General features: G+C 71.7%; 110 protein-coding genes and 1 pseudogene (2 of these 111 cut by a window edge). 60 read left to right on the top strand and 51 right to left on the bottom strand.

The window, feature by feature from the left end:
- The 3 genes from OHA65_RS23335 to OHA65_RS23345 all read right to left on the bottom strand — a co-directional run.
- Positions 1–129, bottom strand: the 5' portion of a protein-coding gene (locus OHA65_RS23335; protein WP_327285062.1) for a PH domain-containing protein. 510 nt of this gene lie to the left of the window's left edge; 129 of the gene's 639 nt are visible here — the first part of the coding sequence; its start codon is at positions 127–129; its stop codon lies beyond the left edge, outside the window.
- Positions 130–154: 25 nt separating this feature from the next.
- Positions 155–781 (bottom strand): class F sortase, encoded by a 627-nt coding sequence (locus OHA65_RS23340; RefSeq protein ID WP_327285063.1) that lies wholly within the window; start codon positions 779–781, stop codon positions 155–157.
- 89 nt (positions 782–870) lie between these two features.
- The gene (locus OHA65_RS23345) at positions 871–1,854 is read right to left on the bottom strand and encodes a hypothetical protein (RefSeq protein WP_328763437.1); all 984 of its coding nucleotides are present in this window, start codon (positions 1,852–1,854) and stop codon (positions 871–873) included.
- 297 nt (positions 1,855–2,151) lie between these two features.
- Here OHA65_RS23345 and deoC point away from each other — a divergent pair, with 297 nt between their 5' ends.
- From deoC to OHA65_RS23360, 3 genes are read left to right on the top strand one after another with little or no spacing between them, the layout of a single operon-like run.
- Positions 2,152–3,114, top strand: coding sequence for a deoxyribose-phosphate aldolase (gene deoC / locus OHA65_RS23350; protein WP_327285755.1), 963 nt, complete (start codon positions 2,152–2,154; stop codon positions 3,112–3,114).
- A 5-nt stretch (positions 3,115–3,119) separates the two neighbouring features.
- Positions 3,120–4,556 (top strand): aldehyde dehydrogenase family protein, encoded by a 1,437-nt coding sequence (locus OHA65_RS23355; RefSeq protein WP_327285065.1) that lies wholly within the window; start codon positions 3,120–3,122, stop codon positions 4,554–4,556.
- Entirely contained in the window at positions 4,549–5,445 is an 897-nt protein-coding gene (locus tag OHA65_RS23360) for an aldehyde dehydrogenase family protein (protein WP_327285066.1), read from the top strand. Before OHA65_RS23355 ends, OHA65_RS23360 begins: the two co-directional genes overlap by 8 nt.
- A 63-nt stretch (positions 5,446–5,508) precedes the next feature.
- Here the strand turns inward: OHA65_RS23360 and OHA65_RS23365 are convergent, their stop codons facing one another.
- The gene (locus tag OHA65_RS23365; protein WP_327285067.1) at positions 5,509–5,853 is read right to left on the bottom strand and encodes a hypothetical protein; all 345 of its coding nucleotides are present in this window, start codon (positions 5,851–5,853) and stop codon (positions 5,509–5,511) included.
- Positions 5,854–5,973: 120 nt separating this feature from the next.
- Here OHA65_RS23365 and OHA65_RS23370 point away from each other — a divergent pair, with 120 nt between their 5' ends.
- On the top strand, positions 5,974–6,606 hold the full coding sequence (locus OHA65_RS23370) for an ATP-binding protein (RefSeq protein WP_327285068.1): 633 nt from the start codon (positions 5,974–5,976) through the stop codon (positions 6,604–6,606).
- 130 nt (positions 6,607–6,736) lie between these two features.
- Here the strand turns inward: OHA65_RS23370 and OHA65_RS23375 are convergent, their stop codons facing one another.
- Positions 6,737–7,441, bottom strand: a complete 705-nt coding sequence (locus OHA65_RS23375) for a SigE family RNA polymerase sigma factor (protein WP_327285069.1) — start codon at positions 7,439–7,441, stop codon at positions 6,737–6,739.
- A 178-nt stretch (positions 7,442–7,619) separates the two neighbouring features.
- On the opposite strand from OHA65_RS23375, the gene afsQ1 reads away from it, so the two are divergent.
- Genes afsQ1 through OHA65_RS23390 form a run of 3 tightly spaced genes read left to right on the top strand, consistent with a single transcriptional unit; the run spans position 7,620 to position 10,385 of the window.
- Positions 7,620–8,297, top strand: a complete 678-nt coding sequence (gene afsQ1 / locus OHA65_RS23380) for a two-component system response regulator AfsQ1 (RefSeq protein WP_327285070.1) — start codon at positions 7,620–7,622, stop codon at positions 8,295–8,297.
- Between the two features lie 53 nt (positions 8,298–8,350).
- Positions 8,351–9,784, top strand: coding sequence for a HAMP domain-containing sensor histidine kinase (locus OHA65_RS23385; RefSeq protein ID WP_327285756.1), 1,434 nt, complete (start codon positions 8,351–8,353; stop codon positions 9,782–9,784).
- Positions 9,768–10,385, top strand: coding sequence for a hypothetical protein (locus tag OHA65_RS23390; RefSeq protein WP_327285071.1), 618 nt, complete (start codon positions 9,768–9,770; stop codon positions 10,383–10,385). The genes OHA65_RS23385 and OHA65_RS23390 overlap by 17 nt, the downstream gene beginning before the upstream one ends.
- Positions 10,386–10,785: 400 nt before the next feature.
- On the opposite strand, the gene OHA65_RS23395 is transcribed toward OHA65_RS23390, so the two are convergent.
- From OHA65_RS23395 to OHA65_RS23405, 3 genes are all read right to left on the bottom strand, one after another.
- Positions 10,786–11,043 (bottom strand): hypothetical protein, encoded by a 258-nt coding sequence (locus tag OHA65_RS23395; RefSeq protein ID WP_327285072.1) that lies wholly within the window; start codon positions 11,041–11,043, stop codon positions 10,786–10,788.
- A complete protein-coding gene (locus OHA65_RS23400; protein ID WP_327285073.1) occupies positions 11,036–11,200 on the bottom strand; it encodes a hypothetical protein in 165 nt (54 codons plus the stop codon). The genes OHA65_RS23395 and OHA65_RS23400 overlap by 8 nt, the downstream gene beginning before the upstream one ends.
- Positions 11,201–11,290: 90 nt before the next feature.
- The gene (locus tag OHA65_RS23405; RefSeq protein ID WP_405756472.1) at positions 11,291–12,505 is read right to left on the bottom strand and encodes a helix-turn-helix domain-containing protein; all 1,215 of its coding nucleotides are present in this window, start codon (positions 12,503–12,505) and stop codon (positions 11,291–11,293) included.
- A gap of 90 nt (positions 12,506–12,595) precedes the next feature.
- Here OHA65_RS23405 and OHA65_RS23410 point away from each other — a divergent pair.
- A pseudogene (locus OHA65_RS23410) lies at positions 12,596–13,106 on the top strand (GNAT family N-acetyltransferase).
- A gap of 488 nt (positions 13,107–13,594) precedes the next feature.
- On the opposite strand, the gene OHA65_RS23415 reads toward OHA65_RS23410, so the two are convergent.
- From OHA65_RS23415 to OHA65_RS23425, 3 genes are all read right to left on the bottom strand, one after another.
- Positions 13,595–15,256: a phospho-sugar mutase gene (locus OHA65_RS23415; protein WP_327285075.1), complete on the bottom strand. Its 1,662-nt coding sequence runs from the start codon at positions 15,254–15,256 to the stop codon at positions 13,595–13,597.
- A 35-nt stretch (positions 15,257–15,291) separates the two neighbouring features.
- Complete coding sequence (locus tag OHA65_RS23420) at positions 15,292–16,098, bottom strand: purine-nucleoside phosphorylase (RefSeq protein WP_327285076.1); 807 nt, start codon at positions 16,096–16,098, stop codon at positions 15,292–15,294.
- A gap of 118 nt (positions 16,099–16,216) precedes the next feature.
- Positions 16,217–16,654: a gamma-glutamylcyclotransferase gene (locus tag OHA65_RS23425; protein WP_053786320.1), complete on the bottom strand. Its 438-nt coding sequence runs from the start codon at positions 16,652–16,654 to the stop codon at positions 16,217–16,219.
- Positions 16,655–16,842: 188 nt separating this feature from the next.
- Here OHA65_RS23425 and OHA65_RS23430 point away from each other — a divergent pair, with 188 nt between their 5' ends.
- Positions 16,843–18,282: an NAD(P)H-quinone dehydrogenase gene (locus OHA65_RS23430; protein WP_327285077.1), complete on the top strand. Its 1,440-nt coding sequence runs from the start codon at positions 16,843–16,845 to the stop codon at positions 18,280–18,282.
- A gap of 211 nt (positions 18,283–18,493) precedes the next feature.
- Positions 18,494–19,408, top strand: coding sequence for a DeoR/GlpR family DNA-binding transcription regulator (locus OHA65_RS23435; RefSeq protein WP_327285757.1), 915 nt, complete (start codon positions 18,494–18,496; stop codon positions 19,406–19,408).
- Between the two features lie 151 nt (positions 19,409–19,559).
- On the opposite strand, the gene OHA65_RS23440 is transcribed toward OHA65_RS23435, so the two are convergent.
- Positions 19,560–21,323 (bottom strand): biotin carboxylase N-terminal domain-containing protein, encoded by a 1,764-nt coding sequence (locus tag OHA65_RS23440; RefSeq protein WP_328763443.1) that lies wholly within the window; start codon positions 21,321–21,323, stop codon positions 19,560–19,562.
- A 384-nt stretch (positions 21,324–21,707) separates the two neighbouring features.
- On the opposite strand from OHA65_RS23440, the gene OHA65_RS23445 reads away from it, so the two are divergent.
- Positions 21,708–22,226 (top strand): hypothetical protein, encoded by a 519-nt coding sequence (locus OHA65_RS23445; RefSeq protein WP_328763445.1) that lies wholly within the window; start codon positions 21,708–21,710, stop codon positions 22,224–22,226.
- Here the strand turns inward: OHA65_RS23445 and OHA65_RS23450 are convergent.
- The 4 genes from OHA65_RS23450 to OHA65_RS23465 form a co-directional block, all read right to left on the bottom strand.
- Complete coding sequence (locus OHA65_RS23450) at positions 22,207–22,821, bottom strand: nucleoside triphosphate pyrophosphatase (RefSeq protein ID WP_405762372.1); 615 nt, start codon at positions 22,819–22,821, stop codon at positions 22,207–22,209. The genes OHA65_RS23445 and OHA65_RS23450 overlap by 20 nt on opposite strands.
- A 32-nt stretch (positions 22,822–22,853) precedes the next feature.
- Entirely contained in the window at positions 22,854–22,985 is a 132-nt protein-coding gene (mmpB, locus tag OHA65_RS23455) for a morphogenic membrane protein MmpB (protein ID WP_327285081.1), read from the bottom strand.
- A 109-nt stretch (positions 22,986–23,094) separates the two neighbouring features.
- Positions 23,095–23,301 carry an acyl-CoA carboxylase epsilon subunit gene (locus OHA65_RS23460; protein ID WP_266999597.1) on the bottom strand — a complete coding sequence of 69 codons (207 nt, stop codon included), beginning with the start codon at positions 23,299–23,301 and terminating at the stop codon, positions 23,095–23,097.
- Positions 23,302–23,316: 15 nt separating this feature from the next.
- Entirely contained in the window at positions 23,317–24,912 is a 1,596-nt protein-coding gene (locus OHA65_RS23465) for an acyl-CoA carboxylase subunit beta (protein ID WP_327285082.1), read from the bottom strand.
- A 131-nt stretch (positions 24,913–25,043) separates the two neighbouring features.
- Here OHA65_RS23465 and OHA65_RS23470 point away from each other — a divergent pair, with 131 nt between their 5' ends.
- The 5 genes from OHA65_RS23470 to hutH all read left to right on the top strand — a co-directional run bounded on the left by OHA65_RS23470 (position 25,044) and on the right by hutH (position 31,141).
- Entirely contained in the window at positions 25,044–25,922 is an 879-nt protein-coding gene (locus OHA65_RS23470) for a biotin--[acetyl-CoA-carboxylase] ligase (RefSeq protein WP_327285083.1), read from the top strand.
- A 130-nt stretch (positions 25,923–26,052) separates the two neighbouring features.
- Positions 26,053–27,204, top strand: coding sequence for an adenylate/guanylate cyclase domain-containing protein (locus tag OHA65_RS23475; RefSeq protein ID WP_054221244.1), 1,152 nt, complete (start codon positions 26,053–26,055; stop codon positions 27,202–27,204).
- A 24-nt stretch (positions 27,205–27,228) separates the two neighbouring features.
- The gene (locus OHA65_RS23480) at positions 27,229–28,011 is read left to right on the top strand and encodes an enoyl-CoA hydratase-related protein (protein WP_327285084.1); all 783 of its coding nucleotides are present in this window, start codon (positions 27,229–27,231) and stop codon (positions 28,009–28,011) included.
- Positions 28,012–28,408: 397 nt separating this feature from the next.
- Positions 28,409–29,527, top strand: coding sequence for a GGDEF domain-containing protein (locus OHA65_RS23485; RefSeq protein ID WP_328763450.1), 1,119 nt, complete (start codon positions 28,409–28,411; stop codon positions 29,525–29,527).
- Positions 29,528–29,599: 72 nt separating this feature from the next.
- On the top strand, positions 29,600–31,141 hold the full coding sequence (hutH, locus tag OHA65_RS23490) for a histidine ammonia-lyase (RefSeq protein ID WP_327285759.1): 1,542 nt from the start codon (positions 29,600–29,602) through the stop codon (positions 31,139–31,141).
- Between the two features lie 90 nt (positions 31,142–31,231).
- On the opposite strand, the gene OHA65_RS23495 is transcribed toward hutH, so the two are convergent.
- Positions 31,232–31,594: a hypothetical protein gene (locus OHA65_RS23495; protein ID WP_327285085.1), complete on the bottom strand. Its 363-nt coding sequence runs from the start codon at positions 31,592–31,594 to the stop codon at positions 31,232–31,234.
- Positions 31,595–31,740: 146 nt separating this feature from the next.
- Between OHA65_RS23495 and OHA65_RS23500 the strand changes: the two genes are divergently transcribed.
- The 3 genes from OHA65_RS23500 (at position 31,741) to OHA65_RS23510 (ending at position 34,529) form a co-directional block, all read left to right on the top strand.
- Complete coding sequence (locus OHA65_RS23500) at positions 31,741–32,046, top strand: hypothetical protein (RefSeq protein ID WP_327285086.1); 306 nt, start codon at positions 31,741–31,743, stop codon at positions 32,044–32,046.
- 145 nt (positions 32,047–32,191) lie between these two features.
- Entirely contained in the window at positions 32,192–33,463 is a 1,272-nt protein-coding gene (locus OHA65_RS23505) for an Ig-like domain-containing protein (RefSeq protein WP_327285087.1), read from the top strand.
- A 112-nt stretch (positions 33,464–33,575) separates the two neighbouring features.
- Positions 33,576–34,529, top strand: coding sequence for a GNAT family N-acetyltransferase (locus OHA65_RS23510; RefSeq protein WP_405756474.1), 954 nt, complete (start codon positions 33,576–33,578; stop codon positions 34,527–34,529).
- Here the strand turns inward: OHA65_RS23510 and OHA65_RS23515 are convergent.
- Positions 34,519–35,466, bottom strand: coding sequence for a helix-turn-helix transcriptional regulator (locus OHA65_RS23515; protein ID WP_329314380.1), 948 nt, complete (start codon positions 35,464–35,466; stop codon positions 34,519–34,521). The genes OHA65_RS23510 and OHA65_RS23515 overlap by 11 nt on opposite strands.
- A 176-nt stretch (positions 35,467–35,642) precedes the next feature.
- Between OHA65_RS23515 and OHA65_RS23520 the strand changes: the two genes are divergently transcribed.
- Entirely contained in the window at positions 35,643–36,689 is a 1,047-nt protein-coding gene (locus OHA65_RS23520; RefSeq protein WP_327285090.1) for an NAD(P)-dependent alcohol dehydrogenase, read from the top strand.
- Between the two features lie 97 nt (positions 36,690–36,786).
- Here the strand turns inward: OHA65_RS23520 and msrA are convergent, their stop codons facing one another.
- The 4 genes from msrA to OHA65_RS23540 all read right to left on the bottom strand — a co-directional run bounded on the left by msrA (position 36,787) and on the right by OHA65_RS23540 (position 41,694).
- On the bottom strand, positions 36,787–37,452 hold the full coding sequence (msrA, locus tag OHA65_RS23525) for a peptide-methionine (S)-S-oxide reductase MsrA (protein ID WP_327285091.1): 666 nt from the start codon (positions 37,450–37,452) through the stop codon (positions 36,787–36,789).
- A gap of 110 nt (positions 37,453–37,562) precedes the next feature.
- Positions 37,563–38,717, bottom strand: a complete 1,155-nt coding sequence (locus tag OHA65_RS23530) for a hypothetical protein (protein WP_405756475.1) — start codon at positions 38,715–38,717, stop codon at positions 37,563–37,565.
- Entirely contained in the window at positions 38,717–40,312 is a 1,596-nt protein-coding gene (locus OHA65_RS23535; RefSeq protein ID WP_328763454.1) for a M48 family metalloprotease, read from the bottom strand. The genes OHA65_RS23530 and OHA65_RS23535 overlap by 1 nt, the downstream gene beginning before the upstream one ends.
- Before the next feature lie 275 nt (positions 40,313–40,587).
- Positions 40,588–41,694: a hypothetical protein gene (locus tag OHA65_RS23540; protein WP_327285094.1), complete on the bottom strand. Its 1,107-nt coding sequence runs from the start codon at positions 41,692–41,694 to the stop codon at positions 40,588–40,590.
- Positions 41,695–41,789: 95 nt separating this feature from the next.
- Here OHA65_RS23540 and OHA65_RS23545 point away from each other — a divergent pair, with 95 nt between their 5' ends.
- A complete protein-coding gene (locus tag OHA65_RS23545; RefSeq protein ID WP_327285095.1) occupies positions 41,790–42,947 on the top strand; it encodes a cystathionine gamma-synthase in 1,158 nt (385 codons plus the stop codon).
- Positions 42,948–42,987: 40 nt separating this feature from the next.
- Here OHA65_RS23545 and OHA65_RS23550 read toward each other — a convergent pair whose 3' ends face one another.
- The 3 genes from OHA65_RS23550 to OHA65_RS23560 form a co-directional block, all read right to left on the bottom strand.
- A complete protein-coding gene (locus OHA65_RS23550; protein ID WP_328763456.1) occupies positions 42,988–43,239 on the bottom strand; it encodes a hypothetical protein in 252 nt (83 codons plus the stop codon).
- Positions 43,236–43,664: a sigma factor-like helix-turn-helix DNA-binding protein gene (locus OHA65_RS23555; protein WP_327285097.1), complete on the bottom strand. Its 429-nt coding sequence runs from the start codon at positions 43,662–43,664 to the stop codon at positions 43,236–43,238. Before OHA65_RS23555 ends, OHA65_RS23550 begins: the two co-directional genes overlap by 4 nt.
- A gap of 69 nt (positions 43,665–43,733) precedes the next feature.
- Positions 43,734–44,255, bottom strand: coding sequence for a MarR family transcriptional regulator (locus OHA65_RS23560; RefSeq protein ID WP_327285098.1), 522 nt, complete (start codon positions 44,253–44,255; stop codon positions 43,734–43,736).
- 301 nt (positions 44,256–44,556) lie between these two features.
- Here OHA65_RS23560 and ilvA point away from each other — a divergent pair, with 301 nt between their 5' ends.
- The 4 genes from ilvA (at position 44,557) to OHA65_RS23580 (ending at position 48,474) form a co-directional block, all read left to right on the top strand.
- A complete protein-coding gene (ilvA, locus tag OHA65_RS23565; protein WP_328763459.1) occupies positions 44,557–45,792 on the top strand; it encodes a threonine ammonia-lyase in 1,236 nt (411 codons plus the stop codon).
- Between the two features lie 124 nt (positions 45,793–45,916).
- Positions 45,917–46,435, top strand: a complete 519-nt coding sequence (locus OHA65_RS23570; RefSeq protein WP_327285100.1) for a hypothetical protein — start codon at positions 45,917–45,919, stop codon at positions 46,433–46,435.
- Positions 46,436–46,561: 126 nt separating this feature from the next.
- Positions 46,562–47,620 carry an ATP-binding cassette domain-containing protein gene (locus OHA65_RS23575; protein ID WP_327285101.1) on the top strand — a complete coding sequence of 353 codons (1,059 nt, stop codon included), beginning with the start codon at positions 46,562–46,564 and terminating at the stop codon, positions 47,618–47,620.
- Complete coding sequence (locus OHA65_RS23580; protein ID WP_327285102.1) at positions 47,617–48,474, top strand: ABC transporter permease; 858 nt, start codon at positions 47,617–47,619, stop codon at positions 48,472–48,474. The genes OHA65_RS23575 and OHA65_RS23580 overlap by 4 nt, the downstream gene beginning before the upstream one ends.
- 150 nt (positions 48,475–48,624) lie before the next feature.
- Here OHA65_RS23580 and greA read toward each other — a convergent pair whose 3' ends face one another.
- Both greA and OHA65_RS23590 read right to left on the bottom strand, forming a co-directional pair.
- Positions 48,625–49,122: a transcription elongation factor GreA gene (greA, locus tag OHA65_RS23585; RefSeq protein ID WP_327285103.1), complete on the bottom strand. Its 498-nt coding sequence runs from the start codon at positions 49,120–49,122 to the stop codon at positions 48,625–48,627.
- 136 nt (positions 49,123–49,258) lie between these two features.
- Entirely contained in the window at positions 49,259–49,681 is a 423-nt protein-coding gene (locus tag OHA65_RS23590; protein ID WP_327285104.1) for a DUF4307 domain-containing protein, read from the bottom strand.
- 120 nt (positions 49,682–49,801) lie between these two features.
- On the opposite strand from OHA65_RS23590, the gene mca reads away from it, so the two are divergent.
- Positions 49,802–50,683, top strand: coding sequence for a mycothiol conjugate amidase Mca (gene mca / locus OHA65_RS23595; protein ID WP_328763462.1), 882 nt, complete (start codon positions 49,802–49,804; stop codon positions 50,681–50,683).
- A 2-nt stretch (positions 50,684–50,685) separates the two neighbouring features.
- Positions 50,686–50,916, top strand: a complete 231-nt coding sequence (locus tag OHA65_RS23600) for a hypothetical protein (RefSeq protein ID WP_327285106.1) — start codon at positions 50,686–50,688, stop codon at positions 50,914–50,916.
- A gap of 252 nt (positions 50,917–51,168) precedes the next feature.
- Here OHA65_RS23600 and OHA65_RS23605 read toward each other — a convergent pair whose 3' ends face one another.
- Positions 51,169–54,420: a tetratricopeptide repeat protein gene (locus tag OHA65_RS23605; protein ID WP_405756476.1), complete on the bottom strand. Its 3,252-nt coding sequence runs from the start codon at positions 54,418–54,420 to the stop codon at positions 51,169–51,171.
- A gap of 224 nt (positions 54,421–54,644) precedes the next feature.
- On the opposite strand from OHA65_RS23605, the gene OHA65_RS23610 reads away from it, so the two are divergent.
- The 5 genes from OHA65_RS23610 (at position 54,645) to OHA65_RS23630 (ending at position 63,600) form a co-directional block, all read left to right on the top strand.
- On the top strand, positions 54,645–56,708 hold the full coding sequence (locus OHA65_RS23610; protein ID WP_405756477.1) for a thioredoxin domain-containing protein: 2,064 nt from the start codon (positions 54,645–54,647) through the stop codon (positions 56,706–56,708).
- A 234-nt stretch (positions 56,709–56,942) separates the two neighbouring features.
- Positions 56,943–58,268, top strand: coding sequence for a glycosyltransferase (locus tag OHA65_RS23615; protein WP_371644633.1), 1,326 nt, complete (start codon positions 56,943–56,945; stop codon positions 58,266–58,268).
- Positions 58,265–59,956 carry an ArnT family glycosyltransferase gene (locus OHA65_RS23620; protein ID WP_371644635.1) on the top strand — a complete coding sequence of 564 codons (1,692 nt, stop codon included), beginning with the start codon at positions 58,265–58,267 and terminating at the stop codon, positions 59,954–59,956. The genes OHA65_RS23615 and OHA65_RS23620 overlap by 4 nt, the downstream gene beginning before the upstream one ends.
- A 6-nt stretch (positions 59,957–59,962) precedes the next feature.
- On the top strand, positions 59,963–61,147 hold the full coding sequence (locus OHA65_RS23625) for a glycosyltransferase (protein WP_405756481.1): 1,185 nt from the start codon (positions 59,963–59,965) through the stop codon (positions 61,145–61,147).
- A 23-nt stretch (positions 61,148–61,170) separates the two neighbouring features.
- Positions 61,171–63,600, top strand: a complete 2,430-nt coding sequence (locus OHA65_RS23630) for a galactose oxidase-like domain-containing protein (protein ID WP_405756483.1) — start codon at positions 61,171–61,173, stop codon at positions 63,598–63,600.
- A 57-nt stretch (positions 63,601–63,657) separates the two neighbouring features.
- On the opposite strand, the gene OHA65_RS23635 is transcribed toward OHA65_RS23630, so the two are convergent.
- Together OHA65_RS23635 and OHA65_RS23640 are read right to left on the bottom strand one after the other, a co-directional pair.
- Positions 63,658–64,380, bottom strand: coding sequence for a hypothetical protein (locus tag OHA65_RS23635; RefSeq protein ID WP_327285112.1), 723 nt, complete (start codon positions 64,378–64,380; stop codon positions 63,658–63,660).
- Between the two features lie 201 nt (positions 64,381–64,581).
- Positions 64,582–65,277: a hemolysin III family protein gene (locus OHA65_RS23640; protein WP_327285113.1), complete on the bottom strand. Its 696-nt coding sequence runs from the start codon at positions 65,275–65,277 to the stop codon at positions 64,582–64,584.
- A 220-nt stretch (positions 65,278–65,497) separates the two neighbouring features.
- Here OHA65_RS23640 and OHA65_RS23645 point away from each other — a divergent pair, with 220 nt between their 5' ends.
- The gene (locus OHA65_RS23645) at positions 65,498–67,330 is read left to right on the top strand and encodes a phosphoenolpyruvate carboxykinase (GTP) (protein WP_327285114.1); all 1,833 of its coding nucleotides are present in this window, start codon (positions 65,498–65,500) and stop codon (positions 67,328–67,330) included.
- 89 nt (positions 67,331–67,419) lie between these two features.
- Here OHA65_RS23645 and OHA65_RS23650 read toward each other — a convergent pair whose 3' ends face one another.
- Genes OHA65_RS23650 through OHA65_RS23665 form a run of 4 tightly spaced genes read right to left on the bottom strand, consistent with a single transcriptional unit; the run spans position 67,420 to position 71,896 of the window.
- Positions 67,420–68,028, bottom strand: a complete 609-nt coding sequence (locus OHA65_RS23650; RefSeq protein WP_327285115.1) for a hypothetical protein — start codon at positions 68,026–68,028, stop codon at positions 67,420–67,422.
- Complete coding sequence (locus OHA65_RS23655; RefSeq protein ID WP_327285116.1) at positions 68,015–69,625, bottom strand: VWA domain-containing protein; 1,611 nt, start codon at positions 69,623–69,625, stop codon at positions 68,015–68,017. Before OHA65_RS23655 ends, OHA65_RS23650 begins: the two co-directional genes overlap by 14 nt.
- On the bottom strand, positions 69,622–70,806 hold the full coding sequence (locus OHA65_RS23660) for a toxic anion resistance protein (protein ID WP_371644638.1): 1,185 nt from the start codon (positions 70,804–70,806) through the stop codon (positions 69,622–69,624). The genes OHA65_RS23655 and OHA65_RS23660 overlap by 4 nt, the downstream gene beginning before the upstream one ends.
- Before the next feature lie 13 nt (positions 70,807–70,819).
- On the bottom strand, positions 70,820–71,896 hold the full coding sequence (locus OHA65_RS23665; RefSeq protein WP_327285118.1) for a hypothetical protein: 1,077 nt from the start codon (positions 71,894–71,896) through the stop codon (positions 70,820–70,822).
- Positions 71,897–72,039: 143 nt separating this feature from the next.
- Here OHA65_RS23665 and OHA65_RS23670 point away from each other — a divergent pair, with 143 nt between their 5' ends.
- Positions 72,040–72,459: a hypothetical protein gene (locus tag OHA65_RS23670; protein ID WP_327285119.1), complete on the top strand. Its 420-nt coding sequence runs from the start codon at positions 72,040–72,042 to the stop codon at positions 72,457–72,459.
- Between the two features lie 52 nt (positions 72,460–72,511).
- Here the strand turns inward: OHA65_RS23670 and OHA65_RS23675 are convergent, their stop codons facing one another.
- Positions 72,512–72,925 carry a hypothetical protein gene (locus OHA65_RS23675; protein ID WP_327285120.1) on the bottom strand — a complete coding sequence of 138 codons (414 nt, stop codon included), beginning with the start codon at positions 72,923–72,925 and terminating at the stop codon, positions 72,512–72,514.
- Between the two features lie 86 nt (positions 72,926–73,011).
- Complete coding sequence (locus OHA65_RS23680; protein WP_327285121.1) at positions 73,012–74,223, bottom strand: pyridoxal phosphate-dependent aminotransferase; 1,212 nt, start codon at positions 74,221–74,223, stop codon at positions 73,012–73,014.
- Between the two features lie 317 nt (positions 74,224–74,540).
- Between OHA65_RS23680 and OHA65_RS23685 the strand changes: the two genes are divergently transcribed.
- A complete protein-coding gene (locus OHA65_RS23685) occupies positions 74,541–75,017 on the top strand; it encodes a macro domain-containing protein (protein ID WP_327285122.1) in 477 nt (158 codons plus the stop codon).
- Between the two features lie 35 nt (positions 75,018–75,052).
- On the opposite strand, the gene OHA65_RS23690 is transcribed toward OHA65_RS23685, so the two are convergent.
- Complete coding sequence (locus OHA65_RS23690) at positions 75,053–75,499, bottom strand: nitroreductase family deazaflavin-dependent oxidoreductase (protein WP_327285123.1); 447 nt, start codon at positions 75,497–75,499, stop codon at positions 75,053–75,055.
- Between the two features lie 119 nt (positions 75,500–75,618).
- Between OHA65_RS23690 and OHA65_RS23695 the strand changes: the two genes are divergently transcribed.
- Entirely contained in the window at positions 75,619–76,176 is a 558-nt protein-coding gene (locus OHA65_RS23695) for a hypothetical protein (protein ID WP_371644641.1), read from the top strand.
- Between the two features lie 78 nt (positions 76,177–76,254).
- Here OHA65_RS23695 and OHA65_RS23700 read toward each other — a convergent pair whose 3' ends face one another.
- The 4 genes from OHA65_RS23700 to OHA65_RS23715 form a co-directional block, all read right to left on the bottom strand.
- Positions 76,255–76,440, bottom strand: coding sequence for a hypothetical protein (locus tag OHA65_RS23700; RefSeq protein ID WP_327285125.1), 186 nt, complete (start codon positions 76,438–76,440; stop codon positions 76,255–76,257).
- A gap of 116 nt (positions 76,441–76,556) precedes the next feature.
- Positions 76,557–77,567: a YdcF family protein gene (locus OHA65_RS23705; RefSeq protein ID WP_328763481.1), complete on the bottom strand. Its 1,011-nt coding sequence runs from the start codon at positions 77,565–77,567 to the stop codon at positions 76,557–76,559.
- Between the two features lie 62 nt (positions 77,568–77,629).
- Positions 77,630–79,201, bottom strand: a complete 1,572-nt coding sequence (locus tag OHA65_RS23710) for a D-aminoacylase (protein WP_328763482.1) — start codon at positions 79,199–79,201, stop codon at positions 77,630–77,632.
- A 13-nt stretch (positions 79,202–79,214) separates the two neighbouring features.
- Complete coding sequence (locus OHA65_RS23715; RefSeq protein WP_327285128.1) at positions 79,215–80,492, bottom strand: amino acid deaminase; 1,278 nt, start codon at positions 80,490–80,492, stop codon at positions 79,215–79,217.
- A gap of 154 nt (positions 80,493–80,646) precedes the next feature.
- Here OHA65_RS23715 and OHA65_RS23720 point away from each other — a divergent pair, with 154 nt between their 5' ends.
- Together OHA65_RS23720 and OHA65_RS23725 are read left to right on the top strand one after the other, a co-directional pair.
- Positions 80,647–81,408, top strand: coding sequence for an IclR family transcriptional regulator (locus OHA65_RS23720; RefSeq protein WP_327285129.1), 762 nt, complete (start codon positions 80,647–80,649; stop codon positions 81,406–81,408).
- Complete coding sequence (locus OHA65_RS23725) at positions 81,405–81,842, top strand: RidA family protein (protein WP_327285130.1); 438 nt, start codon at positions 81,405–81,407, stop codon at positions 81,840–81,842. The genes OHA65_RS23720 and OHA65_RS23725 overlap by 4 nt, the downstream gene beginning before the upstream one ends.
- An 8-nt stretch (positions 81,843–81,850) precedes the next feature.
- Here the strand turns inward: OHA65_RS23725 and OHA65_RS23730 are convergent, their stop codons facing one another.
- Positions 81,851–82,009: a hypothetical protein gene (locus OHA65_RS23730; protein ID WP_327285131.1), complete on the bottom strand. Its 159-nt coding sequence runs from the start codon at positions 82,007–82,009 to the stop codon at positions 81,851–81,853.
- Positions 82,010–82,181: 172 nt separating this feature from the next.
- On the opposite strand from OHA65_RS23730, the gene OHA65_RS23735 reads away from it, so the two are divergent.
- On the top strand, positions 82,182–83,732 hold the full coding sequence (locus tag OHA65_RS23735) for a tetratricopeptide repeat protein (RefSeq protein ID WP_327285132.1): 1,551 nt from the start codon (positions 82,182–82,184) through the stop codon (positions 83,730–83,732).
- Between the two features lie 58 nt (positions 83,733–83,790).
- Here the strand turns inward: OHA65_RS23735 and OHA65_RS23740 are convergent, their stop codons facing one another.
- A complete protein-coding gene (locus OHA65_RS23740; RefSeq protein ID WP_327285133.1) occupies positions 83,791–85,128 on the bottom strand; it encodes a M14 family metallopeptidase in 1,338 nt (445 codons plus the stop codon).
- Between the two features lie 125 nt (positions 85,129–85,253).
- Positions 85,254–86,948, bottom strand: coding sequence for a chitinase (locus OHA65_RS23745; protein ID WP_405762374.1), 1,695 nt, complete (start codon positions 86,946–86,948; stop codon positions 85,254–85,256).
- A gap of 383 nt (positions 86,949–87,331) precedes the next feature.
- Here OHA65_RS23745 and OHA65_RS23750 point away from each other — a divergent pair, with 383 nt between their 5' ends.
- The 14 genes from OHA65_RS23750 to OHA65_RS23815 all read left to right on the top strand — a co-directional run bounded on the left by OHA65_RS23750 (position 87,332) and on the right by OHA65_RS23815 (position 98,411).
- Entirely contained in the window at positions 87,332–88,261 is a 930-nt protein-coding gene (locus tag OHA65_RS23750) for a hypothetical protein (RefSeq protein ID WP_405762375.1), read from the top strand.
- Positions 88,262–88,301: 40 nt separating this feature from the next.
- Positions 88,302–89,003 (top strand): Flp pilus assembly protein CpaB, encoded by a 702-nt coding sequence (cpaB, locus tag OHA65_RS23755; protein WP_327285136.1) that lies wholly within the window; start codon positions 88,302–88,304, stop codon positions 89,001–89,003.
- 7 nt (positions 89,004–89,010) lie between these two features.
- Positions 89,011–90,303 carry a CpaE family protein gene (locus tag OHA65_RS23760; RefSeq protein ID WP_405762376.1) on the top strand — a complete coding sequence of 431 codons (1,293 nt, stop codon included), beginning with the start codon at positions 89,011–89,013 and terminating at the stop codon, positions 90,301–90,303.
- A 3-nt stretch (positions 90,304–90,306) separates the two neighbouring features.
- Positions 90,307–90,696: a TadE family protein gene (locus OHA65_RS23765; protein ID WP_327285138.1), complete on the top strand. Its 390-nt coding sequence runs from the start codon at positions 90,307–90,309 to the stop codon at positions 90,694–90,696.
- A gap of 1 nt (position 90,697) precedes the next feature.
- A complete protein-coding gene (locus OHA65_RS23770) occupies positions 90,698–91,108 on the top strand; it encodes a TadE/TadG family type IV pilus assembly protein (RefSeq protein ID WP_328763485.1) in 411 nt (136 codons plus the stop codon).
- Entirely contained in the window at positions 91,105–92,451 is a 1,347-nt protein-coding gene (locus tag OHA65_RS23775) for a CpaF family protein (RefSeq protein WP_327285140.1), read from the top strand. The genes OHA65_RS23770 and OHA65_RS23775 overlap by 4 nt, the downstream gene beginning before the upstream one ends.
- Positions 92,448–93,386, top strand: a complete 939-nt coding sequence (locus tag OHA65_RS23780) for a type II secretion system F family protein (protein WP_327285141.1) — start codon at positions 92,448–92,450, stop codon at positions 93,384–93,386. Before OHA65_RS23775 ends, OHA65_RS23780 begins: the two co-directional genes overlap by 4 nt.
- A 13-nt stretch (positions 93,387–93,399) precedes the next feature.
- Positions 93,400–94,293, top strand: a complete 894-nt coding sequence (locus tag OHA65_RS23785; RefSeq protein ID WP_328763486.1) for a DUF5936 domain-containing protein — start codon at positions 93,400–93,402, stop codon at positions 94,291–94,293.
- A gap of 3 nt (positions 94,294–94,296) precedes the next feature.
- Positions 94,297–95,511 carry a sensor histidine kinase gene (locus OHA65_RS23790; protein ID WP_405762378.1) on the top strand — a complete coding sequence of 405 codons (1,215 nt, stop codon included), beginning with the start codon at positions 94,297–94,299 and terminating at the stop codon, positions 95,509–95,511.
- Entirely contained in the window at positions 95,511–96,194 is a 684-nt protein-coding gene (locus tag OHA65_RS23795; protein ID WP_329314402.1) for a response regulator transcription factor, read from the top strand. The genes OHA65_RS23790 and OHA65_RS23795 overlap by 1 nt, the downstream gene beginning before the upstream one ends.
- 110 nt (positions 96,195–96,304) lie before the next feature.
- The gene (locus tag OHA65_RS23800) at positions 96,305–96,505 is read left to right on the top strand and encodes a hypothetical protein (RefSeq protein ID WP_371644650.1); all 201 of its coding nucleotides are present in this window, start codon (positions 96,305–96,307) and stop codon (positions 96,503–96,505) included.
- A complete protein-coding gene (locus OHA65_RS23805) occupies positions 96,502–97,143 on the top strand; it encodes a pilus assembly protein TadG-related protein (protein ID WP_371644651.1) in 642 nt (213 codons plus the stop codon). Before OHA65_RS23800 ends, OHA65_RS23805 begins: the two co-directional genes overlap by 4 nt.
- 28 nt (positions 97,144–97,171) lie before the next feature.
- Entirely contained in the window at positions 97,172–97,759 is a 588-nt protein-coding gene (locus OHA65_RS23810; protein WP_371644652.1) for a hypothetical protein, read from the top strand.
- 4 nt (positions 97,760–97,763) lie between these two features.
- The gene (locus OHA65_RS23815; RefSeq protein WP_327285148.1) at positions 97,764–98,411 is read left to right on the top strand and encodes an OmpA family protein; all 648 of its coding nucleotides are present in this window, start codon (positions 97,764–97,766) and stop codon (positions 98,409–98,411) included.
- A 161-nt stretch (positions 98,412–98,572) separates the two neighbouring features.
- On the opposite strand, the gene OHA65_RS23820 is transcribed toward OHA65_RS23815, so the two are convergent.
- The gene (locus tag OHA65_RS23820; RefSeq protein ID WP_405762380.1) at positions 98,573–99,130 is read right to left on the bottom strand and encodes a TetR/AcrR family transcriptional regulator; all 558 of its coding nucleotides are present in this window, start codon (positions 99,128–99,130) and stop codon (positions 98,573–98,575) included.
- A gap of 123 nt (positions 99,131–99,253) precedes the next feature.
- Here OHA65_RS23820 and OHA65_RS23825 point away from each other — a divergent pair, with 123 nt between their 5' ends.
- Together OHA65_RS23825 and OHA65_RS23830 are read left to right on the top strand one after the other, a co-directional pair.
- Complete coding sequence (locus OHA65_RS23825; RefSeq protein ID WP_327285151.1) at positions 99,254–99,676, top strand: nuclear transport factor 2 family protein; 423 nt, start codon at positions 99,254–99,256, stop codon at positions 99,674–99,676.
- An 89-nt stretch (positions 99,677–99,765) separates the two neighbouring features.
- Positions 99,766–100,596, top strand: a complete 831-nt coding sequence (locus OHA65_RS23830; protein ID WP_327285152.1) for an alpha/beta hydrolase — start codon at positions 99,766–99,768, stop codon at positions 100,594–100,596.
- Between the two features lie 3 nt (positions 100,597–100,599).
- Here the strand turns inward: OHA65_RS23830 and OHA65_RS23835 are convergent, their stop codons facing one another.
- Positions 100,600–101,640, bottom strand: a complete 1,041-nt coding sequence (locus OHA65_RS23835) for an SGNH/GDSL hydrolase family protein (protein ID WP_329314410.1) — start codon at positions 101,638–101,640, stop codon at positions 100,600–100,602.
- 750 nt (positions 101,641–102,390) lie between these two features.
- The gene (locus tag OHA65_RS23840; RefSeq protein WP_327285154.1) at positions 102,391–102,969 is read right to left on the bottom strand and encodes a helix-turn-helix domain-containing protein; all 579 of its coding nucleotides are present in this window, start codon (positions 102,967–102,969) and stop codon (positions 102,391–102,393) included.
- A gap of 120 nt (positions 102,970–103,089) precedes the next feature.
- Here OHA65_RS23840 and OHA65_RS23845 point away from each other — a divergent pair, with 120 nt between their 5' ends.
- The 3 genes from OHA65_RS23845 (at position 103,090) to OHA65_RS23855 (ending at position 106,265) form a co-directional block, all read left to right on the top strand.
- Positions 103,090–104,670 (top strand): MDR family MFS transporter, encoded by a 1,581-nt coding sequence (locus OHA65_RS23845; protein ID WP_327285155.1) that lies wholly within the window; start codon positions 103,090–103,092, stop codon positions 104,668–104,670.
- Positions 104,671–104,916: 246 nt separating this feature from the next.
- Positions 104,917–105,795: a polysaccharide deacetylase family protein gene (locus OHA65_RS23850; protein ID WP_328763501.1), complete on the top strand. Its 879-nt coding sequence runs from the start codon at positions 104,917–104,919 to the stop codon at positions 105,793–105,795.
- 146 nt (positions 105,796–105,941) lie between these two features.
- The gene (locus OHA65_RS23855; protein WP_327285157.1) at positions 105,942–106,265 is read left to right on the top strand and encodes a nuclear transport factor 2 family protein; all 324 of its coding nucleotides are present in this window, start codon (positions 105,942–105,944) and stop codon (positions 106,263–106,265) included.
- Here OHA65_RS23855 and OHA65_RS23860 read toward each other — a convergent pair.
- Positions 106,256–107,461 carry a serine hydrolase domain-containing protein gene (locus OHA65_RS23860; RefSeq protein WP_328763504.1) on the bottom strand — a complete coding sequence of 402 codons (1,206 nt, stop codon included), beginning with the start codon at positions 107,459–107,461 and terminating at the stop codon, positions 106,256–106,258. The genes OHA65_RS23855 and OHA65_RS23860 overlap by 10 nt on opposite strands.
- 141 nt (positions 107,462–107,602) lie before the next feature.
- On the opposite strand from OHA65_RS23860, the gene OHA65_RS23865 reads away from it, so the two are divergent.
- A complete protein-coding gene (locus tag OHA65_RS23865; RefSeq protein ID WP_329314414.1) occupies positions 107,603–108,226 on the top strand; it encodes a hypothetical protein in 624 nt (207 codons plus the stop codon).
- A gap of 204 nt (positions 108,227–108,430) precedes the next feature.
- On the opposite strand, the gene OHA65_RS23870 is transcribed toward OHA65_RS23865, so the two are convergent.
- The 3 genes from OHA65_RS23870 to OHA65_RS23880 form a co-directional block, all read right to left on the bottom strand.
- A complete protein-coding gene (locus OHA65_RS23870; RefSeq protein ID WP_327285160.1) occupies positions 108,431–109,717 on the bottom strand; it encodes an extracellular solute-binding protein in 1,287 nt (428 codons plus the stop codon).
- A gap of 274 nt (positions 109,718–109,991) precedes the next feature.
- Complete coding sequence (locus OHA65_RS23875) at positions 109,992–110,609, bottom strand: SMI1/KNR4 family protein (RefSeq protein WP_327285161.1); 618 nt, start codon at positions 110,607–110,609, stop codon at positions 109,992–109,994.
- Between the two features lie 59 nt (positions 110,610–110,668).
- Positions 110,669–111,049, bottom strand: coding sequence for a DUF192 domain-containing protein (locus OHA65_RS23880; RefSeq protein WP_327285162.1), 381 nt, complete (start codon positions 111,047–111,049; stop codon positions 110,669–110,671).
- Positions 111,050–111,134: 85 nt separating this feature from the next.
- Here OHA65_RS23880 and OHA65_RS23885 point away from each other — a divergent pair, with 85 nt between their 5' ends.
- A protein-coding gene (locus OHA65_RS23885; RefSeq protein ID WP_327285163.1) for an A24 family peptidase crosses the window boundary here: on the top strand, positions 111,135–111,566 show its 5' portion. The gene runs 294 nt beyond the window's last position; the window shows 432 of its 726 coding nt (coding positions 1–432); the start codon lies at positions 111,135–111,137; the stop codon falls past the right edge of the window.

Here is a 111,566-nt window from a genome sequence, read left to right on the forward strand (position 1 = left end):
CCGCACGATGGCGTCCCCGCACAGCCACGCGACGAGCGCGAGCAGCAGGACCCCGGTGACGACGGCCATGGGGGAGCGGTAGACCCGGTCGTCGTACACCGGCTCGTCAGTGGGCTGCTGGCTGCTCATGCGCCCGATTCTGCCTCAAGCCGTCTCAGCCGACGAGATCGGCGTACACGATGATGTTGTCGGGGCGGTGGCCGTCGGTGATCTCGCCGCCGCAGGTGATCAGCCGCAGCTCGGGGCGCTCGGTGTTCCCGTAGACCTTGGCGGTCGGGAAGGTCTTCTTGCCGACCTGTTCCAGCTCGCGCACCCGGAAGACCGCGGCGCGGCCGTCCGCCCGGGTGACGGTGATCTCGTCACCGGTGTGGATCTTCGAGACGTTGCGCAGGACCGCCGGGCCGCGCACGGTGTCGAAGTGCCCGATCAGCACGGCAGGGCCGGTCTCGCCCGGGGTGACGCCCTTGGTGTACCAGCCGATCCGGTCCCCGTCCGCCACGGAGGGCACCTCGACGGTGCCGTCGGCGGCCAGGCCGAGCTCCAGCAGCGGACCCGTGTCCACCCCGGCCGCGGGGATCCGTACCCGTACCGGCTCCGAGGCGGGCAGCGGGGCCACGGGCGCGGCCGACGCCGTCGGGGCGGGCGCGGCCGGCGTCGGGGCCGCGGCGATGTGCGGCGCCGGCGCGGGCGCGGCCGGTGCTCCGCCACAGCCGGTCAGGGCGGCGAGGGCGAGCGGACCGAGGAGGACGGCGGCGAGCAGGGGGCGGACGCGGTGGGCCATGGGGGTGCTCCGGGAAACGGGCCCGGCGGGCCACCGTGGAGGCGGCCCGCCGGAAGGGGAACGGGTGACGTGAGGGGCTGGGGTGGTGCTCAGGCGCGGGTGCGGGCGCGGCGGGTGCGGGCCATCAGGGCCACGCCGAGCCCGGCGAAGATCGCGACGAGACCCGCGCCGGCGGCCACGGTGGTGCTGTTGTCGGTGTCCTCGGCGGGGAAGTCCGCACCTGCGGCGACCCCGCCCCGGGGGACGACCACGGTCTGCGCGCCCGTCTGCGCCTTCACGTCGGCGACCGGCTTGGCGTTGACCGTGACGGTCGGCTGGGGCTTGGGCGCGGGCTTGTCGTCGCCCTGGCCTTCGGTGACCTCGTAGTTCAGCTTGCAACCCTTGGGAAGCGCGGGGAAGGAGGTCCGGCCGAGCGGGGTGCCGCCGCCCTGGGTCTTCCACTCGAAGCCGGGCTTGGCGCCGCTCGGGTTCACGATGCGGGCGATGATGCCGGCCGACTCGGGCAGCGCCGGGAAGGAGCGGTCGAGGGTCCGCCAGGCGGTGTCTTCGCCGGCGACCCACACCTCGGCCCGCGGGCCGTCGGGGGACATGAACAGCTTGGCGTTCATGCCGGCGCCGATGTTCTGGGTCTTCTCGGCGGAGCAGACCTGGCCGGTCTTGCCCTCGGGCAGCGGGTAGGACTTGGCGACGCCGTCCGTGGTGACGACGAGCACCGGGGCGGCCGTCTCCGCCTTGGTGAGCTTGAAGGACGCTCCGTGCGCCGAGGCGGTGGTCTGCTGGCGGGTGACCAGGGCCACGACGCGGACCATGTAGTTGTCGCCGGGCTTCCACTGGTCGCCGACGTAGCGGATCCAGGCCTCCGGGCCCTCGGCTGCGTTGCGCAGCACCGCGACCATCCCGTTGCCGACGTAGACCGGCCGTCCTTCGTAGCGGCCGTTGTCGTCCGAGGACGCAGCTGCCTTGGTCGACGGCACCGGCTGCGGGGCGGTCGCGGCGAGCGCGGTCGCGGCCGGCGCGAGGAGGGCCCCGGCGAGGGCGGCGGTGACGATCGAGGCACGGAGGGCGGAACGCATAACGACTCCTTGAAGCTGTGTCGCGGATAAGTGGGAGAGTCGCATGCCGCGTTTTCTCTGTCGGGGCTTTCATCCGGTGAGGTCTGGCGGGCTGCTGAAGAGAAATTTACGTTTCTCGTTCGACTGGACCATGGGGTTCCTGTCTCCGCCACGTAACAGGGAAAAGTGGAGGTCAGCGGTCCGCCACGCGAGCCCCGGCCGGACCGCGCCGCGCCCGGATGCGCCCCTGCCCGCACAGATGTGCACCCGCGGGGGGTGACAGGCAGCTACGCGCGTAGATATGCTCATCTGGTGACCATGCCCACCACCCTCTCCGCATTCGCTGACGTGACGACGTCCGACAGCGCGCTGCGCCGCTTCCTGCACGGGCTGCCCGGCGTAGACGCCGTCGGCCTGGAGGCCCGCGCGGCCGCGCTCGGTACCCGTTCGATCAAGACCACGGCCAAGGCGTACGCCATTGACCTGGCCATTTCCATGATCGACCTGACCACGCTTGAGGGTGCGGACACCCCGGGCAAGGTCCGAGCGCTCTCCGCCAAGGCCGCCAACCCCGACCCGACCGACCGTACGACTCCCATGACCGCCGCGGTCTGCGTATACCCCGACATGGTGGCCACCGCCAAGGCCGCCCTGAACGGTGCCGACGTCAAGGTGGCCTCCGTCGCGACCGCCTTCCCGGCCGGCCGCGCCGCACTGCCCGTCAAGCTCGCGGACACCCGTGACGCCGTCGCCGCCGGCGCGGACGAGATCGACATGGTCATCGACCGTGGCGCCTTCCTCGCCGGCCGCTACCTGGAGACGTACGAGCTGATCAAGGCCGTCAAGGAGGCGTGCGTACGCCCCGACGGCACCGCCGCCCGCCTCAAGGTCATCTTCGAGACCGGTGAGCTGTCGACCTACGACAACATCCGCCGGGCCTCCTGGATCGGCATGCTCGCGGGCGCCGACTTCATCAAGACCTCCACCGGCAAGGTCGGCGTCAACGCCACCCCCGCCAACACGCTGCTGATGCTCGAAGCCGTCCGCGACTTCAAGGCGCAGACTGGAATCCAGATCGGCGTGAAGCCGGCCGGCGGCATCCGGACCACCAAGGACGCCATCAAGTTCCTGGTCCTGGTCAACGAGACCGTGGGCGAGGACTGGCTGTCCAACCACTGGTTCCGCTTCGGCGCCTCCAGCCTGCTCAACGACCTGTTGATGCAGCGCCAGAAGCTGAGCACCGGCCGTTACTCCGGTCCCGACTACGTGACGGTGGACTGATCACCATGGCATCCCTTTTCGAGTACGCACCGGCCCCCGAGTCGCGTTCCGTCGTCGACATCGCCCCCTCGTACGGGCTCTTCATCGACGGCGAGTTCACCGACGCCGCCGACGGCAAGGTCTTCAAGACCGTCTCGCCGTCCTCCGAGGAGGTCCTCTCCGAGGTCGCCCAGGCAGGCGCCGCCGACGTCGACCGCGCCGTCAAGGCCGCCCGCAAGGCCTTCGCGACGTGGTCCGCACTGCCGGGCTCCGAGCGCGCCAAGTACCTCTTCCGCATCGCCCGGATCATCCAGGAGCGCAGCCGCGAGCTCGCCGTCCTGGAGACCCTGGACAACGGCAAGCCGATCAAGGAGACCCGCGACGCGGACCTCCCGCTCGTCGCCGCGCACTTCTTCTACTACGCGGGCTGGGCCGACAAGCTCGACCACGCGGGCTACGGCCCGAACCCGCGCCCGCTCGGCGTCGCCGGCCAGGTCATCCCGTGGAACTTCCCGCTGCTGATGCTCGCGTGGAAGATCGCCCCGGCGCTCGCGGCCGGCAACACGGTCGTCCTCAAGCCCGCCGAGACCACCCCGCTCTCCGCGCTGTTCTTCGCGGACATCTGCCGCCAGGCGGGCCTGCCCAAGGGTGTCGTCAACATCCTCACGGGTTACGGCGACGCGGGCGCGGCCCTCGTCGAGCACCCGGACGTCAACAAGGTCGCCTTCACCGGCTCGACCGCGGTCGGCAAGGCCATCGCCCGCCAGATCGCCGGCACCGACAAGAAGGTCACCCTGGAGCTGGGCGGCAAGGGCGCCAACATCGTCTTCGACGACGCCCCGATCGACCAGGCCGTCGAAGGCATCGTCACCGGCATCTTCTTCAACCAGGGCCAGGTCTGCTGCGCGGGCTCGCGCCTGCTGGTCCAGGAGTCGATCCACGACGAGCTGCTGGACTCCCTCAAGCGCCGCCTGAGCACCCTGCGCCTGGGCGACCCGCTCGACAAGAACACCGACATCGGCGCGATCAACTCCGCCGAGCAGCTGGCCCGGATCACCGCGCTCGCCGAGACCGGCGAGGCCGAGGGCGCCGAGCGCTGGTCCCCGGCCTGCGAGCTGCCGTCCTCCGGCTACTGGTTCGCCCCGACGCTCTTCACGAACGTCACCCAGGCGCACACCGTCGCCCGCGACGAGATCTTCGGCCCGGTGCTGTCCGTGCTGACCTTCCGTACGCCCGACGAGGCCGTCGCCAAGGCCAACAACAGCCAGTACGGCCTGTCCGCCGGCATCTGGACGGAGAAGGGCTCGCGCATCCTCGCGGTCGCGAACAAGCTCCGCGCCGGTGTGGTGTGGGCCAACACGTTCAACAAGTTCGACCCGACCTCGCCCTTCGGCGGCTACAAGGAGTCGGGCTTCGGTCGCGAGGGCGGCCGCCACGGTCTGGAGGCCTACCTCGATGTCTGAGACCTCTCTGCGTCTGAACGTCTTCAAGACCTACAAGCTGTACGTCGGGGGCAAGTTCCCCCGTTCCGAGAGCGGCCGGGTGTACGAGGTGACCGACTCCAAGGGCAGGTGGCTGGCCAACGCCCCACTGTCGTCCCGCAAGGACGCGCGTGACGCGGTCGTCGCGGCCCGCAAGGCCTTCGGCGGCTGGTCCGGCGCGACCGCGTACAACCGCGGCCAGATCCTCTACCGCATCGCCGAGATGCTGGAGGGCCGCCGCGAGCAGTTCGTCCGCGAGGTCGGCGAGGCCGAGGGCCTGTCCAAGTCGAAGGCCGGCGCGGTCGTCGACGCGGCCATCGACCGCTGGGTCTGGTACGCGGGCTGGACCGACAAGATCGCCCAGATCGTGGGCGGGGCCAACCCGGTCGCGGGCCCGTTCTTCAACCTCTCCACCCCCGAGCCGACCGGCGTCGTCACCGTCGTCGCCCCCCAGGACTCGTCGTTCCTGGGCCTGGTCTCGGTGATCGCCCCGGTGATCGCGACCGGCAACACCGCGGTCGTGATCACGTCGGAGAAGGCGCCGCTCCCGGCCCTTTCCCTGGGCGAGGTGCTGGCCACCTCCGACCTGCCCGGCGGCGTCGTCAACATCCTGTCCGGCAAGGCCGCCGAGATGGGCCCGCACCTGGCCTCCCACCAGGACGTCAACGCGATCGACCTGGCGGGTGCCGACGCGGCGCTGGCCAAGGAGCTGGAGATCGCGGCGGCCGACAACCTCAAGCGCGTCCTGCGTCCACAGCCTGTGGACGACTGGAGCGCCGACCCGGGCACGTCGCGCATGACGGCGTTCCTGGAGACGAAGACGGTCTGGCACCCGACGGGTTCGCTGGGCTCGGGCGGATCCTCGTACTAGAAGATCCCCCGCGTCGACCCGGCCCCGGCAGCACCCACCGTGCTGCCGGGGCCTTCGCGTCCCCTACTTCGCCGACAGCGGGCCGAGCAGCGAGGACGCGGCCGCTTCGGGCAGCTCGCCGATGGACGGCCCCTGCGTCAGGACCCCCGTGACCATGGTGGTTCCGACCGCGGGGAAGTCCGCGACCTTGGTGGCCACGCCGTTGTCGAGCGGGTCCACGCCGGTGTGGGCGAGCGGATTCACCTTGAGGTTCGCGATCGGGTCGGTGACTCCGGCGAGGGCCGCCGGAACCGAGAGCTCACCGGCCTGTGCGCCACCGGCGGCCATGGCCAGGGCCGCGCCGGCCATGGAGAGTGTGAGGCCTGCGGAGCGCAGCGTGGAGCTGCCGGGGGCTGCGTGACGTGCCATGGGGATCCCGCCTGAGGTCGTAGTCGCGTGCGCACGCAGCGTAGTTGAGGTGTGATCCTGGATACCAACCGGCCACCGGAGGCATCCCCTACGCGGGGGAATGGTTCACACTGATGTCCTGTGAGCTCCTCCTCTCCTTTGCCTACGCGTGTCGTCCTGCTGACCGGACCTTCGGGCTCCGGCAAGTCCAGGCTGGCTGCCCGTTCCGGGCTGCCCGTGCTGCGCCTGGACGACTTCTACAAGGAGGGCGACGACCCGACCCTCCCCCTGGTCGAGGGCAGCTCCGACATCGACTGGGACTCCCCGCTGTCGTGGGACGCGGACGCGGCGGTCGCCGCCATCGCGGAACTCTGCACGGCGGGCCGTACCGAGGTGCCGGTCTACTCCATCGCCACCTCCTCCCGTACGGGTGCGGAGACGATGGACATCGCGCGCACCCCGCTGTTCATCGCGGAGGGCATCTTCGCGGCCGACATCGTGGCCCGGTGCCAGGAGGCGGGGCTGCTCGCCGACGCCATCTGCCTGCGCGGGCGGCCGTCGACGACGTTCCGGCGCAGGCTCGTCCGGGACCTGCGCGAGGGCCGCAAGTCCCTGCCGTTCCTGCTGCGCAGGGGCTGGCGCCTGATGCGGGCGGAGCGCGGCATCGTGGCCCGGCACACCGCCCTCGGCGCGCACGCCTGCGCCCGTGACGAGGCCCTCGGCCGCCTGGCCGCCTGCGCGGCGGGCCGCCACCGCACGACGGCCCCCGCCTGACCCGGACATGAGGGAAGGCGGGACCCCGCGGACCCCCGGCCGCTTGATCCCGCCTTCCCGTCCCCCCCATCGGCCTCCCGTCCCACCCCCGCAGGACGGCCCCCTGGCCCATGGTCTGTGGTGTGCCGCGTTAGGCGACGAGCTCCTCGAAGGACTCCGCCTCGTCGCGGCCGAAGCTCAGCACCTCGTCGTCCCGCAGCCGCCGCAGCGACCGCCAGATGCTCGACTTCACGGTGCCGACGCTGATCCCCAGGATCTCCGCGATCTCCGGGTCCGTACGGCCCTCGTAGTAACGCAGCACCAGCATCGTGCGCTGCGGCTCCGGGATGCGGGCCAGTGCCTGCCACAGCACCGCCCGCAGCTCCGTACCCCGCATCGCGTCCGTGTCGGAGGCCGTCTCCGGCAGCTCCTCCGTCGGGTACTCGTTGAGCTTGCGCCGACGCCACGCGCTGATGTGCAGGTTCGTCATCGTGCGCCGCAGGTAGCCGCCGACCGCAGCCTTGTCGCTGATCCGGTCCCAGGCGCGGTACGTGGAGAACAGGGCGCTCTGGAGCAGGTCCTCGGCCTCGTAACGGTCACCGGTGAGGTGGAAGGCCGTCGCGTACAGGGCGGCACGCCGCTCCTGGACGTACGCCGTGAACTCGGCCTCCGAGGTGGCGGAGAGCTCGGGCGTGGGCTGCGCCGGGACGGAAGGCCGGTACGTGTTCGCGTCGATGGCCACCGTGTGCGCCGGCCGCGGACGGGCGACCGTCACCGAACGGACACCTGCCCGGCGGTTCACATCGTGCAGCCGCGTGACAACCGCGCTGGTGCTGGTGCTGTGCAGCGTGTTCATCTCGCGCCCCCCGTCGTGGAGTCTGCTTCGGATCGTGCTCTGTTTCGTTGACAAAAGACTGCCCGGCCGACTTAACCGGGGTGTCCGCCGTCTGTCACAGACCTGTCACAGCGGCCCCCGTGCGATCCCTTCGACCCGACGGTCGAACTCCCAACGGTCGATGGGACAGAATGAGCCCGTGCCTTTCCTGTTGCTGATCGAGGACGACGACGCCATCCGCACGGCCCTCGAACTCTCCCTGTCTCGCCAGGGCCACCGTGTGGCCACTGCGGCGACGGGCGAGGACGGCCTGAAACTGCTGCGCGAGCAGCGGCCGGACCTGATCGTGCTCGACGTCATGCTGCCCGGGATCGACGGCTTCGAGGTGTGCCGGCGCATCCGCCGCACCGACCAGCTGCCGATCATCCTGCTGACCGCCCGCAGCGACGACATCGACGTCGTCGTGGGCCTGGAGTCGGGCGCCGACGACTACGTCGTCAAGCCCGTCCAGGGCCGCGTGCTCGACGCCCGGATCCGGGCCGTGCTGCGCCGCGGGGAACGGGAGTCCACCGATTCCGCGGTCTTCGGGTCCCTGGTCATCGACCGGGCCGCGATGACGGTCACGAAGAACGGCGAGGACCTCCAGCTGACGCCGACCGAGCTGAGGCTGCTGCTGGAACTCAGTCGCCGGCCCGGGCAGGCCCTGTCCCGGCAACAGCTGCTGCGGCTGGTCTGGGAGCACGACTACCTCGGCGACTCCCGGCTCGTGGACGCCTGCGTTCAACGGCTGCGCGCCAAGGTCGAGGAAGTACCGTCCTCGCCCACCCTCATCCGGACCGTGCGCGGGGTCGGCTACCGGCTGGACTCGCCGCAGTGATCAAAGCCCTGTTCGCGGGCCGGCGCTGGACCAGCCTGCGGCTGCGGCTCCTCATGGTGTTCTCCCTGGTCGCGCTGGTCGCCGCCGTCTCCGCCTCCGGGATCGCGTACTGGCTCAACCGCGAGGCCGTGCTCACCCGTACCCAGGACGCTGCCCTCGGCGACTTCCGCCAGGAGATGCAGAACCGGGCCGCGGCACTGCCCGCCGACCCCACGCCCGAGGAGATGCAGCGCACCGCCGAGCTGATGGCGGGCAGCAGCCCCGGCTACAGCGTGCTGCTGGTCGACGAGCGCAAGGACGGCCGCAAGGTGTTCGGCGCGGCCGGCCCCGACGCCTTCGGGCTGGACGACGTACCGGGCTCGCTGCAGCGTGCGGTGAACGACCGGCAGAAGGCCACGGCCGCGAACGACGCCGAGTACCACGTGTACTGGCAGCGGACGAAGCCGCGCGGCAACCCGTACCTGGTCGGCGGGACGCGGATCGTGGGCGGCGGGCCGACCGGCTACATGTACAAGTCCCTGGCGCAGGAGCGGGACGACCTGAACGCGCTCGGCTGGTCGCTGACCATCGCGACGGGCCTCGCGCTGCTCGGGTCCGCGCTGCTGGCACAGGCGGCGGCGCGGACGGTGCTCAAGCCCGTACAGCGGCTCGGGGACGCGGCGCGGCGCCTCGGCGAGGGCGAGCTGGACCACCGGCTCGACGTGTCGGGGACCGACGAACTCGCCGACCTGTCACACACGTTCAACAAGACGGCCGAGGCGCTGGAGAAGAAGGTCGCCGACATGAGCGCCCGCGAGGAGGCCAGCCGGCGTTTCGTCGCGGACATGTCGCACGAACTGCGCACTCCGCTGACGGCGTTGACGGCGGTCGCCGAGGTGCTGGAGGAAGAGGTCGAGGACCTCGACCCGATGATCGCCCCGGCGGTCGGACTGGTCGTCAGCGAGACGCGCCGGCTGAACATCCTGGTGGAGAACCTGATGGAGGTCACCCGCTTCGACGCGGGGACGGCGCGGCTCGTGCTCGACGACGTGGACGTCGCCGACCAGGTGACGGCGTGCATCGACGCGCGGGCGTGGCTCGACGCGGTCGAACTGGACGCCGAGCGGGGCATCGTGGCGCGGCTCGACCCGCGCCGGCTCGACGTCATCCTCGCCAACCTGATCGGCAACGCGCTCAAGCACGGCGGCTCGCCGGTACGGGTGTCGGTGGTCGTCGAGGGCGACTGGCTGTCGATCGCGGTCCAGGACAACGGGCCGGGCATCCCGGAGGAAGTGCTGCCGCACGTCTTCGACCGCTTCTACAAGGCGAGCGCCTCGCGGCCGAAGTCGGACGGCAGCGGGCTGGGCCTGTCGATCGCAGTGGAGAACGCGCACATCCACGGCGGTGACATCACCGCGGCCAACGGGCCGGAAGGCGGTGCACTGTTCACGCTGCGGCTGCCGGTGGACGTGGGGAAGGTGATCGCCGGTGATGGCGCGGACGCGTAGGACGCTGGTGCTGTTGGCCGTGGCGGGCCTGGTGTCCGGCTGCGGGATCAGGGCGACGACGGTCCCGGTGGACGTCGGAGCGGCACCGTCACGGGTGTCGTGCGACACCCCGGTGCCGCAGACCGGGGTCCAGGGATTCCGGGCCACGGTGGAACTGGTGTGCGGATCGCAGCTGGTCGGTGTGGAGCGGGTGGTGCCGGTACCGGAGAAGAAGCCGGTACGCGACCCCGTGGTGCTGGTCGCCGAGGCGCTGCTGGAGGCGCTGGAGCGGGACCCGTCGGCGGAGGAGCGCGACGCGGGCTTCACGACCGGAGTCCCGGAAGGGCTGACGGTCGCCCCGGCGCGGACCGGCGACCCGGCGGGGACGATACGCATCAGCCGCAAGCCGGAGGATCTGCCGCCGGTCGCGCTGTCGCAGGTGGTGTGCACGCTGGCGGGCAGCGAGGCGGTGTCGGCGGGCCCGGGACCGGTGGTCCTGGGCGGGCCGGACGCGGATCCGCCGCGGGCGTGGGAGTGCACGGAGACGGTCCGCAGCCGCCCGGAATCGGTCCCCACCCTCGGCGAACTGGTCCGCCCCTCGGCTTCGCCGTCCCCTTCTTGACGCGCCGCTCGCACGGCTCGGCCCCGGCGGGCCTCCCCGGCGGGTCGGCATCAGAGGAGGGCCGCGCCGGCCCGTCAAGGGCGCTCCTTCGTCGCGTCGCCACGCGATCGCCTCCGGCGCCCCTTGACGGCCCGACCCGCCCCGGAAAGACAAAGACTGCCGGGAAGCCCCAGAAGGACGGTCACGGGGACGAGTAGCAGAAGCGCCCGCATCACCGAAGCGCCGACCCCTCTGCGACCAGCCACGCCGCGGGCAAAGCCCATTTCCCCCCAACCCAGGGCGGGGCGGCCTACCCGCACGAAACGGCGAAACCAGATCAGCCCAGGGACCCTCCGGGCGCACCAGGTCGCTACGCGCTCCGCACGGCTTGGCGCCCGCCGCCCGTCCGGGGCTGACCTGGTCAATTCGGTGGCCGTCGCCGGTTCAGGCAGGCTTCCAAGGTGTCGATGTACTCGGTGGACACGATGTTGCCCACTGCGGTGGTGAATTCGAGACCGGACCGGTCGCGGACGTAGGCCAGCCGCATCCACTGCTCGGCTCCGGTGTCGGACACGTTCTCGTTGACCACGGCCATCAGCTCGCCTTCGGTACCGGACGCGATGTCGCGGACACGGCGGTGGAGGAGCCGGTGGTGGACGTACTCGTACCGCTCACTCATCGGCTGCCGCCTCAAAGGTGTCGAGGAAACGCTCCCATCCGCCCCGCGCACGGTCGAGGAGGCCCTGGCTGGGGTTGTCGAGGGCCATCGCCCTCGACGGCGAGTCGTCGGGATCGAGCGGACGGGTTGATGCCGTCTCTTGTTGCGTTGTTGCCATGCCGCATCCCTCGCGTTGTCTGCCGGACGGTTTGATGCTCTCGTCGGCCAGTGAGGGACTACAGGGACGCAACGTCCCACTTTTGCGGTCTTAGTCGGTGATGCCCAGGAACTCCGCCAGCTGCCGCACGCCTGGCGGGTGGTGCGGTCCCGCCCACAGATCCGACACGATGGCCACAGCCAAGGTGTGGTGACGCAGCCACGCCGGGGCCACCTTCCGCAGTCTTTCGAGCGCCTTGACGGCCCCGGCGGCGTCTCCGATGTCCGTGTGGGCGCGGGCCAGATCCAAGAGCAGCCACGTACGCCACGAGGGAGGGGTGTCTTTGCCGAGCCTTATCCCGCTGGCCAGCGCCAGGGCTTCCGCCGGCCGCTCGTGCTGAACGGCGAGGCGCACTCGTTCAATGCGTACGGACGACCGGCTGAAGACTGAGACCAGCTTGCCGTCGGTCGGCGGAGGCAGTGCGGCCAGACGGCCCGCCGCCTTCTCCGCGGTGACCATCATGTCGTTGGCGGTCTCGTAGTCGTCGCTCCGCGCGTACGAGGTCGCCGCGGACATCAGCAGCCCGCCCCATACGCGGACACCCTCTGACGTACCGCTGTGTTCCCGCTCCACAGCGTCTGCGGCATGGACGGCCAGGTTCCGCGCGTCGTCCAGGCGGGCCTGGCGTTGGTAGGCCCACGCCACGGAGTTCGACAGCATCGGGGCCAGCAACGGGTCCGATGAGTCCCCGGCGGCAGCGTAGGCGCGCTCCAGAGCCGAGAGCGCGAGGTCGGTCTTTCCCAGACGGATGGCCAGGTGCCCACCCAGTTGCAGAGCCTTGCCGAGGGCGGCTTGACCGGCTGCCCGCTGGTCAGCGTTACCGACGGCTGCCAGGAGGCGGGCGTCGGCGATCATGCCGGGGAGTAAGCCCATGAGACGGTCGAAGTCCGCCGAGTGGTAGAGGGTCCATCCGGCCGCCAGTTCGGCACGCATAAGGGGGAGCGACAGGCGCTCGACACCTGTGGGTTCTACAGGGGGTGCGAACAATGGAGGCATGATCGCGCGCCGGACGGCCACGAGTGCGGGGGAATCGGCCTCACCGTTCGACGGCACCCCAGGCGGATCGCCCAGCAGGCTCGTCAGTTCGACGCCCAGTCCCTTCGACAAGGCGTGGAGTGTGGGCAGCCGCGCGCTGTGCTTGCGCTTCTGTTCCAATTTGCGTACGACGTCCACGGACACGCCGGACCGCTCCGCCAACCCTTCTTGCGTGAGATCGGCGAAACGACGAAGACGACCCAACCGGTCACCCAAGTGCTCAGAGGCCATACCGCAAAGCTACGCCGTAGGTGATGCTGGCCGTCGGCGGTTGTCGCGGATAGGGCCTCCTCGACCGCGCGTTCCCCTTGAAAGGCCTGGATGAGCCAGTCAGCACCAGTGATCATCGAACGGCTTGACGGCTCGGCTGCGGCGAAGGCTGAGGACGCCTTCCGACGAGGCGGAGGTGTCTGCCACTTTCCGTCGCTTCCGGGCACAGACCCGCAAGAGCACTTTCCTCGGAGCCCTGGCGACGGCTGAAGGCGGCCAGCCCGTCGGCTTGGCGTACGGCTACCCACTCGGCCCGCAGACGGGTTGGTGGGACCAACTCACTGAGCCGGTGCCGGAGGACATGCGCCGCGAGGACGGCCGCCGAACCTTCGGCCTGATGGAACTCGCCGTGCGCGCCGCGTGGCGTAGTCAGGGCGTCGCCCGCCGGCTGCACGAAACCCTCCTCGTCACCACCGACGCCGAACGTGTCCTGCTCAACGTCCACCCGGACAGCGAAGCGGCCGTGGCCGCGTATCGAGCATGGGGCTACCGCAAGGTGGGTGATGCCCGCCCGTGGGCCGGGGCACCGCTGCACGACGTGATGCTGCTCGACCTCGGCTGAACACCCCCAGGCGGCCGCCGGACGCCATGTCATGAGGAGCGCACGGCGATCCGGTGCACCTGGAGGCTTTCCGGGCCGATCCGGTCGTCGTCAGGTTCCGGTCCGGGCGGAGAACGGGGAGCGGTGGACGGGCGGGGCGGGGAGGGGCTCCGCGCAGCGGGAACGGCAGCGAGAACGGCAGCGGCCCCCCGAGACGGATCTCGGGGGGCCGAAGTGGCCCCGGCCCCCGCCGGACGGGACGGGGGTCGGGGAGTCTGGCGATGCACCCGACGGGCGGACTCTCCCCCGGTGCAGCGACGTGGAGCCCGGGGCCCGGGGTCCCGGCCCCCGCATCCGACGGACGGAGTGCGGCGCAGCGGCGTGGAGCCGGTGAGTGCCCCGGGGGCCCGGGCCGCCGCACGTGACGGACGGTGTCTCCCGCGGCCACCGCTGGGAGGTGCCCCCAGCGGTAGCGGCGTGGAGCCGGTGAGTGCCCCGGCGCGTCGGAGTCAGATGCCGGCGGCCGCGGAGAGGTCCTTCTTGATCGCGTCCAGGATCTCCTGGCCACGGGCGCGGGCCGGGACGAGGTCCGGGGCGTCCGCCACCGGCACCACGACCTCCAGGTAACACTTCAGCTTCGGCTCCGTGCCCGACGGCCGCACGATCACCCGGGCCTTGTAGTCGCCCTCCAGGTGGTAGCGCAGGCCGTCCGTGGGCGGGAGCGTCGCCGTACCCCGGTTCAGGTCCTCCGCCGAGGAGACCCGCAGGCCCGCCAGCGACACCGGCGGCTCCGCCCGCAGCGCGGCCATCGCCGAGGCGATGACCGACAGGTCGGAGACGCGGACCGACAGCTGGTCGGTGGCGTGCAGGCCGTGCTCCATCGCCAGGTCGTCCAGCAGGTCGGTCAGCGTGCGGCCCTGCTCCTTGAGCTCCGAGGCCAGCTCCGCCACCAGCAGGGCGGCGGTGACGCCGTCCTTGTCACGGACGCCCTCGGGGTCCACGCAGTAGCCGAGGGCCTCCTCGTAGCCGTAGCGCAGGCCCTCGACGCGGGCGATCCACTTGAAGCCGGTGAGGGTCTCCTCGTAGCCGACGCCCGCCGCCTCCGCGATCCTCCCCAGCAGCGAGGACGAGACGATCGACTCGGCGAAGACGCCGGTCGCGCCCTTGTGGACCAGGTGGGCCGCCAGCAGCGCGCCGACCTCGTCGCCGCGCAACATCCGCCAGCCGTCGGGAGCCGCGTCGTCCGGGACGGCGACCGCGCAGCGGTCCGCGTCCGGGTCGTTCGCGATGACGATGTCCGGTCCGACCTCGGCGGCCTTCGCGAAGGAGAGGTCCATCGCGCCCGGCTCCTCCGGGTTCGGGAACGCCACCGTCGGGAAGGCCGGGTCCGGCTCCGCCTGCTCGGCGACGAGGACCGGCGCCGGGAAGCCGTGCCGGGCGAAGGCGGCCATCACGACGTCCTTGCCGACGCCGTGCATGGCCGTGTAGACCGTCCGCACGCCCCGGGGGGAGCCGGGGGTCAGCACGGCGTCCGTACGGGCCAGGTAGGCCTCCAGGACCTCGTCGCCGAGGTCCTCCCAGCCGGACTCCGGGCGGGGGACCGAGGCGAGGGTCTCCACGCGCGCGATCTCCGCCGCGATCTCCGTGTCCGCGGGGGACACGATCTGCGAGCCGTCGCCGAGGTAGACCTTGTAGCCATTGTCCCGGGGCGGGTTGTGGCTCGCGGTCACCTCGACGCCGGCGACGGCACCCAGGTGCCGTATGGCGTACGCGAGGACGGGAGTCGGCAGCGGGCGGGGCAGGACGGCCGCGCGCAGGCCCGCGCCGGTCATCACGGCGGCGGTGTCACGGGCGAAGTCCGAGGACTTGTACCGGGCGTCGTAGCCGATGACGACCAGGCCGCCGGCGTGGCCCTGGGCCTTCAGGTAGGCCGCGAGGCCCGCCGCCGCCCGGATGACCACCGAGCGGTTCATCCGCATCGGGCCCGCGCCGATCTCGCCGCGCAGCCCGGCCGTGCCGAACTGGAGCGTGCCGGAGAACCGGTCCGCCAGTTCGGCGGTGTTCCCGGTCTCGACGAGCTCGGCGAGCTCGGCCGCCGTCTGCGGGTCCGGGTCCTCGGCCAGCCAGGCCCGGGCCCGGGTGATCAGGTCGTCCTGTCCCTGTTCCTGCACTACTTCCGCCTTGTCTCTCGTACGGTGCCGGTGCCTCAGATGCGGTCGAGGACCTGCGTCAGCAGCTTGCCCATGCGCGCGGCCGAGTCACGGCCGGCCTGGAGGACCTCTTCGTGGTTCAGCGGCTCGCCGGACAGGCCCGCCGCCAGGTTGGTGACCAGGGAGATGCCCAGCACCTCGGCGCCGGCCTCGCGGGCGGCGATCGCCTCCAGCACGGTGGACATGCCGACCAGGTCGGCGCCCATGACGCGGATCATGTTGATCTCGGCCGGGGTCTCGTAGTGCGGGCCGGGGAACTGGACGTAGACGCCCTCTTCGAGGGTCTCGTCGATCTCCTTGCACATCGCGCGCAGGCGCGGCGAGTACAGGTCGGTCAGGTCCACGAAGTTCGCGCCGACGATCGGCGAGGCGGCCGTCAGGTTGAGGTGGTCGCTGATCAGGACGGGCTGGCCGGGCTTCATGCCCTCGCGCAGACCGCCGCAGCCGTTGGTCAGGACGACGGTCTTGCAGCCGGCGGCGACGGCGGTGCGCACGCCGTGGGCGACGGCGGCGACGCCGCGGCCCTCGTAGTAGTGGGTCCGGCCGAGGAAGAGCAGCGCACGCTTGTCGCCGATCTTGTACGAGCGGATCTTGCCGCCGTGGCCCTCGACCGCGGGCGGCGGGAAGCCGGGCAGCTCGGTGACGGAGAACTCGGCCTCGGGTGCGCCCAGCGCCTCTGCGGCGGGGGCCCAGCCGGAGCCCATGACGAGGGCGACATCGTGGGTTTCGGCGCCTGTCAGCTCACGCAGGCGGGCGGCTGCGGCGGTGGCGTCGGCGTAGGGATCGGTAACAGATGCGTTCACGCAGACGAGCGTAGCCGGTCATTGCCTACGCGCGTAGATGGCGCAGCTCACGGTGTTCGGATCGTTGCCTTGTCGTTTCCGCCGAATCGTTCCCGACGCCGGGAACGCCGGACGCGCCCTAGCAGGGGCGCTTGCGCAGTTCCATCACGTAGTCGTGCGGGGCGCCCGCCGATTCGGCCGCGTCGGCGATCTCACCGAGGTAGCGCGCCGAGGGCAGCCCGCCCTCGTATCCGTTCAGCACGTAGCACCAGGCCGCCTCCTCGCCGTCCAGCGTGTGGACGCGGATCCGCATCCGGCGGTAGATGTCGAGCCCGACGCCCTCCCACCGGTCCATGGAGTCCTCGTCCAGCGGTGCGATGTCGTACAGGGCGACGAACACCTGGTGGCGGGGGGCCTCGACGATGGTGGCGAGGGCGCCCTCCCAGCCCATCTGCTCACCGCCGAAGGTCAGCCGCCAGTCGTTGATCCAGCCCGTGCCGCGCAGCGGCGAATGCGGAGCGCGGCGCGTCATCAGCCGCGGGTCGAGGTTGCCGGCGTACGCGGCGTAGAGCGACATGAGGTCGAGAGTACGGGAGGGCCGGGGCGGGGCGCGTGCCCGGCCGTCCCCACGGATGGCCGGACCGGGGGAGAAGCACCTTGAAGCGTGCGGGACAATGGAGCACGGAATGCATCCCCCGGGGAGAACCCCCCCGGAAGCCCCGGCCGGGGCGGCAGCCGGCCGGGTAGACGTGAGGCGGAGTTTTCGTGACCCGGATCGTGATCATCGGCGGCGGACCCGGCGGGTATGAGGCGGCCCTCGTGGGGGCCCAGCTCGGCGCGGAGGTGACCGTCGTCGACTGCGACGGTCTGGGCGGCGCGTCGGTGCTGACCGACTGCGTGCCCTCCAAGACCCTCATCGCGACCGCCGAGGTCATGACGACCTTCGACTCGTCGTACGAGGAGCTGGGCATCGTCGTCGCGGACGACACCCCGCCGCTGGAGCAGGCCGCGCGCGTCGTCGGCGTGGACCTCGGCAAGGTGAACCGGCGCGTCAAGCGCCTCGCGCTCGCCCAGTCGCACGACATCACCGCTTCCGTCACCCGGGCCGGCGCCCGCGTCGTGCGCGGCCGCGGCAAGCTCGGCGGCCCGCAGGGCATCGACGGCACGCGCGACGTCATCGTCACCGCCGCCGACGGCACCGAGACGATCCTGACGGCCGACGCCGTGCTGATCGCGACCGGCGGCCACCCCCGCGAGATCCCCGACGCGATGCCCGACGGCGAGCGCATCCTGAACTGGACGCAGGTCTACGACCTGGACGAGCTCCCCGAGGAGCTCATCGTGGTCGGCTCGGGCGTCACCGGTGCCGAGTTCGCCGGCGCGTACCAGGCACTCGGCTCCCGGGTGACGCTGGTCTCCTCCCGCGACCGCGTGCTGCCCGGCGAGGACCCGGACGCGGCCGCCGTCCTGGAGGACGTGTTCCGCCGCCGCGGCATGAACGTCATCGGCCGCTCCCGCGCCGAGTCCGCCAAGCGCGTCGGCGACCGCGTCGAGGTCACCCTCTCCGACGGCCGCGTCATCACCGGCTCGCACTGCCTGATGGCCGTCGGCGCGATCCCGAACACCAAGGACATGAACCTGGAGGAGTCCGGGGTCCGGCTCAAGGACTCCGGGCACATCTGGACCGACAAGGTCTCCCGCACGACCGCGCCCGGCGTGTACGCGGCCGGCGACGTGACGGGCATCTTCGCGCTGGCCTCCGTCGCCGCCATGCAGGGCCGCATCGCGATGTACCACTTCCTCGGCGACGCGGTGGCCCCGCTGAACCTCAAGACGGTCTCGTCGAACGTGTTCACCGACCCGGAGATCGCCACCGTCGGTTACACGCAGGCCGATGTGGACGCCGGCAAGATCGACGCCCGTGTCGTGAAGTTGCCGCTGCTGCGCAACCCGCGCGCCAAGATGCAGGGCATCCGGGACGGCTTCGTGAAGCTGTTCTGCCGTCCCGGCACCGGGATCGTCGTGGGTGGCGTCGTCGTGTCGCCGCGCGCCAGCGAACTGATTCACCCGATCTCGATCGCCGTGGACAACAACCTGACCGTCGAGCAGATCGCAAACGCGTTCACGGTGTACCCCTCGCTGTCGGGTTCGATCGCCGAGGTGGCGCGCCAGCTGCACACGCGGAAGGCCGCCGGCGAGGCGTAGCCAAGGCAACCGCCCCACGTCACAAGGGGACTTGGGGCGGCCCGCCGGGGGGTGGAGTGACGTTCACTCAGCCGACCCGCCGCGTATACCACTAGTCGCCCTGTCTTATGGACAACTTCGGTATTCCGGCGCAAGGAGCTGAAACAAGACGGTCGTTGGGGTTACTGTCAGTTTCGTGTTCGCTGCAGAACGTCGCCAATTGATTCTCGAAATGGTGCGGGCCAACGGAGCGGTATCGCTCCGGGAGCTCGCCCGCGTCGTCCAGACCTCCGAAGTAACCGTACGGCGGGACGTGCGGGCGCTGGAGGCAGAAGGACTCCTCGACCGCCGACACGGCGGTGCGGTTTTGCCGGGCGGTTTCACGCGGGAGTCCGGATTTCCGCAAAAGTCCCATCTCGCGACGGCGGAGAAGACCGCCATTGCCGACGTTGCGGCCGGCCTCGTGGAAGAGGGCGAGGCCGTCGTCGTCGGCGCGGGCACCACGACCCAGGAGCTGGCCCGCCGGCTCGCCCGGGTGCCCGGACTGACCGTCGTCACCAACTCGCTGCTGGTCGCGCAGGCCCTGGCCCACGCGAACCGGGTGGAGGTGGTCATGACCGGCGGGACCCTGCGGGGCTCCAACTACGCGCTGGTCGGCAGCGGTGCCGAGCAGTCCCTCCAGGGGCTGCGGGTCTCGCGGGCCTTCCTCTCCGGGACCGGTCTGACCGCCGAGCGCGGACTGTCCACGTCCAACATGCTCAGCGCGAGCGTGGACCGGGCGCTGGTGCAGGCCGCCGCGGAGGTGGTGGTGCTGGCCGACCACACGAAGCTCGGGACCGACACCATGTTCCAGACCGTGCCGACGGACGTGATGACGCGGCTGGTCACGGACGAGCCGCCGCCGCACGACGACCGGGCGGCGACGGAGCTCCAGGCGCTCGCCGACCAGGGAGTGCAGATCACCGTGGCCGGGGCCGTGGCCTCCGGCGGTGGCGAGGCAATGGTCGGGCGCCGCCCGCGCCGGGAATCCCCGCTGCCGGTGCAGCGCCGAGGCGGCCCGACGACCGCGCTACGGAGCGCGCCCCCTGCGCTGCTGGACCAGCAGGCGAGCGAGCGGGGCCGGGTGGCCGACATGCGGCGCCGCTAGGCCACAGCCATGCCGGCGTTTGAGGCGCGCGGGTGCAGGGGTCGGCGCTCCCGCAAGCGGCGGCGCGCACGCGCACGGCGTGGCGGCTCCCACAGCCGTGAGGCCCGGGACCCCTCAGGGGGTGCCGGGCCTCACGGGTGGGACAAGGACGTCAGTCCTTGATCTCGCAGATGGTGGCCCCGGAGGTGAGGCTCGCGCCCACCTCGGCGGTGAGGCCGACGATCGTGCCGGAGCGGTGCGCGTTCAGCGGCTGCTCCATCTTCATGGCCTCCAGGACGACGATCAGGTCGCCCTCGTTGACCTGCTGGCCCTCCTCGACCGCGACCTTGACGATCGTGCCCTGCATCGGGGACGCGAGGGTGTCGCCGGAAGCCGCCGGACCGGACTTCTTCGCCGCACGGCGCTTGGGCTTGGCGCCGCCCGCGGCGGCCGTGCGGGCCAGGGTCATGCCCAGCGAGGACGGCAGCGAGACCTCAAGGCGCTTGCCGCCGACCTCGACGACCACCGTCTCGCGACCCGGCTCGTCCTCGGCGTCCTCGGCCGCGGGAGCCGCGAACGCCGGGATCTCGTTGACGAACTCGGTCTCGATCCAGCGGGTGAAGACCGTGAACGGGCTGCCGTCCGCCGGGGCGAAGGCGGGGTCCGTGACGACCGCGCGGTGGAACGGGATGGCCGTGGCCATGCCCTCCACCTCGAACTCGGCCAGCGCACGCGCGGCACGCTGCAGCGCCTGCTCGCGGGTGGCACCCGTGACGATCAGCTTGGCGAGCAGCGAGTCCCAGGCCGGGCCGATGACCGAGCCGGACTCGACGCCCGTGTCGAGGCGGACGCCCGGACCCGACGGTGCGGCGAACTTGGTGACGGTGCCCGGAGCCGGCAGGAAGCCGCGGCCCGGGTCCTCGCCGTTGATGCGGAACTCGAACGAGTGGCCGCGCAGCACCGGGTCGCCGTAGCCGAGATCCTCGCCGTCGGCGATGCGGAACATCTCGCGCACCAGGTCGATGCCGGAGACCTCTTCGGTGACCGGGTGCTCGACCTGCAGACGGGTGTTGACCTCCAGGAAGGAGATCAGGCCGTCGGCGGAGACCAGGAACTCGACCGTGCCGGCGCCGACGTAGCCGGCTTCCTTCAGGATCGCCTTCGAGGCGGCGTACAGCTCGGCGTTCTGCGCCTCGGACAGGAACGGCGCGGGGGCCTCCTCCACCAGCTTCTGGTGGCGGCGCTGCAGCGAGCAGTCACGGGTCGAGACGACGACCACGTTGCCGTGGGAGTCGGCCAGGCACTGGGTCTCGACGTGCCGCGGCTTGTCGAGGTAGCGCTCGACGAAGCACTCGCCGCGGCCGAACGCGGCGACGGCCTCGCGGACGGCCGATTCGTAGAGCTCCGGCACCTCTTCGAGGGTGCGGGCGACCTTCAGGCCACGACCGCCACCGCCGAAGGCGGCCTTGATCGCGATGGGCAGGCCGTGCTCCTTGGCGAACTCGATGACCTCGTCGGCGCCGGACACCGGGTCCGGGGTGCCGGCGACGAGCGGCGCGCCGGCGCGCTGGGCGATGTGCCGGGCGGCGACCTTGTCGCCGAGGTCGCGGATGGCCTGCGGGGGCGGGCCGATCCAGGTCAGGCCCGCGTCGAGCACGGCCTGCGCGAAGTCGGCGTTCTCGGAGAGGAAGCCGTATCCGGGATGGATGGCGTCCGCGCCGGAATCGGCTGCGGCCTGGAGGACCTTGGAGATGTCCAGGTAGCTGGCGGCCGGGGTGTCACCGCCCAACGCGAAAGCTTCGTCGGCCGCGCGGACATGCAGAGCATCCCGGTCCGGATCGGCGTAGACGGCTACGCTTGCGATTCCGGCATCCCGGCAGGCCCGAGCAACGCGGACAGCGATTTCGCCACGGTTGGCGATGAGCACCTTGCGCACGATGGCTCCCTCCTTGAAACAAGCTGAGTTTAGGGACAGCCCACACGGCGTTTCGACCCTTCCCTAGAGGTGACCTTGCCCACACGGAGTGTGATTCGAGTCTGCCTCAAGCGAGGAAAGCCCTTGTGGCGCCCCAGGTCAGGGGGATCCCCAACTGCACAGTAACCCCGTCACGTAACCAAGGTCTCTGTTCGCCGGGTCAGCGGGCCCCCGTGATTCTTTGTCGAGTCCCTACGAACGGCCCACACATTCTTTGCGTGATCGCCGGCGGGGCCCTTCGCGCAACGAAGCTGCCCGGACCCCTTGTCCGTACGTTTACCCGTTAGTAGCCTCCAGGGCGTCGAACGGGCTTGTGGTCGGGGACTCGTGGGGAGGGGTGGGTTCGTGGTGGGCGTCGTGCTGCGCAGACTCGTGGCCGGGCTGGCCGCGCTCGTGCTCGTCGTCGAGGCGGCGGTCCTCGTTCTCGTCCACTTCGTCCTGGGTAGGACCACCCACAACCAGTCGATGTCCATCGCGGGCATGGACCCGGATGTCATGTCCACGGCAACGTACGTGATGGGGGCGGGCATCGGCGCGTTCCTGCTCCTGTGCGCCGTGCTCCTCGTCGTGGCGGCCGTACGGGACCGGGCCCCGGGCACCTTCGCCCGCGTCGTGCTCGTCACCGCCGCCGTCACCCACGGGCTGCTCGGCGCCATCGCCGTCGGCCTGGTCGGCTGGGGCGCCTTCGCGGTGACGATGGTGATCCTGTGCCTGCTCGTGCTGACCCTGACGCTCTACGCGGCCCAGGACGAGGGCATGGCGGGTGCGAGGGGTCCCGGGGGCCCCAGAGGTCCGGGGGGCGCCCCGGACGCCCAGGACGCCCCGCCTACGCCGTTCGAGGACCTCAAGCCCACAAATCCGTGATGGACACGCCCAATTCGGCCAGCAGGGACCGCAGCAGCGGCAGCGACAGCCCGATGACGTTGCTGGGGTCGCCGTCGATGCCCTCGATGAACGGAGCCGACAGCCCGTCCAGGGTGAAGGCCCCGGCCACGTGCAGCGGCTCGCCGCTCGCCACGTACGCGGCCACCTCGGCGTCCGTGGGCTCGCCGAACCGGACCGTCGTGGACGCCGTGGCCGAAACCTGACGTCCGTTCGCCGTGTCGATCACGCAGTGCCCGGTGCGCAGTACGCCGGCCCGCCCGCGCATCGACTTCCAGCGCGAGGTGGCCTCCTCGGCGTCCGCCGGCTTGCCGAGCGCCTCGCCGTCCAGCTCCAGCACCGAGTCACAGCCGATCACCAGGGCGCCCGCGGCCTCGTCCAGGGCCGCCACCACGCCCGCCTTGGCCTCGGCCAGCGCCAGCGCCAGCTCGGCCGGGGTGTCCGCGCTGAGAGCGTCCTCGTCGAAGTTGCTGACGATCACGTGCGGGGCCAGGCCGGCCTGCCGCAGCAGGTTGAGCCGGGCGGGTGAGGCGGAGGCGAGGACGAGGGCGTGGGCAGCAGCAGTCATGCCCGCCATCGTAGGGGCGGCCGTCCCGCCCCGAACGCGCCCTAGAAGCCCACGCCCAGCACGTACACGACCACCAGCATCGCGAGGACGACCACCACGGTCATCCTCCGGACCATCGCCTGCGCGTCCCGCATGTCCTCGGGCGGCTCGTTCTTCGGGTCTGACCAGAGCATGCACCGATCCTGGCCCCGCAGGCCGGTGCGGCGCCTGAGTACGGGTACTCAGGCGCCACGGTCCGTTCACGCCATCTTCACGACCGGACGGCGGGCCGCCCGGGCCGCTCTAGCCCGGCCAGTACGTACGGGCCCACGCCCGCGGCCCCGGCTGCGGCAGCGTCCGCCGGGCCACCCGGGCCGGCGCCGACCACTCGTCTGCCACCCGCGGCGCGCCCGACGGTGCCGAGGCCAGCACCGCCGCGCGCGCTTGGACCACCGCCAGTGCGGCGGCCAGCTCCTCGGGCGTCGGATTCCCCTTGACGACCTTGATCACCACAGGACTGACCTCCTACAGGGGGATGTTGCCGTGCTTCTTCGGGGGCAGGGACTCGCGCTTGGTGCGCAGCTGGCGCAGCCCCTTGACCACGTGCGTCCGGGTCTCCGACGGCATGGTCACCGCGTCGACGTACCCGCGCTCGGCGGCCGTGTACGGGTTCAGCAGGGTGTCCTCGTACTCGGCGATGAGCCGGGCCCGGGTCTCCTCGGCGGTGCCCGCCTCCTCCGCCTCCGCGATGGCGCGGCGGTGCAGGATGTTGACCGCGCCCTGCGCGCCCATGACGGCGATCTGCGCGGTCGGCCAGGCCAGGTTCAGGTCCGCGCCGAGGTGCTTGGAGCCCATGACGTCGTACGCGCCGCCGAAGGCCTTGCGGGTGATGACGGTGATCAGGGGGACGGTGGCCTCGGCGTACGCGTAGATCAGCTTCGCGCCGCGCCGGATGATTCCGTTGTACTCCTGGTCGGTGCCCGGCAGGAAGCCCGGGACGTCGACGAACGTCAGCACCGGGATGTTGAAGGCGTCGCAGGTCCGCACGAAACGGGCGGCCTTCTCGGACGCGTCGATGTCCAGGCAGCCGGCGAACTGCATCGGCTGGTTGGCGACGATGCCCACCGGGTGCCCCTCGACGCGGCCGAAGCCGGTGAGGATGTTCGGCGCGAACAGCGACTGCGTCTCCAGGAACTCCGCGTCGTCGAGCACGTGCTCGATCACGGTGTGCATGTCGTACGGCTGGTTCGCGCTGTCCGGGATCAGGACGTCGAGCTCGCGGTCGGTGTCGGAGACCTCCGTGTCCGCCTCTTCCGGGAAGGCCGGCGGCTCGGAGAGGTTGTTCGACGGCAGGTACGCCAGCAGGGACTTGACGTACTCGATGGCGTCCTTCTCGTCCCCGGCCATGTGGTGGGCCACGCCCGAGGTGGAGTTGTGGGTGCGGGCGCCGCCCAGCTCCTCGAAGCCCACGTCCTCGCCGGTGACCGTCTTGATGACGTCCGGGCCGGTGATGAACATGTGCGAGGTCTGATCGACCATCACGGTGAAGTCGGTGATGGCGGGGGAGTACACGGCGCCGCCGGCGCAGGGCCCGACGATCAGGCTGATCTGCGGGATCACGCCCGACGCGTGCACGTTCCGGCGGAAGATCTCGCCGTACATGCCCAGCGCGCTGACGCCCTCCTGGATGCGGGCGCCGCCGGAGTCGTTGATGCCGACGAGCGGGCAGCCGGTCTTCAGCGCGAAGTCCATGACCTTCATGATCTTCTGGCCGTAGACCTCGCCGAGGGCCCCGCCGAAGACGGTGAAGTCTTGCGAGAACACGGCCACCGGACGGCCGTCCACCGTGCCGTAGCCGGTGACGACGCCGTCGCCGTACGGCCGGGTCTTCTCCAGCCCGAAGGCGGTCGAGCGGTGCCGGGCGAACTCGTCGAGCTCGACGAAGGACCCCTCGTCCAGCAGCAGGGCGACCCGCTCACGCGCCGTCAGCTTCCCCTTGGCGTGCTGCTTCTCCACCGCGCGCGCGGACCCGGCGTGAGTGGCTTCGTCGATCCGGCGCTGCAGGTCCGCGATCTTGCCCGCGGTCGTGTGCATGTCGATCGGCTCTGAGGGTTGTGACATCGGGGTCGCGGCTCCCTGTGTGGTGTCAACTGCCTGGTCAATTGATTGACTACTGCTGGCTACTGGTGCGTAGCGTATCGGCGGGCATGGCGCTCGGCAGTGCGGCGTTTGACACACCTACTGTGGGTTGCATGACGCCATCAGATGCATCAGGAGGGGCTCCGTCCGGAGCCGCCGACAGCCGCTGGTCGAGCCTTGAGCGGCCTCCGTTGAACGCCGCCGCGCTGGAGCGGGCCCTCGTCACCGACGGGGGGCTGTGGTCCTCCGTCGAGGTGGTCGCCGCCACGGGGTCCACCAACACGGATCTCGCGGCCCGCGCCGGGCAGCTCCCCGAGGGGGCCGTGCTCGTCGCCGAGGAGCAGACCGCCGGGCGCGGGCGGCTCGACCGGAGCTGGGTCGCGCCCGCCCGGTCCGGGCTGTTCTTCTCCGTCCTGCTCAAGCCGGGCGGGGCCGTACCGCAGGAGCGGTGGGGGTGGCTGACCCTGCTCGCCGGGGTGGCCGCCGCGACCGGGCTGTCCCGGGCCGCCGGCGTGGACACCGCCCTCAAGTGGCCCAACGACCTGCTGATCACCGTGGACGGGGAGGAACGCAAGACCGGCGGCATCCTCGCCGAGCGGGTCGGCGACGGGGTCGTCATCGGGATCGGGCTCAACGTCACGCTGACCGAGGACGAGCTGCCGGTGCCGGAAGCCGGGTCGCTGATCCTGGCCAAGGCCGCCGTCACGGACCGAGAGCCCCTGCTGAAGGCCGTACTGCGCTCCCTGGAGCGCTGGTACGGGGACTGGCGGGCGGCCGGCGGGGATCCGGCCGCCAGCGGCCTCCAGGAGGCGTACGCGGCGGACTGCGTCACCCTCGGCCGGCACGTACGGGCCGACCTGCCGGGCGGCCGCACGCTCACCGGTACGGCCGAAGCGGTCGACGCGGACGGACGGCTCGTCGTCCGCAGCGCCGAGGACCGGCACGAGGCCGTGGGCGCCGGGGACGTCGTCCACCTGAGGTCGGTGCGCTAGCACGGCCGCGGCTGCGGAGAGTGGGGAGTGAGCTACGGCACACCTGCCGTATGGTTTAGGCGATCCCGGTCCTCCCGGTGATCACCCGGTTCGGCAGGGCAGTGCGCACGGAATGGACAGGAGGCGGCCCTTGACCGTCGACGACCCTACGTCCGGCGCGTCCACCCCCGGGCCCGGTCCGGGGACTCCCATCGGACGCGACCAGCACACTCCCCACCACGAGGTCGACCACACCGCACAGCCGACGGCGGACCCGCTCGCCATCCGGCTGGAGCAGCTGATCCTCGGCGCGGAGCGCCGGTACACCCCCTTCCAGGCGGCCCGCAGCGCCGGCGTCTCGATGGAGCTCGCCTCCCGCTTCTGGCGGGCCATGGGCTTCGCGGACATCGGTCAGGCCAAGGCCCTCACGGAGGCCGACGTACTGGCGCTGCGCCGCCTCGCCGGCCTCGTCGAAGCCGGCCTGCTGAGCGAGCCCATGGCCGTACAGGTCGCGCGGTCCACCGGGCAGACCACCGCCCGGCTGGCCGAATGGCAGATCGATTCCTTCCTGGAGGGCCTGACGGAGCCGCCGGAGCCGGGCATGACCCGTACGGAGGTCACGTACCCGCTGGTGGAGCTGCTGCTGCCCGAGCTGGAGGAGTTCCTCGTCTACGTGTGGCGGCGCCAGCTGGCGGCGGCCACCGGACGCGTGGTGCAGGTCGCGGACGACGAGGAGATGGTCGACCGGCGGCTCGCGGTGGGCTTCGCGGACCTCGTCGGCTTCACGCGGCTGACGCGGCGGCTGGAGGAGGAAGAGCTCGGCGAGCTCGTCGAGTCCTTCGAGACGACGTCCGCGGACCTGGTGGCCGCGCACGGCGGCCGGCTGATCAAGACGCTGGGCGACGAGGTGCTGTACTGCGCCGACGACGCGGCCACGGCCGCGGAGATCGCGCTGCGGCTCATCGAGACGATGGAAGCCGACGCCCAGATGCCGGAGCTGCGCGTCGGCATAGCGTTCGGGACGGTCACGACCCGGATGGGCGACGTCTTCGGGACCACCGTGAACCTGGCCTCGCGACTGACGTCCATAGCGCCGAAGGACGCCGTGCTCGTCGACGGGGCCATGGCGGAGGAGCTCGGGCGGACGGGCGCGGCGCCGGTGTCCGAGAAGGAGGCCGAGGCCGAGGAGGGCGGCGGGACGTACCGCTTCGCGCTCCAGCCGATGTGGCAGCGGCCGGTGCGCGGGCTGGGCGTCGTGGAGCCCTGGTCGCTGACGCGGCGGAAGCCTAAGATCCCCGGGTAACGTTCGTTAACCGGGAGGGTCTCTGTGTCTGAGTTCGTGACTGTGCGCCGGCATGACGACGGGGTCGCGGAGCTGGTCCTGGACCGGCCCAAGGCGATGAACGCCGTCTCGACGGATATGGCGCGGGCCATCGGCGACGCCTGCGCGGCGCTCGCGGCGGACGCGTCGGTACGGGTGGTCGTGCTCTCCTCGGCGGCGGAACGCGCCTTCTGCGTCGGGGCCGACCTCAAGGAGCGCAACTCCCTGACGGACGCCGAGCTGGTGCAGCAGCGGCCGACCACGCGGGGCGCCTACGGGGGCGTACTGGAACTCCCGATGCCGACGATCGCGGCGGTGCACGGGTTCGCGCTGGGCGGCGGCTTCGAGCTGGCGCTGGCCTGCGACGTGATCGTGGCCGACGAGACGGCGGTGGTCGGCCTGCCGGAGGTTTCCGTGGGCGTGATCCCCGGCGGCGGGGGCACGCAGCTGCTGCCGCGGCGCGTGGGCGCGGCGCGGGCGGCGGAACTGATCTTCACGGCGCGGCGGGTCGAGGCGGCCGAGGCGCTGGCGCTCGGCCTGGTGGACTCGCTGGTCCCGGCGGGCACGGACCGTGACGAGGCGCTCGCCCTGGCCGGGCGGATGGCCGCGAACTCCCCGGTGGGGCTGCGGGCGGCGAAGCGGGCGCTGCGGCTGGGGCACGGGATGGACCTGACGGCCGGGCTGGAGATCGAGGACGCGGCCTGGCGGACGGTGGCGTTCTCCGGCGACCGCGCGGAGGGCGTGGCGGCGTTCAACGAAAAGCGCCGTCCGAACTGGCCGGGCCGCTAGCCACCCGCGAACGGATCCGCCAGGGCCTGCGCAGCCGTCCCGTGCGGGGCCCGCTCGGCCGTGCGGGGCCCCGGCGGGGCAGGGCCGGCGCGGGTGGGGTGCCGGTGTCGAGGCTGGTCGGGTGGGCTTCGGGTGGGCCGGTGCGGCAGATCCAGCCCCGCCGGCCGCCTCTGTCCCCGCCAGCCGCCTCCGTCCCCGTCTGGTGCCTCCGTCCCTGTCCGGCCCGGCCCGGGGCAGATCCAGCCCCGCCGGCGTTCGAGGCGCGGAGGTCCGGGGCCGGACGCCGAGGGTGGTGCCGGCGCCTTACGGGGCCCGGGTCCCGGTAGCGGCGCCGTGGGCGGATCTGCCCCGTCGGGGGATCGGTGGCGCTGGGTCGGAAACTCCCTAACCTGGGATGATGGGAGTCGACGGGCGGCTGCGAGCCGTCGTGGGCCTGGCGCAGGCCATGGCCGCCGCATCCGCGCCGCGGGACAGCGTCCGGGCCGCCGCCCGCGGGGCCCGTCTCGCGATGGACGGCTCGTTCGCCGCGATCTCCGCCTGGGAGCGCGAGCGCGGCCGTCTACGGGTGCTCGTCAACGAGGGTGAGCGCCGCGCCGGCGAGGAGGAGTTCCCCGAGGACGAGTCCTACCCCGTCCACGACTTCCCCGAGATCACCGAGTTCCTGCACGAGCGGTGGGTCGGCGGCGGTGGCCCCCACGCCTGGGTGGAGAGCGCCGACGGCGGCCGTCCCGGCCGGCGCGGCGAGGCGCTGCGCCGCCGCCGCCGCGGGACCTGCGTCGTCGCGCCCATCGTGCTCAGCGGCCGCGCCTGGGGCGAGCTGTACGTCGCCCGCGACGAGGGCCTGCCCGGCTTCGACCGCGACGACGCCGAGTTCGCGACCGTCCTGGCGGCGGTCGTCGCGGCCGGCCTCGCGCAGAACGAGCGGCTCGAAGAGGCGCGGCGGCTCGCGTTCACCGATCCGCTGACCGGGCTGGCCAACCGGCGGGCCGTCGACATGCGCCTCGACGAAGCCTTGGAGGAGCACCGGCGCAACGCGGCCGTGGTCAGTCTGGTGGTGTGTGACCTGAACGGCCTCAAGAAGGTCAACGACACCCTCGGGCACGCCATGGGCGACCGGCTGCTGGAGCGGTTCGGGTCGGTGCTGAGCCTGTGCGGGGCCATGTTGCCCGGCGCGCTCGTCGCCCGGCTCGGCGGCGACGAGTTCTGTCTGGTGAGCGTCGGGCCCGCGGCCGATGAGGTGGTTCGGGTGACGGATGAGCTGTGCCTGCGGGCCGCCGAGCTGGAGCTGGGGGAGGGCGTGGCCTGCGGGGTGGCGTCCACGGGGGATCCGATCGGGCCCGTGAAGTCGTCCCGGCGGCTGTTCCGGCTGGCCGACGCCGCGCAGTACAAAGCCAAGGCCGCGCGGTCGCCGAAGCCCGTGGTCGCGGGCCGGGACACCGCCGTCGTCCGGATGGCCGACGCCGCCCAGGAGGAGGCGGCCGGTGAGCGCCGGCGCTTCCGGGGCCGGGTGACGTAGTGGCGTAAGGGGCCCTCGTGAAACTCGCTAGTGACATGAAGCGATTCAGTCCGTAGGCTGCTGAATATGGATATGCACACTGTCGTGGTGGGGACCTCCGGGACCACCGCCGAGGACGTCATCGCCGTCGCCCGCGGCAACGCGCGGATCGAGCTGTCCGGCGAGGCGCTCGACGCCCTCGCCCGTGCCCGCGAGATCGTCGATGCCCTCGCCGCCAAGCCCGAACCCGTCTACGGGGTGTCCACCGGTTTCGGCGCCCTCGCCTCCCGGCACATCAGCCCCGAGCTGCGCGCCCAGCTCCAGCGCAACATCGTCCGCTCGCACGCCGCCGGCATGGGCCCGCGCGTCGAGCGGGAGGTCGTGCGCGCCCTGATGTTCCTGCGGCTGAAGACCGTCGCCTCCGGTCACACCGGCGTCCGGCCGTCCGTCGCGCAGACGATGGTCGACGTGCTCAACGCGGGCATCACCCCCGTCGTCCACGAGTACGGCTCGCTCGGCTGCTCGGGTGACCTCGCGCCGCTCTCGCACTGCGCGCTCACCCTGATGGGCGAAGGTGACGCCGAGGGCCCGGACGGGGTCGTGCGCCCCGCCGGGGAGCTCCTCGCCGAGGCCGGGATCAAGCCGGTCGAGCTGAAGGAGAAGGAGGGCCTCGCCCTCCTCAACGGCACCGACGGCATGCTCGGCATGCTGGTCATGGCCCTCGCCGACCTCGACAAGCTGTACAAGTCCGCCGACATCACCGCCGCGCTGACCCTTGAGGGTCTGCTCGGCACCGAGAAGGTGCTCGCGCCCGAGCTGCACGCCATCCGCCCGCACCCGGGCCAGGGCGCCTCCGCCGCGAACATGGCCGCCGTCCTGAAGGGCTCCGGGCTGGTCCGGCACTTCCAGGAGGAGTCCGCCCCGCGCGTGCAGGACGCGTACTCGGTGCGCTGCGCCCCGCAGGTCGCCGGCGCGGGCCGGGACACCATGGCGCACGCCGCCCTGGTGGCCTCGCGCGAGCTGGCCTCCGCCGTCGACAACCCGGTGGTGCTGCCCGACGGCCGTGTGGAGTCGAACGGCAACTTCCACGGCGCGCCGGTCGCGTACGTCCTGGACTTCCTGGCCATCGCGGCGGCCGACCTCGGCTCCATCGCCGAGCGCCGCACCGACCGGCTGCTGGACAAGAACCGCTCGCACGGCCTGCCGCCGTTCCTCGCGGACGACGCCGGCGTCGACTCCGGTCTGATGATCGCCCAGTACACGCAGGCCGCCCTGGTCAGCGAGATGAAGCGGCTGGCCGTGCCGGCCTCCGCCGATTCGATCCCGTCCTCCGCCATGCAGGAGGACCACGTTTCGATGGGCTGGTCGGCCGCGCGCAAGCTCCGTACCGCCATCGACAACCTGACCCGGATCATCGCGATCGAGCTGTACGCGGCCACCCGGGCCATCGAGCTCCGCCACGGGCTCACCCCGGCCCCGGCCAGCCAGGCGGCCATCGCCGCGACGCGGGCGGCCGGTGTGGAGGGTCCCGGGCCGGATCGTTTCCTCGCCCCCGACCTGGCAGCGGCCGACGCGTTCGTCCGTACGGGCGGCCTCGTCGCCGCGGTGGAGCCGGTGACGGGCCCGCTCGCCTGACGGGCCTGCCGAAGCCGTGAAGGGCCGCCTCCGGGAAATCTCCCGGGGGCGGCCCTTCCGGCGTGTACGGGACCTGCGCGGCCGGGGCGGCTACGCGCGCGAGCGGCGCACGGAGTACGTGACGAAACCGGCTCCGAGGCCCAGGCAGAGCGTGCCGCCCAGCAGGTACGGGGTGGTGTCGATCCCACCGGTGTCGGCGAGCCCCAGGGAGACCTGGCCGGCGCTCTGGGCTCCGGCGGCCGTGGTGTCGGCCGGGTCCTCCGCGAGGCCGGTCACCGCTCCGGGGCCGGACGTGTTCGCGGACTCCGGCGCCGCGTCGGAAGTGGAACCGGACGTAGTGGAACCGGGCGCCGCGGACCCGGGTGCGGTGGCGTTGGCCGAGGGTACGAACCAGAGGGCGGCGAGGAGGCTGGTCGCTCCGAGAGCCGTGAGCAGCGGTCGACGTGCGGACACGGTGCGATCCCCCTTGCGGACGCAGCGAATTGGCCGTGTGCGGTGATGCTACGGACAAGGGCGGGTCGCGGGAAAGTCGGGGCTTCCGCGGGCTTACTCTCCGTCGTATGAACCCTTCTGACACATCACGATACGTACGGCTTCGGGTGGATTTGGTACTGGAGGTGCCCGACCCCGAGGCGCTCACCGGGGCCGCACTCGCGCACATCGAGGCTGACGAGTTCATGCCGGACGAGGAGCGCGGCCACGCCGAGTCGGCCGTGCGGGAGGACGAATCGGAGGCGCTCGCGTACCTCGTCGACCCCACTGACCTGGTCGCGGACATTCCCGGCGTGGAGCTTGCGCAGGCCTCGTGGAGCAGCGAGCCCGTCGAATACGACCCCGAGGCCATGGAGTGGGACCTGGGCGAGGAAGATGGGGACTACGAGGAAGAGACGACCGACAACGCCTGACCGTGTGGTTGCACACATTCAAACGGAATGTGGAACCGATCCGGGCCTCAAACGCGTTGACTGGTGCGAGGCAGGGGGCGTGTCCCCCTGCCCCGATCGGGGCACCGCCCGGCTCCGGCCGGGGAAGCTCGGGGGTTCAGCAACGATGGAGTGGCGTGTGAGGACGGACAGGAAGCGGCGGAAGAGGTCCCTGGTGGCCATATCCGCCGTACTCGGTGGCGTGCTGGTTCTCTCGGCGTGCGGCGGTGGAGACGACAAGCCCAAGGGCGGCGGGGACGGCAACGGCAAGTCCCAGTCGGACGTGGACGCGGCTGCGGCCAAGGACGCCTCCAAGGCCAAGATGACGATCACGCCGAAGGACGGGGCGACCAACGTCGGCCTGAACGACGCGACGAACGTCGCCGTCAGCGACGGCACCCTCACCGCGGTCGAGCTGAAGACCTCCGAGGGCGCGGCCGTGGCCGGCAAGATATCCGCCGACGGCAAGAGCTGGAAGCCGGAAGCCGCACTGAAGCGCTCGACGAAGTACGCCCTGTCGGCGACCGCCAAGGACGCGAGCGGCAAGGAGGCGCACGAGAACACCTCCTTCACCACCGTCTCCCCGGAGAACAGCTTCGTCGGCTCGTTCATACCGGACGACGGCCAGACCGTCGGCGTGGGCATGCCGGTCTCGATCACCTTCAACAAGCCGATCAAGGACATGAAGGCCGTCCAGGCGGCGATCAACGTCACCTCCAGCAGCGGCCAGGAGGTCGTCGGGCACTGGTTCAGCCCGCAGCGCCTGGACTTCCGCCCCGAGCAGTACTGGCAGGCGGGCTCCACCGTCACCCTGAAGCTGGCGCTTGAGGGCGTGCAGGGCGCCCCCGGCGTCCAGGGCGTGCAGAACCGGACGGCCACCTTCAAGATCGGCCGCAGCCAGGTCTCCACGGTCGACGCGAAGACGAAGAAGATGACCGTCACCCGCGACGGCGCGGTCCTCAAGACCATCCCGATCTCGGCGGGCTCCCCGGAGAACCCGACGTACAACGGCCAGATGGTGATCTCCGAGAAGTTCAAGGAGACCCGGATGGACGGCTCCACCGTCGGCTTCAAGAACAGCGAGGGCAAGGGCGAGTACGACATCAAGGACGTCCCGCACGCGATGCGGCTGTCCGAGTCGGGCACGTTCATCCACGGCAACTACTGGGGAGCGGACTCGATCTTCGGCAGCGCGAACACGAGCCACGGCTGTGTCGGTCTGAACGACGCCCAGGGCGCCAACGACCCGAACCAGCCCGCGGCCTGGTTCTTCGACAACTCGCTCATCGGCGACGTCGTCACGGTGGTCAACTCGCCGGACAAGACCATCAAGCCGGAAAACGGCCTCAACGGCTGGAACATGAGCTGGGCGGACTGGAAGGCCGGCACGGCCTCCTGACCCGGTCCGACGGCAGCACGACGTAGATGGCGGGGAGCCCCTGGCGGGCTCCCCGCCATCCGTCGTGAAACCCCCGCGCGCGGGCAGCGGGCCCCCGCTAGGGTCCGAGATCATGACGATCCGCACCCTGACCACGCCCCCTTCGGCCGCTGAGGCGGAGGCCTGGCTCGCGGTCCTGACCGCCGCCCAGGCGGTCGACCTGCCGCAGCTCCCTCCCCCGTCCCGGACGGAGGTCGTCGGGCGGCTGCGCGTGGCACCCGCCCGCGGCCGGGCCGCACTGTGGGCGGCGGACGAGGGCGTCGCGGGCCTCCTGCTGTTCACCGACGAGGCCAACCGGCACACCGCTTTCCTCGACGTGCTGGCCGTACGCCCGGACGCGCGCCGACGCGGTCTCGGCACTGCCTTGTGGCAGCGGGTCCGCGAGAGGCTGCTGTCCGAGGGCCGTAGCTCGGTCTCCGCCCTCGTGGACCTCGGCGGCCCGGGCGAGGCCTTCGCCCGCTCCCTGGGCTTCGCCAACGTCCTGCACATGGCTTGGTACGTCCAGGACGTGCCGGCGGTCCTCCCGCCCCGGCCCGACGTCCCGGCGGGCTACGCGATGCTGTGCTGGCCCGGCCTCGTACCGGACGCGTGGGCTGCTGCGGCGGCCCGCGCCCACGCCGCGATGGAGGACGCGCCCAGCGGCGAACTCGATGAACGGATCGAGCCCTGGACTCCTCGGCGCCTGCACGCGGCCCAGCAGTTGGTCCTGGACCGCGGGGGCGCCCTGACCACGGTCGCCGCGGTCACCCCCGGCGGCGAGGTGGCGGCGTACACGGAACTGGTCCTCCCGGACCCGACGGGCCCGCACGCCGTCCAGTACGACACGGTGGTCGTGCCCGAGCACCGGGGCCGTGGGCTCGGACGCGCGGTGAAGCTCCGCATGCTCGCCGAGGTGAGCGCCCGCCACCCGTCCCTGGCCACCATCGGCACGACCGTGGCCGACGAGAACACGCCGATGCGGGCGGTGAACGAGTCCCTCGGCTACCGCCGCGAGCGCGACACGGGGTACTTCCAGTTCACGCTGTAGCGGCGGGGTCACGCGGACCCTGGCGGTCCCGTGGGCCCTGCCGGTCCCGCGGATCCTGCGGCGCGTTGCGCGCTCCCGCCTCACCGGCGGGGGCCGACCACGACGACAGCATGCGCAGGGCATCCTCCGAAGGAGAGCCCGGCGCCGCGTGGTAGGTGACCAAGACCTGCGCGGAGTCGCCCGGCAGGACCAGCGTCTCGAAGGACAGTGACAGTTCACCGACCAGCGGGTGCCGCAGCATCTTCACCCCGTGCGTCTTGTTGTCCGCCAGCGTGTGCGCCGCCCACAGCCGGCGGAACTCCTCGTTCTTCACCGACAACTCACCGACCAGTGCCGACAGCTGTTCGTCGTCCGGATGTTCGCCCGCGTACATGCGCAGACTGCTCACGACCCGGCAGGCCAGGCAGTCCCAATCCGCGTACAGCTCCGCCGCCGCCGGGTCCAGGAACACCAGCCGCACCAGGTTCCGCTCCTGCGGCGGCAGCGCGCCGAAGTCCCCGAACACCGCCGCGGCCAGCCGGTTCCACCCGATGACGTCCTGCCGCCGCCCCAGCAGGTACGCCGGTACACCGTCCATCGCGTCCAGCAGCGTCCGGAGCTCGGGGCGGACCTGCTCCTGCCGGTGGGGCTGTCGGCGCGGCCTGCGGAGCCGGGGGCTGGCCAGATGCGTCAGGTGGGCCGTCTCCGTGCCGTCCAGGCGGAGCGCCCGGGCGATCGCGTCGAGCACCTCCGCCGACACGTTCTGTCCGTGCCCCTGTTCGAGCCGCGTGTAGTACGCGACCGAGACCCCCGCCAGCTGCGCCAGCTCCTCGCGGCGCAGCCCGGGCACGCGGCGGTGGCGCCCGTAGTCCGGCAGGCCCACGTCCGCGGGGCGCAGTCGCGCACGGCGGGAACGCAGGAACTCGCCCAGTTCGGCACGCTGATCAAGCTGGTCCATGACGCCAGTATCGCCGGGCGGCCGGCCCGGTACGGGCCGTGTTCCTGACCCCGCCAGGGGTAGGACCGCCAGGCCTAGGCAGGGCAGGGGACTGGGTGCCGGGCGTCCGGCACGGCATCGTTGACCGCACCGCAGAGAGTCAGCAGATCTTCAGCAGCGTTCGAGGAGTCCTCCCCATGTCCGTCACCCAGGTCGCCGCCTACGCCGCTCCCGCGGCCAAGGCCCCGCTGGAGCGCACCACCGTCCCGCGCCGCCCCGTCGGCGAGCACGACGTCCTCATCGAGATCAAGTACGCCGGCATATGCCACTCCGACATCCACCAGGTCCGCGACGGCTGGGGCGAGGGCATCTACCCCATGGTCCCGGGCCACGAGATCGCCGGTGTCGTCACCGAAGTCGGTCCGGGCGTCGCGAAGTTCGCGGTCGGCGACCACGTCGGCGTCGGCTGCTTCGTCGACTCCTGCCGCGCGTGCGAGTACTGCCTGCGCGGGCAGGAGCAGTACTGCGTCAAGGGCATGACCGGCACGTACAACGCCCGCGACGAGCAGGGCGAGCCCACGTACGGCGGCTACTCCACGCATGTCGTCGTCGATGAGAACTACACCGTCCGCATCCCCGACGGCCTGGCCCTCGACGTCGCCGCGCCGCTGCTGTGCGCCGGGATCACCCTCTACTCCCCGCTCAAGCACTGGCAGGCGGGCCCCGGCAAGAAGGTCGCGATCGTCGGCCTCGGTGGTCTCGGCCACATGGGCGTGAAGATCGCGGCAGCCCTCGGCGCCGAGGTCACCGTCCTCTCGCAGTCGCTGCGCAAGCAGGAGGACGGCCTGCGGCTGGGCGCCTCGCACTACTACGCCACGAGCGACGAGAGCACGTTCGAGAAGCTGGCCGGCAGCTTCGACCTGGTCATCTCGACCGTGTCGGCCCCCCTGGGCCTCGACGCGTACCTCGGCCTGCTGAAGGTCGATGGGGCGCTGGTGAACGTCGGCGCCCCGGAGGAGCCGGTCGAGCTGAGCCTGTTCTCCGTCATCACCGGCCGCAAGACACTCGCCGGCTCGATGATCGGAGGGATCGCGGAGACCCAGGAAATGCTGGACTTCTGCGCCGAGCACGGTCTGGGCTCGGAGATCGAACTGATCCGCGCCGACGAGATCAACGACGCGTACGAACGCGTCCTGTCCAGCGACGTCCGCTACCGCTTCGTGATCGACGCGTCCACGATCTGACCCGCCGCGCCGAGCCCGCTGCCCGTCCCTACGAGGACGGGCAGCGCATCCGCTGCCGAGCTCGCCGATGAGGGCGGCGCCGGGGGCCGGCGGAGGGTCAGCCCTCGGCCTTGGCCACTCCGATGGGGCACGAGACCCCCGTGCCGCCGATGCCGCAGTAGCCGCCGGGGTTCTTGTCCAGGTACTGCTGGTGGTAGGGCTCCGCGGGCCAGAACGGGCGCTCCGCGGCCGGGAGGACCGCCGTCGTGATGTCGCCGTGGCCCGAGGACGTCAGGACCTGCTGGTACGCCGACCTGGAGGCTTCGGCCTGCGCCTGCTGGGCCTCGGAGTGGGTGTACACCGCCGAGCGGTACTGGGTGCCGACGTCATTGCCCTGGCGGAAGCCCTGGGTCGGGTCGTGGGACTCCCAGAACAGCTTCAGGAGGACCGGGTACGAGACCTGCGCCGGGTCGAAGACCACGCGGACGACCTCCGTGTGGCCGGTCAGGCCCGAGCAGACCTCCTCGTAGGTCGGGTTCTCGGTGAAGCCGCCCTGGTAGCCGGCCAGCGTGGTCCACACCCCCGGGGTCTGCCAGAACTTGCGCTCGGCGCCCCAGAAGCAGCCCAGGCCGAAGTCGGCCACTTCGAGCCCGGCCGGGTACGGGCCGGCGAGGGGGTTGCCGAGGACCGTGTGCCGGTCCGGGAGCGGGAACTGCGGGGTCGCGCGGCCCTGGAGGGCCTCCTCGCGGGTGGGGAGCTCGGGCGTGCGGCGGTACGAGAACATGGATTCCCTCCTAGTGGTTCTCCCTCAACGGACGGGGGCGGGCCGGGATTCCCCCCTGCCCGCCCCCGCCCGCCGCGTCACACTTCCGTCATTTCTTCATCGCCCGCCGCTCACGCGTCGTTGCCGGCCGTAGCCAGCACCGCCCAGTTCCGTGCGTACAGGTACCGGCCCTTCGGCGTCCCCGAGTAGTACCAGGGCAGCGCGCCGATGTACCCGTCGACGACGCGGAACTGCTCCACGGCCTCCGCGTCCCGGTCCTGCCAGAACAGCAGCCATGCCAGGACGTGCCGCAGCCTGATCGTCCGCCGGTCGGCGGGGTCGGCCGCCGCCAGGTCCGCGAGCGCCGCGTCGACCGCCGCGCACACCCCCGGCTCCTTGAAGAAGGTCTCCGGCACGAGCTCCTTCTCGTGCAGCTCCTGCTCGATGTACGCGACCAGCGGCAGCAGCGACAGCAGCTCGCCGGGTGCGCCCGAGGCCGCCGACGCGCGGGCGAAGTCCAGCGCGAGCTCGTGCGAGCCGCGCCACTTGCGGCACCAGTACTGCAGGGCGGTGGTGTGCGCGGTGAGGATCTTCGGGTCGCGCCCGGTGATCTGCGCCCACAGCTCTTCGTACTGCTCGTGCGGGTAGCCCAGGCCCTGCGCGATGGGCTGCTCCACCATGTACGGGACCGGGTCGGCCGGGTCGGCCAGCCGCTGCGCCGCGTGCGCGGACTCCTGCGCCTTGAGCAGCAGGTTGTGGAAGAGGCGGAACTGCTCCTGCGTCGTGCGGCTGCCGGCCTGGCTGCCGCGTACGTCCCAGGCGACGTTCACGGCGGTGTCGGCGTCGACCAGAGCCGCCGTCGCGTCGGACGGGCGGGCCGCACGCCAGGCCAACAGGAACGCGTCGTCCTGCGCCGCGACCTCGGCCAGGGCGCGGACGCGCTGCCAGCGCTCGTCCCAGTCCTGGCCGGCCGCCGCCACGTAGGCGGCGCCCGCCTCCCAGTCGCCGGAGCGGACGGCCGCGACGGCCGCCGCCTTCTCCGGCGGTACCGGCTGGGCGTTCTCGGTGTCGAGGTCGGCCTCGGCGACGAAGCCCAGCGCGACGACCGCGGCCGCGTCCCGCGCCCTCTTCTCGGCCTTCTCCGCGTCGGTGCGGGCCCCCGCGGCGCCCGGGGTCGCCGCCCCGGCGGCGTCGATGCGGCCCTGGAGCGTCTTGGTGCGGGCGGTGAGGAAGCGGTAGCCGACGCCGCCGAGGGCGAGGACACCGAAAATGATCAGTCCGAGCATCAGGCAAGCACCAGCTTCCGCAGGGGTTCGGTGTCGGGCTGGTCCGCGACGAAGGCGTCCAGGGCGAGGTCCAGCTGGTCCTCGAAACCGTCGGTCGGGTAGGCCAGGGCGGCCGACTCGGACCAGGACAGCTGCCAACGGGCGGCGCCGCGGGCCGTCAGCTCGGCGGTGACCAGCTGCTTCGCGGCGCGCCGCAGGACGGGGCGGGTGAACTCGCGGGCGGCGCGCCCGGTGGCGGCCGCCGCCTGCTCCGACTTCGGGAAGCGGTCGGCGATCCGCCAGCGCAGCGCCGGGTCGGTGTCGACGGCGTCGAGCAGGCCGGCGAGGTCCGGGGCCGCGCCCTCGGCGGTGGCGGCCTCGCGGAGCTCCTGCGCGCCGTGGCCGACGTACCGGGTCATGCTCTCGTGGACGAGGTCCGCCCAGTCCCGCCGGGTCAGGGCGAGCGCCTCCGGGGTCAGGACCTCCTGTTCCAGCGCGGCCAGCGCGGCCTCGGGGGAGGAGAGGAGCTCCAGCGCCGGGCGGGCCGCGAGGCCGCCGCGGCCGTCGTCGGGCAGGGCCTCGATGCGGGCCACGCGTTCGGCGAGCGCCGGGTGGGAGTCGTAGGGGGAGGTGGGCTCGGTCGACAGCTCGCGGCGCAGCTCGTCCAGTTCGTCCGAGCGGGCGTCGAGGAGCTGGCGCAGACCGCCGAAGACCTGGCCGGGGGGCGGCAGCAGGCCGGCGCCGACGCCGAGGGTGGCGTACGAGTCCATGTAGAAGCCGTGCGCCGGGCCGATGGCGTTGAGCTCGCGCAGCGCGGAGGCGGCGGAGTCGCGGCCGGCGACGCGCACCGAGGCGAGGTCGGCGGCGAGTTCCTGGCGGCGGCTGCCGGCGAGGGTGGCGCGCATGTAGAAGTGCGCGTACCCCGTGTAGATCTTCGCCATGGCCCGGTACATCGCGCCCTGGCCGGCGGTGTCGACCTCCTTGGCCTTCTTGCCCTTCGCGAGCCGCTCCTCGGCGGCCTTCTCCTGCCGTGCGCGTTCCTTGGCGACCTTGGTGTCGGCGCGGTCGTGGAAGTGCCCGATGGTGCGGATCAGCTGGGCGCGGCCGCGGGCGATCAGCGGGGTGAGGCGGGTGTCGAGGTTGGCGTAGTGGCCCATTTCGTGGGCGAGCACGGCGCGCAGCTGCATTTCGTCCAGGCCGGTCATCAGGGGCAGGCCGAGGTAGAGGCGGCGGGTGCCGGGCAGCAGGCCGAGCAGCCGGGAGTCCTCGCTGACGGCCGCGTTGACCTCGTCGATCAGCAGGATCTCGTCGGGGGCGCGGGTGCCGACCTGGGCGGCGACGTCGCGGACCGCCTGCCACAGGACGGGTTCCTGCTGTTCGGTGACGGGGACGCCGGGCTGCGGGTCGTCCTTGGGAGTGCGGAGCATGAACATGCCGCGCACGATCGGGACCGCGAGGACCACCGAGACGATGAGGACCTTGACGGCGATGCCGCCGTGCAGCCAGGTGACGGTGGCCCAGTCGGCGGCCGCGAGCACGGCCAGCAGGACGAGGCCGAGCAGGTAGAAGCCTGCGAGCAGGACGAGAGCGCGCAGCGCGCGCAGTGAAGCGCCCATATGGACGGATCCCCGCACGGGATGAAGTGGTGCAGGTGTAGACGGTGCAGATGCTGCGGGCGCGTAGCGGGTGTGCGGCGGTCGGCCGGTCCCGGGTGGTCGCGCCGGGAAATCATGGGGCCCGCAGCTCTTTACGGCAACCTTATTTGGCGTGATGGGGTAGGTGGGTGCCCGGGGGGTGGCTCCCGCCTGCCGGCGGCCGGCGCGTCACCTGCAGCGCCGTACCGCACTGACGGCACCGCAGCGCCGTCACCGCACTGACGGCACCGCAGCCGTCAGTGCGGCAGCGTCGCGGGGGAGCCGCCGTTGGCCTCGTAGCCCGCCACTGCCAGGGCGCGGTACACCGCGTACTGCGCCGCCGGGTCCGGGGAGACCGACCACGGGAGGGCGCCGACGCAGCCGTCGATGTGGCGGACCTGCTCCATCGCCTCCGCCCAGCGTTCCATCGGCACCAGGAACGACAGCAGCATGTGCCGTACGTGCGCGAGCATCGGGTCGTCCGGGCGCGCGGTGTGCACCGCGTACAGCGCACCCTCCACCGCCCGGGTCACCACGGCGCCCTGCCAGAAGTTCGTCAGCACGACCTCCGGAACGTGCTCGTACACCGCGAACAGCGGCAGCGCCGCCAGCAGCGAGCCCTGCGGGGCGCGGGCCGCCGCCGCGTGCGCGAAGGCGTCCGCCTTCTCCCGCGAGCCGTGCCACTTCTCGCACCAGTAGTGCAGCGCGGCCAGGTGCGCGCCCATGTGCGCCGGCGCCACGTCGATGACCTTCGCCCAGAGCGCGTCGAACTCCGCCTCCGCGTACCCGAGCGCCCGCGCCACCGCCAGCTCCGTGATGTACGGGACGGGGTCGCCCGGTGCCAGCAGCGCCGCCTTGCGGCACGCCTCCCGGGCCTCCTCCAGGATGATCCGGTGGTCCGTGGAGCCCACGCCGCCCGAATGCCGCCACGCCTGCTGCACCAGCAGTTCCGCGTGCACCTGCGCGCCGCCCGCGTCCTTCTCCGCCTCCAGCCGCCAGGCCTTCAACCACCGCGCGCCGACCCCGGGCTCCGCGACGAGCTCCAGGGCCGCGGCCCCGCCGAAGGCCTGGACCCGCTGCCAGCGCAGCTCGCCCTCCTTGGGGGTGCCCGCCAGCAGTTGGGACGCGGCCTGCCAGCGGCCGGTGCGCTGCACGGCCTCCAGGGCGTCCATCAGGTCCTCGTCCGGGCCCGGGACCCGGATGTCGAGGTGCTCCTGGCGGGCGAATCCGTAGTTCTCGGGGTCGGCCGCGTCAGGGCTGCCCGGCGCGACCAGGCGTACGCCGCCGCCCCGCCTGCGCCGTATGTACGGGCTGAAGGCGGCCACGAGCAGGCCCATTGCGAGCAGGAACCACAGAATCTCCATGTCCCCCAGCGAACCAGACGCACCCGCGCCAAGGCCAATGCCGCCCCAGTGGGTGTGCGGTGGGCGCGTCGGCGGCCGGGGCTTAGGCTCTGCCCATGAGCGACGACAGCCACGAGCACCAGAGCTTCGAGACCCGCGCGATCCACGCGGGCAACACGGCGGACCCGCTGACCGGCGCGGTCGTGCCCCCGATCTACCAGGTGTCCACGTACAAGCAGGACGGCGTCGGCGGACTGCGTGGCGGCTACGAGTACAGCCGCAGCGCGAACCCGACCCGTACCGCGCTGGAGGAGAACCTCGCGGCGCTGGAGGGCGGCCGGCGCGGCCTCGCCTTCGCGTCCGGGCTCGCCGCCGAGGACTGCCTGCTGCGTACGCTGCTCGCCCCGGGCGACCACGTGGTCATCCCGAACGACGCGTACGGCGGCACCTTCCGCCTCTTCGCGAAGGTCGTCTCCCGCTGGGGCGTCGAGTGGTCGGTGGCCGACACCTCCGACCCGGAGTCCGTACGGGCCGCCCTGACTCCGAAGACGAAGGTCATTTGGGTCGAGACCCCGTCCAACCCGCTGCTCGGCATCACCGACATCGCCGTCGTCGCCGACATCGCGCGCTCGGCCGGCGCCAAGCTGGTCGTGGACAACACCTTCGCCTCGCCCTACCTCCAGCAGCCCCTCGCGCTCGGCGCGGACGTGGTCGTGCACTCGCTGACCAAGTACATGGGCGGCCACTCCGACGTCGTCGGCGGCGCGCTGGTCACCGCCGACGCGGCACTGGGCGAGGAACTGGCCTACCACCAGAACGCGATGGGCGCCGTGGCCGGTCCCTTCGACTCGTGGATCGTGCTGCGCGGCATCAAGACGCTGGCCGTGCGCATGGACCGGCACGCGCAGAACGCGGCGAAGGTCGCCGAGATGCTGACCCGCCACCCCAAGGTGCACAAGGTCCTCTACCCGGGCCTGGCCGAGCACCCGGGCCACGAGATCGCCGCCAAGCAGATGCGCAACTTCGGCGGCATGATCTCCTTCCAGGTCACCGGCGGCGAGGAGGAGGCCGTCGCGGTCTGCGCCCGCACCAAGATCTTCACCCTGGCCGAGTCCCTCGGCGGCGTCGAGTCCCTCATCGAGCACCCGGGCCGCATGACCCACGCCTCGGTGGCCGGTTCGGCCCTGGAGGTCCCGGCGGACCTGGTCCGCCTGTCCGTCGGCATCGAGAACGCCGACGACCTGCTGGCGGACCTGGCCCAGGCCCTCGGCTAGCAGCCGCGTACGCCCGGCGGCAACTGCCGCCGGGCGGTGGCTACCAGCCCTCCAGGGGCGGGGAGACACCGCTCGGCGGCACCTCCCACGGGCGGACCGTCCAGGCCCACACCGCGAAGGCCGCCGCCGCCGCGACCAGCAGGGTCCAGCCGACCCGGCGCAGGGCCCGGCGGCGGCGCAGCATCCGGTCCCCGCGGGCCGCGGCGCTCGCCGCGAACCCGGCCGGGACCGCCGGATGGGGGCCCTCCAGCAGCCGCCTGACCCGGTCCTCCTTGCGGTCGGGGGCGCTCACGCGGCCTCCTGGGACCGCACTGCGGCCACGGCCCTGGTGCACACCGCCCGGACCCGGTCGACCGGCAGCCCCAGCTGGGCGGCCGTGACCTCCTCCGCGACGCCCTCGTACACGCGCAGGACCAGTACGAGCCGTTCCAGCGGGCCGAGCGGCGCGAGGAGCCCCGTACCGCCGTGGTGGCGCCAGCCGGTGCGGGCGAACGCGGCGCACAGTTCCTGACGGGTGTGGTCGTAGGGGTCGTCGCCGCGCACCCGGCGCCAGTCGGCGTACGTACGGGCCAACGCGCCCGCGAGCAGCCGGCGGGCGGCGACGGGCTCGGTCCGCGGCTCTGCCGTCAGCAGGACGGCGACGTGCAGGAGCCGCCCCGCCGCGCCCGCGACGAAGGCTTCGAACTCCGCATAGGCGCGCCGCCCGTGGCCGTCCACAGGCCACATAGTGCGGGCAGCGGGACCGCCCCGGTCAAGAGGTCGGACGGCCCCGGCTCGTACGGGAGTTCAGGAAGCGGGGCCCGCCTCCGAGGCGGCGCCCATGAGCTCCGACAGCGAGCCGTTGAAACGGGTGAGCAGCGAGGTGAACGACTCGCGTTCGTCCTCGGTCCAGCCGTCGGTCACGCGGGCCATCAGCTCGCGCCGCGAGGAGCGGACCTCCTCCAGCCGGGAGAGGCCGCGCGGCGAGAGCGCGAGGACCACGGCCCGTCCGTCCTCCGGGTGCGAAGTGCGCTTGACGAGGCCGCTGTCGACGAGCGGCGCGACCTGGCGGGTGACCGTGGAGGAATCGATGCCCATGCCGCAGGCGAGCGCCTTGACGCCCATCGGGCCTTCCAGGTCGAGCCGGTTCAGCAGCAGGTACGCGGCGCGGTCCATCGAGTTGCGGGCCTGGCCGACCCCGCCCAGGCGGGTCTGCTCGGCGCGCCGGGCGAAGACGGCCACCTGGTGCTGGAGCGAGTCGAGGAGACCGGCTCCGGCGGGTGCCTCGCCCGCCGTGGGCAGGTCGGAATTGGCCGGGTTGGAGGGCATGGCCGTGAGCTCTCTTCGCGTGGGGCCGACAAGGATGGGGGACAGAGTACGCGGCCGTCGGGCGCCCCGTACGCCTCGTACGAGAACTGGTGCGGGCGGTACGGACCAAGGCGCCGGGCCCGTCCCGGATGGCGGGATTTCGCCCCCTGTGGCCCGTACCGGCCACCCCCACTCGGGGGCGTAGGACGCCCCTCGCCCCGGGCGCGCACCACCCCGCCCGGAAGGCTCGGCTCCGCGGCGGGCTGCGCTGCGGGTTCGGCGGCCCGGGGCCGCGGTCCGCGAGGGCTGCGAGACTGGCGGCATGAACTACCGCGTGCCCGTGCCCGTCCCCCAGGTCATCCTCGACGACGTCAAGGGGGCCCAGAAGATGCTCTCGGGCGTCGCCCGGGTCACGCCGATGGAAGGCAGCAGGCACCTCTCCTCCCTCACGGGCTCCCCGGTCCACTTCAAGTGCGAGAACCTCCAGCGGACCGGCTCCTTCAAGCTGCGCGGCGCGTACGTGCGCATCGCGGGCCTGCGCCCCGAGCAGCGGGCCGCAGGCGTGGTCGCGGCCAGTGCCGGCAACCACGCACAGGGCGTGGCCCTGGCCTCCTCCCTCCTCGGCGTCCGCTCGACGGTGTTCATGCCGGTCGGGGCGCCGTTGCCGAAGGTGGCGGCGACCCGGGAGTACGGGGCCGAGGTGCGGATGTACGGGCAGGTCGTCGACGAGACGCTGGCCGCGGCCCAGGACTACGCGGACCGCACCGGGGCGGTGTTCATCCACCCCTTCGACCACCGCGACATCATCGCCGGCCAGGGCACCGTCGGCCTGGAGATCCTGGAGCAGTGCCCGGAGGTCCGCACGATCCTCGTCGGCATCGGTGGCGGCGGCCTCGCGGCGGGCGTCGCGGTCGCGGTGAAGGCCCTGCGGCCCGACGTCAAGGTGATCGGCGTCCAGGCGGAGGGCGCGGCCGCCTACCCGCCCTCGCTGAGGGTCGGGCACCCGGTCTCGATCGACGACCCGGCCACGATGGCCGACGGCATCAAGGTGGGCCGCCCCGGCGACGTCCCGTTCCGCATCATTGCGGAGCTCCTCGACGGCGTCCGCACCGTCTCCGAGGACGACCTCTCCAGCGCCCTGCTGCTCTGCCTGGAGCGCGCCAAGATGGTCGTCGAGCCGGCCGGGTGCAGCCCCGTGGCCGCCCTGCTGAGCCGGCCCGAGCTGTACGGGGGCGGCGGCCCGGTGGTCGCGGTCCTGTCCGGCGGGAACGTCGATCCGCTGCTCCTCCAGCGGATCCTGCGGCACGGCATGGCCGCGGCGGGCCGCTACCTCTCGCTGCGGCTGCGCGTGGCCGACCGGCCGGGCGCACTGGCCGGGCTCCTGGGGGTGCTGTCGGCGGCGGACGCGAACGTGCTGGACGTGAGCCACGTACGGACCGACCCGCGGCTGGGGCTCACGGAGGTGGAGGTGGAGCTGCGGCTGGAGACGAAGGGCCCGGAGCACTGCGCCGAGGTCGCGCGGTCCCTGCACGCGGCCGGATACACGGTGATGAGTTAGCACCTGTCCCTGTTCGTCCCCCCGATCGGTGACGACGGTGTGCGGAAACGGTGATACGGGTGTGCGGAATCCGGCCGGGTGTGTGAGACTCCCGGCCACATTCACATGGGGTGGGAGTCTCTCCGTGCACATTCGCGTCAGGCCGCAGACGGCCGCAGTCATCGCTCTGGCCGCGTCCGCGGCCCTGGTCCTCACGGGCTGCTCGTCCGACGACGGCTCCGCCTCGTCGGCGCCCAAGGCCGGCTCCGGCCAGTCGCAGCCGGCCAAGCCCTCCGCGAAGCCCACGGCCAAGGGGACCGGAGCGCCGCTCAGCCGGGACGCCGTGGACGAGGAGGTCAGATCGTCACTGCGCGCGGCGGGTCTGGACCCCGAAAAGGGGAAGGGCTCGGGCGACACGAAGGGCACGAAGAACGCCAGCCTGGTCGACTGGACCGCGGTCCTGAGCACGCAGCAGGCGGAGTGGGCCGTGCCGCGATTCGGGGAGCAGCTCAAGCACCTCGGCTGGCGGGAGACGGCGCCCCAGAGCTACGAGAAGACGGACTGGGTGCTGCTGATCGGCAGCGCGAAGACGTCGGCCACGGTGAACCTGCGCACGGGCGAGAGCCTGCTCACCGTGAACGTCACCTACCTCGGCGCGGGCTGACGTACGCACGGCAGTGCGACGGCTCCGTTCGGCCGATCGGGTGACCGGGCGACGTCTGCCCGGCGCCCATAAGATTTTCCTAGGAAAGTCCGGTTAGCTGGCCCGATTCACACAGGGAGAATCCCTATGCCAGGCGCCATCTACGCCGAAGGCCTGGTCAAGACCTTCGGCGAGGTACGGGCACTGGACGGCGTGGACCTCGATGTCCCCGAAGGCACCGTGCTGGGCCTGCTCGGCCCCAACGGCGCCGGCAAGACCACGACCGTGCGCGTCCTGACCACCCTCCTCCAGCCCGACAGCGGCAAGGCCGTCGTCGCCGGGATCGACGTCCTCAAACACCCCAACGAAGTCCGCCGCGCCATCGGCCTGTCCGGCCAGTTCGCCGCCGTCGACGAGTACCTGACAGGCCGCGAGAACCTCCAGATGGTCGGCCAGCTGTACCAGATGACCGGCAGGGCGGCGAAGGCCCGGGCCGGCGAACTGCTGGAGCGGTTCAACCTCGCCGACGCCGCCGACCGCACCGCGAAGACGTACTCCGGCGGCATGCGCAGGCGCCTGGACCTTGCGGCCGCACTCGTCGTCCGCCCGCCCGTGATGTTCATGGACGAGCCGACCACCGGCCTCGACCCGCGCAACCGCCAGCAGCTCTGGGACGTCATCCAGGAACTCGTGGCCGGCGGCACCACCCTGCTGCTCACCACCCAGTACCTGGAGGAGGCCGACCACCTCGCGCACGACATCTGCGTGGTCGACCACGGCAAGGTCATCGCCCGCGGCACCTCCGACCAGCTCAAGGCCCGGACCGGTGGGGAACGCGTGGAGGTCGTGGTCCACGAGCGCGACCGCATGGCCGAGGCCCGCGCGGTGCTCGCCGGCTTCGGCAAGGGCGAGACGACCGTGGAGGAGCACACCCGCAAGCTGACCGTCCCGGTCACCGGCGGCGCCAAGCTGCTCGCCGAGGTCATCCGCGAGCTCGACTTCCGCGGCATCGAGATCGACGACATCGGCCTGCGCCGGCCGACCCTCGACGACGTGTTCATCTCCCTCACCGGCCACGCGGCCGCCCTGGCCGACGAGGAGAACGGCGAGGCCGGCCCGGCGGACGACGGCAAGGGTCGCCGCGGTCACAAGGCACCCGCACAGGCATCGGCACCCGCACCGGAATCGAAGGAGGCGACGAAGTGACCACCGCCTCCCCGACCCCGGAGCTCGCGGCACCCCGCCCGCGCGGCGGCATCGTCCAGAGCGTCAACGACTCCCTGGTCATCGCCAAGCGGAACCTGATCAGGATGTCCCGGATCCCCGAAATGATCATTTTCGGGGTCATCCAGCCGGTCATGTTCGTCGTGCTCTTCAGTTACGTCTTCGGCGGCTCGATCAGCGTCGACGGCAACACCTCGCCCGCCGCCTACCGCGAGTTCCTGATGGCCGGCATCTTCGCCCAGACCGTCACCTTCGCCACGGCCGGCGCGGGCGCGGGCATCGCGGACGACATGCACAAGGGCCTGATCGACCGCTTCCGCTCACTGCCGATGGCGCGCGGCGCGGTCCTGACCGGCCGCACCCTCGCCGACCTCGTCCAGACCAGCCTCACGCTGGTCGTCCTGGCCGTGGTGGCCCTGCTCGTCGGCTGGCGCACCCACACGAGCGCCGGCGAGGTGCTCTTCGGCTTCGCCCTGCTGCTCCTGCTCGGCTACGCCTTCTCCTGGATCGGCGCGCTGATCGGCCTGTCGGTGCGCACCCCGGAGGCGGCCACCTCGGGCGGGCTGATCTGGCTGTTCCCGTTGACGTTCATCTCGAACGCCTTCGTCCCCTCCGACAACATGCCGACGTTCCTGCGGACCATCGCGGAATGGAACCCCTTCAGCGCCACCGTCCAGGCGGCCCGCGGGCTGTTCGGCAACTTCCCGCCGGGGTACGAGGCCCCCGCGGCCTGGCCGATGCAGCATCCGGAGCTCGCGTCGGTCCTGTGGTCCGTGCTGATCATCGTGGCCTTCCGGACCCTCTCCGTCCGCAAGTACCGCTCGGCGACGGCGTAGGCCCGCAGCCCGCAGCCCGCAGCCCGCAGCCCGCAGCCCGCAGCCCGCAGCCCGGGAACCGCGGGAACTCGGGAGAACGCGGGAACACGCGCACACGGGAAAGCCCCCGCCGGACCGGTCCGACGGGGGCTTCCTGATGTCCTGGGGTGATCAGCCGGTGAAGGGCTTGACGTCGAGGATCTTGACCGAGGCCTTCTTGCCGTTCGGCAGCTCGTACTCGGCGTCCTCGCCGATCTTCTTGCCCATCACGCCGGTGCCCAGCGGGGACTGCGGGGAGTAAGTCTCGAAGTCCGAGGACGCGTACTCGCGCGAGGCGAGCAGGAACGACATCGTGTCGTCCTCGTCGCCGTCGAAGGCGATGGTGACGACCGTGCCCGGCGCGACCTCGCCGTCGGAGGCGGGCGCGGTGCCGACCTTGGCGTTCTCCAGGAGCTGCGTCAGCTGGCGGACGCGGAGCTCCTGCTTGCCCTGCTCCTCCTTGGCCGCGTGGTAACCGCCGTTCTCTCGCAGGTCGCCCTCCTCGCGGGCGGCAGCGATCTTGGTGGCGATCTCCGTGCGTGCGGGACCAGAGAGGTAGTCCAGCTCGGCCTTCAGCTGGTCGTACGCCGCCTGGGTCAGCCAGGTGACGCTCTCGCTCGTCTGGGTCACGGGTGCTCCTCGTCGGTACAGGGGACTACAAAGCCGCCAGCGGCGGGCGAAACCACGAGCCTAACAATTCGGGAAGAAAAGGGGGAGGACACCATGTGTATGAAGTGTGTCATCGGGCCGGTGAGCAGGAAAGAGCTCAGTTTGGCGCGGGCGTGGTGCCCGCCGCCTGGCAGCCCACCAGTTCGATCATCGTGGCGCGGCCGGTGGTCTTCAGCGAGAGCATCTCGTCCAGGCGCGTGCTCTTCTGCCGGAAGGTGAAGTCGGCGCGGCCGACCTCGGCGTGTTCCTCGTTCTGGGAGCTCAGCGTGCACACCCCGGTGACCCCGGCGTCCTTGCGCACCTCCAGGTGCACCTTCACCTCGGTGTCCGAGACCACCTGGAACTTGATCACCTCGGCGCTGACGCTCTGGCCCGCCACGTAGTCCCAGCCGATCCAGCCGACCACGCCCAGCAGCCCGACGCCCAACACCGACCCGACGATCTTGAGCTTGCGGTCCGCACGCTCGTCCGCGGACCGGCCGTACCGGCCCTCGGGGAGCCCCTCGCGCACCGCGCTCATTGATCGTTCCTTTCGGAGGGCCGGAGTCCACAATCCCAGGGGCAGCCCCGGAATTTTTCCACCCCCCGATTCGGTCACTATAGGAGGCGTATGCCCTGACGACTCAAAGAGGATCCTGTCTTGACCGAGCAGCTTCGACTGATGGCCGTCCATGCCCACCCCGACGACGAGTCGAGCAAGGGCGCGGCCACCATGGCCAAGTACGTGTCCGAGGGGGTTCCCGTGCTGGTGGTGACCTGCACGGGGGGAGAGCGCGGCTCGATCCTCAACCCCAAGCTCCAGGGTGACAAGTACATCGAGGAGAACATCCACGAGGTCCGCGCCAAGGAGATGGACGAGGCGCGCCAGATCCTCGGCATCGACCAGGAGTGGCTCGGCTACGTCGACTCCGGCCTCCCCGAGGGCGACCCGCTGCCCCCGCTGCCCGACGGCTGCTTCGCCCTGGAGGACGTGGACGAGGCGGCCGGCCGCCTGGTGAAGAAGATCCGCGCCTTCCGGCCGCAGGTCATCACCACGTACGACGAGAACGGCGGCTACCCCCACCCCGACCACATCATGACCCACAAGATCTCGATGGTGGCCTTCGACGGGGCCGCCGACACCGAGAAGTACCCGGAGGCCGAGTTCGGCCCGGCGTACCAGCCGCAGAAGCTCTACTACAACCAGGGCTTCAACAAGCCGCGCACCATCGCCCTGCACGAGGCGCTGCTCTCGCGCGGCATGGAGTCCCCGTACGGGGAGTGGCTGGAGCGCTGGAAGGAGTTCGAGCGCACCGAGCGGACGCTGACCACGCACGTTCCGTGCGCCGAGTTCTTCGAGATCCGTGACAAGGCGCTGATCGCGCACGCCACGCAGATCGATCCGGACGGCGGCTGGTTCCGCGTTCCGATGGAGATCCAGAAGGAGGTCTGGCCCACGGAGGAGTACGAGCTCGCGAAGTCGCTCGTGGACACGTCCCTCCCCGAGTCCGACCTCTTCGAGGGCATCCGGGAGAATGCGTAGCTATGAGCGCTACGCAGGCAGCACTGACCGAGCTCCTTCCGCTGGCGGGTGACACCTTCGACAAGAACAAGGTGACGCCCGGAGTCCTGGGCTTCATCGTGTTCGCGGCCCTCGCCCTGGCGGTGTGGGGCCTGATGAAGTCGATGAGCCGGCACATGGGCCGGGTCGACTTCAAGGAAGCCCCGGACCCGGCGTCGGCGGGCGCCGCCCCCGCCGCGGACCAGGCCCCGTAGTCGAACCACGCCGCCGCGGCCCGGCCCGGCGAGAGCCGTCTCCGCGGTGCGCTGCCGCCCCGTGCCCGTGGGCGATGCGGCGCCGCCCTCCCGTGCCACGGGCGGGGCGGCTACCGCGCGCTGCCCGGGTCGGGCCCCACGCCCGTCGGGCGGTCCTGCGACGGGCGGGGCCGTACCGCGGCCGGCCGTCCCAGGCCCGCAGGACCGCACGGCTGGATGCGGTCATGGGGTGCGGTGCGGTCGTACGGCCGGCTAGGCCCGTGGCATCGGGACCCCCATGATCTCCCGCGAGTGCAGGTTCGGGACCAGCGCGAGCCGCCACGCCTGCCAGCCCTCCGCCGGGTCCACCCCGCGGCCCAGCACCACCGCGTACGTGTCCAGACTGTCCTCCAGCCGCCCGTCCCGCATCGGGTGCGGCGCCGCGGACAGCCGGGCCAGCTCCGCCCGTGCCTCCTCCACGCCCGCGCCCGGGAGCGCGTACGGCAGCATCGTGCAGCGCAGGAAGCGGGCCCAGTCCTCCCCGCGCCGGTCCCCGTACGAGATGAACAGCCGGGCCGCCTCCTCGCACAGGCCCAGCGCCTGCGACGCCCGGCCGTTGCCCGCGTCCACCACCGCCAGCTCCAGGCAGGTCCACGCCTCCCCGTGCGCCAGGCCGATCCGCCGGAAATCCGCCCGTGCGTCGGTCAGCAGCTGCCGGGCGAACCCGGAGTTCTTCAGGTTGCCCGTCTGCGCCGCCCGCTGGTCGCGCGTCACCCGGCCCGAATGGTGCCGGGCGTGCGCCAGCCCGTACACGTCCCGCATCCGCGAGAACATCGTCCGCGCCCGCTCCAGCTCCCGGACCGCCTGATCGCGCTCGCCGCCCTCCTCCAGCGCCTGCCCGAGGTAGTACAGCGTCCACGCCTCCCCACGCGCGTCCTCCTGCTCCCGGTGCCGGGCCAGCGCCTCGCGCAGCCGCTCCACCGCCGGCCCCGGATCCCCGTCGACGACCCTGGCCCGGCCCAGCTGCGTCAGCGCCCAGGCCTGGCCCCGCTCGTCGCGCGTGCGCCCGTACAGGTCCATGGCGAGCTTCAGCTCCGCCTCCGCCCGCGTCACGTCGCCGAGCCGCAGGTACACCTGCCCCAGCTGGAAGTGCGCCCACGCCTCGCCGTGCACGCTCTCGCTCTCCCGGTGCAGCGCCAGCGACTGCTCCAGCAGCTGCATCGCCTCCGCCAGGTGCGCCCGGTCCCGCTCCACCGCCGCCAGGGCGTGCAGCCCCCACGCCCGGTCCCCGGCCAGCTTCTCCGGCTCCTGGAGCACCAGCGCCTCCCGGATGCGGGCCGCGGCCTCCGGGAGCTGCCCCTGGTGGTGCAGGGTGATCCCGAGCGAGATCAGGGCCATGCCCGCACCCGCGTCCTGCTGCGCCTCCCGGTACTGGTCGACCACCGAGGTCAGCGTGGTCCGGGCCTTGTCCAGCTCGCCGAGCTGGCGCGCCGCGATGCCCGTACGCCACTGCACGGAGCGGACCAGCCGACCCTGGCCGGGGCGGCCCCGGCGCGCGGCCTCCACCGCCAGCGTCAGCTCGTTGATCTCGCCGAGCCGGTACAGGTCCCCGCGCAGCAGGCAGAAGTCGCACAACGCGCCCAGCAGGTCGAGCACCGCCTGCTGGTCCACGTCCTCCGAGTGTCGCAGCGCCGCCGTGATGAAGCTCGACTCGTCGTCCAGCCAGCGCAGCGCCGCGTCCAGCGAGGCGAAGCCGTGCCCGCCGAAGTGGTCGGCCCGCGTCGACATCTTCCCGTCGACCATCCGGATCACCGCGTCCGCGAGCTGCGCGTAGTTGCGGATCAGCCGCCCGTGCGCCGCCGAGGACTCGGCCCGGTCCTCGTCCGCCGCGAGCCGGGCCGCCGCGTACGAGCGCACCGCGTCGTGCATCCGGTACCGCTCCCCGCGTACGTGGTCCAGCAGCCCCGCCCGCGCCAGCTCGCGCAGCAGCCGCCCGGCCTCCGCCCGGTCCGCGTCGATCAGCGCCGCCGCCGCCGACGGGCCGAGCGAGGCGCGGCCGGCCAGCGTGAGCCGCCGCAGCAGCCGGCGCCGCTCCTCGGACAGGCGTACGTAGGCCAGGCCCAGCGCGCCCTCCAGCCCGCCGGCACCGTCGGCGTCGGCCGCACCGTTGGCCGCGGCGGGGTCCTGGGCGGGGTCCTCGGCGGCGCCGCCGAGCGGGGCCAGGACGCGCAGGGCCAGCGGGAGCCCCCCGCCGAGCGCGAGCAGCCCCTGCAGGGCCCCCTCCTCGTACGGGGCCGCCCCGGCGGCCTCGGCTCCGGCCCGCACCAGCTCCGCCCCGTCCACCTCCGCCAGCCGCTCCACCGGCAGCTGGTGCACCCAGGCCGCCAGGTCCGGCAGCTCCAGGGGCTCCCGCGCCGTCACCAGCACCAGGCTCTCCGACCGCTCCGGCACCAGCATCCGGACCTGCGCCGCATCCACCGCGTCGTCCAGCAGCACCGTCACCGGCAGCCCCTGGAGGTGCTGGTGGTACAGCTCGCCGAGACGCCGGACCTGCTGCTCCGCCGAGGACCCCTCGCGGAACAGCAGCTGCTCGCGCGGGGCGCCGAGCCGGTTCAGCAGGTGCAGCAGCGCCTCCCGTAGCGGCAGCGGAGCCTCCCCGCTGAGCGAGCCGCCCCGCAGGTCCACCACACAGGCCCCGCGGAACTGGTCGCGCAACGCGTCCGCCGCCCGCAGCGCCAGGGCCGTGCGGCCCACCCCGGGCTCGCCGTGCAGCACCACGACCACCGGGCGGGTCTCCGTACTGGCGCGGGCCGCCTGCACCCACTGCGCGATCCGGGTCAGCTCCGTCCGCCGGCCCGTGAACGAGGCCTCGGGCTGCGGGAGCTGGCCGAAGGACTGCTCCAGCACACTGCGTCGCCTGGCCTCCGCGCTGCGGTCCGTCCCGCGCAGCTGGGGCGAACCGGTCCGGGGGGTCTGCCGGGGCACCCGCGCCGCGGCGGCCACGGCCCGCTGCTGCTCCAGGAACGGGCGGACCCCGCGCACCTCCAGCGCCGTCAGCCACTGCAGCCGCAGCTGCTCCGGCCCGCCGGGACGGCCGCGCACCCCGGCCCGCCGGTTCGCCGCGGGCAGGTGGGCGGCGGTCACCTTGGCGACGGTGGCCGCCGCCCCGGCGATGCCGGTGACCGCCCCCGCCGCCAGCGCCGTGCCCGCCGCCACGCCGAGCGACAGGTCGGCCCCGACGGCCGCGGCCGCAGCCACCGCCGTCACGAGCAGGGCGGTCGAGGAGTTCCCGCGCCGGAAGGCCTCGCCGAGGGACTCGTCCCCGGCCGTCGCCTCGTCCAGGGCCCGTACGTACGCCTCGTACTCCTCGGCGGCGCTCGCCGCGAGCGCGTCCAGCGCCTCCAGGCCGCGCGCCAGCAGCGCCGCCCTGTCGACCGGTTGCCCCGCCCCGGCAGCCCGCTGGGCCTCCTCGTCCACGGCCCGCTCCAACAGCCGCTCGGCCTCACCGCGATGGCTGTCCCGCATCGGCATCCCCCTCAAGAGAGCTCCGGCAACGTTCGCCAAGTGTCCGCCGGGACTGCCGCGAGCGCGAGTGAATCTGAGCTAGATCAGAGGGAGTTGGGCCATATTCGACCGCTGCCGTGCATATATGTACCTTCGACCCGGCCACCGCGCCGCGCGCGCCCGAGGTGCGGGCACGCCGCCTCCCGTTCCCGGCGCCGTCCCGTCCGGTGCGCGAGGATGGGCCCATGCCGAACCGCCTCGCGAACGAGACATCGCCCTATCTGCTCCAGCACGCGGAGAACCCCGTCGACTGGTGGCCCTGGTCGCCCGAGGCGTTCGCGGAGGCGCGGGAGCGGGGGGTGCCCGTCATGCTCAGCGTCGGGTACAGCAGCTGCCACTGGTGCCATGTGATGGCGCACGAGTCCTTCGAGGACGAGCTGGCTGCCGCCTACATGAACGAGCACTTCGTCAACGTCAAGGTGGACCGCGAGGAGCGGCCCGACGTCGACGCCGTGTACATGGAGGCCGTGCAGGCCGCCACCGGGCAGGGCGGCTGGCCCATGACCGTCTTCCTCACCCCCGACGCCGAGCCCTTCTACTTCGGGACCTACTTCCCGCCCGAGCCCCGCCACGGGACGCCCTCCTTCATGCAGGTCCTCGAAGGCGTGCGGACCGCCTGGGTGGGGCGGCCCGAGGAGGTGGCCGAGGTCGCGCAGCGGATCGTGCGGGACCTCGCCGGGCGGCAGTTGGACTACGGCAAGGCCGGCGCGCCCGGTCCCGGGGAGCTGGCGCAAGCGCTGCTCGGGCTGACCCGCGAGTACGACGCCGCCCGCGGCGGATTCGGTGGGGCGCCGAAGTTCCCGCCCTCCATGGTGCTGGAGTTCCTGCTGCGCCACCACGCGCGCACCGGGGCCGAGGGCGCCCTGCAGATGGCCGCCGACACCTGCGAGGCCATGGCCCGCGGCGGGATCTACGACCAGCTCGGCGGCGGGTTCGCGCGGTACTCCGTGGACCGGGAGTGGGTCGTGCCCCACTTCGAGAAGATGCTGTACGACAACGCGCTGCTGTGCCGGGTGTACGCCCACCTGTGGCGGGCCACTGGCTCGGACCTCGCGCGGCGCGTCGCGCTGGAGACCGCCGACTTCATGGTGCGCGAGCTGCGCACCACCGAGGGCGGCTTCGCCTCCGCACTCGACGCGGACAGCGAGGACCCGCTGACCGGCGAGCACGCGGAGGGGGCGTACTACGCCTGGACTCCCGCCCGGTTGGCCGAGGTGCTCGGGGAGGCGGACGGGGCGTTGGCCGCCGCGTACTTCGGAGTGACGGACGAGGGCACCTTCGAGCACGGCACTTCGGTGCTCCAGCTGCCGCAGGACGGACCCGTCGTGGAGGCCGCGGTGATCGCCGGGATCCGGGAGCGGCTGCTCGCGGCCCGCGCCGAGCGCCCCGCGCCCGGCCGGGACGACAAGGTCGTCGCCGCCTGGAACGGCCTGGCGATCGCGGCGCTGGCCGAGTGCGGGGCGTACTTCGACCGGCCGGACCTGGTCGAGCGGGCCACCGAGGCCGCCGACCTGCTGGTCCGGGTCCACTTCGATGCGGCGGCCGGGCGGGCCCGGCTGGCCAGGACCAGCAAGGACGGGCGCGTCGGGGCGAACGCAGGGGTGCTGGAGGACTACGGCGACGTGGCCGAGGGCTTCCTCGCGCTGGCGTCCGTGACCGGCGAGGGGGTCTGGCTGGAGTTCGCCGGGTTCCTCGTCGACCTGGTGCTGGACCGGTTCACCGCCGAGGACGGCTCCTTGTACGACACCGCGCACGACGCCGAGCAGCTGATCCGCCGGCCCCAGGACCCGACCGACACCGCGGCTCCCTCCGGCTGGACGGCCGCGGCCGGCGCGCTCCTCTCGTACGCCGCCCACACGGGTTCGCAGGCGCACCGCAGTGCGGCAGAGCGGGCGCTCGGGGTGGTGCACGCGCTCGGGCCGCGCGTTCCGCGCTTCATCGGGCACGGGCTCGCGGTGGCCGAGGCGTTGGTCGACGGGCCGCGCGAGGTGGCCGTGGTGGGGCATCCGGAGGATCCGGCGTTGGCCGGTTTGCACCGGACCGCGTTGCTGGGGACGGCTCCCGGGGCCGTCGTGGCGGTCGGTCTGCCGCGGGCGGCCGACGGTAGCGGGGGCGAGTTCCCCCTGCTGGCCGAGCGCACACTCGTCCGCGACCTGCCGACGGCGTATGTGTGTCGACATTTCGTCTGCGCGCGGCCTACGACAGATCCGGTCGAACTCGGCGATCAGTTGGGTGCAGTTCATCCCTGAATCGATCGGAGTACCGTCAATTCCGGTTGCGTGTGCGGCAGTTCGGAAACCCGTTTTTTATCCCCGCGGCTCCTGAGTTTCATTTTCGCTGCCTAGTCTCGTGTCTGCGGGAGCAACGGGGGAGCCGCGGAGCAGGCGCACTGGGGGGTGCGCCCGAGGGGGAAGCAGGGGCAGGTGGGCCGGGGGGCCCACCTCGTCCCCTGGGGGGTTTTGATCGCCGCCTGGTGTCGCGGCATGTCTGTGGGGGATGTTTTGTACACCTCTGTCGTCATATCCTTGATTTCGCTTGCGCTGTTCTGGATGGCCGCGTTCACGCTGTGGTGGCAGATGCACGCGTGGCGCACGCCCGAGACGCTCGCCTCGACCCGGTTCGACCGCCCCGACGGTGAGGGCCGACTGGCCTTCTCGCTCCTCCTGCCGGCGCGGCACGAGCAGGCGGTCCTGCGGCAGACGATCGAGCGGCTGCTCGAATCGAGCCACGGCGACTACGAGATCATCGTCATCGTCGGCCACGACGACCCCGAGACCGCCGCCGTCGCCGAGGCCGCCGCGGCGCGGGCGTCCGAGCGCGTACGGGTCGTCGTCGACCACAACGAGACCAAGAACAAGCCGAAGGCCCTCAACACCGCCCTCCCGCACTGCCGGGGCGACATCGTCGGGGTCTTCGACGCCGAGGACCAGGTCCACCCCGAGCTGCTCGCCCATGTCGACCACGCCTTCCGCTCCACCGCGGCCGACGTGGTCCAGGGCGGGGTCCAGCTCATCAACTTCCACTCCAGCTGGTACAGCCTGCGCAACTGCCTGGAGTACTTCTTCTGGTTCCGCTCCCGGCTGCACCTGCACGCCGAGAAGGGGTTCATCCCGCTCGGCGGCAACACCGTCTTCGTCCGCACCGAGGTGCTCCGCGAGGCCGGCGGCTGGGACCAGAACTGCTTGGCCGAGGACTGCGACCTGGGCGTACGCCTGTCCTCGGTCGGCAAGAAGGTCGTCGTCGCCTACGACAGCGACATGGTCACCCGCGAGGAGACGCCCGGCTCGCTGATGAGCCTGCTCAAGCAGCGCACCCGCTGGAACCAGGGCTTCCTCCAGGTCTACCGCAAGAAGGACTGGCAGCGGCTGCCCGGCCGCGGCCAGCGCTGGCTGGCCCGCTACACACTGATGACTCCGTTCATGCAGGCGGCGTCCGGCGTGATCATCCCGCTCAACTTCGCCGTCGCGGTCCTCCTCGACGTTCCCGTCGGGATCGCGATCATCACTTTCCTGCCGATGATCACGGCGATGGTGACGTTCGTGTTCGAGATCGTCGGCCTGCACGACTTCGGCCGCCAGTACGGCCTGCGCGTCCGCTTCGTGCACTACCTCAAGCTCGTCGTCGGCGGCCCGTTCTACCAGGTGATGCTCGCGGGCGCGGCGATCCGCGCGGTCTGGCGCGAGCAGCGCGGCCGCAACGAGTGGGAGCTGACCAGCCACACCGGCGCCCACCTCGCTCCGATCGGCGCCACCGCCGGCGCGTCCGGCGCCGGCGTGTCCACCGCGATCCGAGAGGACAGCCACCAGTGACCGCCACCCTGCCCACGGCCACTGATCCCCAGTCCGGCGCGGCCACCGCAACCGCCACCGCCACCGCGCCCCCGATCCCGCAGCAGCGGACCCGGCCCGGCGGCCTCGGAGTCCGGCCGCCCGCCCCGGCCCACCCCCTCCTGCGCCTGCGGTCCTCCCGCCCCGACCTGCTGCTGTGCGGGGCGGTCCTGATCGCGATCGTCCTCGTCCAGGGCTGGAACATCACGCGGTTCCCGACCCTGAGCGACGACGAGGGCACCTACCTCGCCCAGGCGTGGGCCGTCCAGCAGGGCAACGGCCTGGCGCACTACACGTACTGGTACGACCATCCGCCGCTGGGCTGGATACAGATAGCCGGACTGACCTACCTGCCCTCCCTCTTCGTGCCCGACTGGATGACCGTCGCGCCGATGCGCTTTTCGATGGTCGCCGTGTCCGCCGTCAGCTCCGTGCTGATCTACGTCCTCGCCCGCCGGCTGTGGCTGCCGCGTTGGGCGTCCGGGCTCGCGATGGCCCTCTTCGGGCTCTCCCCGCTCTCCGTGGTGCTCCAGCGGGAGATCTTCCTCGACAACCTCGCCGTGATGTGGATCCTGCTGGCCTTCTGTCTGGCCGCGTCCCCCAGCCGCCACCTGTGGCACCACTTCGGGTCCGGACTTGCGGCCGCCACCGCCGTCTTGACCAAGGAGACGATGCTGGTGGTGCTCCCGGCGCTGCTGGTGACCATGTGGCGCCACAGCCACCGGGACACCCGCAAGTTCGCCGTCACCGGGGCCGTCACCGCCTGCGCGCTCATCGGACTCTCGTACCCGCTGTTCGCGCTGCTCAACAGCGAGCTGCTGCCCGGCGCCGGGCACGTTTCGCTGATCGACGGCATCACCTACCAGATGAGCCGGCCGGGGTCGGGCTTCATCCTCACCCCCGGTTCCGGTTCGAACGGGGTGTTCCGGTCGTGGCTGTACTACGACACGGTCCTGCCGCTCGGCGGGCTGGCCGGGGCGCTCCTGCTGATCGCCACCCCGCGCTGGTCCGTCACCGCCCGGGCGCTCGCCGGCCCGGCGCTCGCCGCCGTCCTCCTCGCGGCCGTCGCACTGAGGCCCTCCGGCTACCTGCCCGCGATGTACGTGATCCAGGCGCTGCCGTTCCTCGCGCTGGTCCTGGCCGGGGCCGCGGCCAGCGTCACGCACGCCGTGTTGCGCCGCCGCCGTACGCCCGGGGAGCGCCGGTCCCTCGTGTACGGGCGCCGGCTGCTGGTCGGCGCACTCGCCGCGGCGGCCGCGCTGTACGTCCTGCCGCGCTGGTACGACGGCGACCGCACCGCGCTCACGGCCGACGCGAACGCCCCGTACCGGCAGGCCGCCGCCTGGCTCGGCCGGGAGGTGCCCGATCCGGCCGGCACCCGGGTCCTCGTCGACGACGCGCTCTGGCTGGACGCCGTCCACGACGGCTTCGAGCCCGGGCTCGGCGCGATCTGGTTCTACAAGGCCGACCTCGACCCCGCCGTCACCAGGACGCTGCCGGGCGGCTGGCGGGACATCGACTACGTGGTCTCCTCGCCCACCGTCCGGCGGGACGCGGCGGACCTGCCCAATGTGAAGGCCGCGCTGGAGCATTCGGCCGTGGTGGCCGTCTTCGGCTCGGGCGAGGACCGCATCGAGATCCGCCGGACCGACCGAGTCGACGGGAGCTGATCCGCCATGAGCGAGGACCTGTGGACCCCGCATGCCCTGAGCGATCCGGAACTAGCCATTCCGGAGCGCGGGGCGGCGGGCAGCGTCACCCTCGTCATCCCCACCTTCAACGAGGCCGGGAACATCGCCGAGTTGCTGGGCCGGCTCGCCGACGCGCTCCCCGCCCACCTGCCCTGCGAGGTCCTGTTCGTGGACGACTCCACGGACGACACCCCGGCCGTCATCGAGAAGGCCGCCCTCGACCTGCCCTTCCCGGTCGCCGTCCTGCACCGCGAGAGCGCCGACGGCGGCCTCGGCGGCGCCGTCGTCGAAGGCGTCAAGCGGGCGGACACCGACTGGATCGTCGTCATGGACGCCGACCTCCAGCACCCGCCGCACCTGGTGCCCGAACTCGTCGGCGAGGGCGAGCGCACCGGAGCCGACCTGGTGGTCGCCTCCCGCTACCTCCCCGGCGCCAGCCGGGCCGGGCTCGCCGGGAACTACCGCATTGCCGTCTCGCGCGGCGCGACCTGGCTCACGAAGGGGCTCTTCCCGCGCGCCCTGCGCGGGATCAGCGACCCGATGAGCGGCTTCTTCGCCGTGCGCCGCGCGGTCGTCACCGCGGACGCCCTCAAACCCCTCGGCTACAAGATCCTGCTGGAGCTGGCGGTGCGCTGCCGCCCCGCCGAGGTCGCCGAGGTGCCCTTCGTCTTCCAGGACCGCCACTCCGGCGAGTCCAAGTCCGGGCTCCGCGAGGGAATGCGCTTCCTGGCCCATCTCGCCGCCCTGCGCTCGGCGGCCCCACTGGCCCGGATGATCGGCTTCGGGCTGATCGGACTCTCCGGCTTCGTCCCGAACCTGTTCGCGCTGTGGCTGCTCACGCACGCCGGGATGCACTACCTGCCGGCCGAGATCGCCGCCAACCAGGCCGGGGTGCTCTGGAACTTCGCCCTCATCGAAGGGCTGCTCTTCCGCGACCGGCGCCGCCACCGCCACTGGGCGGACCGGGTCGGCCGGTTCGCCCTGCTGGCCAATGCCGACCTGCTGCTGCGCATCCCGCTGATCGCCCTGTTCGTCGCCAGGTTCGGCATGCAGGTGCTGCCCGCCACCGCTCTCGCCCTGGTCACCACCTTCGTCCTGCGGTTCGCGGCCACCGAGGCCCTCGTCTACCTACCGCGCAAGACGCGCACCGCACGTACCACCAGGAGCTGAGCCGCACAGAAGGGAACCCGTCCATGCCAGTGAACATCCGGCGGAAGGCCGGGCGGCGCGCCGCCGTGGCCGCCGTCGGGGCGATGACCGCGGGCCTGCTGCTCACCGCACCGCAGCAGGCCACGGCCGGACCGCCCAATCTGCTCACCAATGCCGGTTTCGAGACCGCCGGGGCGCCCGGCGACGACATGCCGTCCTGCTGGGAGAAGTCCGGCTGGGGCGACAACGACTTCACGTTCGCCACCGTCGCCGACGCGCACAGCGGCAGCAAGGCCATGAAGGTCTCGCTCACCCGCCGCCTGAGCGGCGACCGCAAGGCCCTCGTCACCGAGAACACCACCTGCGCCCCGACGGTCGTGCCGGGCAAGCAGTACGACCTGTCGGCCTGGTACAAGTCGAACACCCCGGACGTGTCGGTGACCGTGTTCCGCCACGACACCACCGCGGGCTGGCAGTACTGGACCGACCTGCAGAATCCGCCGGTCAGCGCCGGATGGGCGCGCACGGAGGTCCGTACGCCCGCCGTCCCGCCGGGCACCGACAAGATCACCTGGGGGATGTCGGTGTACGGGGTGGGCACGCTCACCACCGACGACTACGCGTTGGAGGAGGTGGGCGCCGCCCCTCCGCAGCCGGGGTGCACGGGCACCGCCGAGCAGTGCGCCAAGGGCAAGTGGGAGGTGATCCCGGCCAAGAACCCGGTCCGCTCGATGCACGCCGTCGTCCTGAAGAACGGCAAGGTGCTGCTGATCGCGGGCTCGGGCAACGACATCGCCCAGTTCAACGCGGGCACGTTCACTTCGGCCGTGTACGACCCGGCGAACGGGTCCTTCAAGACGATCCCGACGCCGGTGGACATGTTCTGCTCGGGGCACGTGCAGCTGTCGGACGGCCGGGTGCTCGTGATGAGCGGCAACAAGGGGTACCCGTCCGCCGACGGCAAGATCGGCTACCAGGGGCTGAAGGACAGCTACGTCTTCGACCCGGCGACCGAGGCCTACACGAAGACCAACGACCTGAACGGGGGGCACTGGTACCCGTCGGCGACGGTCCTCGGCAACGGTGACGTGATCTCCTTCGGCGGGCTGAAGGAGGACTCGACGGGCAACGTGACCGCGGAGCGGTTCTCGGCGGCGCAGGGCAAGTGGCTGCCGATGAACGAGGTCAACCAGACCTGGTCCTACTGGGGCCTGTACCCGTCGATGATCCTGATGCAGGACGGGCGGCTGTTCTACTCGGGCAGCCACACCTTCGGCAACGGCACTCAGGGCAGCGGCGCGTCGATCTACGACTACGGCGCGAACACGGTCACGGACGTGCCCGGGCTGCGCAAGAAGGACGAGCGCGACGAGTCGGCGAGCGTGCTGCTGCCGCCCGCGCAGGACCAAAGGGTCCTGACCATCGGCGGCGGCAACAACGAGTCCAACCCGGCGGCGAACCGGCTCACCGAGCTGATCGACCTGAAGGCGGCGAGCCCCGCGTACACCGCCGGCCCGGACCTGCCGCAGGGCCTGGTCGACGTGGGCGGCGTCAAACGGGCGCAGACCGGGGCCGAGGGCAAGATGTACGTGTCGGCCGTACTGCTGCCGGACGGCAAGGTGCTGGAGACCGGCGGCGGGCTGCACGACCGGGCCGACCCGGTGTACGAGGCCTCGTTCTTCGACCCGGCGACCAACACCTACAAGGCCGGGCTGCCGGCCGACCCGATCCCGCGGACGTACCACTCGGCCGGGTTCCTGCTGCCCGACGGGCGGGTCATGACGGTCGGCGACAACCCGGGCAACGGCACGTACAACAACAACGTGTCGATCTACACCCCGCCGTACCTCTTCAAGGGCGCCCGCCCGAAGCTCACCTCGGTGATCGACACGCAGTGGCTGTACGGGGACACGCAGCGGATCACCGTCGACCGGCCGATCGTCAAGGCGGAGTTGATCCGGCCGGCGGCGGTCACCCACTCCTCGGACCCGAACCAGCGGTTCGTGGACCTGCCGATGACGGTGGTCAACGACACGACCGTCGACCTCAACGTCACCAGCAACCCCAACCTGGCACCGCCGGGCTGGTACATGCTCTTCGGGGTCGACGCGAACGGCGTCCCGTCGGTGGCGACGTGGGTGCACCTGGGCGGCCCGTCGGCGCTCGCGGCGACGCAGGAGGCTCCGTCCCCGCACGTCCACGACTTCGCGGACGCGCCGCAGGCGGCCCCTCAGCAGAACCCCGGGGAGCGAGACTCGGTGCCCGTCGCCCCGACCGTGGCCGGCTGCGACCGGCACTACGGAACGGTCAACCAGTGCGTCCCGACGAACTTCCCTGCGGAGGTGAAGGAGACGACGAAGGCCCGCTGCGACTGGCTGGCCTCCCACCAGTACCCGAAGCGCATGAAGGTCAACGGCAGCGACCCACTGCGCCTGGACCCCGACGGCGACGGCTACGCCTGCGACAAGACCTAGCCTCCGCGGTACGGCCCTCCGCCCGCGCTCACCGCGCGGGCGGAGGCTCTGCCCGGCCTACTTCGGTATGACGCAGTTGAGGGTGACCTCCGCGCGGTTCGACTTCGTGTCGTCGCCGACGATCGTGATCTGGGCCGATCCGGAGAACTTGTCGGTCCCCTGGAGCGCGACGCCTTCCCAACGCATCATGGGGACGTCCTTGGTTCCCGCCTCGGTGAAGGTCAGGGGCAGGACGCCGGAGACGGATCCGTCGCTGCGCACCCAGCGGTACTTGACCGTTCCGGGACCGGCCGCGGTGATCGTGCCGCCGAACGCCGGCTTGAGGCCCCCGGAGACGATGTCGCACGGTATGTTGCCCGTCTGGCCGAGGTAGCGGGCGGTCGCCGCGGTGACGTCGACCGGCTTCGTGGTGTCCGGCTTGGTGGTGTCCTCCTTGGCCACCGACGTGCACTGCACGGACGCGCCGCCGCGCTTCTGCTTGACCTGGTAGGTGGCGAACTTGACGTCATCGTCGACGAACTTGCCGTTGGACGCCACCCTGACCTCCTGCCGGTGCGTGCCATCGGAGATGATCACGCGTGCTCCGCCGCCGAACCCGGAGAGCTTCAGGTCGAAGGTGGGCTTGTTGTCCGCAGTGGGCGTGCCCTTGACCAGAGCACAGGCTCCTGCTGTCGGGACCGCGGTCGTGGAGCCCGGGGCGCCGAGCGCGCCGGTCGATCCCAGGGCGAGTACGGAAGCGGTGAGGGATGCGAGGCATGCGAAACGAAGGTGCCGGTTCATGGGGGTTCCTCTGGTACCTGACGCAACTGGCCGCGTCGGCCTGGCCGGACCTGCCCGGGACACGTCGCCCCTGAGACAGGTGGCCCCGCTGAGGCAGGTGCGCGCCACGTGGGCGTGGCCCCAGCAGGCCGCCGCGCGGGCCCCCCTCTTTCTCGACCATACGCCGCGCCCGGGTGGCTCGCCCGGGGAGCGGCCCGCGCCCTACGCGTGCCGGTAGGCGGCGAGCGAGATGCCGACGTAGTGCGCCACGAAGGCGGCCAGGGTCAGGGAGTGGAAGACCTCGTGGAAGCCGAAGAAGCGGGGGGAGGGGTTCGGGCGCTTGATGCCGTAGATGACGCCGCCCGCGCTGTAGAGCAGCCCGCCGACGATCACCAGGACCAGGACGGCGATGCCGCCGGTGTGCATGAAGTCCGGCAGGAAGAAGACCGCCGCCCAGCCCATCGCTATGTAGCAGGGGGTGTAGAGCCAGCGCGGGGCACCGACCCAGAAGACCCGGAAGGCGATGCCGGCCGCGGCCGCGATCCACACCGCCCACAGCAGCGTCCGTCCGGTGGAGGGCGGGAGCAGGAGCACGGTCAGCGGGGTGTACGTCCCCGCGATGATCAGGAAGATGTTGGCGTGGTCGAGGCGCCGCAGGATCGCCTCGCCCCGGGGGCCCCAGGTGCCGCGGTGGTAGACGGCGCTGACGCCGAACAGCAGGCAGGCCGTGAGGATGTACACCCCGCACGCGACCCGGGCCCGCGTCGACTCGGTGAAGGCCATCAGCGCCAGGCCCGCGACGATCACGGCGGGGAACATCCCGGTGTGCAGCCAGCCGCGCATCAGCGGCTTGGCTTCCGGTGCCTCGGTTGCGACCGGTACGGCGTCGACCGGCACGGCGGCGGCGTCAGAAGTCATGGCCGCCATGCTACCTACGGGTCCGTAGGTTTCCGTTAGTGCGCTTTACGGAAGATTGACGGGAGTGGCGATGCTCACGTGAGAGGCCCCCTGGACATATGCGCACATCCACCGGATGATCAGATGAGTGCGGTCGGCACCGGATGAGCGGAGCGCGAAGCGTCCGGGTCGCAGCCCCCACGGGGCAAACACCAAACACACCCCTCAACAAGGAGCAATCGTGGCGCGCGACAACGCGGCTCCCACCAGTCCGACCCTCCCCACCAACCATGGAGCACTGATCTCCTGGGTGGACGAGATCGCAGCGATCACCGAGCCCGACCGGGTCGTCTGGTGTGACGGTTCCGAAGCCGAGTACGAGCGCCTGTGCGAGGAGCTCGTCGCCAAGGGCACGTTCAAGAAGCTGGACGAGGGCAAGCGACCCAACTCGTACTACGCCGCCTCCGACCCGTCCGACGTCGCGCGCGTCGAGGACCGGACCTTCATCTGCTCCGAGAAGGAGGAGGACGCGGGCCCGACCAACCACTGGAAGGCCCCCGCGGAGATGAAGGACCTCTTCGCGGGAGAGAAGGGCATCTTCCGCGGCTCCATGAAGGGCCGGACGATGTACGTCGTCCCCTTCTGCATGGGTCCCCTCGGCTCCGAGCTCTCCGCGATCGGCGTCGAGATCACCGACTCCGCCTACGTCGCCGTCGCCATGCGCACCATGACCCGCATGGGCAAGCCCGTCCTCGACGAGCTCGGCACCGACGGGTTCTTCGTCAAGGCGGTCCACACCCTCGGCGCTCCGCTCGCCGAAGGCCAGGACGACGTGCCGTGGCCGTGCAACACCACCAAGTACATCTCGCACTTCCCGGAGACCCGCGAGATCTGGTCGTACGGCTCGGGCTACGGTGGCAACGCCCTGCTCGGCAAGAAGTGCTACGCCCTGCGCATCGCGTCCGTCATGGCCCGCGACGAGGGCTGGCTCGCCGAGCACATGCTGATCCTCAAGCTCACCCCGCCGCAGGGTGAGGCGAAGTACGTCGCCGCCGCGTTCCCGAGCGCCTGCGGCAAGACGAACCTGGCCATGCTGGAGCCCACGATCCCCGGCTGGACGGTCGAGACCATCGGCGACGACATCGCCTGGATGCGCTTCGGCGAGGACGGTCGCCTGTACGCGATCAACCCCGAGGCCGGCTTCTTCGGCGTCGCGCCCGGCACCGGCGAGCACACCAACGCCAACGCCATGAAGACGATGTACGCGAACACCGTCTTCACCAACGTGGCGCTCACGCCCGACGGCGGCGACGTCTGGTGGGAGGGCATGACCGAGGAGCCCCCGGCCGAGCTCATCGACTGGAAGGGCAACGCCTGGACCCCGGAGTCCGAGACCCCGGCCGCCCACCCCAACGCCCGCTTCGCCGTCCCGGCCTCCCAGTGCCCGACGATCGCCCCCGAGTGGGAGGACCCCAAGGGCGTCCCGATCTCCGCGATCCTCTTCGGCGGCCGCCGCGCCTCCGCGGTCCCGCTGGTCACCGAGTCCTTCGACTGGAACCACGGCGTCTTCATCGGCTCGAACATCGCATCCGAGAAGACCGCCGCCGCCGAGGGCAAGGTCGGCGAGCTGCGCCGCGACCCGTTCGCCATGCTGCCGTTCTGCGGCTACAACATGGGCGACTACATGGCCCACTGGATCAAGGTCGGCGCGTCCGCGGACGCCGCGAAGCTCCCGAAGATCTACTACGTGAACTGGTTCCGCAAGAACGACGCGGGCAAGTTCGTGTGGCCCGGCTTCGGTGAGAACAGCCGCGTCCTGAAGTGGATCGTCGAGCGCCTCGACGGCAAGGCCGAGGGCGTCGAGACCCCCATCGGCATCCTGCCGACCGTGTCCTCCCTGGACACCGACGGCCTGGACATCCCGGCCGCGGACCTGGACTTCCTCCTCACCGTCGACAAGGAGGTCTGGCGCGAGGAGGCCGCCCTGGTCCCCGAGCACCTGAACACCTACGGCGACCACACTCCCAAGGAGCTGTGGGACCAGTACCACGCGCTCGTCGAGCGCCTGGGCTGACCGAGAACCGCCCCGGAGTCCGCTCCGGGTGCCTGAGTGTGGGAGCCCCCGACCAAGCGGTTCCCACCGCAGCACCGGCCGCGTGCCTGTCAGGAGTGTTGTCCGCGCTCCTCCAGGTAGGTCGTGTGCGTCTGCTGACGGCGGGCCTCCGTTTCACGGAGGTCCGCCGTCAGGCGTTCCGCCTCCTCGGACAGCAGCGACAGCTGCCGCTCCAGATGGCGTTCCGGCGACTCCCCGCCCGGGGTGAGCCGGGTCCACCAGCGCGTCCGGTTGTACGTGTCCACGCACTCCGGCACGTCCAGCTCGATCGCCCGCGACAGTGCGTGCACCGACTCCGGGTCGGCTGCCAGGACATCGGCCACCCACCCCGGCTCCAGCAGCGCCCCGTACAGGTCCATCAGCTCCGCGAGCCGACCCTCGGCCGGAGCCGGTAGCTCCACCTCGGCCACGTACTCCCGCAGCCGGCCGAACCGCTCCCGTACGCCGCCCAGCTGCTCGGTGGGGCCCACGGGCTCGGGCGGCGCCGGTGGCTCCGGCGGGGCGATCAGCGCGCCCGCGCCGTACAGCCCGGCCACGACCAGCGGCCAGTACGTGCCGGCGACCCCGGTGACGGTCAGGCCCACCCCGACCAGTCCGCAGGCACTGCCCGCCAGGTTCTTCTTCGACTCCAGCCAGCCGAGCACCCTATTGGTAGCCACGGATCTCCTCGAAGGCGCCGTCCAGCGAACCGTTGCCGTCGGTGGCGTCGAAGAGCCGCCCGCCGGTCAGTTCTGTGATGTGGCCGAGCTCCTTGCGGTCCGAGTCCCCGAACAGCACCGCGAAGACCGGCGTGTGCTTCTGCGCGTCCGGCAGCCCGGCGTAGAAGGCGTCGAAGTCCTTGACCTTGTCGCCGCTCTGCCCGTCCGTCATCAGCACGATCGAGGTGAACGCGTCCGCGCCGCCCTTCCCGAGGTGCTCGTACGCGGCCTTCAGACTGCCGTACACCGCCGTACCCCCCTCCGGCCGCAGCGCGTTCACATCGCCCCGGATGGCGTCCAGCGCGGGCCCCGGAGCACCCGGCTCGACGACGTGCGTCAGCACTTCCTTCACCTTGTCGCCGAACGGCAGCAGCGTCACCTCCTCGCGGTCCCGGAACCGCTGCCCGGGCCCCGAACTGCCCGTCCCCGTCAACTCGGTGAGCGCCGAACGCAGCCGCCCGATGCGGTCCTCCTCCGCCATCGAGCCCGAGGTGTCCAGCACGTACACCGTGCGCGAGGGGCGGCGCAGCTCGTTCTCGTACGAGGCCAGCAGCCCGTCGGCGACCGACCGGGTGCCGGGGAACGGCAGCTCGCGCCGCTTGTCCGCGTTGAGCCCGGCGGCAGGCGCCACCCCGGCCGTCACCGGGCGGCGGAACGTCTTCTCGGTGATCGCCTTCTGGGCCTCGGCGCCGCTGAGGTAGTCGGTCAGCGCCCGTCCCGACTCGCGGGCCCCGGCAGGGGCCGAGGTCAGCAGGGTCAGCGGGTAGTGGGCGGTGACCACCCCGTCGCGCGGCCGGATCACCGTCAGGTCCGTCTTCGCGTCCCGGTTCATCGACAGCAGCACGGACTCGTAGTTGACGACGGCGTCCACGTCCCCGCGCTTGGCGTACGCGGCGGCCAGCCAGCCGGAGGAGCCCGAGGTCAGCTTCTGCCCGGCGAAGAACTCCTTCAGCTTGGGCTGCGCCGTCTTCACGTCCGCGTCGGTCAGCGCCGCCTGCGCGCCCGACAACCCCGAGGCCACCGAGATCAGCGCGGAGAAACCGGAGTTGGAGCGCACCGGGTCGGTCATCCCGTACGTCAGCTTCCCGGCGGCGACGGCCTCGTGCACCGCCGACCAGGTGACCTCCTCCGGCTTCCAGCCGAGCCGGGCCAGCGCCTGCGCCCGTATGCCGAGCGCGACCGGCGAGGACATCACCGACGTCTCGCTGCTGAGCTTGCCGGCGGCCTCGGGCCGCAGCCGCAGATAGTCGTTGGAGGACAGCCAGATCGCGTCGTACTTGCCGTCGGCCTTCCCGGAGGCGACCTGCTCGGCCGCGTCCAGGGTGCCGGACCAGGTGAGCTCGACGCTGATCCCGGTGGCGGCCTTCGCGGCCTTCAGCACCGGCTCCATGTCGGCCAGTTCGCTGGAGGCCAGGACCCGCAGTCTGCCCTCCTGGTAGGTCGCCCCCTTGGGCTTCGCGGGCCCCTCGGAGGTGCAGGCCGAGGCCCCGAACAGGGTCGCGGTGAGCGCGATGGCCGCGGCCAGCCTTCTGCGCAGGGATGCGGTACGGACGTTCACTGGAGCCCGCCTTCCAGGACACCGGAGGTGCGGGTACGGGCCAGGTGGGCCGAGGCGGACCGCAGCTCGCCGGTCAGGGACTCGACGGTGGCGGCCATGTTCTCGGTGGCCTGCGCCTTGAAGGTGTCGATCGCGTCCAGCGTCCGGTAGATCTGCGCGAAGGCCGTACGCAGCGTCTCCGCGCCCACCGCCGGGTTCGCGGCGATCCGCTGGATCTCCCCGCTCTGCGAGGACAGCATCTCCGCATTGCCCAGGATCAGGCCCTCGGTGGCCCCTTGCAGAGCGTTGACCTGCTCGATCACCGCACCCTGCCGTTCCAGGGCCGAGGCCAGCATCACGGCGATCCGCAGTGCGGAGACGGTGGTGGTGGCGGCCCGGTCGACGCCCTTGATCAGCTCGTCGTTGTTGCGGCGGACCACGTCCATCGCCAGGTAGCCCTGCGCGCACACCGCCAGCTGGGTCAGCAGGTCCTGGTGCTTCTGCCGGACCGGGAAGAGGAGGTCGGCGCGCATCACGTCGGCCGCCTGCGGGTCCGTGTGCTGCGACTCGGCGATCCGTTGCTCGACGGCCGCATCGAGGGCCTCGGTGAGGACCGCGTACTCCTGGAGCTTGCCCATGGTCTCCCACAGGCGTGCCCGCTCGGTGTGCAGGGCCGCGTTGTCGCGGCGCAGCTCGTCCTGGCCGCCGCGCAGCGCGCCCACGATCTTGTTGAGGGTGGTCTGCGAGGAGGCGTACTTGGCCACGCGGTCGCGGAACCGGTTGCCACCGGGCAGCTTCGCCAGGAGCGCCTTGACGCCCTTGGCGGGCGCGTCACGCGGGTCGAGGTCCTCCACGGTGCGGCGCAGCTCGACCAGCGAGCCCGCGACCCGGGCCTGGGCGTCGCCGCCGTCGGAGCCGAGGGACCGCACGGCGCGGTCGAGCATCCGGTTGGACTGCTGGGCGGCGCTGCGGATGTCGGCGGAGCCGAGACCGGAGATCTCGCCGACGCGGCCCGCGAACTCGGGGGAGCGGGTGTCGATCCCGGCGAGCGAGCCGATGTACTCCCCGGCCCGGCGGGCCATCTCCTCGTGCACCCCGTCCTGGAGCGGTACGAGGCCCGAGGCCTGCTCCCGCTTGACGGGGGCGACGGGTTCGGGAGCGGTGAGGACGAGCGGGCTCTCCTCGGGCGGAGTCAAAGTCATGTGGATGGTCCCCCTAGCCCTTGGCGCGCTCGGCCAGCGCCATGAGGATCTTGACGGTGGGTGCGCTGATCTGGCGGATGCCGGTCAGCTCCGGGTTGAGGTACGCGGCGTGTGCGGCGGTGGCCGCGGTGAACTCGGGCACGCCGTTCTGCGGCCGGAACCCGTGCCGGACGGCCAGCTCGCGCAGCTTCGGGTCGGTGGCGAGGAGGTTGCCGAGCTCCTTGGCGTCCTCGCTGATCGGCACGAAGGTGTGCGGGGAGTTGACGGTGGTGTCCGGGTAGAGCACGACCATGTCGCCCGGCGCCTGCTTCTGCTGGAGCAGGGCCGCCACCTGGGACTCGTACGCGAGGATCAGCGGTTCACCGCTGCCGGAGATGAAGGCCCGGAACGGATCGTCGGTGCTCGGTTCCAGGGCGCCCTGGACGGAGATCAGCTTCTGCATCAGGGGCGCGGTGCGGTCGATGCCGGCTTGGTCGGAGACCACGTTGTTGCCGTTGGCGACGTTCGAGGTGGCGGCCAGGAACAGGGCCCCGGAGTTGGACGTCGCCGGGTCGGTGGTCTTGATGAACACGGTGCCCGTCAGCTCGGCGTAGGCGCCGGAGCCGGACAGCTGCTGCCAACTGCGCTTCTCGTCGGCGGCCTTGAGGTAGGGGCCCATGAAGAGGGTCCCCCAGTTCTTGCCGGTCATCTTGGCGAGGTTGTTGTCGGCGAGCACCTTGGCGGCGTTGGAGCGGGCGATGACCACGAGCGGGGAGAAGAAGGGCTTGGTGGTCTGGGCGCCCTTGACGCCGGCCGCGGCCTCGATCTCCGGAGCGGGCTCGCTGCTGCTGGGGAAGGCGAAGTCGAAGTCCTTGAGGGCGAGTTGGTCCATCGCCCAGGAGCCGGACGTTTCGGTCTTCACGGTGTAGCCCTTGTCGGCCAGGGCTTTGACGACGTCGGGGTCGCGGAAGTATTCGGACTTCTCGGAGCCGATGACGCCTTTCACGGTCTTCGTTGCCGTGTGTGGCGGCTCGTCTCCTCCGGCGAGCAAGATGGCGGCCACGCCACCGAGGAGGAGGACCGCCAGGGCGATTCCTAGGATGCGTCTCACGGGTGCAGCGTGCTCGCGGAAACCCACATTCCGCGCGAAGTCGCATGAACGTCAGGTGTCCAGGCGGTCCCACTTCGAAATGCTGTGTGGATCGGCCGGTGCTGGCAGGCGGGGCGGCGGGCCGGGAGGATCGTCACATGGGCGTGAGCGCGTTGAAGTGGCAGGGCTGGGTGGTCGGCCTGACGGTCCTGGCCGGCCTGCTGGTGTTCGCCCCGCTGGGCCTGTACGTGTGGGCCAGCGGCGAGCCGGGCGCGGCGCCGCCGCGGCCCGCGGTGGACGACGTACGGGTCACCGGGTGCCGGGTCGACGCCGGGAGCCGGCGGGTGGTCGCGGCGGTGGAGGTGGCGGGGCGGCCCGGGGGGACCGGCGCGTACGTCGTCACGGTGGAGTTCCGTGAGGAGGCGGATGCGGAGCCGGGCGGCCGGGCGGCCCAGGCGCTGGTGAGGGTCCCGGGCGTGGTCCCGGGCGCGACGGAGCGCGGTGAGGCGGTCGGGCCGGTGTGGCCGGTCGCGACCGTGCCGTGGTGCGGCATCGCGGCCGCGGAGTTCACGCGGACCCCGTAAGCCGGGGGATGGCGCCCGGTCCGGAGCCTCCGCGGCCCCGGACCGGGGCCGGTCAGAGGCTGCCGGCCAGGTTCTGCGAGGCCAGGGCGGCGGCGTGGGCGTCCATGCGCTCGGCGGCGAGGATCGCGACGGTGGTGTCGGCGCGGGACGCGGCGACGACCAGCGCGCGGCCGGCGAGGTCATGGGCCCGCTGGTGCAGGGCGGTGAGGCCGGCGGTGTCGTTGACGTCGGCGTGCGGCGCACGGGCGGGCTCGGAGCCGCGCAGCCGCGTCACCTGCGCGGCGATGCGGGCGGCGGCGCCGTCGAGGCCGAGCTCGTCGGTGACGGCGAGCAGGGCCGCCAGGTGGCCGCCGAGCTGGGTGTCCAGCGCTTCGGCGCGGCTGCTCCGTGGGTAGCCGGCATGGTTGTCGGATGGGTGGCCGCCCATGCGGTGGACGACCGACTTGGTGCGGATCGGCTCGTACATGAGGAGGCCTCCTGCGTGGTCAGGAGGCCATCCTACATTGGATCGGTTCTAAAGTTGTGCTCGATCCGGTATCTGGGATGCGGGGGCTAGGGCTGGCCGTACCCGTCGAGGAACTTGCCGATGCGGGTCACGGCGTCCGCCAGGTCCTTGGCGTTCGGCAGCGTCACGATGCGGAAGTGGTCGGGCTCAGGCCAGTTGAAGCCCGTGCCGTGGACCACCATGATCTTCTCGGCCCGCAGTAGGTCGAGGACCATCTGGCGGTCGTCCTTGATCTTGTAGACGGCCGGGTCGAGCTTCGGGAAGAGGTACAGCGCGCCCTTGGGCTTCACGCAGGTGATGCCCGGGATCTGCGTCAGCAGGTCGTACGCCGTGTCGCGCTGCTCCAGCAGCCGCCCGCCCGGCAGCACCAGGTCGTTGATCGACTGCCGGCCGCCGAGGGCGGTCGCGACGGCGTGCTGCGAGGGCATGTTCGCGCACAGCCGCATGTTGGCCAGGATCGTCAGGCCCTCGATGTACGACGAGGCGTGCTTCTTGGGGCCGCAGACCGCCATCCACCCGGCCCGGTAGCCGGCGACGCGGTAGTTCTTGGACAGCCCGTTGAAGGTGAGCGTCAGTAGGTCGGGCGCAATGGTGGCGGTGTTGGTGTGCGTGGCGCCGTCGTACAGGATCCGGTCGTAGATCTCGTCGGAGCAGACGACCAGGTTGTGGCGGCGCGCGATGTCGGTGAGCCCGCGCAGCATCTCGTCGTCGTAGACGGCGCCGGTCGGGTTGTTCGGGTTGATGATCACGATCGCGCGGGTGCGGTCGGTGACCTTGCGCTCGATGTCGGCCAGGTCCGGCATCCAGTCGGACTGCTCGTCGCAGCGGTAGTGCACGGCCGTGCCGCCGGCCAGGGAGACGGAGGCGGTCCACAGCGGGTAGTCCGGCGCGGGGACGAGGACCTCGTCGCCGTCGTCGAGCAGCGCCTGCATCGACATCTGGATCAGTTCGGAGACGCCGTTGCCGAGGTAGATGTCCTCGACGTCCAGCTCGATGCCCTTGGTCTGGTAGTGCTGCATGACCGCGCGGCGCGCGGAGAGCAGCCCCTTCGCGTCCCCGTACCCGTGGGCGTTGCCCAGGTTGCGGAGCATGTCCTCAAGGATCTCCGGCGGGCACTCGAAGCCGAAGGCCGCGGGGTTGCCGGTGTTCAGCTTGAGGATGCGATGACCTGCTGCTTCGAGCCGCATCGCCTCTTCGAGGACGGGGCCGCGGATCTCGTAGCAGACATTGGCGAGTTTCGTTGACTGGATCACCTGCATGACGGGAGCTTACGGGCCCGGCGGCCGGTCCGCCGGGCTATTCGGAACGGGACTAGGGGGTGGGATATGTCCTGTTTCGCGCGATGAGAGGGTGTCGGTGCGGTCCACCCTTGGAAACGGCGGCCACCGCGGGTTCCGGCCTGCGGAATGGGTGAGTCCACGGGTGCGGGGGAGCAACGGTGTTGCGCTCGTCACTTCGGGGAGCCCGCGGTCGGCGCGGGGCGGGGCCGGCCGGCGGCCACGCACGACCCGGTTGTCAGTGCCTGCCCGTACGGTCGTGGGTGGGGAGAGTCGCTGGTGGGGGAAAGGGGCGGGGCATGGAGCAGCTGAGGATCATCGCGGGGGACGCGACCAGTCCGCAGGCCAAGGGGCCGAAGATCATCGCGCACGTGTGCAACGACATCGGAGGGTGGGGCAAGGGCTTCGTGGTGGCCCTCTCGAAGCGCTGGCCCGAGCCCGAGAAGGAGTTCCGGGCCTGGCACCGGCGCCGCAGCGGCAACGACTTCGGGCTGGGCGCCGTCCAGCTGGTCCGGGTGCGGGAGGACGTCTGGGTGGCCAACATGGTCGGCCAGCGCGGCATACGCACGGGCAGCGGCGGCCCCCCGATCCGCTACGACGCGGTGGAGCGCTGCCTCGCGGCCCTCGCGGGGCACGCGCTCGAACTGGGCGCCTCGGTCCACATGCCGCGCATCGGCTGTGGCCTGGCCGGCGGCACGTGGTCCCGCATCGAGCCGCTGGTCACCGGGGCTCTGTGCGCCCGGGATGTCGCGGTGACGGTCTATGACGTCGCCTGAGGGCCGGCCCGGCCGCCGCCCGTGGGGGTCGGGCGCTACGGGGTGATGATCACCAGGGGGATCTCCCGGGGGGCCGCGGCGCTGCGGTAGTCGTCGAAGAGGGGCCACAGGGCCGTCATCGCCGGCCAGTAGACGTCCCGCTCCGCCGGGCACGCCGTACGGGCCGTGGCCCGGAACACCGCCGCGCCGACCTGGAGGCGGACCTCGGGGTGGGCCGTCAGGTTCCGGTACCAGGCCGGGTGCTCCGGGGCGCCCCAGTCGGCGGCGAGCACGATGTGCCGGCCCTCGTCCGTCGAGTAGATCAGCGGGGTCCGGGCGGTGCGGCCCGTGGCCCGGTCGAACGTGGTGAGCAGGAGTGTGGGGACCCCGTGCCAGAGGTGGCCGTCGAGTCCGCCGGTCGCCACGTAGTCCTGTACGTGGTCCCGTTCGCGGCCCGGCTTCGGGTCGGTGGGGTGGTCCCAGTCGATGGTGATCGTCTGCATGGCGGTGCCTCCGAAATCAGACCCCCCACGCGGCTTAACGATCCTTCACCGATTCTGGATGCGGCCGGCCCGGGGCGCGCGCTTTGTGGCTCATGATCACCATCGGTGATCATGTGTCCATGACAAGGGAAAAGACGGGTCGCATCATCGGGGCGACCTTCGGGCTCGCCTTCATCCAGGTGAACGCGGCAGCCCTGCCGACGGCGGCCGCCATCCCGCTGCGGGTGCTCGCGCTGATCGCCTTCCTGGCCGTGTTCCGCGGGGTCCGCCGCAGCCCCGCGCCCCGGCCGGACAGGCCCGAGGGCGCCGTGGCGCGGTCGTACTTCGGCCGGCGCTACGTGTACGTGGTGGGCGCCGAAGTGCTCGTCGCCGCGGCCGGGATCCTCGTCATCAACGGCCCGCTGGACGCCCCGCACGCCGTGGTCGCCTGGGTCGCGCTCGCGGTCGGGCTGCACTTCTTCGGGCTCGCCGCCGTCTGGCGGACGGCGGCCCTGAACCGGCTGGCCGCCGCCATGTCCGCGTGCGGCGCCGCGGGCCTGGTGCTGGCCGCCCTCGGTTCCTCCCAGGCGGCCATCGCCGCCGTCGCGGGGATCCTCCCCGGGGCGCTGTTGCTCGGCTCGGTCTGGTGGAGCCTGCGCGCATCCGGCGTTCCCGCCACCGCGGGCAGTGCTTCGTAGCGGCATGCGTGTGGCCCCGGCCGGGGACCGACCCCGGCCGGGGCCGCCAGCAGCTTCCGTGCAGCGCCACCGCCCCCGTCAGGGCAGGTAGCGCTCGATGACCTGCGGACCCTCCTTCTCGATCAGCTGGCGCGCCTTTTCGAGCCGCTCCGGAGTCGGCTCCATCCCTCGCACCATCACGAGGTCCTCAGGGTCGTACGGCCGCTCCCCGCCGCTGTACAGCTTGGCCGGCCGCTTGGGCTGCTGGTCCGATTCACTGTCCATCGGTTACCTCCTCGGAATGCCCCCCGATCCCCTCATCCTCCGGCGGCGGCGCCAAGAACGCATGTCGGCCCCTCCCGCACGGTCCCGGGCCTCGAACCGGGCGCTACACCGGGGCGCTACACCGGGGCGATGGCCGCCGCGGTGGTCAGGGCGGAGATGGCCGCGCAGATGCCGAGGTTGACCGTCCGGTGTTCCCAGAACACCGCGACGAACTCGCGCAGGGTGGCGCTCGGCCAGAAGTACGTGGCGGTCGGGGAGCCCAGCACCTGCCCGTTGACCCCGGCCCTGCGGGCCGTCATCGCGGCCCGGAAGGCGTGGAAGTTGTTGGTGACGACCACGCAGCGGTAGCCGGGATCGGCCTCCGCCATGACCGTGCGGCTGAAGGCCAGGTTCTCCTTCGTCGTGCAGGAGCGGTCCTCCAGCCGTATCCGCTCCTCCGGGACGCCCCGCGCGATCAGCCAGTCGGCCATCGCCCGCGCCTCCGAGAGCTTCTCGTCCGTCCCCTGGCCGCCCGAGACCAGCAGCAGCGGCACCCGGCCGCCGCGGGCCACCTGGGCGGCGTGTATCTCCCGACCCTTCTCCAGCCGGGAGGCCAGCAGCGGGGACACCCGCTCGCCGCAGATCAGGCCGGAGCCCAGCACCACCACGTAGTCGACGTCGCCGCGGACCGTGATCCGGCCGTAGAGGAAGGCGTAGACGAGGAAGCAGAGGAAGAGGAAGGAGACGTAGCCGACGAGCATGACCAGACCCGCCACCATCGTGTCCGCGACCCGGGAGCCCCGGCCGGCCACCCCGAGGACCAGCGCGATCAGCGCGAGGATCCCCAGGCCCGCCGCCATGGACAGCAGATTGGTCGGCCTGCGGCCCTCCTTGCGGACCATCGTCAGGCCGTTGCGGATCAGGTAGCCGGCGAGGACGAGCGTGCCGACCGTCGGCACCGTGAGCACCAGCAGCACCGCCATCGCGTCGAGCGGTGACGGCAGCGCGGGTATCTGGAACAACAGGCCGATCGACCCGCACATGAGGGTGAGGCCCAGGAGGACCGCGTTCCGGAAGCGCCGGCGGTCCTCCCGCACGCTCACGCAGAAGAGGAGGAAAAACAGCGCGGCGGGGACAAAGGCGAACATGCCGCCCATCGTAGGCGGACGCCTCGGATCGCCGACGCCCCCGACCCCAACGACCTGGCGCCTCAACGGCCGTGGTGCGGTGTCCTGCGGACCGCCCGGCCGGCCAGAACGTCCGTCCTGCGCCCGTCCCGCATCACGAACCGGCCGTCGATCAGCACGTGCGGGATACCGACCGGCAGTGCGCGCGGGCTCTCGTACGTGGATCCGGCCGCGACCGTGTCCGGATCGAAGAGGACGAGGTCGGCGCGGTACCCGGTGCGCAGCAACCCCCGGTCGGACAACCGCAGTCGGGCGGCCGGACGGCCCGCCAGGTGAGCCACGCACTCCTCCAGCGAGAGCACGCCGAGCTCGCGCACGTAGTGCCCGAGGTAGTGCGGGAAGGTCCCGTACGCCCGCGGATGCGGTTTCGCTCCCTGGAGGATGCCGTCGGAGCCGCCGGTGTGCACCCGGTGTCGCATGATCGCCCGGACGTTCTCCTCGTGGCCGACGTGCTGGAGGACCGTCGGCCCGAGCCGGTCCGCCAGCAGCAGCCGCCGGGCGCTCTCCCAGTCCCGCAGGCGCGTGCCGACGTACGCCCCGTGCGCGGGGTCCGCCGTCCCCGAGATCTCGATCGTCGTCCAGTCGACGGGGACGCCGTGGCAGCCGTCCGCCCCGGTCACCTCCAGCGCGTACCGGATCCGCTCGGCCTCGGCGTCGTCTCGCAGGCGGGCGAGTACGGCGCCGGGCCCGCCCTCGTGGGCCCAGCCCGGGAGGAGCGCGGCGAGGGTCGTGCAGCCGGGGGTGTACGGGTAGGAGTCGAGGGTGATGTCGGCCCCGGCGGCGAGGGCCCCGTCCAGGAGGGCCAGGAGTTCGCCCGCCCGGCCCTCGTTCTCCGCGAAGTTCATGGTGGCGTGCGCGAGGTGCAGGGCGCAGCCCGCCTCCCGGGCCAGCCCGATCACTTCGGCGTACGCGGCGAGCGCGCCGCGCCCGTACGAGCGGTGGTGCGGGCAGTAGTAGCCGCCGTACGCGGCCACCACCCGGCACAGCTCGGTCAGTTCGGCGTCGGACGCGTACATGCCCGGGGTGTAGGTCAGCCCGGAGGACATTCCGACGGCGCCCTGCGCGAGGCCCTCGGCGACGAGCGTGCGCATCCGGTCGAGCTCGGCGGGGGTGGCGGGGCGGTCGTCCCAGCCGAGGGCGTACGCGCGGACGGTGCCCTGGGGGACGAGGTACGCGGCATTGACGGCGATGCCGGTGCGGTCGAGCCGGTCCAGGTAGCCGCGCACGTCCCGCCAGTCGAACGCGATGTCGTCGCCCGTGCCGTTCCAGCCGGTGATCGCGGCCCGGACCCCGGCGAGGGTGCGGTCGTCGGCGGGCGCGTACGAGAGCCCGTCCTGGCCCAGGACTTCGAGGGTCACGCCCTGGGCGGCCTTGGCGCTGTGGTCCGGGTCGCGCAGCAGGGCGAGGTCGCTGTGCGCGTGCATGTCGACGAAGCCCGGGGCCAGGGCGAGACCGTGCGCGTCGACGTTCCGCAGGCCACCGCAGCGGATCCGGCCGATCTCGGCGATCCGGCCCTCGTGGACGCCCACGTCGGCGGTGTACGAGGGCCCGCCCGTGCCGTCGACGACGCGGGCCCCGTGGATGACCAGGTCCACCGGCGCGGCTGCGCTAGAAGAAGGTGCGGACGTAGTCGGTGACCGTGCCGTCGGCCTCCACGACCGGGATCAGAGGCCACTTCTCGAAGATCGTGCAGGGGTGGGACATGCCGAGCGCCACCCAGTCGCCGACCTGCACGTCCTCGGCGGAGTCCGTCTCCAGCCAGGCGTGCTGGTCGGACAGTTTGACCACGCGGACGCCGCCGGCCGGGCGCTCCTCGCCGGTCAGGGCGTCGCGGACCAGCTCGGCCTCGGGCAGGCCCAGGTCGTAGGCGATGTCGCGCTTGCCGGCGTTGACGAAGGCCTGCGTGGGCGAAGGCCGGGAGACGACCTGGGTCCAGAGCCGGAAGGCGGGGCGCAGGCCGCCCTCCTCGGGGACCCGGTTGAAGGGGGTGAGGCGGGTGTACCAGCCGTGGTCGTGGGACACGTACGCGCCGGAGCGCAGCAGCCGCAGGACGGGCCGGGACAGCTCCGGGAGCTCGGCGAACACATCGGCGACGGCGTCGAACCAGGCCGAACCGCCGGCGCTGACGACGATCTCGTCGGTACGGGCGAACCGCCCGGCCTTGTCGAACTCGACGGCGAGCGCGGTGAGCCGGCGCAGGTACGCGTGGACCGAATCCGGGTCGGCGTCGGGGACCTCGGCCTCGTACCCGGCGACGCCGACCAGGCGCAGGGTGGAGGTCTCGGCCACGGCGTCGGCGACGGCCCGGCAGTCCTCGTCGGTCCGCGCGCCGGTACGGGCGCCCTCGCCGGCGCCGAGTTCGACGACGACGTCGACGACCTGGGGCTGCCCCTGCAGGGCCCGGTCCATCAGCTGGACGCCGCGCACGGAGTCGACGTAGCAGAGGAAGCGGAAGCCGGCGTCGGCGGCGAGTTCGGCGGCCACCCAGCGCAGTGCCGCCGGGTCGACGAGCTCGTTGGCCAGGAAGATCCGCTGGATGCCGAAGGCGCGGTAGACGCGGACCTGGTGGGGGACGGCGGCGGTGATGCCCCAGGCACCGTGTTCGAGCTGGCGCCGGAAGAGCTGCGGCGCCATGCAGGTCTTGCCGTGCGGGGCGAAGGCGAGGTCGTGGCGGGCGGCGTACGTGCCGAGGGCGGTGAGGTTGTGCTCCAGCGCCTCGGCGTCGAGGGTGAGCACCGGCGTGGTGAACCCGCCCGTGTAGAGGTCCCGGCGCTCGGCCGCCAGGGCGCCGACGGTGAGGCCGAGCGATGCGGCGTCCGGGGGCAGGCCCTTGAAGCGGTGGTCCACCGGTTCGGCCGCGAGGGCCTGGACGGGGTCACTGGGCATGTGCGGTGCCTCCCGAGGTATGGCGAGTGGTGTTGCAGGTCGTGCAACGGTCATTGCGTGTGGCGCTGCAAGCTGTCTAACATCCCGGGTGACGGCGGGTCAACGTCCGCCCTGCCGCGCGGCACTGCGGCAGACCGGCACGAGAGGGCGCGGCGTGAGTCAGTCGGTGGAGCGGGCGCTTCGGATCATGCCGCTGCTGGCACGGGGCCCGGCGGGCCTCGGCGAGGTCGCCGAGGAGCTCGACGTCCACAAGAGCACCGCGCTACGGCTACTGCGCACCCTGCACGAGCACGGATTCGTCTACCGCCAGCCCGACGGCCGCTACCGGTTGGGGGCCCAACTGTTCGCGCTCGCCGCGGAGGCCGTCGAGAACCTGGACGTCCGCACCATCGCCCACCCCCACCTCGTCGAGCTCAACCGGCTCACCGGCCACACCGTGCACCTCGCCCTCCACCAGGACGACGAGGTCGTGTACGTCGACAAGGTCGAGAGCCGCTACCCGGTCCGGATGTACTCCCGCATCGGCAGACCCGTCCCGCTCACCGTCGCCGCCGTCGCGAAGCTGCTGCTCGCCGACCTCCCCGAGGAGGAGCGGCGCAGCCTCGCCGAGCGGATCGACTACCCGCGCCACACACCCCGTTCCACCCCCGACGCGCAGGCTTTCCTGCGCGAGCTGGCCCTCGTACGGGAGCAGGGCTGGGCCACGGACCTGGGCGGGCACGAGGAGTCCGTCAATTGCCTGGGCGCGCCCGTGCGCGGGCCGGACGGACGGGTCGTCGCCGCCCTGTCCGTCTCCGCGCCGAGCGTGGTCGTCACCGCCGAGGGCCTGCTCGAACTGCTGCCGCTGGTCCTGCGCACCGCCGACACCATCAGCCGGGAGTACTCCGGTTCCGCACAGAAGGACGACACCCCGTGACCGACGCGACCCGCACGCCCCGCGCGACCGAGAAGACCGCCATCACGCCCGACACCCACACCACCCCGCCCGCACGGTTCTCGCACGGCGTCCGCAAGGGGAACGTCCTCCAGGTCGCCGGCCAGGTCGGTTTCCTCCCGCACGTGGACGGCCGTCCGCCCACCCCCGCCGGGCCGACCCTGCGCGAACAGACCCTCCAGACCCTGGAGAACGTCCGCTCCGTACTGGAGGCCGGGGGTGCGGGCTGGGACGACGTGATGATGATCCGGGTGTACCTGACCGACACCGGGCACTTCGCCGAGATGAACGACCTCTACGACGCGTACTTCGAGGAGCAGGGCCTGCGGGAGGCCCCGGCCGCCCGCACCACGGTCTACGTCGGCCTGCCCGCGGGCCTCCTCATCGAGATCGACGCTCTCGCCGTCCTGTCCTGAACAGCCCGTCAGAACGGCCAGTTGGCGCCCAGCCAGGCGCCCCCCGCCGTGACGAGCGCGGAGCCCAGCCAGCCGATCAGCCGGGCCGGGCGCCGTGACAGGCTCATCTCGAAGGCGCCGACACGCAGCTCGAAGTACGGGCGGCGCGCGGGTGTGGACACGGTCATGGTGGAACTCCGTCCGGTCGAGGCCGGGGCGTGCGCTCCGGCCGTGACCACCAGCAGGCCACGGCCGCGCCCGTTCCCCCGCGTTCACGGACGGGCGCGGCCCGTTCCGGACGGCGGCCGGGACGTCCCGAACACGGCACGCGGCGGTTGCCCGTGCGGAAGGATCGGCGCCATGACGGACTCATGGCGCCGGTTCCGCTCCGATCTGCGGGCGCTGAAAAAGGCCTCCAGAATGACCTTCCAGGAGATGCGGAAGGCGAATCCCCACCTGCCCAGGTCGAGCGTGCACCGCCTGCTGGAGGACGGGGACAGGAGGGTCGGCAAGTCGTGCACCGGGCAACTCGCGGCTCTGGTGGAACTCCTGCTCGCGCGCACGGCGCCCGGGGATCCGGCCGCAGCACCCTGGCGCGAGAGGACTTCCTGGCAGGGGAGATGGGAAACCCTCGACGACCGGGGCCGGCGCGACGCCCCGCCGGCCGGCGCCCTGACCGGCGGGGCGCTCGGCTGGGACGACCCGCTCGAACGGGCCGGCATGGGTACCGGGACCGAGTCCGCCTGGCTGACGGACGGCCGCCTCACCCGCATCGCGGCCGTGGTCGGCGAGCTGGCGGCACTGGGCCTCTACCGCCGGGCCTGCGACGTATCCCGGGAACTCCTGCGCTGCGCCGAGCGAGCCCTCGGGCCGCACGATCCGGGGATGCTCCCGGTCCGCCACGTCGTCGCGTACTGGACCGGGGAGGCGGGGGACGTGCGCACGGCGCGCGTACTGACCGCCGCCCTGTCCGCCGACTGTCGCGAAGTGCTGGGCGCCCGGCACCCGCTCACCCGGCTCGCCGCACTCCGCCTGGCCGCGTGGACCACCAGCGCCGGCGACCCGGCGCTGGGGCGCCGGCTCCACCGGGACCTGGCCGGCAGCGGGCCGGCCGACCGGATCACCCTGCTCGCCCGGCTCGGCGCGGTCCGTGCCGGCTTTCTGGCCGGCGATGCGGAGGAGGCCCTGGACCGCCTCGGCGGCCTGCTGCCCGACCTGGCCGCGGAGTACGGGCCGCACCATGCCGTGGTGCTGGCCGCCCGGGTGCGACAGGTCCGCGGGCGCCGGCAGGTGGGCGGACGGCGGCCGTGCACCCTGGACGCACTGGAGGGGCTCGTCCGCGAGGCGACCGAACACCTCGGTCCGGCACACCCCCTGACCCTGTACACCAGGGCCTGCCACGCCAGGTCCGTGTACCGGCACGGGGACCGGGCAGTCGCGTGCGGACTCGCGGAGGAGGCGTACCTGGAAGCCGTGCGGGTCAACGGCCCGGACCACCCCGACAGCCTCGGCGCCGGCGACGCGCTGGCCGTCATGCTGGCCCGTGCCGGTGATGCGGCGTCCGGGGACATGTTCCGGCAGTTGTACGAACGCAGCCGGAACACGCTGGGCCCGGACCACTACCGCGCGCTGCACATCGCCCACAACCTCGCCGTGGTGGTGCACGGCGACGACCCGCGGGCGGCCCGGCTGCTGTACGAGGAGGTGTGCGGGGCGAGGACCCGAGTGCTCGGCGCGGAACACCCGCACACCCTGGACACCCGGTTCGCCCTGGCCCACACGGTGCTGCTCGTCGAGGGCGAAGCCGCGGCCCGCCCGCTCTTCGAGGAGGTCCACCGCGCCCGTGTCCGGGTGCTCGGGCCCGCGCACCGCGACACGAGGCGCACGCTGGCGTTCCTCCCCGCCGCCTGAACGCCGAGCGGGGCGCCCCCCTGGCGGTGGGGCGCCCCCGGTCCGGATCCGCAAGGCGCTACGCGCAGTACTGCGACTGCTTCCCGATCGCGCGGTACATGCAGTCCGCGTTCTCCAGCAGTTGCAGGACGGCGTCGCGGTTGCGCGTCGTCTCCCGGTCGATCACCTCGTCCGGCGGGTAGAAGCCGCCCCCGCCGCCGGTGTCGGACGGGTACATCTCGAAGGTGTAGGCGAAGATCTTCTGGTTGCCCCACAGCCAGTCGTCGATCGTGCCGTCCGTGATGTACAGGTCGCTGGACTGCTCCGGGGTGTAGCCGTTGCTGTTGGCCATGCTCGTGCCGATGGTCTTGTACACGGCGAGGTCATCGGCCGTCAGGCCCGGCGCCGTGTCGTTGTACGTCCACCCGAACGGCCACAGCACCAGCTCGCTGTACGTGTGGAAGTCGATGGCTGCGGTGATCTGCTGCTTGCCACCGACCACGCGGCTGCGGACGAAGTCCGCGACCACCTTCACCTCGGGGGCCGACTCGCCGGCCGCACCGCGGTAGGTCTCGGAGCTCTTGCTGCCGCTGGAGCCGCCGCAGCAGCCCCACTTGTAGTCCCAGTTCCGGTTCAGGTCGGTGCCGACGTACGACGAGCCGGAATTCGGCTGCCGGTTCTTGCGCCAGGAGCGGTAGGAGCCGGTCGCGATGTCGTACTCGCCGCCGTCCGGGTTGAGGTCCGGCACGATCCAGATCTCGCGGGCGTTGACCATGTTGGTGATCCGCGTGTCGCTGCCGTACTTGGAGCCGAACTCCTTGAGCAGGTAGAGCGCCATCTCGACGGTCAGGTGCTCGCGGGCGTGCTGGTGGTGCGTGAAGAGCACCTCGGGCTCGTTCTCGTCGGTCGCGACGTTGTCGCTGATCTTGATGGCGACGATGTCCCGGCCCTGGTATGACTTTCCGATCACCTTCTTGCTCATGATCGAGGGGTACTGGGCGATGCGCTGGTCGATCTCCGCGCTCGCCTCGGCGTAGTTGTGGTACATCGAGTCCTTGGACGGGAAGTCCATCGGGCTCGCCGTGACACCCCGCTCGGAGCGGTCCGGCGGCCCGGGCAGCGCGGTGAGCTCGTAGCCGAGCGCCCGCAGTTGCGCCGCCTGCATGGTGTCGGCGCTGACGACGACCGAGCGGGCGTCGACCTCGTCGATCGAGACGCCCGTACGGAGCAGGGCCGTTCGCTCGGCCGCCGTGGCCGGGCCCTTGATCTCGTACTGGTTGATCGCCTCGTCCTGGGTGGCGGTCGAGGGGGTGGGCGGCGGGGCCGCCGTCGCGCTCATGCCGTAGGCGGGTGCGCCGAGCGCCAGAGCGAGCAGGGCCGCCGTGACGGCGGCCCTGCGTCGGGTGTGGAGCCGCATGCGTTCTCCTGGGTGGGAGTGTGGGGGTAGCCGTGCGGACGCGCACAGCGTGCTCTTGTGGCATGTCCCGGTCAAGAACTGCATTCCGGCCAAAATGCCGGGACGGCCACCCCCACACGTACCGCCTAGGGCAAGCCGTGAACCTTCGGACCCACCGCGTTGGACCAAGCGCCACCCGCCTTGGCGTCCCAGTTGGTCGACCAGGTCATCGCACCGCGCAGCCCCGGGTAGGTCTTCGACGGCTTGAAGGACCCGCAGTTCGTGCCCCTGGTCAGGCAGTCCAGCGCGTTGTTCACGACGGTCGGGGAGACGTACCCGCTGCCCGCGCCGCTCGGCGAGGCCGGCACGCCGATGCCCACCTGCGAGGGGTCGAGACCGCCCTCCAGCTGGATGCAGGCCAGTGCGGTGAGGAAGTCCACCGAGCCCTGCGCGTAGACCTTGCCGTCGCAGCCGTTCATCGAGCCGCTGTTGTAGTACTGCATGTTGACGACGGTCAGGATGTCCTTGATGTTCAGCGCCGTCTTGAAGTAGCCGCCCGCCGTCGACTGCATGTCGATGGTCTGCGGCGCCATCGTGATGACGAGCGACGAGCCGGCCTTGGCGGACAGCGAGCGCAGCGCCTGCGTCATGTAGGTCGGGTTGAGGCCGTTCTCCAGGTCGATGTCGATCCCGCTGAAGCCGTACTCCTGCATCAGCGCGTACGCCGAATTCGCCAGGTTGTTCGCGGAGGCCGGGTCGTTCACCGAGATGGTGCCCTTCTCGCCACCGATGGAGAGGATGACCGACTTCCCGGCCGCCTTCTTCGTGGCGATGTCGGCCTTGAACTGGGCGACGGTGTAGCCGCCGAGACCGGCCGAGTCGAGGTTGAAGGCGATGGCCCCGGGCGTGGTCGTGGCGTCGGCGAAGGAGACGGCGACGATGTCGTACTGGGACGGGACGTCGGAGATCTTCTGGACGGTCGCGCCGTTGTTGAAGTTCTGCCAGTAGCCGGTCAGCGCGTGCTTGGGCACCGACGGGTTCGGGTTCGGGTTCCCGCCGCCGGTCGTCGTGCCGGTCACCGCCGCCGACTTCGGGCCCTCGCCCGCCGCGTTGTACGCGCTCACCTGGAAGGAGTACGAGGTGGCCGCGGCGAGCCCGGTGATCTGGGCGGGGGAGCCGGACACGGTCTTGACGCGGACTCCGTCCTGATGGACGTAGTAGCCGGTGGCCCCGCTGACCGCGTTCCACGAAAGGGTGAGCCCGTTCGCGCTCTGGCCGGAAACGGCGGCCCCGGCCGGGGCGCCGGGAACGGACGGGCCAGGGTCGGTGCCGCCGCCCCCGTCCGGGCCGAAGACGCTGAAGTCGTCGACGACGTAGGCGGGCTGCCCGTACCAGCCGTGCGTCCACACCGTGACCTGCGTGGTGTTCGGCCCCGTCGTGAACGTGGTCGACAGCTGCTGCCAGCCGCCGCCCGAGCCGGGGGTCCAGGTGGACGCGTCCTGCGTGCCGGTGCCGGTCACGCCGAGGTAGACGTACGAGCCCTGCACCTGCTCGCCGAGCGTGTACGTCGAGTTCGGCTTGACCGTGACGGTCTGACTGCACTGCGCGTTGTCCTGGCCCGACGGGGTGCCCTTGAGGGCGGCGGCCCCGGCGTGCACGGGGGAGGAGACGACGGCCCCGCTCCCGGCGGTGCAGGTCCAGTTGGAGAGCCCGGACTCGAAGCCTCCGTTGCGGGCGACGTTGACGTCGGCGGCCTGCGCGGTGCCGGTGGCGAGGGCGGTCAGACCGCCTGCGGTCAGGGTGGCGGCGCCCAGGAGGGCGAGCGGGCGTATGCGGTTCACGTGGTCTCCGTGGGGGGAGAAGGGGATGTGAAAGGGGGCGGTGGAACACGCGGGTCAACGCCCGGAGCCATGGGTGGGGGAAGCCCCGTCGGTGGGTGGCGACGCGCTGGCCCCAAGTTGGTCCAGACCAATCCCCGTGTCAAGACTCTTTGCAATGTGGCTTGAATTGATTGGGCATCCGATCCCGGTTGTCCGGTTTTCCCGCCACCTGTGCCAAGGGCCTCCTGGACGGGAATCACCAAGGCCCTGCCCTGCCAGGGACGACGCGGATATGGTGCTGGGGCAAGGGGGAAGGGCACCGATCGTTTGCGGTCGCGCAGGGGTGCGCGTACGTGGCGGCGGCGCCGACACATGGGGCGTACGGGGTGAACAGGGGGATTCGCGTGCCGACCGCCATTGCCGTCACCAGCGCCGATCTGGTGCTGCCGGCCCCTGACCGGCACACGCCGCCGGCCGTCGTCCTGCATCCGCCCGGACAGCTCGACCTGGCGGGCGCCATCGCCGAGGCGAGCGCCCTGCTGGAGCGCCACGGCCACCTCGTGGCCGTCGTACCGCCCTGGCTGCCCACGGCGACCGTCCAGCGGCTGCACACGGTGCGGGCCATCCTCGAAACCGACCGGATCGCGCTCCTCGACATCGATCTGCCTCCGCTGGCAACGGCCCTGCTGGTACGTCAGCTGCGCCAGCTCAGCGTCTGCGACTTCAGCCCCGGGATCGTCGCCTCCGCCGCCCGGCTCCTGTCCCACTACATCCACGCCGGGGCCCTGCTGGGCTCGGTCGCCAAACTGGACCGGGTCCCCGTCGGCCTCAAGGCGCACGCCCGGTCGTGGTCGCCGAGCGCGCAGTTCGCCGTACTGGCCCACCCGACCCCGCACCTGGCCAAACTGACCGGCTCCGGTGGCGGGGCGCACGGCGGCGGCGCGCACGGCGGCGGCTCCGGGCTACCGCCCGGCCCCGCGTTCGCCACCCACCTCACCTTCGCGCGCGGCCAGCTCGCCTCCGACTGGGTGGCGGCCGAACTCGCCCCCGCCTGGCGGGTCCAGGGCGTGATGGAGAACCCGCTCCCGGCCGACTCGCCCGTCTGGTGGGCCACGCCGAAGCTCGTGGAATTCGCCGCCGCCATCCCGGACCCGGCCGTGCTCTACCAGCTGGTGGCTTCCGTCCGGCGCGAGCATTGCCACTGGTGCGGCCTCGAACTCATCGGCGACCGCTGCGGGTTCTGCGCCGCACCGCTGACCGCACCGCCGCCGGCCGGGAACGGGGGCCGGAGCGCGCCCCCGGCCTTCTCCGGCGCCCCAGGACCAAGACACTGACCGCCCCGAACGATCGAAGAACGGCGAGGTAGTACGGCACATGAACTCACGCCAGCGCCGCGGCGTCATCCTGCTGGTCCTGTCGGTCCTGTGCGCCCTCGCGGCGTTCGGCGGGGTCCTCGTGGTGATCGGCGACGTCAATTCCAAGGTCGGGGCCGAGGTCGTCGCCTACCGCGCCAAGGGCGACATCGCGCCGTACAGCCCGCTTTCGCCGGGCCAGTTCGAGGAAGTCTCCATCCCCAAGCGCTGGTTGTCCGACACCGCCGTCACGGACCTCGGGCAGCTCAAGGACAAGATCACGCTCACCACCCTGCGCAAGGGCTCGCTGCTCCAGGCGGGCATGTTCGTCGACAAGCCGCAGCTCCAGCCCGGTGAGCAGGAGATCGCCATCATGATCGACGCGGCGACCGGCGTCGCCGGAAAGATCTACTCCGGCGCCAAGGTCAACATCATCGCCACCTTCAAGGGCGCCAAGGACACCGAGCCCTCGCGCTCGGTGATCATCGTGTCCAACGCCCGCGTCCTGAACGTCGGCAAGCTCACCGCCCTCGACAAGGACAGCGACAAGAAGGGCCCCGCCGAGGCGGTCCCGATCACCTTCGCCCTGAACACCAAGGACACCCAGCGCGTCGCGTACGCCGAGTCCTTCGCGGAGCACGTACGCCTGGCCCTCGTGGCCCCCGGCACCGACTCCGCGCCCGGTGCGGGCGACCGCACGTACACCCTCGACGGGGACAAGTGAGGCCCGGATGACCACCCGAATCCTCCCCGCGGCCGGCGACCCGGACGCCGCCCGAGCCATCTCCACCCTCCTCAGCCAGCTCCCGGCCGCCGAGCCGGGCGCCCCGGTCCCCGACTCCACCACGCTGCTCGACACCCTGGGCCGGCTGGCCGCCGAGTCCATCGACGAACTGCCCGAGGTCGTCCTCGTCCACGAGCGGATCGGTCCGGTGCCCGCCCTCGACCTGATCCGCGAGGTCGCGCTCCGCTTCCCGGCGGTCGGTGTGGTGCTGGTGTCCTCCGATGCCGGCCCGGCGCTGTTCTCGGCCGCAATGGACTCCGGCGCGCGCGGCCTGATCGGTCTGCCGCTCGCGTACGAGGAACTCGCCGCCCGCGTCCAGTCCGCCGCCCAGTGGTCCGTGGGAGTGCGCCGCCACCTCGGCCGGGGAGCCGACGTGTTCACCGGCCCCGGCGGCAGGGTGGTCACCGTCACCGGAGCCAAGGGCGGCGTCGGCACCACCTTCACCGCCGTGCAGTTCGCGCTCGCCGCGGCCTCCTCGGGACGGCGTACCGCCCTGGTCGACATGGACCTCCAGGCCGGCGACGTCGGCTCGTACCTCGACGTGCAGTTCCGGCGCTCGATCGCCGACCTCGCCGGCATCCAGGACATCTCGCCGCGGGTGCTCCAGGACGCGGTCTACGACGACCGGACCGGGCTGGCGCTGCTGCTGGCCCCGGCCGACGGCGAACGCGGTGAGGAGGTCGACGAACGCGCCGCCCGGCACATCCTCGCCGCCCTGCGCAGCCGGTACGAGCTCGTCGTCATCGACTGCGGCACCCAGGTCACCGGCGCGAACGCGGCGGCGGTGGAGTCGGCGGACGTGGCCGTCCTGGTCACCACGCCGGACGTGGTCTGCGTACGCGCCGCCAAGCGCCTGGTCCGGATGTGGGAACGGCTCCAGGTCCGCAAGGCGGAGGACACCGCCATGGTGGTCAACCGCTGGAGCAAACACACCGAGATCCAGCCCGCGCTGATCGAGAAGATCACGAAGACCCGGGCCACCCGGACCCCGGTCCCGGCCGCCTTCAAAGAACTCCAGGCGGTCATCGACGCGGGCCGGGTGCAGGACCTCGACAACCGCTCCACCGTCAAGCAGGCGCTGTGGACCCTGGCCGGCGAACTCGGTCTGCTGACACCCCCGGCCACGGCGGAACCCGAGGCCGCCGCCCCGGGAAACCCGGGCACGGCCCTCGCGGTACGGCCCCCCCGAGCGGTGGCCCGCACGGCCGGCCCCTGGCTGCGCCGCGGCCGGGAGGGCTGACGGATGCCCGCGCGCAGACCCGCCCGGGCCGCCCGGGGCGGTCGCGGAGACCGCGGCCAGGTGGCGGTCGAGTTCGTCGGCATGGTGCCCCTGATCCTGCTGCTCGTGGCGGCGGTGTGGGAGTGCGTACTGATCGGGTACGCGTTCTCCCTGGCGGGCAACGCGGCGGACGAGGCGGCCCGGGTGGGCGCGGTGCACGGGGACGGGGCGTGCGATGCCGCCGCGCGCCGGCACATCGCCGGCGCCTGGCACATGAGCGTGCAGTGCGGTGAGGCGGGCGACGTCTACAAGGCGACCGTGAAGCTCAACCTCCCGGTCCTCTTCCCGGGCCTGGACATCGGCACCCCGATCACGGGCGAGGGCGGATCGGCGAAGGAGCGGGGAGGGGAGTGAGATGAACGCAAGACGCGACCGGGGGCGGGGCCGAGGCCGAGGGCGGGGCCGCGGCCTCGGCCGGGACCGGGGCCAAGTAGCCCTGGAATACATCGGGTTCATACCCGTTCTGCTGTTCGTCGCGCTGTGCGGGATCCAGCTCGGCTGGGTCGGCTACGTCCACCAGCAGGCCGAGACCGCAGCCCGCACCGCCGCACGCGTGGAGGCACGCAAGCCGGGCGCCGGGTCGGCGGCCGGCACGGCGGCCATCAGCTCCGGCCTCGACGCGACGGTGAACGTGACCTCGGGCCCGGACGCCGTCACCGCGAAGGTGTCCATCCCGATCAAGTCCATCGTTCCCGGCCTCTCCATCGACCCCGCCGAGGCCACCGCCGTCATGCCCAACGACGATCCCGAGGAGACCGGACCATGAGCCTGCGCTCCCGGGTCAACACCCCCGACGACCGGCACGGTCCCCGCGAGGACGGCCGGCTGGTCTCCGCGTACCGGGCGAAACTCCTGGAGGAGATCGACCTCGCCGAGATGTCGGCGCTCGCGCCGGCCGAGCGCCGGGCCCGGCTGGAGCGCGTCCTCGGGCACATCATCAGCCGCGAGGGCCCGGTCCTGTCCACCGTCGAACGGGCCCAGCTGATCCGCCGGGTCGTGGACGAGGCGCTCGGTCTCGGTGTGCTCGAACCGCTCCTCGAAGACGCCTCGATCTCCGAGATCATGGTCAACGGACCGGACCAGATCTTCGTCGAACGCGCCGGCCGGGTGGAGCAGCTGCCGCTGCGCTTCGCCTCGCACGACCAGCTGATGCAGACCATCGAGCGGATCGTCTCCACCGTCAACCGCCGCGTCGACGAGGCCAATCCGATGGTCGACGCCCGCCTGCCCAGCGGCGAACGCGTCAACGTGATCATCCCGCCGCTGTCCCTGACCGGGGCCACCCTCACGATCCGGCGCTTCCCGCGCGCGTTCACCCTGCACGAGATGATCGGCCTGGGCTCGTTGGACGAGCAGATGCTCCTCCTGCTGTCCGGCCTGGTCCAGGCGAAGATGAACGTCATCGTGTCCGGCGCCACCGGCACCGGGAAGACCACCCTCCTCAACGCCTTGTCCGGCCTGATCCCGGAGGGCGAACGGATCATCACCATCGAGGACTCGGCGGAGCTCCAGCTCCAACAGGCGCACGTCATCCGCCTCGAATCCCGCCCGGCGAACGTGGAGGGCAAGGGCCGGATCACCATCCGCGACCTCGTACGCAACTCCCTGCGCATGCGCCCCGACCGCATCATCGTGGGCGAGGTCCGCGGCGGCGAGACGCTCGACATGCTCCAGGCGATGTCGACCGGCCACGACGGCTCCCTGGCCACCGTCCACGCGAACAGCGCCGAGGACGCCCTGATGCGCCTGCAGACCCTCGCCTCGATGTCCGAGGTCGAGGTCCCCTTCGAAGCCCTCCAGGACCAGATCAACAGCGCGGTGAACGTCGTCGTCCAGCTGACCCGCTACGGGGACGGCTCACGCCGCGTCACCGAGATCGCCATCCTCGACTCGCACGGCCGCGAACCCTTCCGCATCACCACCGTCTGCCGGTTCGCCGCCCAGCCGATGGGCGCCGACGGCCGGGTCCACGGCCACTTCGAGTACTTCCCGCTGCCGCGCCGGATCGCGGACCGCCTCTACATGAACAACCAGCCGATCCCGCAGGCCTTCGGGGTCGCCGTGTCCGACGACCAGCTCGCCACCCGCATCACCCGGACAGCCCTGTGAACCCACTGATCCTCCTCACCCTCGGCGCCACGCTGCTGACCTGCGTCCTCGTCGTCGCCGGCGTCCACGCCTACGCCGCCGGCCGCGCCCAGCGCGCCGCCCTCATCGAACGCCTCGCCACGGACGGAGCGCCGGAGCCGACGGGCCGCAGACGCCGCTTCTCCGGTGTGGACCGGCGCCTGCGCAAGACCGCGCTCGGCAAGCGGATCGAACTGAAGCTGGCGGTGACCGGCCTGGACCTCACTCCCGGCGAGTTCTTCGTCTACATGCTGATGTCGGTCGCCGGCGTCTGGCTCGTCGCGGCGAGCTTCCTGGCCCCGTTCTTCGGCCCCGTGGCCGGCCTGATCGGCCTGTGGGCGGCCGACGCGTTCCTCAACTGGCAGCGGGCCCGGCGCACCGAGCGCTTCATCAACCAGCTGCCCGAACTCGCCCGCATCCTCGCCAACGCCACCCAGGCCGGGCTGGCCCTGCGCACGGCCATCGCCATAGCGGCGGAGGAACTGGAGGCACCGGCCGGCGAGGAGCTCTCGCGCGTCGCCGACCGCCTGGCCGTCGGCCACTCCATCGAGGAGTCGCTCGGCGAGATCGCGCAGCGGCTGCCCTCCCGGGAACTGGTCGTCCTCGTCTCCACCCTCGTCCTGTCCGCGCGTGCGGGCGGTGCGATCGTCGGCAGCCTGCGCAACCTGACCGTGACGCTGGAGCAGCGCAAGGAAACGCGGCGCGAGATCCGAACCCAGCTGTCCCAGGTGACCGTGACGGCGTACCTGGTGCCGGCCATCGGGCTCGGCTCGTTGCTGCTGGTGAACGTGATGATGCCGGGCGCCCTGGACCGGATGACCGGCGCGTTCATCGGCCAGACGGCGGTGCTGGTGGCGATCGGGCTCTTCACCCTGGGCTTCGTCCTGATCCGCCGCCTCTCGAAGATCGACGTGTGAGGGGGCGACGGACATGACGGCTCTGCTGCTGGCCCTGCTGCTGGGGGTGTCGGTCTTCGGCGCCTGCCACGGCATCCGCCTCTACCGCGCCGAAACCAAACTGCCGAGCGACCTCGCGCTCGCCCTGGAGGTCGGAGCCACCCGGACGACCGCCGTCGGCTCGGCCGTCGACCGGATGGGCATCCGCTGGGCGCCGCTCGTCCTGCGCCTCATGGGACCGAACCGGGTCGCCCGCAAGCGCCGCCAGATCGACATGGCGGGCAACCCGGCCGGCCTGACCATCGACCGGTACGCGGCGCGCCGCGCGGTGTACGGGTTCCTCGGCGCCCTCGGCGCCTTCTCGATGCTGATCAACGGGCAGCTCGTACCGGCCCTCCTGATGGTCGCCTTTGGCTTGTTCTGGATCGAGGTCGGCCTGTGGTCGGCGATCCGGGTCCGCCGCGACCACATCGAGCGGACGCTGCCGGACTTCCTGGACGTGCTCGCGGTCGTCGTCAGCGCCGGGCTCGGCTTCCGGCAGGCGCTGGAGCGGGTCGCCGCCAAGTACGAGGGACCCTGGTCCGACGAGATCCGCATCACCCTGCAGCAGATGGACATGGGCGTCAGCCGCCGCCAGGCCTTCGACGAGCTGCGCCGGCGCAACGACTCCGAGCAGGTCGCGCAGTTCGTGACCGCGCTCCAGCAGGGCGAGGAGCTGGGCTCGCCGATCGTCGAGACGCTGATCGCGATCGCCGAAGACATGCGCCGCACCGATGCCCAGAACGCCCGGCGGCGGGCGGCCCGGGCCGTGCCCAAGGCCACGTTCGCGGTCACCATGTTCATGCTGCCCGGCACGCTGATCCTGCTCGTGTGCGGCTTCGTCTACGGCGCGGACGTCGACTTCGGCGCGATGCTCGGAGGCGGATGAGCCGTGGCCGTCCTCCAGATCCCCCTGGCCGCGTCGCGCGGAGGAGCCCGCGCCACCCACCGGCAGGCCGGCCCCTCCCTCACCCTCCAGGCCAACGCCCTCCAGTCCCTGTGTCGCCGGGTCTTCGCGTTCCGCATGGTGATGATCGGCCTCGGCGCGCCACTGGCCCTGGGACGCACGGCACGCGGCGGGCCGACGTACCTCGTGGGCGGCGCGGTCCTGCTCACCTTCATGCTCTCCTACGTGCTCTTCCGCGACTGGGAGCGCTTCGGCCCGCTGCTGCTGCGCCACCGCTGGCTACTGGCCCCGGACCTGGCGTGCACCGGGCTGCTGCTGATCACGGCCACGCCCAAGTCGCCCCTCGGCTTCGCCGTCCTCTGCACGCCCCTGCTGGCCGGGCTGGTCCACGGATGGCGCGGCTCCGCGGTCTACGCGGCCCTGGCGGCGGTCGCGGTGGCCGCCCTCGCCGGCGGGCCGACCGTGGCCGCACTGTGCCTCCTGGCGGGCGCGGCCGGCGCCTCCCTTCGAGACCTCCTCTTCCGCTTCGGCTCGGCCAGCCAGGCCCTGACGGAAACCCGGGCCCGGCTGGCCGTCGCCGAGGCGGTGCGCGCCGAACGGGACCACCTGGCCCGCGAGATGCACGACTCGGTGTCGAAGACCCTGCACGGCCTGGCCCTGGCGGCGGACGCCCTCGCCCGCACCACCGACCCGGCCGCCCTGCGCCGGCAGGCCGACCAGCTCTCCGGCGCGGCCCGCCGGGCGGCGGCGGAATCCCGCGAACTGCTGACGGACCTGCGGCGCGACGCCGAGGCCCCCGGGGCCTGCTTGCTGGGCGGGCTGCGCCGCACCGCGGCTGCGGCGAACGCGGAACTCCACACGCCGCAGGCCCTCCCCCCGCTTCCCGCCCCGGTGGCACACCACCTGCTCGCGGTCACCTCGGAAGCCCTGGAGAACGCCCGCCGCCACGCCGGAGCCACGCGCGTCACGGTCTCGGCGGCCGTCGACACCACCGACCTCACCCTGAGCATCGAGGACGACGGCCGGGGCCTGCCGCCCGACGCCCTGCACCGCAGCGGCCACTTCGGGCTGCTCGGCATCACGGAACGCGCGGCGGCCATCGGCGCCCGCCTCCACATCGGCGCCCGGCCGACCGGCCCCGGCACCCTCGTCCGCCTGGACCTCCCGCTCGCGGCCCTGACCCAGGAAGGGAGCCCGTGATGCCGATCCGCGTGCTGATCGCCGACGACAACCCGGTCGTACGGGCCGGCCTGGCCGCGCTGCTCGCCACGGCAGGGGACATCGAGGTCATCGCCCAGGCGGCCGACGGCCGCGAAGCCCTGAGTCTGACCCGCCGGCACGCCCCCGACGTGATCCTGCTCGACGTCCGCATGCCGGGCGTCGACGGCATCTCGGCCCTGCCGCACCTCGTACAGCTGGCGCCCGTACTGATGCTGACGTACAGCCAGGAATCGGAAATCGTCCGAGAGGCGCTCCTCTTGGGCGCGGGCGGCTACCTGGTCCACGGCGAATTCACCCCGGAAGACCTGCTCCGCGCGGTCCGCGACGTCCGCGAGGGCCGGGCCCACTTCACGACGACGGCGGCGACCGCCCTCCTCGCGAACCTCCGGACCTCTTCGCAACCGCAACGATCTGTGGCACAGTCTCCAGAGCGGATGCACAACTCGGTTCTCTTCAACCTGAGTTCGAGGGAGGTGGAGATCATGGATCTGATCGCGTCCGGGATGAGCAACCAGCAGATCGCGGCCACCTGCTTCATCAGCGAGAAGACGGTCAAGAACCACATCAACCGCATCTTCGCGAAGCTCCAGAGCACGAGCCGCAGCGAGGCGATAGCCCGCTGGCTGGGAACGGCCCGTCCAGGGGTGACCGGTCATGGGTAGACGGAGTGCGCAGTGGGTCCGTAATTGGGCCCCGGGACCCTTGGTTATCACCGGTGACTCCCCGTACGGTCCGCAAACCAACAGCGGCACCGGCCCGGGAGGGAACCCCCATGTTGCAGAACACCCTGGCGAGGCTCCGGAAGCGGTACACCCACAAGCCCCCGACCGATCGAGGCCAGACGGCCTTCGAATACCTGGGCATCATCCTGGTGGTCGTGGTGATCATCGGAGCCATCGTCGGCACGGGCATCGGCCAGGCCATCACCAATCGGATCGCTACTGCAGTTGCATCGGTCACTGCGGGGAAGTGACCTCAGAAAGGGTCGACGACCGAGGGCAGGCCTTCCCCATCTACATCGTGGTGGTGGCCGGCATGCTCTTCGCCGCGTTCGCCTTCTTCGTCGTAGGGCAGGCGGCACTTACGCGCAGCAATGCCCAAGGTGCCGCCGACGCCGCGGCCCTCGCGGCGGCACGCAATGCCCGAGATCACCTGGTGCCGGGCTTGGATTTTGCGAAGTTCAAGCCAGAGGACTGGGAGGAGGTCCTTCGCGGGGATTTGCTGGATTCGACCGGCGCCTGTGAAGAAGCGAGCGGCTTCGCGGAGCAGAACGACGCGTCGGCGACGTGTGCGCCGTCGCTACGCAAGTTCACGGTTGAGGTGACGACCAACGGGACAGTCGGCAAGTCGGTCATCCCTGGAACTGACGGCGTGCACGGGAAGGCGCACGCAACCGCAGCGATCGAGCCGCGCTGCACTCTGGGCGATGCCCCGGACCCTGCTCCCACCCCAGCTCCTTCTGCCACCCAGACCCCTATTCCGACGCCGACCTCGGCGTCATTTGTGACGTTCAAGTGCAAGGGCGGAAAGGCGTTGGTGCTGGACCCTTCGAAGCCCGACCCCTGGCGCAAGCTGGCCAGGACCCTGTTTGACGTGCACTTGGTCGATTGACAGTGAATGAGAGAAGGAAGCGGCATAGATGAGCACTCGGCACTCGGTGAAGGTCCGCGGGGGAGCAGCCGCTGTAGCTGCGGCGGTTTTGGCGATCACGATGGCCGGTTGTGGTGGGGGTGACGACAGCAAGCCCAAGGCGGGCCAGGCTGCGTCGTCGAATACCCAGGGAGCCGCATCCCAGTCGCAGGACCCCGGCAGTAGCCCCAAGCCCACGCCGACCGAAGTGCTCGCCACCGTGAACGGCGAAAGCGGCATGACTCTCACCATCAACTCCGCGGTGCGTGACGCGGGCGGATTCCTTACGGTCAGTGGCCAGTTGAAGAACACCGGCAGTCAGGCTTTCGCCAGTACTGCGGCATGGCGAGGCAATGAACTCAACAGTAGCGGGGCCTCGGTCGCGGGTGTCACCTTGGTCGACAAGGCCGCTAAGAAGAGGTACTACGTGCTGCGCGACACAGACGGGCGGTGCCTGTGCACTACCGGCCTGACCATCATTGAGGCCGGCCAGGCGGTTCCGTTCTTCGCGCAGTTCCCGGTGCCTCCGAACAACACCACTCAGGTGGACTTCAACCTGCCCACCTTCGCCACGGCCACCATCAAACTCTCCGGGTGACCCCATGAATAAACGCCACCGCGTCTCCGCCGCGACAGCTGTCGCCGGTCTCGTCATCGCCGGGGCCCACTTCATCGGCGCGACGAGCGCCCACGCCGATGACGTCAAGCCGTCCGTACCCCCCGGCACCGAACCCTCCGCCGCCGCGCCCGTGCCCATCGACTCCAATGCGCCCGGGCTGAAGATCCCCCAGGGCGGAACCCTGGCTCCGATCAAGGTGCTCGACATCGCCGAGGTCGTCGAAGACCTCGGCGGTGAGCAGCGGCGGCAGGAGACCAACCAGTCCGTGATGATGGCGCTGCAGTCCGAGGTGCTCTTCCCCGAGAACAGTGCCGTCTTCAACGCCCAGGCCGCCGCCCGGATACAGGCCATCGCCAACGAGATCAACTCCCAGAAGGCGACCCGTGTCCGCATCTTCGGGTTCACCGACGACCAGGGCAGCTACGAGCACGGCCAGGAGCTCTCCAAGCAGCGTGCCGACGCCGTTCAGGCCGAGCTCGCCAAGACCGTCACCAGCCCCGGCGTCATCTACGACGTCCGGGGCTACAGCGAGGACTACCCGATCGCCGACAACAGCACCGAGGAAGGCCGCAAGAAGAACCGCCGCGTCGAGATCACCTTCCCCCGCACCACCGCCGCCGGTGGCAGCTAATTCGCTGACGGCCCGGCGGCGGAAGTGCTCCGCCGTGCGCTGGGTGATGCCGACGGCCGGGGCGGTGTGGATGTCGTAGACCGGCGCGGCCTCGGTTTCGCCGTACAACCCGCTGATCAGCTCGACGCCGGTCACGATCCCGAGCAGTCCGTCCAGTCCGACTAGTTCGGCTGTTGGGTGGCCCGGAGCAGGGTCGACGCCGCTTCCCGGGCGCGGTGTGCGGGTTCCGGGCCGGGGTCCAGGGCCGCGACCACCGTGGCGCCCTCGACCAGGATCAGCAGCTGGTCTGCCAGGTCCTCGCGGCCGGGGCCGGTTAGCTCCGCCAGCAGCTCCCGCAGCTCTGCCTTGTGGCGGCGTACGACGTCCAGTACCCCCGCGGGGCCGGTGCCCAGCTCTCCGTACGCGTTCAGGAAGGCGCAGCCCCGGAACTCCGGCTCCGAGAACCACCGCGCCAGCCAGTCGAAGAGCGCACCCGTCGCCTCGACCGGATCGGCGGCCTGCGCCACCGCGGCGCGCAGGCTCGCCGTCCAGCGCCGGTCGCGGCGTTCAAGGTAGGCCGTGACCAGTGCTTCCTTGGCCGGGAAGACCTTGTAGAGCCGCTTGAGCGGCACTCCAGACGTGGTGCGGATGCGGTCCATGCCGACGGCCTGGATGCCCTCGGCGTAGAACAGCTCCTCCGCCGTGTCCAGCAGCCGGGTGCGGGCCTCTTCGTCGTTCATGACGGCAGCGTAGCCCAGAACCGCTTGCGTCGAGAACGATCGTTCTCTATCGTCCCCCCTCAGTGAGAACGATCGTTCTCCGCTCTTCCTCCCTTCATCCCTTCGTCCGACCGAGGTGCACCCATGACCGTCCCCGCCGTACGCCCGCCCGTGCCGCCCTTCACCGAGGAAACGGCCCGGGCCAAGGTCCAGGCCGCCGAGGACGCCTGGAACAGCCGAGACCCCGAGCGCGTCGCCCTCGCCTACACCGAGGACTCGGTCTGGCGGAACCGCGACCGCTTCCTCACCGGCCGCGCCGAGATCCGGGCGTTCCTCACCGAGAAGTGGGAGCGCGAGCTCGAATACCGCCTCCGCAAGGAGCTGTGGGCGTACACCGGCAACCGCATCTCCGTCCGCTTCGAGTACGAGTGGCACGACATCGCCGGCCAGTGGTGGCGCAGCCACGGCAACGAGCAGTGGGAGTTCGAGGGCGACGGACTGATGCGGCGGCGCGAGGCCAGCATCAATGACGTCCCGATCGACCCCGAGGACCGCCGCCTCACCTGAGCCGCGGGCAGGTGTGCCGCGCGCCGGCCCGCGGTATGTCTGTGCGCGGGCGCTCGGACCCCCGGGCGCCCCAGGTGAGGAGACTCGGCATGGCACGGGCGCGGGTGAACGGAGTGGACCTCTTCTACGAGGTCGTGGGCGAGGGTGAACCCCTGGTCCTGGTCCACGGCTCGTGGGTCGACCACGAAACCTGGCAGCGCGTCGTGCCCCGCCTCGCGCAGTCGTTCCGGGTGCTGGTCTACGACCGGCGCGGCCACAGCCGCAGCGAGCGCCCGCCAGGTCGGCGCAGTCGGCGGCAGGACGAGGACGACCTCGCGGCCCTGATCGAGATGCTCGGCGCCCCGGCCCATGTGGCCGGGAACTCTTTCGGGGCCTCGACCGCGCTCGGCCTCGCCTCCCGCCGCCCCGAGCTGCTGCGCACCCTGACCGCGCACGAGCCCCCGCTCCTGAGCATCGTGGGCGACGGGGACCGGGAACTGCGACCGCTGATGCAGGCCATGCAGACCGCCCTCGACGGGGTCGTCGCGGCTCTGGGGGCAGGTGAGCGTCGGGTCGGCGCGCAGCGGTTCGTGGACGAGGTCGTCAGCGAGCCGGGCGGCTGGGAGCAGGTGCCGGAGCGCTTCCGGGAGACCTTCACCGCCAACGCCCCCGCGTTCGCGGCGGAACAGGCCGACCCGGACTGGTCACGCATCGACCTCACCCGCCTCTCCGGTCATCAGGGCCCCGCCCTGCTGACCTTCGGCAGCGAGAGCCCGCCCTGGTTCCCGGTGATCGTCGGCAAGCTCGCGACCGCGCTCGGCCAGGCGCGGATGCGGACGCTGGTGGGGGACGGACACGTCCCCCACCTCACCCACCCGGAGCACTATGCCGACGCCCTCGTCGCCTTCATCCGCTCCTCGGGCCGGGCCCTGGCCGGGTGAGGGTCATCTGCTGCGGGCCGCCAATCCGGTCAGGGCCCGGGTGACCAGGTCGGCCTGGTGGGTGGCGCCGCGGAGATTGGGGTGCAGGACCGTGCACGCCTCCCCGTTGCCGGGGACCATGCGGCACAGCCCGGAGGGCGGGTCGCTCTGGGTCCCGGGGCCGGTGAGGTTGTCCTTGATCCCGTACATCCACCGTTGCTCCGGCCCCGCACATACGCCGTGCCCGGTGCTGGAGGCGTACGTGTCGACGTAGACCGCGCCCGCGCGTTGCGCCTGTGCGCGCAGGACGGTGTTGACCCGGCGCTCCAAAGTGTCGAGGAAGGACATGTCCCCCTTGGTGACGGTGCCGAGCTGGCGCCACGAGCCGAACGAGCAGCCGGTGCGGTCCGCGACGATGGCCGGGTAGCCGACGACGGCCACCTTGGCGCGGGGTGCGCGGGCCTTGATCTCCTTGAGGACGGTCGCGAAGTCCGCCTCCAGGGCGGTGAACCTGCCGTTCAGCGGGCCGGCGCCGGGACCGCGCGTGTAGTGCGTGGAACAGGGGCTGCCGATCCCGAAGGCCGCGACGCCCTGCTCGACGCACTTCTTGATGATGTCGATGAACCCGACCGAGTTGCCCCCGATGCCGAGGGTGACGAGGTCGGTGGCGGCGGTGACGGCCTTGATCTGGGCCGGTCGCGGGGCCCAGCCGTTCCGGGGCGGGACGGACGGGGGACCGCTCAGCTCGGTCTGCGGCTCCAGGACCCCGGCTCTGACCTCGGCGGCGGAACACGTGGCGTCGGTCAGGCGCACGCCCAGACGGCGGGCGGTCTGCTGCGGGTAACTGGAGGCGGAGCGGCCGCAGCCGTCATTGGTGGCCCAGGGGCGGACGAAGGCGCCGGCGCTGTAGGAGTCGCCGAGGGCGGTGTAGTCGAGGGCGGTGTAGTCGAGAGCGGTGTGGTCGAGGGGGGCCGCTGGCGGCGCGGCCGTGGCGGGGACCGGGCCGGCGGTGAGGGCCATGAGGGCGAGGGCGGCCACGACGGCCGACCTGGTGCGGGATGGCATGACGGTGTCCTTCGCTCGGGCGCCGTACGGCCGATCCGGGTGGCGCACTTCACTGAAGGTAGCCGATCTGATTACGCAGAGTAATTGTCCGGCTCGCAAACCCCCGGATCGAGTGACGGGACGGACTTGGTGGCGCCCCGGTGACCTTCGCGTGTCGCGATGGGTGCATCGTCCACACGGCGCCCACGCCTCCCCGATGATGCGGCGCCGGTCGAATCTCGACGTCCGTCCCAGGGGGATCATGCGACCGTCCGTCGTAGCGCTGGCTCTCGTCGGCGTCCTCGCGCTGACCGCTTGCGGGGGAGGGGGTGAAGGGGCCGGTCCCGACCAACCGTCGAAATCCGAGACCGCCGCCCCCGACGCACCGGGCAAGGGCAAGGGCAAGAAGGTCCAGCGGGCACCGCTGGGCGAAACCCTGACCCTCCGGGATCAGGAGGGCGGCGAGCAGCTGGCCGTGACGGTCAAGGAATGGGGCCGACCCGGCGGCAGGGGCCGGCGAGCACGGCAAGCCGAAGGACGGGAAGCGCTGGGTCGCCGCGCGCTTCGAGCTGAGGAACACCGGCAAGCTCGTGTACGACGGCAGGCCGGGCGGCGGGGCACAGGTCATCGACGCTCGGGGCCAGCGCTTTGGGCCGGATCGTCTTCGAGGTGCCGGCGGACTCGAAGACCACCACGGTTCAGTTCGCGATGGACTCGGGCTGTGCGGACCGGGCCGGGTGGTGGGCCGTCGAGCCGTCGGGCCGTCGGGCGTCAGGACGCCTGGTGGGCCTGCGTGATGAGGTCGGTGGCGACTTCCAGTGCGGCCAGTCGCGTCTCCTCCGGGTTCCCCTCCACGTGCTGGAGGAACATCATCCCCGCGTGCAGGGTGAACAGGGCGCTCACGCAGCGGACCTGGTCAGCCAGGGGTCCGTCCTCCGTGCGGAGCAGCTCGACCAGGGTGAACAGCCTGCGCTTGACCGTCTCGCCGATGCTCAGTTCCCGCATCGTCGCCTGGTTCTCCTGCATGAAGCGGTACAGCGGCGCGCCCGCCGCCATCGCCTCGCTGTAGCGCCGGAGCACCTCGCGCTTGGTGTCCAGGGTCGGCGGCTGCTGCTTCGCCCACTCGATCAGCTCGTCGATCGGCCTGGTCAGGTCCTCGAAGACGCTGATGATGATGTCTTCCTTGGTCTTGAAGTGGTAGTACAGCGCCGCCTTCGTGACCTCCAGCCGCTCCGCGATCTCGCGCAGCGACGTCTTCTCGTACCCCTGCTCGGCGAAGAGCTCCAGTGCGACGTCCTGGATGCGCTGGCGCGTATTGCCGCGGCGCGCCTGCGGACTGCTGCTGGACATGGATCTCCCCAAGATTACTTACTTGACGCCCGGCTAGTTACGGGTCTACCTTCCCCAGTGTAGTGAACTAGCCGGGCGGCAAGTAAGGGTCCGGAGCAGGTGGGTGACTGGGGAGTGGACATGGCTGAAGAAATAAAGACGGCAGAGGTCTCCGAGGGGGTGAAGCCGCGCAGCGTCCGCGTCGTCCTCATGGCCCTCATGATCGCCATGCTCCTGGCCATGCTGGACAACATGATCATCGGTACCGCGATGCCGACGATCGTCGGTGAGCTCGGCGGTCTGGAGCACCTCTCCTGGGTGGTCACCGCGTACACGCTGGCCACCGCGGCCTCCACCCCCATCTGGGGCAAGCTCGGCGACATGTACGGGCGGAAGGGCTCCTTCCTCACCTCCATCGTGATCTTCCTGATCGGCTCCGCGCTCAGCGGCATGGCCCAGGACATGGGTCAGTTGATCGGCTTCCGCGCCATCCAGGGCCTCGGCGCCGGCGGTCTGATGGTCGGCGTCATGGCGATCATCGGCGACCTGATCCCGCCCCGTGAGCGCGGCAAGTACCAGGGCATGATGGCCGGCGTGATGGCCCTCGCCATGATCGGCGGACCGCTGGTCGGCGGCACCATCACCGACCACATGGGCTGGCGCTGGTCCTTCTACATCAACCTGCCGCTCGGAGCCGTCGCGCTGGCGATGGTCACCGCCGTTCTGCACCTGCCGAAGAAGAAGGCCAAGGGCAAGATCGACTACCTGGGCGCCGCGCTGCTGACCGTCGCCATCACCTCGACCGTGCTGGTCACGACCTGGGGCGGCACCGAGTACGCCTGGGGCTCCGGGGAGATCATCGGCCTGATCGTCGTCGGCATCGTGTCGATCGCCGCGTTCCTCTTCGCCGAGACCAGGGCCGCCGAGCCCGTCATGCCGCTGCACATCTTCCGCAGCCGCAACTTCACGCTCATGTCGGTCATCGGGTTCCTCGTCGGCTTCGCGATGTTCGGCGGCGTGCTCTACCTCCCGCTCTTCCAGCAGTCGGTCCAGGGCGCCTCCGCCACCAACTCCGGCCTGCTGCTCCTCCCGATGCTGCTGTCGATGATGGTCGTCTCGCTGATCGCGGGCCGGATCACCACCAGCAGCGGCAAGTACAAGATGTTCCCGATCATCGGCGGCGCGCTGATGGTCGTCGGCATGTACCTGCTGGCCACGATGGACACGGACACCACCCGCCTGGTCTCGGGCGTCTACATGGCCGTCCTCGGCGCCGGCCTCGGGTTCCTGATGCAGATCACGATGCTGGTCGCGCAGAACAGCGTGGACATGAAGGACATGGGCGTCGCGTCCTCTTCGGCCACCCTCTTCCGCACGCTCGGCGGCTCCTTCGGCGTCGCCCTGATGGGCTCGCTGTTCACCAGCCGGGTCACGGACACCATGAGCGAGCGCCTCGGCCCGCAGGCCGCCCAGGCGGCCGGCTCCGCCCAGCTCGACGCGGCCAGCCTGGCGAAGCTGCCGGAGGCCGTGCGCGACGCCTACCAGCACGCGGTCGCCGCCGGTACGCACTCCGCGTTCCTGCTCGGCGCGTTCATCGCCGTACTGGGCTTCGCGGCCGCCTGGTTCGTCAAGGAGGTCCCGCTGCGCGGCGCGGGCCCCCAGCCCGCAGGCGCGGCGGACGACGCGGCGGCGCAGGCTCCGCAGGAGTCCTTCTCGCACTGACGGTTGCGGCGCTCGGCAGCCCGGCCCCGGCGGATTTTCCGCCGGGGCCGGGTTTTTTCATGCCCCGAAGCGGTTACAGGCGTTGTTGTGGTTTCGTCCTGTTTCAGGTGGGGTCGAAATCTGGACGATCAAGGACCAAGGTCCTAATAGTTGAAGATTACGGGGGAATTGGTGGGAACTCCTCTGCTTCACGGGTCGTCCTGGAGGGCAGAGCGCACACGAAAGCGGTTGGGGAGGGGACGGTTCATGGGCTTCACCACGCGCGCGAACAGGCAGGGCATCCGGGCCGGGGCAGCCGTCGTGGCGGCGGCCGCCGCCGTGGCCGGGACGGTGTGGGGGGTGGCGGCCCTCGTCGAACCGGGGCAGGGGCGGCAGGCGCAGGAGAACGTGGCGCGCCAGACCGGCACCGGCGGTGAGGGCACCGGAACGGACGACGGTGCGAAGGGCGGCGGTGCGACGGGCGGCTCCGCACAAGGCGCCGGCGGCGCGCCGCAGTCGGGGATACCCGACGGCATAGCCCACGCCTCCGAGAGCGGAGGCAACGCCGTCAACGTCACCATCGACGACGGCCCCGACCCCCAGTGGACCCCCAAGGTCCTCGCCGTGCTGAAGAAGTACGACGTGAAGGCGACCTTCTGCATGATCGGGCCGCAGGCAAAGGCCCACCCCGACCTGGTCAAGCGCGTCGTCGCGGGCGGCCACCGGCTCTGCGACCACACCGTGGACCACAACACGGCCATGGACAAGAAGCCCGTCGCCTACCAGGAGAAGCAGATCCTGGACGCGAAGAAGATGATCGAGGACGCGGCGGGCGGCGGCGCCAAGGTGGAGTACTACCGCGCCCCCGGCGGCGCGTTCACTCCCGAAAGCCGCCGCATCGCCGCCGCGAACGGCATGCGCCCGCTCGGGTGGAACGTGGACACCAAAGACTTCGGCAAGCCCGGTGTCGCCGTCATCGTCAACGCGGTCAAGAACGAGATCGGCAACGGCCCGACCGTCCTCTTCCACGACGGCGGCGGCAACCGCGCGCAGACCGTCGAGGCCCTCGATCAGGTGCTGGCCTGGCTGAAGGACCGGGGCCGCCCCACCGGATTCCCCGTGCGCACCGCGCCCGACGCCTCCTGACACGCCGTCCGGTGGCGAACGGGTGAGGATCGCCGCCCCGGCGCCGCCCGCGGTGTTCCCTGGTCGCGCACGCAGCCCCGCACGCCGCCCCGCACCAGTCCGGCACGCAGCCCGCACCAGCCCCGTACGACCGCCCAGGAGGCCCCGTGATCCCGTCGAGCCAGTTGACCGACCCCGCCGTCCGCGCCTTCGTCGCCGCCGTCAACTCGGGCGACCGGGAAGCCTTCCGGGCCGTCCTCACCGAGGGCGCCACCATGTCCGACGACGGTTCGGACCGCGACGTCGCCCAGTGGGCCGACAAGGAGATCTGGTCCTCCGGCGGGCACATGGACGTCGAGTCCGAAGCCGACGGCGGCCGCGCCCTCGTCGTCAGCTACCGCAACGACACGTGGGGCGAGATGCGCACCGCCTGGCGGTTCACCACCGACGGCGACGGGCGCATCAGCCGCTTCGAGACCGGTCAGGCCTGACCCGCCGACTTCTGCCCCGCCGACTCCTGACCCGCCGTTTCCCCCGCCGCCGCCCGCAGGACCGCCGCCGCCAAGCGGTCGTTCTCGGGGGCGGCGCCGCCCGGGAAGCCGAACCGGCGGCGCGTGTACCCGTACCCGATCCCCGTCGCCGGGTCCGCCCAGCCCAGGCCGCCCGCCGCGCCGCTGTGCCCGAAGGCCCGCGGGCCCACCGCGTGCTGCCGCTCGAAGCCCAGCCCGAAGTGGTCCTCCTCCGCGGTCACCCGGTCCTCGCCCGGCGTGTGCGGCCGCGCGAACTCGGCCGCCGTCTGCGGCTCCAGCAGCGCGGGCCGGCCCTCCACCTCGCTGATCGCCGCCGCGTACATGGCGGCGACCGCGCGCGCCGTGCCGATGCCGCCGGCCGATGCCGGGCCCAGCGCCTTCACCTTCGGGTGGTTGGCGAACGCCACCAGGTCCGTCGGCGTCTCGCGGTGCGCGTTGAAGGCCACCGGCAGCAGCTCCGGAACCGCGGTGCCCGCGGCGGCCCGGGCGGCCAGTTGCTCCTGCGTGGGCAGCATGTCCAGGACCGGCTTCCAGCGGCCCTCCAGCTCCTCGGGCAGGCCCAGGTACAGGTCCAGCCCGTACGGGGCCCGGATCCGCTCCTCGAACACCTCCTGGAGGGACCTGCCGGTGGCCCGCCGGACCACCTCGCCGGACAGCGCGCCGATCACCAGGGCGTGGTACCCGTACGCCGTCCCTGGCTCCCAGTACGGCTCCTGCCTGGCCAGCCGCGCCGCCACCAGCGCGTCGTCCGCGAGCTCGGCGTAGTCGAAGCCCTCGGCGGTGTTGATCAGCCCGGACTGGTGCGAGACCAACTGCCGCACCGTCAGCCGCTCCTTGCCGCCGCCGGTGAACTCCGGCCAGTACGCCGACACCGGACGCTCCAGGTCCAGTACGCCGTCCTGCACCAGCAGGGCCACCACCAGGTGTGCGGCGCCCTTGCTGATCGAGTAGACCCCGGTCAGGGTGGAGCCGTCGGTGTCCTCGCCGGCCCACAGGTCGACCACGCGGCGGCCGTCCCGGTACACCGCCAACTGTGCCTCCGGGGAGTGCGCCTCGGCCGCGACGAACGCCTCGAACTCCTCGCGCACGGGCTCCCAGCCCGCCGCCACCGTGCCGTTCACTTTCGCCTTCACGTTCACGTTCGCACTCGCGCTCATCCGGGCTCCCCACCGCGTTCCGCATCGTCGTGCCATCCCGAACGGAAGGTGATCATGGATTATTCCGGGGCGCGCATCCCGTACGGGTGAAAGCGCCCCCGGCCTCGTTCCAGCCCGCCGAGAGCCCCCGTTGGACCGGGCATGAAGCGCACCCGCACCGCCGCTCTCGCCCTCGCCGCCGCCGTGGCGACCGCCCTTCCCGCCCTCGGCCAGGCCGCCACCGCCGCGGACGGCACGTACCTCCAGGACCCGGCAGGCGGCGAGAAGGCCATGAAGTCACTGTGGACCAAGGACGAGATGCACAAGGTGGAAGGGCAGTTCCGCTTCTACCCCGGAGTGCAGTACAAGACGGTCACCCGCCCCGGCCCCGCCGGCGCCCCCGAATTCGAGCGGCGGGCCGGCGACCCCAAGACCCTCGCGTGGCAGCCCTCGTTCGACTTCGGCTGGGCGGTGTCGGACTCGACACTGGTGAAGAAGGCCGTGACCACCAAGGACGGCAAGCACCCGATCGTCGTGCACGCCGTACTGCGGCGCTCCGGCGACCACGCCAAGGCGGCCGAGGTGCACAAGGAACTGGCGGACCGGCCGGCGACGGGGCGCGCCAAGGTCCCGGGCGGCAAGCGGATCGCCTGCGACACGGGCGAGTACACGGTGGAGTGGTCGGTCACCCGCTCGGGCTACGGGACGCTCTCGGGCACGCTGCGCTGGAACTCCAGCTGCGAGCAGTACCGGACCGCGTTCTCGACGGAGCACGGCAGGGCCTGAACCGGAGACGGCGGGGGGAGAGCGGGGGACGGGAGCGGGGAAGAGAGGGCCGGCCGCCCTGTGCACCTTGTGGGCGCTCGGCGGGCGACTGGTCCGCGGCCTTGGATCAAGAGCCGTGGCAGCCATTCTGCCGCACGGGGTGGGATGAGGCAGGGGCGAAAGTCCCGTGTCGTACGGGATGTTTCGGCGTTCGACGCCGATCGGTCAGTGCTTCTTCTTGGTCTCCTCGTTCGCCTTGGCGGCGATCTCCTCCAGCACGCTCTTCGGGTCGCCGCCCGGCTCCACGGCACGGCCGATGTTGCGCTTGATGGTGTCGCTGACCGTCACCCACGACGGATCGTTCACCGGGTACAGCTGCGCACCGCGCAGGGCGGTCAGGAAGAACTGGTCGTTGTTGTCCAGGCCGCCGCCGGAAGGGGTGCGGGAGGCGGAGACGGTCGACGGCAGCAGGTGGTAGCGGCCCGCGAAGTCCATGAGGTTCTTGTCCTGGTAGATGAAGTCCAGGAACTTGCCGATCTCGGCGCGCTTGCCGTTCTGCTTGAACGCCATCATCCAGTCGGCGACACCCACGGCCGGCGGGGTCTCCCCGGTGCCGATCGTGTCCGACACCGGCATGGGCGCGGTACGGACGTCGATGCCTTTGGCGCGCGCCTCGTGCAGGAGCTGCGGGTAGCCGTTCAGCATGCCGACCTCGCCGCGCACGAAAGCGGCGAAGGCGTCGGCGCGGTTCAGCTGCGACGGCGGGACGGGCCCGGTCAGGCCGGGGCCGACCAGGTTGTCCTTCAGCCAGCGGAACGCCAGGATGTTCTGGTCGGAGGCCAGGTTGTAGTTGCCGCCGCTGTCGACGTAGCCGCCGCCGTTGCTCAGCTCCCAGATCATCGCCTCGGCGTGCGCCTCCTCCGGACCCAACGGCAGGGCGTACGGGTACTTCACGCCCTTGTCCTTGAGCGCCTTGGCTGCGGACTTCAGATCGGCCCAGGTCTTCGGCTCGCTGACGCCGGCCTGCTTGAAGAGGCCCTGGTTGTAGAAGAGGAGCCGGCTGCTCGCCACCCAGGGAAGGCCGTACAGGGTGTTCCCGACCGAGCCGGCCTCGGCCAACGGCTGGAGGAAGTTCGCCTCGGCGGAGACCGACAGGAGTTCGTCCGCGGAATACAGTTTGCCCTGCGCCGCGAAGTCCGAGTACGACCCCATCAGCGCCATGTCCGGCGCATTGCCGGCCTTGACCATACGGGAGACCTCGCGGTCGATGTCCGCCCACGGCAGGAGCTTGACCTCGACCTTGATGTCCGGGTTGGTTTTGGTGAAATCGGCCGTCACCTTGTCCCAGAAGGCCTTGGAACTGGTGGCCTTGGTGTCGCCGTATTCGGCAGCGACCAGGTGCAGCGTACCGCTGTCACCTGCACTGTTTCCTGAACCGCCGCATCCGGACAGCGGGAGCAGTAGACCGAGCACGACCGCGGTCGCGCCCGTTCCGAAGATTCTTCGTCGCACGGGTGTATTCCCCTGAATTTCTTTTGAGTCCCGTTACTGCTTATGAGTTGCTCCGGGCTGGGGTGTCCGTCCGTGGCCCGTTGGCCGGAATTCTCTCCTGTGCAGGGGCGGTTGGTTCCATTGGGTCGGAACTTGTGGGCAATGCTCCAAGTGCGGCTTTTCCGGCTGGTGTTTTCCGATATGTGATCAACAAATCGGACGCGCGTAGACATGCCGAAACGCCCGATTCCGGCCCATTGGGCTCCACGGAACGGGTCGAGGGGTACGGATCAGGTCAGTCGGCGAACTCGCCGGCGTACGGGTCGGGCTCGCCCGTCTCCGGGTTGCGGCCCTCCTGCCAGCGGCGCTGGGCCTTGCGCCAGTGCACGAAGCTGAGGTGCCCGCCGTCCCAGAACGTGATGCTGACCGGACTCACGTCGAACTCGTCGGAGCAGAGCCGGAACAGGAACTCGGCCATGCCGTACGGGTAGACCGCGAAGGAGTCGGCGGTGTGCCGGCCGACCACCAGGACGGGCCAGCGGTCCGGATCGGCGTCGGTCGTCAGCCAGCACAGGATGTCCGAGCCGCCGGTCACGCCCCACGCGATGATCGAATCGGGGTCCACGTCGAAGGCGGCCCGGCCGCCCTCCGCCTCCCAGACGTGACGGGCATTGGCGGTCTCCTCGGCCATCTCGGCCGGATCCCACTGGAGACCGGGCTTGGGAAGCGGGAGGAGGATGCTCGCCTCGCCGTTGATGGAGCCCGCACCGAAGCGGCCCATGAAGGCGATGAAATCGGCCGGGAACCGGGTCCGCCACACGGCTTCGGCAGCCGGCCAGTCGACGTCCTCGTCGGCGCCGTGCGTCGCCGGCATGATCTGCTCCAGCGCCTTGATACGCGCGTTCTCCGTCATGCCGCTCCCCTGAGACCCCAGCTCAACCGCCCCAACCTACCGCCGGGGGAGCCCGGGGCCTAGCGGCAGTTGCGACGGCCCTCGACGTCGTCAGGTCCGGCGATGTCGAGCTGCGAGCCGACCCGCAGGCCCCAGGCGGCCATGGCCCCGGCCTCGGCCTCCAGGACGTGCCGGGAGCGCAGGCGGGGAAGTCCGAGGCGGCCCGGGGTCATGGTGGTCAGGGCGATGACGCGCAGCCGGCGGTCGAGGTACGCCACGTCGATCGCGAACCGCATCCGGAACGTGTGCACGCTCCCCGCCGGGGTGAGGAGCAGGGCGGCGCCGGGGATGCCGTCGCGGCCGAGGAGGCCGCGGGTCCGGGCCCGGTAGGACGCCGCGATCTCCAACGGCACCGGCGCCCGGCCCGGCCCGAGGTGGAGCAGGCCGTTGCTGGTCGTCATGGCCGCCAGGGTAGGGGTGGTCGGGCCCCGGTGGTTGGGCCCCCGGGCCCATGCGGGTGCCGGCGTCTGCGCCTACCTTCGGCAGATGGGGCTGATCGTGATCGTCGCCGCCGCGGTCGCCTACGGCGGGGTGGCGGGGCTGCTGTTGCCGCGGGCCGCGTACCGGCTGTCGGTCGAGCCCGGTGCCGAGTGGCGCGCCCACTGCCCCGAAGGCCATCCGATCCCCGCCTGGCTGGGCCCGCCCCGTTGTCGGGGGGCTTCGCATCGGTACGGGATTCCCGTCGCCTGGACCGCGGGCGGCTGCGGTCTGGTGTGCGGGGGGCTCGCCGGGGTCGTCGGGGGACGACCCGAAGGGGCGGTGTACGTAGCCGTCGCGCCCGTCCTCGTATTGCTGGGGCTCGTGGATCTCGCCGTGCAGCGGCTGCCCGACGTACTGACCCTGCCCCTCGCCGCCGCCACCGCCCTCGGCCTCGGCGCCGCCGCCCTCCTGCCCGGCTCCGGCGGGACCTGGTCCGGT

It is taken from the genome of Streptomyces sp. NBC_00045, assembly GCF_045041095.1.
Lineage (GTDB): Bacteria > Actinomycetota > Actinomycetes > Streptomycetales > Streptomycetaceae > Streptomyces.

Excerpts from the sequence above, each read along its gene's own strand:
- OHA65_RS23340 (WP_327285063.1), bottom strand. The coding sequence starts at position 781 with ATGGCCCACCGCGTCCGCCCCCTGCTCGCCGCCGTCCTCCTCGGTCCG.
- OHA65_RS23345 (WP_328763437.1), bottom strand. The coding sequence starts at position 1,854 with ATGCGTTCCGCCCTCCGTGCCTCGATCGTCACCGCCGCCCTCGCCGGG.
- deoC (WP_327285755.1), top strand. The coding sequence starts at position 2,152 with ATGCCCACCACCCTCTCCGCATTCGCTGACGTGACGACGTCCGACAGC.
- OHA65_RS23355 (WP_327285065.1), top strand. The coding sequence starts at position 3,120 with ATGGCATCCCTTTTCGAGTACGCACCGGCCCCCGAGTCGCGTTCCGTC.
- OHA65_RS23360 (WP_327285066.1), top strand. The coding sequence starts at position 4,549 with ATGTCTGAGACCTCTCTGCGTCTGAACGTCTTCAAGACCTACAAGCTG.
- OHA65_RS23365 (WP_327285067.1), bottom strand. The coding sequence starts at position 5,853 with ATGGCACGTCACGCAGCCCCCGGCAGCTCCACGCTGCGCTCCGCAGGC.
- OHA65_RS23375 (WP_327285069.1), bottom strand. The coding sequence starts at position 7,441 with ATGAACACGCTGCACAGCACCAGCACCAGCGCGGTTGTCACGCGGCTG.
- OHA65_RS23385 (WP_327285756.1), top strand. The coding sequence starts at position 8,351 with ATGGTGTTCTCCCTGGTCGCGCTGGTCGCCGCCGTCTCCGCCTCCGGG.
- OHA65_RS23390 (WP_327285071.1), top strand. The coding sequence starts at position 9,768 with ATGGCGCGGACGCGTAGGACGCTGGTGCTGTTGGCCGTGGCGGGCCTG.
- OHA65_RS23395 (WP_327285072.1), bottom strand. The coding sequence starts at position 11,043 with ATGAGTGAGCGGTACGAGTACGTCCACCACCGGCTCCTCCACCGCCGT.
- OHA65_RS23400 (WP_327285073.1), bottom strand. The coding sequence starts at position 11,200 with ATGGCAACAACGCAACAAGAGACGGCATCAACCCGTCCGCTCGATCCC.
- OHA65_RS23405 (WP_405756472.1), bottom strand. The coding sequence starts at position 12,505 with ATGGCCTCTGAGCACTTGGGTGACCGGTTGGGTCGTCTTCGTCGTTTC.
- OHA65_RS23425 (WP_053786320.1), bottom strand. The coding sequence starts at position 16,654 with ATGTCGCTCTACGCCGCGTACGCCGGCAACCTCGACCCGCGGCTGATG.
- OHA65_RS23435 (WP_327285757.1), top strand. The coding sequence starts at position 18,494 with ATGGTGCGGGCCAACGGAGCGGTATCGCTCCGGGAGCTCGCCCGCGTC.
- OHA65_RS23450 (WP_405762372.1), bottom strand. The coding sequence starts at position 22,821 with ATGGCGGGCATGACTGCTGCTGCCCACGCCCTCGTCCTCGCCTCCGCC.
- mmpB (WP_327285081.1), bottom strand. The coding sequence starts at position 22,985 with ATGCTCTGGTCAGACCCGAAGAACGAGCCGCCCGAGGACATGCGGGAC.
- OHA65_RS23465 (WP_327285082.1), bottom strand. The coding sequence starts at position 24,912 with ATGTCACAACCCTCAGAGCCGATCGACATGCACACGACCGCGGGCAAG.
- OHA65_RS23470 (WP_327285083.1), top strand. The coding sequence starts at position 25,044 with ATGACGCCATCAGATGCATCAGGAGGGGCTCCGTCCGGAGCCGCCGAC.
- OHA65_RS23485 (WP_328763450.1), top strand. The coding sequence starts at position 28,409 with ATGGGAGTCGACGGGCGGCTGCGAGCCGTCGTGGGCCTGGCGCAGGCC.
- hutH (WP_327285759.1), top strand. The coding sequence starts at position 29,600 with ATGCACACTGTCGTGGTGGGGACCTCCGGGACCACCGCCGAGGACGTC.
- OHA65_RS23505 (WP_327285087.1), top strand. The coding sequence starts at position 32,192 with ATGGAGTGGCGTGTGAGGACGGACAGGAAGCGGCGGAAGAGGTCCCTG.
- OHA65_RS23510 (WP_405756474.1), top strand. The coding sequence starts at position 33,576 with ATGACGATCCGCACCCTGACCACGCCCCCTTCGGCCGCTGAGGCGGAG.
- OHA65_RS23515 (WP_329314380.1), bottom strand. The coding sequence starts at position 35,466 with ATGGACCAGCTTGATCAGCGTGCCGAACTGGGCGAGTTCCTGCGTTCC.
- OHA65_RS23520 (WP_327285090.1), top strand. The coding sequence starts at position 35,643 with ATGTCCGTCACCCAGGTCGCCGCCTACGCCGCTCCCGCGGCCAAGGCC.
- msrA (WP_327285091.1), bottom strand. The coding sequence starts at position 37,452 with ATGTTCTCGTACCGCCGCACGCCCGAGCTCCCCACCCGCGAGGAGGCC.
- OHA65_RS23530 (WP_405756475.1), bottom strand. The coding sequence starts at position 38,717 with ATGCTCGGACTGATCATTTTCGGTGTCCTCGCCCTCGGCGGCGTCGGC.
- OHA65_RS23535 (WP_328763454.1), bottom strand. The coding sequence starts at position 40,312 with ATGGGCGCTTCACTGCGCGCGCTGCGCGCTCTCGTCCTGCTCGCAGGC.
- OHA65_RS23540 (WP_327285094.1), bottom strand. The coding sequence starts at position 41,694 with ATGGAGATTCTGTGGTTCCTGCTCGCAATGGGCCTGCTCGTGGCCGCC.
- OHA65_RS23545 (WP_327285095.1), top strand. The coding sequence starts at position 41,790 with ATGAGCGACGACAGCCACGAGCACCAGAGCTTCGAGACCCGCGCGATC.
- OHA65_RS23560 (WP_327285098.1), bottom strand. The coding sequence starts at position 44,255 with ATGCCCTCCAACCCGGCCAATTCCGACCTGCCCACGGCGGGCGAGGCA.
- ilvA (WP_328763459.1), top strand. The coding sequence starts at position 44,557 with ATGAACTACCGCGTGCCCGTGCCCGTCCCCCAGGTCATCCTCGACGAC.
- OHA65_RS23575 (WP_327285101.1), top strand. The coding sequence starts at position 46,562 with ATGCCAGGCGCCATCTACGCCGAAGGCCTGGTCAAGACCTTCGGCGAG.
- OHA65_RS23590 (WP_327285104.1), bottom strand. The coding sequence starts at position 49,681 with ATGAGCGCGGTGCGCGAGGGGCTCCCCGAGGGCCGGTACGGCCGGTCC.
- OHA65_RS23600 (WP_327285106.1), top strand. The coding sequence starts at position 50,686 with ATGAGCGCTACGCAGGCAGCACTGACCGAGCTCCTTCCGCTGGCGGGT.
- OHA65_RS23605 (WP_405756476.1), bottom strand. The coding sequence starts at position 54,420 with ATGCGGGACAGCCATCGCGGTGAGGCCGAGCGGCTGTTGGAGCGGGCC.
- OHA65_RS23610 (WP_405756477.1), top strand. The coding sequence starts at position 54,645 with ATGCCGAACCGCCTCGCGAACGAGACATCGCCCTATCTGCTCCAGCAC.
- OHA65_RS23615 (WP_371644633.1), top strand. The coding sequence starts at position 56,943 with ATGTCTGTGGGGGATGTTTTGTACACCTCTGTCGTCATATCCTTGATT.
- OHA65_RS23625 (WP_405756481.1), top strand. The coding sequence starts at position 59,963 with ATGAGCGAGGACCTGTGGACCCCGCATGCCCTGAGCGATCCGGAACTA.
- OHA65_RS23630 (WP_405756483.1), top strand. The coding sequence starts at position 61,171 with ATGCCAGTGAACATCCGGCGGAAGGCCGGGCGGCGCGCCGCCGTGGCC.
- OHA65_RS23635 (WP_327285112.1), bottom strand. The coding sequence starts at position 64,380 with ATGAACCGGCACCTTCGTTTCGCATGCCTCGCATCCCTCACCGCTTCC.
- OHA65_RS23640 (WP_327285113.1), bottom strand. The coding sequence starts at position 65,277 with ATGACTTCTGACGCCGCCGCCGTGCCGGTCGACGCCGTACCGGTCGCA.
- OHA65_RS23660 (WP_371644638.1), bottom strand. The coding sequence starts at position 70,806 with ATGACTTTGACTCCGCCCGAGGAGAGCCCGCTCGTCCTCACCGCTCCC.
- OHA65_RS23675 (WP_327285120.1), bottom strand. The coding sequence starts at position 72,925 with ATGTACGAGCCGATCCGCACCAAGTCGGTCGTCCACCGCATGGGCGGC.
- OHA65_RS23680 (WP_327285121.1), bottom strand. The coding sequence starts at position 74,223 with ATGCAGGTGATCCAGTCAACGAAACTCGCCAATGTCTGCTACGAGATC.
- OHA65_RS23685 (WP_327285122.1), top strand. The coding sequence starts at position 74,541 with ATGGAGCAGCTGAGGATCATCGCGGGGGACGCGACCAGTCCGCAGGCC.
- OHA65_RS23690 (WP_327285123.1), bottom strand. The coding sequence starts at position 75,499 with ATGCAGACGATCACCATCGACTGGGACCACCCCACCGACCCGAAGCCG.
- OHA65_RS23695 (WP_371644641.1), top strand. The coding sequence starts at position 75,619 with ATGACAAGGGAAAAGACGGGTCGCATCATCGGGGCGACCTTCGGGCTC.
- OHA65_RS23700 (WP_327285125.1), bottom strand. The coding sequence starts at position 76,440 with ATGGACAGTGAATCGGACCAGCAGCCCAAGCGGCCGGCCAAGCTGTAC.
- OHA65_RS23705 (WP_328763481.1), bottom strand. The coding sequence starts at position 77,567 with ATGTTCGCCTTTGTCCCCGCCGCGCTGTTTTTCCTCCTCTTCTGCGTG.
- OHA65_RS23715 (WP_327285128.1), bottom strand. The coding sequence starts at position 80,492 with ATGCCCAGTGACCCCGTCCAGGCCCTCGCGGCCGAACCGGTGGACCAC.
- OHA65_RS23730 (WP_327285131.1), bottom strand. The coding sequence starts at position 82,009 with ATGACCGTGTCCACACCCGCGCGCCGCCCGTACTTCGAGCTGCGTGTC.
- OHA65_RS23735 (WP_327285132.1), top strand. The coding sequence starts at position 82,182 with ATGACGGACTCATGGCGCCGGTTCCGCTCCGATCTGCGGGCGCTGAAA.
- OHA65_RS23740 (WP_327285133.1), bottom strand. The coding sequence starts at position 85,128 with ATGCGGCTCCACACCCGACGCAGGGCCGCCGTCACGGCGGCCCTGCTC.
- cpaB (WP_327285136.1), top strand. The coding sequence starts at position 88,302 with ATGAACTCACGCCAGCGCCGCGGCGTCATCCTGCTGGTCCTGTCGGTC.
- OHA65_RS23760 (WP_405762376.1), top strand. The coding sequence starts at position 89,011 with ATGACCACCCGAATCCTCCCCGCGGCCGGCGACCCGGACGCCGCCCGA.
- OHA65_RS23765 (WP_327285138.1), top strand. The coding sequence starts at position 90,307 with ATGCCCGCGCGCAGACCCGCCCGGGCCGCCCGGGGCGGTCGCGGAGAC.
- OHA65_RS23770 (WP_328763485.1), top strand. The coding sequence starts at position 90,698 with ATGAACGCAAGACGCGACCGGGGGCGGGGCCGAGGCCGAGGGCGGGGC.
- OHA65_RS23775 (WP_327285140.1), top strand. The coding sequence starts at position 91,105 with ATGAGCCTGCGCTCCCGGGTCAACACCCCCGACGACCGGCACGGTCCC.
- OHA65_RS23785 (WP_328763486.1), top strand. The coding sequence starts at position 93,400 with ATGACGGCTCTGCTGCTGGCCCTGCTGCTGGGGGTGTCGGTCTTCGGC.
- OHA65_RS23795 (WP_329314402.1), top strand. The coding sequence starts at position 95,511 with ATGCCGATCCGCGTGCTGATCGCCGACGACAACCCGGTCGTACGGGCC.
- OHA65_RS23800 (WP_371644650.1), top strand. The coding sequence starts at position 96,305 with ATGTTGCAGAACACCCTGGCGAGGCTCCGGAAGCGGTACACCCACAAG.
- OHA65_RS23810 (WP_371644652.1), top strand. The coding sequence starts at position 97,172 with ATGAGCACTCGGCACTCGGTGAAGGTCCGCGGGGGAGCAGCCGCTGTA.
- OHA65_RS23815 (WP_327285148.1), top strand. The coding sequence starts at position 97,764 with ATGAATAAACGCCACCGCGTCTCCGCCGCGACAGCTGTCGCCGGTCTC.
- OHA65_RS23820 (WP_405762380.1), bottom strand. The coding sequence starts at position 99,130 with ATGAACGACGAAGAGGCCCGCACCCGGCTGCTGGACACGGCGGAGGAG.
- OHA65_RS23825 (WP_327285151.1), top strand. The coding sequence starts at position 99,254 with ATGACCGTCCCCGCCGTACGCCCGCCCGTGCCGCCCTTCACCGAGGAA.
- OHA65_RS23830 (WP_327285152.1), top strand. The coding sequence starts at position 99,766 with ATGGCACGGGCGCGGGTGAACGGAGTGGACCTCTTCTACGAGGTCGTG.
- OHA65_RS23835 (WP_329314410.1), bottom strand. The coding sequence starts at position 101,640 with ATGCCATCCCGCACCAGGTCGGCCGTCGTGGCCGCCCTCGCCCTCATG.
- OHA65_RS23840 (WP_327285154.1), bottom strand. The coding sequence starts at position 102,969 with ATGTCCAGCAGCAGTCCGCAGGCGCGCCGCGGCAATACGCGCCAGCGC.
- OHA65_RS23845 (WP_327285155.1), top strand. The coding sequence starts at position 103,090 with ATGGCTGAAGAAATAAAGACGGCAGAGGTCTCCGAGGGGGTGAAGCCG.
- OHA65_RS23850 (WP_328763501.1), top strand. The coding sequence starts at position 104,917 with ATGGGCTTCACCACGCGCGCGAACAGGCAGGGCATCCGGGCCGGGGCA.
- OHA65_RS23860 (WP_328763504.1), bottom strand. The coding sequence starts at position 107,461 with ATGAGCGCGAGTGCGAACGTGAACGTGAAGGCGAAAGTGAACGGCACG.
- OHA65_RS23865 (WP_329314414.1), top strand. The coding sequence starts at position 107,603 with ATGAAGCGCACCCGCACCGCCGCTCTCGCCCTCGCCGCCGCCGTGGCG.
- OHA65_RS23875 (WP_327285161.1), bottom strand. The coding sequence starts at position 110,609 with ATGACGGAGAACGCGCGTATCAAGGCGCTGGAGCAGATCATGCCGGCG.
- OHA65_RS23880 (WP_327285162.1), bottom strand. The coding sequence starts at position 111,049 with ATGACGACCAGCAACGGCCTGCTCCACCTCGGGCCGGGCCGGGCGCCG.